The organism is Streptomyces sp. NPDC052040 (assembly GCF_044548405.1).
Taxonomy (GTDB): domain Bacteria; phylum Actinomycetota; class Actinomycetes; order Streptomycetales; family Streptomycetaceae; genus Streptomyces.
In genome coordinates, this window is record NZ_JBIUBV010000007.1 from 171,531 (window position 1) to 285,905 (window position 114,375).

98 protein-coding genes and 5 tRNA genes (2 of these 103 running past the window's edge) are annotated in these 114,375 nt (G+C 71.7%); 27 read left to right on the plus strand and 76 right to left on the minus strand.

Translation table 11 applies throughout. From position 1 onward, the window contains the following. Positions 1 to 58, plus strand: partial view of a CAP domain-containing protein gene (locus tag ACIHAA_RS16925; RefSeq protein ID WP_399817728.1) — the 3' portion only. It extends 905 nt beyond the left edge of the window; only the last 58 of its 963 coding nucleotides appear in the window; the start codon falls outside the window, past its left edge; its stop codon occupies positions 56 to 58. Between the two features lie 93 nt (positions 59 to 151). Here the strand turns inward: ACIHAA_RS16925 and ACIHAA_RS16930 are convergent, their stop codons facing one another. Beyond that, positions 152 to 736 (minus strand): flavodoxin family protein, encoded by a 585-nt coding sequence (locus ACIHAA_RS16930; RefSeq protein ID WP_399817730.1) that lies wholly within the window; start codon positions 734 to 736, stop codon positions 152 to 154. A 156-nt stretch (positions 737 to 892) separates the two neighbouring features. Between ACIHAA_RS16930 and ACIHAA_RS16935 the strand changes: the two genes are divergently transcribed. After that, a complete protein-coding gene (locus tag ACIHAA_RS16935; protein WP_399817732.1) occupies positions 893 to 1,279 on the plus strand; it encodes a winged helix-turn-helix transcriptional regulator in 387 nt (128 codons plus the stop codon). A 13-nt stretch (positions 1,280 to 1,292) separates the two neighbouring features. Here ACIHAA_RS16935 and mutM read toward each other — a convergent pair whose 3' ends face one another. From mutM to recG, 8 genes are all read right to left on the minus strand, one after another. Continuing rightward, positions 1,293 to 2,153, minus strand: coding sequence for a bifunctional DNA-formamidopyrimidine glycosylase/DNA-(apurinic or apyrimidinic site) lyase (gene mutM / locus ACIHAA_RS16940; protein ID WP_399817734.1), 861 nt, complete (start codon positions 2,151 to 2,153; stop codon positions 1,293 to 1,295). 242 nt (positions 2,154 to 2,395) lie between these two features. Further along, on the minus strand, positions 2,396 to 3,226 hold the full coding sequence (rnc, locus tag ACIHAA_RS16945) for a ribonuclease III (protein WP_399817736.1): 831 nt from the start codon (positions 3,224 to 3,226) through the stop codon (positions 2,396 to 2,398). A gap of 19 nt (positions 3,227 to 3,245) precedes the next feature. Further along, positions 3,246 to 3,419 carry a 50S ribosomal protein L32 gene (gene rpmF, locus ACIHAA_RS16950; RefSeq protein ID WP_003951102.1) on the minus strand — a complete coding sequence of 58 codons (174 nt, stop codon included), beginning with the start codon at positions 3,417 to 3,419 and terminating at the stop codon, positions 3,246 to 3,248. A 2-nt stretch (positions 3,420 to 3,421) separates the two neighbouring features. After that, positions 3,422 to 4,066 carry a YceD family protein gene (locus tag ACIHAA_RS16955; protein ID WP_399817738.1) on the minus strand — a complete coding sequence of 215 codons (645 nt, stop codon included), beginning with the start codon at positions 4,064 to 4,066 and terminating at the stop codon, positions 3,422 to 3,424. Positions 4,067 to 4,223: 157 nt separating this feature from the next. Then, positions 4,224 to 5,300, minus strand: coding sequence for an ATP synthase F0 subunit B (locus tag ACIHAA_RS16960; RefSeq protein WP_399817741.1), 1,077 nt, complete (start codon positions 5,298 to 5,300; stop codon positions 4,224 to 4,226). Between the two features lie 119 nt (positions 5,301 to 5,419). Beyond that, positions 5,420 to 5,902: a pantetheine-phosphate adenylyltransferase gene (gene coaD, locus ACIHAA_RS16965; RefSeq protein ID WP_399818022.1), complete on the minus strand. Its 483-nt coding sequence runs from the start codon at positions 5,900 to 5,902 to the stop codon at positions 5,420 to 5,422. Positions 5,903 to 5,928: 26 nt separating this feature from the next. Beyond that, positions 5,929 to 6,516, minus strand: a complete 588-nt coding sequence (rsmD, locus tag ACIHAA_RS16970; RefSeq protein ID WP_399817743.1) for a 16S rRNA (guanine(966)-N(2))-methyltransferase RsmD — start codon at positions 6,514 to 6,516, stop codon at positions 5,929 to 5,931. A 211-nt stretch (positions 6,517 to 6,727) separates the two neighbouring features. Continuing rightward, positions 6,728 to 8,932 carry an ATP-dependent DNA helicase RecG gene (gene recG, locus ACIHAA_RS16975; RefSeq protein WP_399817745.1) on the minus strand — a complete coding sequence of 735 codons (2,205 nt, stop codon included), beginning with the start codon at positions 8,930 to 8,932 and terminating at the stop codon, positions 6,728 to 6,730. Positions 8,933 to 9,111: 179 nt separating this feature from the next. On the opposite strand from recG, the gene ACIHAA_RS16980 reads away from it, so the two are divergent. After that, positions 9,112 to 10,959, plus strand: a complete 1,848-nt coding sequence (locus ACIHAA_RS16980) for an HSP90 family protein (RefSeq protein ID WP_399818024.1) — start codon at positions 9,112 to 9,114, stop codon at positions 10,957 to 10,959. Further along, positions 10,956 to 13,853 (plus strand): tetratricopeptide repeat protein, encoded by a 2,898-nt coding sequence (locus ACIHAA_RS16985; protein WP_399817747.1) that lies wholly within the window; start codon positions 10,956 to 10,958, stop codon positions 13,851 to 13,853. The genes ACIHAA_RS16980 and ACIHAA_RS16985 overlap by 4 nt, the downstream gene beginning before the upstream one ends. A gap of 135 nt (positions 13,854 to 13,988) precedes the next feature. Here ACIHAA_RS16985 and ACIHAA_RS16990 read toward each other — a convergent pair whose 3' ends face one another. After that, the gene (locus tag ACIHAA_RS16990; RefSeq protein WP_399817749.1) at positions 13,989 to 15,809 is read right to left on the minus strand and encodes a DAK2 domain-containing protein; all 1,821 of its coding nucleotides are present in this window, start codon (positions 15,807 to 15,809) and stop codon (positions 13,989 to 13,991) included. A gap of 276 nt (positions 15,810 to 16,085) precedes the next feature. Between ACIHAA_RS16990 and rpmB the strand changes: the two genes are divergently transcribed. Then, complete coding sequence (rpmB, locus tag ACIHAA_RS16995) at positions 16,086 to 16,271, plus strand: 50S ribosomal protein L28 (RefSeq protein WP_033282681.1); 186 nt, start codon at positions 16,086 to 16,088, stop codon at positions 16,269 to 16,271. Between the two features lie 176 nt (positions 16,272 to 16,447). On the opposite strand, the gene ACIHAA_RS17000 is transcribed toward rpmB, so the two are convergent. Further along, positions 16,448 to 17,413, minus strand: coding sequence for a thiamine-phosphate kinase (locus ACIHAA_RS17000; protein ID WP_399817752.1), 966 nt, complete (start codon positions 17,411 to 17,413; stop codon positions 16,448 to 16,450). Between the two features lie 206 nt (positions 17,414 to 17,619). On the opposite strand from ACIHAA_RS17000, the gene ACIHAA_RS17005 reads away from it, so the two are divergent. Together ACIHAA_RS17005 and ACIHAA_RS17010 are read left to right on the plus strand one after the other, a co-directional pair. Continuing rightward, positions 17,620 to 17,853: an Lrp/AsnC family transcriptional regulator gene (locus ACIHAA_RS17005; RefSeq protein WP_399817753.1), complete on the plus strand. Its 234-nt coding sequence runs from the start codon at positions 17,620 to 17,622 to the stop codon at positions 17,851 to 17,853. Positions 17,854 to 17,873: 20 nt separating this feature from the next. After that, positions 17,874 to 18,356 carry a DUF3515 domain-containing protein gene (locus ACIHAA_RS17010; protein ID WP_399817756.1) on the plus strand — a complete coding sequence of 161 codons (483 nt, stop codon included), beginning with the start codon at positions 17,874 to 17,876 and terminating at the stop codon, positions 18,354 to 18,356. Between the two features lie 46 nt (positions 18,357 to 18,402). Here the strand turns inward: ACIHAA_RS17010 and ACIHAA_RS17015 are convergent, their stop codons facing one another. The 3 genes from ACIHAA_RS17015 to ACIHAA_RS17025 are packed head-to-tail and all read right to left on the minus strand — an operon-like array spanning position 18,403 to position 21,396. Next, on the minus strand, positions 18,403 to 19,560 hold the full coding sequence (locus ACIHAA_RS17015; protein ID WP_399817758.1) for a D-alanine--D-alanine ligase family protein: 1,158 nt from the start codon (positions 19,558 to 19,560) through the stop codon (positions 18,403 to 18,405). A 58-nt stretch (positions 19,561 to 19,618) separates the two neighbouring features. After that, positions 19,619 to 20,629, minus strand: a complete 1,011-nt coding sequence (locus tag ACIHAA_RS17020) for an NAD(P)H-dependent glycerol-3-phosphate dehydrogenase (protein WP_399817760.1) — start codon at positions 20,627 to 20,629, stop codon at positions 19,619 to 19,621. Next, positions 20,626 to 21,396 (minus strand): lysophospholipid acyltransferase family protein, encoded by a 771-nt coding sequence (locus ACIHAA_RS17025; protein ID WP_399817762.1) that lies wholly within the window; start codon positions 21,394 to 21,396, stop codon positions 20,626 to 20,628. The genes ACIHAA_RS17020 and ACIHAA_RS17025 overlap by 4 nt, the downstream gene beginning before the upstream one ends. Before the next feature lie 239 nt (positions 21,397 to 21,635). On the opposite strand from ACIHAA_RS17025, the gene cofC reads away from it, so the two are divergent. Together cofC and ACIHAA_RS17035 are read left to right on the plus strand one after the other, a co-directional pair. Next, positions 21,636 to 22,283 (plus strand): 2-phospho-L-lactate guanylyltransferase, encoded by a 648-nt coding sequence (gene cofC, locus ACIHAA_RS17030; RefSeq protein ID WP_399817764.1) that lies wholly within the window; start codon positions 21,636 to 21,638, stop codon positions 22,281 to 22,283. Positions 22,284 to 22,369: 86 nt separating this feature from the next. Next, a complete protein-coding gene (locus ACIHAA_RS17035) occupies positions 22,370 to 22,573 on the plus strand; it encodes a hypothetical protein (protein ID WP_399817766.1) in 204 nt (67 codons plus the stop codon). Positions 22,574 to 22,682: 109 nt separating this feature from the next. Here the strand turns inward: ACIHAA_RS17035 and ACIHAA_RS17040 are convergent, their stop codons facing one another. From ACIHAA_RS17040 to leuC, 4 genes are all read right to left on the minus strand, one after another. Then, entirely contained in the window at positions 22,683 to 23,318 is a 636-nt protein-coding gene (locus ACIHAA_RS17040; protein ID WP_399817768.1) for an HU family DNA-binding protein, read from the minus strand. A gap of 127 nt (positions 23,319 to 23,445) precedes the next feature. Then, positions 23,446 to 23,676 (minus strand): hypothetical protein, encoded by a 231-nt coding sequence (locus tag ACIHAA_RS17045; RefSeq protein WP_399817770.1) that lies wholly within the window; start codon positions 23,674 to 23,676, stop codon positions 23,446 to 23,448. A 268-nt stretch (positions 23,677 to 23,944) separates the two neighbouring features. Beyond that, complete coding sequence (leuD, locus tag ACIHAA_RS17050; protein ID WP_399817772.1) at positions 23,945 to 24,538, minus strand: 3-isopropylmalate dehydratase small subunit; 594 nt, start codon at positions 24,536 to 24,538, stop codon at positions 23,945 to 23,947. 6 nt (positions 24,539 to 24,544) lie between these two features. Further along, positions 24,545 to 25,975 carry a 3-isopropylmalate dehydratase large subunit gene (gene leuC, locus ACIHAA_RS17055; protein ID WP_399817774.1) on the minus strand — a complete coding sequence of 477 codons (1,431 nt, stop codon included), beginning with the start codon at positions 25,973 to 25,975 and terminating at the stop codon, positions 24,545 to 24,547. 191 nt (positions 25,976 to 26,166) lie between these two features. On the opposite strand from leuC, the gene ndgR reads away from it, so the two are divergent. Continuing rightward, positions 26,167 to 26,883, plus strand: coding sequence for an IclR family transcriptional regulator NdgR (gene ndgR, locus ACIHAA_RS17060; protein ID WP_399817776.1), 717 nt, complete (start codon positions 26,167 to 26,169; stop codon positions 26,881 to 26,883). Between the two features lie 274 nt (positions 26,884 to 27,157). Here the strand turns inward: ndgR and ACIHAA_RS17065 are convergent. The 9 genes from ACIHAA_RS17065 to ACIHAA_RS17105 form a co-directional block, all read right to left on the minus strand. Next, a tRNA-Glu gene (locus ACIHAA_RS17065) sits at positions 27,158 to 27,230 on the minus strand. Positions 27,231 to 27,258: 28 nt separating this feature from the next. Further along, a tRNA-Gln gene (locus ACIHAA_RS17070) sits at positions 27,259 to 27,330 on the minus strand. Between the two features lie 20 nt (positions 27,331 to 27,350). Continuing rightward, positions 27,351 to 27,423: transfer RNA gene (locus ACIHAA_RS17075), tRNA-Glu, on the minus strand. Between the two features lie 61 nt (positions 27,424 to 27,484). Continuing rightward, positions 27,485 to 27,557: transfer RNA gene (locus tag ACIHAA_RS17080), tRNA-Glu, on the minus strand. Between the two features lie 40 nt (positions 27,558 to 27,597). Continuing rightward, positions 27,598 to 27,669: transfer RNA gene (locus ACIHAA_RS17085), tRNA-Gln, on the minus strand. Positions 27,670 to 27,758: 89 nt separating this feature from the next. Continuing rightward, complete coding sequence (locus ACIHAA_RS17090; RefSeq protein WP_399817779.1) at positions 27,759 to 28,523, minus strand: HAD family hydrolase; 765 nt, start codon at positions 28,521 to 28,523, stop codon at positions 27,759 to 27,761. Positions 28,524 to 28,900: 377 nt separating this feature from the next. Continuing rightward, positions 28,901 to 30,415 carry a glutamate--tRNA ligase gene (gltX, locus tag ACIHAA_RS17095; protein WP_399817781.1) on the minus strand — a complete coding sequence of 505 codons (1,515 nt, stop codon included), beginning with the start codon at positions 30,413 to 30,415 and terminating at the stop codon, positions 28,901 to 28,903. Beyond that, entirely contained in the window at positions 30,408 to 31,184 is a 777-nt protein-coding gene (locus tag ACIHAA_RS17100) for a fumarylacetoacetate hydrolase family protein (RefSeq protein WP_399817783.1), read from the minus strand. The genes gltX and ACIHAA_RS17100 overlap by 8 nt, the downstream gene beginning before the upstream one ends. Before the next feature lie 275 nt (positions 31,185 to 31,459). Further along, a complete protein-coding gene (locus tag ACIHAA_RS17105; RefSeq protein WP_399817785.1) occupies positions 31,460 to 31,648 on the minus strand; it encodes a hypothetical protein in 189 nt (62 codons plus the stop codon). 602 nt (positions 31,649 to 32,250) lie between these two features. On the opposite strand from ACIHAA_RS17105, the gene ACIHAA_RS17110 reads away from it, so the two are divergent. The 8 genes from ACIHAA_RS17110 to ACIHAA_RS17145 all read left to right on the plus strand — a co-directional run bounded on the left by ACIHAA_RS17110 (position 32,251) and on the right by ACIHAA_RS17145 (position 43,028). After that, complete coding sequence (locus ACIHAA_RS17110; protein ID WP_399817787.1) at positions 32,251 to 36,273, plus strand: nitrate- and nitrite sensing domain-containing protein; 4,023 nt, start codon at positions 32,251 to 32,253, stop codon at positions 36,271 to 36,273. Between the two features lie 9 nt (positions 36,274 to 36,282). Continuing rightward, positions 36,283 to 36,696, plus strand: coding sequence for a roadblock/LC7 domain-containing protein (locus ACIHAA_RS17115; RefSeq protein WP_311695124.1), 414 nt, complete (start codon positions 36,283 to 36,285; stop codon positions 36,694 to 36,696). A 111-nt stretch (positions 36,697 to 36,807) separates the two neighbouring features. After that, positions 36,808 to 37,206, plus strand: coding sequence for a DUF742 domain-containing protein (locus ACIHAA_RS17120; protein ID WP_399817789.1), 399 nt, complete (start codon positions 36,808 to 36,810; stop codon positions 37,204 to 37,206). Further along, positions 37,187 to 37,762, plus strand: coding sequence for a GTP-binding protein (locus ACIHAA_RS17125; RefSeq protein ID WP_399817791.1), 576 nt, complete (start codon positions 37,187 to 37,189; stop codon positions 37,760 to 37,762). The genes ACIHAA_RS17120 and ACIHAA_RS17125 overlap by 20 nt, the downstream gene beginning before the upstream one ends. A 367-nt stretch (positions 37,763 to 38,129) precedes the next feature. Next, positions 38,130 to 41,375: a nitrate- and nitrite sensing domain-containing protein gene (locus ACIHAA_RS17130; protein WP_399817794.1), complete on the plus strand. Its 3,246-nt coding sequence runs from the start codon at positions 38,130 to 38,132 to the stop codon at positions 41,373 to 41,375. Between the two features lie 10 nt (positions 41,376 to 41,385). Further along, positions 41,386 to 41,799: a roadblock/LC7 domain-containing protein gene (locus ACIHAA_RS17135; protein ID WP_030948713.1), complete on the plus strand. Its 414-nt coding sequence runs from the start codon at positions 41,386 to 41,388 to the stop codon at positions 41,797 to 41,799. A 97-nt stretch (positions 41,800 to 41,896) separates the two neighbouring features. Further along, on the plus strand, positions 41,897 to 42,466 hold the full coding sequence (locus ACIHAA_RS17140; RefSeq protein WP_399817796.1) for a DUF742 domain-containing protein: 570 nt from the start codon (positions 41,897 to 41,899) through the stop codon (positions 42,464 to 42,466). After that, a complete protein-coding gene (locus ACIHAA_RS17145; protein WP_046729246.1) occupies positions 42,447 to 43,028 on the plus strand; it encodes an ATP/GTP-binding protein in 582 nt (193 codons plus the stop codon). The genes ACIHAA_RS17140 and ACIHAA_RS17145 overlap by 20 nt, the downstream gene beginning before the upstream one ends. Positions 43,029 to 43,223: 195 nt before the next feature. Here the strand turns inward: ACIHAA_RS17145 and ACIHAA_RS17150 are convergent, their stop codons facing one another. Together ACIHAA_RS17150 and ACIHAA_RS17155 are read right to left on the minus strand one after the other, a co-directional pair. After that, positions 43,224 to 43,421 carry an acyl-CoA carboxylase subunit epsilon gene (locus tag ACIHAA_RS17150; RefSeq protein ID WP_399817798.1) on the minus strand — a complete coding sequence of 66 codons (198 nt, stop codon included), beginning with the start codon at positions 43,419 to 43,421 and terminating at the stop codon, positions 43,224 to 43,226. 57 nt (positions 43,422 to 43,478) lie between these two features. Further along, a complete protein-coding gene (locus ACIHAA_RS17155) occupies positions 43,479 to 45,071 on the minus strand; it encodes an acyl-CoA carboxylase subunit beta (RefSeq protein WP_399817800.1) in 1,593 nt (530 codons plus the stop codon). 388 nt (positions 45,072 to 45,459) lie between these two features. Here ACIHAA_RS17155 and ACIHAA_RS17160 point away from each other — a divergent pair, with 388 nt between their 5' ends. Beyond that, positions 45,460 to 46,059, plus strand: coding sequence for a YceI family protein (locus ACIHAA_RS17160; protein ID WP_399817802.1), 600 nt, complete (start codon positions 45,460 to 45,462; stop codon positions 46,057 to 46,059). 40 nt (positions 46,060 to 46,099) lie between these two features. Here ACIHAA_RS17160 and ACIHAA_RS17165 read toward each other — a convergent pair whose 3' ends face one another. The 6 genes from ACIHAA_RS17165 to ACIHAA_RS17190 form a co-directional block, all read right to left on the minus strand. Continuing rightward, a complete protein-coding gene (locus ACIHAA_RS17165) occupies positions 46,100 to 47,458 on the minus strand; it encodes a hypothetical protein (RefSeq protein WP_399817804.1) in 1,359 nt (452 codons plus the stop codon). Positions 47,459 to 47,571: 113 nt separating this feature from the next. Continuing rightward, entirely contained in the window at positions 47,572 to 50,595 is a 3,024-nt protein-coding gene (locus tag ACIHAA_RS17170; protein ID WP_399817806.1) for a glycoside hydrolase family 3 protein, read from the minus strand. Between the two features lie 222 nt (positions 50,596 to 50,817). Next, the gene (gene cimA, locus ACIHAA_RS17175; protein ID WP_399817807.1) at positions 50,818 to 52,422 is read right to left on the minus strand and encodes a citramalate synthase; all 1,605 of its coding nucleotides are present in this window, start codon (positions 52,420 to 52,422) and stop codon (positions 50,818 to 50,820) included. Between the two features lie 280 nt (positions 52,423 to 52,702). Next, positions 52,703 to 54,004 (minus strand): MFS transporter, encoded by a 1,302-nt coding sequence (locus tag ACIHAA_RS17180; RefSeq protein WP_399817809.1) that lies wholly within the window; start codon positions 54,002 to 54,004, stop codon positions 52,703 to 52,705. A gap of 99 nt (positions 54,005 to 54,103) precedes the next feature. Further along, positions 54,104 to 54,733 carry a TetR/AcrR family transcriptional regulator gene (locus ACIHAA_RS17185; protein WP_399817811.1) on the minus strand — a complete coding sequence of 210 codons (630 nt, stop codon included), beginning with the start codon at positions 54,731 to 54,733 and terminating at the stop codon, positions 54,104 to 54,106. Between the two features lie 211 nt (positions 54,734 to 54,944). Beyond that, the gene (locus ACIHAA_RS17190) at positions 54,945 to 55,955 is read right to left on the minus strand and encodes an agmatine/peptidylarginine deiminase (protein WP_399818026.1); all 1,011 of its coding nucleotides are present in this window, start codon (positions 55,953 to 55,955) and stop codon (positions 54,945 to 54,947) included. 232 nt (positions 55,956 to 56,187) lie between these two features. Here ACIHAA_RS17190 and ACIHAA_RS17195 point away from each other — a divergent pair, with 232 nt between their 5' ends. Then, entirely contained in the window at positions 56,188 to 57,636 is a 1,449-nt protein-coding gene (locus tag ACIHAA_RS17195; protein ID WP_399817813.1) for a cytosine permease, read from the plus strand. Positions 57,637 to 57,654: 18 nt separating this feature from the next. On the opposite strand, the gene ACIHAA_RS17200 is transcribed toward ACIHAA_RS17195, so the two are convergent. From ACIHAA_RS17200 to ACIHAA_RS17230, 7 genes are all read right to left on the minus strand, one after another. Further along, positions 57,655 to 58,146, minus strand: coding sequence for a hemerythrin domain-containing protein (locus ACIHAA_RS17200; protein WP_399817815.1), 492 nt, complete (start codon positions 58,144 to 58,146; stop codon positions 57,655 to 57,657). A gap of 173 nt (positions 58,147 to 58,319) precedes the next feature. Then, on the minus strand, positions 58,320 to 59,408 hold the full coding sequence (locus tag ACIHAA_RS17205; RefSeq protein WP_399817817.1) for a branched-chain amino acid aminotransferase: 1,089 nt from the start codon (positions 59,406 to 59,408) through the stop codon (positions 58,320 to 58,322). A gap of 302 nt (positions 59,409 to 59,710) precedes the next feature. Then, entirely contained in the window at positions 59,711 to 60,754 is a 1,044-nt protein-coding gene (locus tag ACIHAA_RS17210; protein WP_399817819.1) for a 3-isopropylmalate dehydrogenase, read from the minus strand. A gap of 182 nt (positions 60,755 to 60,936) precedes the next feature. Then, the gene (locus ACIHAA_RS17215; RefSeq protein WP_399817821.1) at positions 60,937 to 61,068 is read right to left on the minus strand and encodes a hypothetical protein; all 132 of its coding nucleotides are present in this window, start codon (positions 61,066 to 61,068) and stop codon (positions 60,937 to 60,939) included. Between the two features lie 271 nt (positions 61,069 to 61,339). Further along, positions 61,340 to 61,879 (minus strand): GNAT family N-acetyltransferase, encoded by a 540-nt coding sequence (locus ACIHAA_RS17220; protein WP_399817823.1) that lies wholly within the window; start codon positions 61,877 to 61,879, stop codon positions 61,340 to 61,342. Between the two features lie 141 nt (positions 61,880 to 62,020). Further along, complete coding sequence (gene pruA / locus ACIHAA_RS17225) at positions 62,021 to 63,652, minus strand: L-glutamate gamma-semialdehyde dehydrogenase (RefSeq protein ID WP_399817825.1); 1,632 nt, start codon at positions 63,650 to 63,652, stop codon at positions 62,021 to 62,023. Positions 63,653 to 63,686: 34 nt separating this feature from the next. Further along, positions 63,687 to 64,613, minus strand: a complete 927-nt coding sequence (locus ACIHAA_RS17230) for a proline dehydrogenase family protein (RefSeq protein ID WP_399817827.1) — start codon at positions 64,611 to 64,613, stop codon at positions 63,687 to 63,689. A 161-nt stretch (positions 64,614 to 64,774) separates the two neighbouring features. On the opposite strand from ACIHAA_RS17230, the gene ACIHAA_RS17235 reads away from it, so the two are divergent. After that, the gene (locus ACIHAA_RS17235) at positions 64,775 to 65,989 is read left to right on the plus strand and encodes a PucR family transcriptional regulator (RefSeq protein ID WP_399817829.1); all 1,215 of its coding nucleotides are present in this window, start codon (positions 64,775 to 64,777) and stop codon (positions 65,987 to 65,989) included. Between the two features lie 104 nt (positions 65,990 to 66,093). On the opposite strand, the gene serA is transcribed toward ACIHAA_RS17235, so the two are convergent. From serA to ACIHAA_RS17265, 6 genes are all read right to left on the minus strand, one after another. Beyond that, the gene (serA, locus tag ACIHAA_RS17240) at positions 66,094 to 67,695 is read right to left on the minus strand and encodes a phosphoglycerate dehydrogenase (protein WP_399817831.1); all 1,602 of its coding nucleotides are present in this window, start codon (positions 67,693 to 67,695) and stop codon (positions 66,094 to 66,096) included. 269 nt (positions 67,696 to 67,964) lie between these two features. After that, on the minus strand, positions 67,965 to 68,963 hold the full coding sequence (ilvC, locus tag ACIHAA_RS17245) for a ketol-acid reductoisomerase (RefSeq protein ID WP_399817833.1): 999 nt from the start codon (positions 68,961 to 68,963) through the stop codon (positions 67,965 to 67,967). Positions 68,964 to 69,105: 142 nt separating this feature from the next. Beyond that, positions 69,106 to 69,630, minus strand: coding sequence for an acetolactate synthase small subunit (gene ilvN, locus ACIHAA_RS17250; RefSeq protein WP_399817835.1), 525 nt, complete (start codon positions 69,628 to 69,630; stop codon positions 69,106 to 69,108). An 18-nt stretch (positions 69,631 to 69,648) separates the two neighbouring features. Next, on the minus strand, positions 69,649 to 71,511 hold the full coding sequence (locus tag ACIHAA_RS17255) for an acetolactate synthase large subunit (RefSeq protein ID WP_399817837.1): 1,863 nt from the start codon (positions 71,509 to 71,511) through the stop codon (positions 69,649 to 69,651). A 226-nt stretch (positions 71,512 to 71,737) separates the two neighbouring features. Then, the gene (locus ACIHAA_RS17260) at positions 71,738 to 74,770 is read right to left on the minus strand and encodes a putative bifunctional diguanylate cyclase/phosphodiesterase (RefSeq protein WP_399817839.1); all 3,033 of its coding nucleotides are present in this window, start codon (positions 74,768 to 74,770) and stop codon (positions 71,738 to 71,740) included. A 516-nt stretch (positions 74,771 to 75,286) separates the two neighbouring features. Further along, complete coding sequence (locus ACIHAA_RS17265; RefSeq protein ID WP_399817841.1) at positions 75,287 to 76,291, minus strand: 2-hydroxyacid dehydrogenase; 1,005 nt, start codon at positions 76,289 to 76,291, stop codon at positions 75,287 to 75,289. A gap of 75 nt (positions 76,292 to 76,366) precedes the next feature. Here ACIHAA_RS17265 and ACIHAA_RS17270 point away from each other — a divergent pair, with 75 nt between their 5' ends. Both ACIHAA_RS17270 and ACIHAA_RS17275 read left to right on the plus strand, forming a co-directional pair. Then, the gene (locus ACIHAA_RS17270) at positions 76,367 to 77,365 is read left to right on the plus strand and encodes an aldo/keto reductase (protein ID WP_399817843.1); all 999 of its coding nucleotides are present in this window, start codon (positions 76,367 to 76,369) and stop codon (positions 77,363 to 77,365) included. 101 nt (positions 77,366 to 77,466) lie between these two features. Further along, positions 77,467 to 78,639: a PQQ-dependent sugar dehydrogenase gene (locus ACIHAA_RS17275; protein WP_399817846.1), complete on the plus strand. Its 1,173-nt coding sequence runs from the start codon at positions 77,467 to 77,469 to the stop codon at positions 78,637 to 78,639. A gap of 87 nt (positions 78,640 to 78,726) precedes the next feature. Here ACIHAA_RS17275 and ACIHAA_RS17280 read toward each other — a convergent pair whose 3' ends face one another. The 12 genes from ACIHAA_RS17280 to ACIHAA_RS17335 all read right to left on the minus strand — a co-directional run bounded on the left by ACIHAA_RS17280 (position 78,727) and on the right by ACIHAA_RS17335 (position 93,488). After that, a complete protein-coding gene (locus ACIHAA_RS17280; protein WP_399817848.1) occupies positions 78,727 to 79,293 on the minus strand; it encodes a hypothetical protein in 567 nt (188 codons plus the stop codon). 35 nt (positions 79,294 to 79,328) lie between these two features. After that, positions 79,329 to 79,895, minus strand: coding sequence for a GNAT family N-acetyltransferase (locus ACIHAA_RS17285; RefSeq protein WP_399817850.1), 567 nt, complete (start codon positions 79,893 to 79,895; stop codon positions 79,329 to 79,331). Beyond that, the gene (locus ACIHAA_RS17290) at positions 79,873 to 82,113 is read right to left on the minus strand and encodes an MMPL family transporter (protein WP_399817852.1); all 2,241 of its coding nucleotides are present in this window, start codon (positions 82,111 to 82,113) and stop codon (positions 79,873 to 79,875) included. Before ACIHAA_RS17290 ends, ACIHAA_RS17285 begins: the two co-directional genes overlap by 23 nt. 302 nt (positions 82,114 to 82,415) lie before the next feature. Next, a complete protein-coding gene (gatB, locus tag ACIHAA_RS17295; protein WP_399817854.1) occupies positions 82,416 to 83,930 on the minus strand; it encodes an Asp-tRNA(Asn)/Glu-tRNA(Gln) amidotransferase subunit GatB in 1,515 nt (504 codons plus the stop codon). Between the two features lie 15 nt (positions 83,931 to 83,945). After that, positions 83,946 to 84,188, minus strand: coding sequence for a hypothetical protein (locus ACIHAA_RS17300; protein WP_399817856.1), 243 nt, complete (start codon positions 84,186 to 84,188; stop codon positions 83,946 to 83,948). Next, positions 84,185 to 85,687, minus strand: a complete 1,503-nt coding sequence (gatA, locus tag ACIHAA_RS17305; RefSeq protein ID WP_399817858.1) for an Asp-tRNA(Asn)/Glu-tRNA(Gln) amidotransferase subunit GatA — start codon at positions 85,685 to 85,687, stop codon at positions 84,185 to 84,187. Before gatA ends, ACIHAA_RS17300 begins: the two co-directional genes overlap by 4 nt. 6 nt (positions 85,688 to 85,693) lie before the next feature. Continuing rightward, positions 85,694 to 85,990 carry an Asp-tRNA(Asn)/Glu-tRNA(Gln) amidotransferase subunit GatC gene (gene gatC / locus ACIHAA_RS17310; RefSeq protein ID WP_006130840.1) on the minus strand — a complete coding sequence of 99 codons (297 nt, stop codon included), beginning with the start codon at positions 85,988 to 85,990 and terminating at the stop codon, positions 85,694 to 85,696. 420 nt (positions 85,991 to 86,410) lie between these two features. Continuing rightward, positions 86,411 to 88,723 (minus strand): putative bifunctional diguanylate cyclase/phosphodiesterase, encoded by a 2,313-nt coding sequence (locus ACIHAA_RS17315; RefSeq protein WP_399817860.1) that lies wholly within the window; start codon positions 88,721 to 88,723, stop codon positions 86,411 to 86,413. 226 nt (positions 88,724 to 88,949) lie between these two features. Next, positions 88,950 to 91,145 (minus strand): NAD-dependent DNA ligase LigA, encoded by a 2,196-nt coding sequence (ligA, locus tag ACIHAA_RS17320; protein WP_399817862.1) that lies wholly within the window; start codon positions 91,143 to 91,145, stop codon positions 88,950 to 88,952. Between the two features lie 15 nt (positions 91,146 to 91,160). Then, positions 91,161 to 92,168: a methionine synthase gene (locus tag ACIHAA_RS17325; protein WP_399817864.1), complete on the minus strand. Its 1,008-nt coding sequence runs from the start codon at positions 92,166 to 92,168 to the stop codon at positions 91,161 to 91,163. Between the two features lie 67 nt (positions 92,169 to 92,235). Next, complete coding sequence (locus tag ACIHAA_RS17330; RefSeq protein ID WP_399817866.1) at positions 92,236 to 92,934, minus strand: SDR family oxidoreductase; 699 nt, start codon at positions 92,932 to 92,934, stop codon at positions 92,236 to 92,238. Between the two features lie 14 nt (positions 92,935 to 92,948). After that, entirely contained in the window at positions 92,949 to 93,488 is a 540-nt protein-coding gene (locus ACIHAA_RS17335; protein ID WP_399817868.1) for a TIGR00730 family Rossman fold protein, read from the minus strand. Positions 93,489 to 93,540: 52 nt separating this feature from the next. Between ACIHAA_RS17335 and ACIHAA_RS17340 the strand changes: the two genes are divergently transcribed. Together ACIHAA_RS17340 and ACIHAA_RS17345 are read left to right on the plus strand one after the other, a co-directional pair. Continuing rightward, a complete protein-coding gene (locus tag ACIHAA_RS17340) occupies positions 93,541 to 93,864 on the plus strand; it encodes a DUF427 domain-containing protein (protein WP_399817870.1) in 324 nt (107 codons plus the stop codon). A gap of 36 nt (positions 93,865 to 93,900) precedes the next feature. Next, positions 93,901 to 94,680 carry an alpha/beta fold hydrolase gene (locus ACIHAA_RS17345; RefSeq protein WP_399817872.1) on the plus strand — a complete coding sequence of 260 codons (780 nt, stop codon included), beginning with the start codon at positions 93,901 to 93,903 and terminating at the stop codon, positions 94,678 to 94,680. 16 nt (positions 94,681 to 94,696) lie between these two features. Here the strand turns inward: ACIHAA_RS17345 and ACIHAA_RS17350 are convergent, their stop codons facing one another. The 5 genes from ACIHAA_RS17350 to ACIHAA_RS17370 all read right to left on the minus strand — a co-directional run bounded on the left by ACIHAA_RS17350 (position 94,697) and on the right by ACIHAA_RS17370 (position 99,460). Then, positions 94,697 to 96,016: a globin domain-containing protein gene (locus tag ACIHAA_RS17350; protein ID WP_399817874.1), complete on the minus strand. Its 1,320-nt coding sequence runs from the start codon at positions 96,014 to 96,016 to the stop codon at positions 94,697 to 94,699. Between the two features lie 360 nt (positions 96,017 to 96,376). Beyond that, positions 96,377 to 97,501 (minus strand): tRNA 2-thiouridine(34) synthase MnmA, encoded by a 1,125-nt coding sequence (mnmA, locus tag ACIHAA_RS17355; RefSeq protein WP_399817876.1) that lies wholly within the window; start codon positions 97,499 to 97,501, stop codon positions 96,377 to 96,379. A 109-nt stretch (positions 97,502 to 97,610) separates the two neighbouring features. After that, positions 97,611 to 98,774 (minus strand): cysteine desulfurase family protein, encoded by a 1,164-nt coding sequence (locus ACIHAA_RS17360; RefSeq protein WP_399817878.1) that lies wholly within the window; start codon positions 98,772 to 98,774, stop codon positions 97,611 to 97,613. Positions 98,775 to 98,875: 101 nt separating this feature from the next. Further along, positions 98,876 to 99,088 (minus strand): DUF4190 domain-containing protein, encoded by a 213-nt coding sequence (locus tag ACIHAA_RS17365; protein ID WP_399818027.1) that lies wholly within the window; start codon positions 99,086 to 99,088, stop codon positions 98,876 to 98,878. A gap of 204 nt (positions 99,089 to 99,292) precedes the next feature. Then, positions 99,293 to 99,460 carry a hypothetical protein gene (locus ACIHAA_RS17370; RefSeq protein ID WP_399817880.1) on the minus strand — a complete coding sequence of 56 codons (168 nt, stop codon included), beginning with the start codon at positions 99,458 to 99,460 and terminating at the stop codon, positions 99,293 to 99,295. 138 nt (positions 99,461 to 99,598) lie between these two features. Between ACIHAA_RS17370 and ACIHAA_RS17375 the strand changes: the two genes are divergently transcribed. Then, complete coding sequence (locus ACIHAA_RS17375; protein WP_399817882.1) at positions 99,599 to 100,225, plus strand: TetR family transcriptional regulator; 627 nt, start codon at positions 99,599 to 99,601, stop codon at positions 100,223 to 100,225. Between the two features lie 125 nt (positions 100,226 to 100,350). On the opposite strand, the gene ACIHAA_RS17380 is transcribed toward ACIHAA_RS17375, so the two are convergent. Next, a complete protein-coding gene (locus ACIHAA_RS17380; RefSeq protein ID WP_399817884.1) occupies positions 100,351 to 101,211 on the minus strand; it encodes a thioesterase family protein in 861 nt (286 codons plus the stop codon). Positions 101,212 to 101,431: 220 nt separating this feature from the next. Here ACIHAA_RS17380 and ACIHAA_RS17385 point away from each other — a divergent pair, with 220 nt between their 5' ends. Then, complete coding sequence (locus ACIHAA_RS17385; RefSeq protein ID WP_399817885.1) at positions 101,432 to 102,658, plus strand: alpha/beta hydrolase; 1,227 nt, start codon at positions 101,432 to 101,434, stop codon at positions 102,656 to 102,658. Here the strand turns inward: ACIHAA_RS17385 and ACIHAA_RS17390 are convergent. From ACIHAA_RS17390 to ACIHAA_RS17435, 10 genes are all read right to left on the minus strand, one after another. After that, entirely contained in the window at positions 102,567 to 103,223 is a 657-nt protein-coding gene (locus tag ACIHAA_RS17390) for a trimeric intracellular cation channel family protein (RefSeq protein WP_399818029.1), read from the minus strand. The genes ACIHAA_RS17385 and ACIHAA_RS17390 overlap by 92 nt on opposite strands. Positions 103,224 to 103,291: 68 nt before the next feature. Continuing rightward, positions 103,292 to 104,683 (minus strand): M1 family metallopeptidase, encoded by a 1,392-nt coding sequence (locus ACIHAA_RS17395; protein ID WP_399817887.1) that lies wholly within the window; start codon positions 104,681 to 104,683, stop codon positions 103,292 to 103,294. 207 nt (positions 104,684 to 104,890) lie between these two features. Continuing rightward, entirely contained in the window at positions 104,891 to 106,369 is a 1,479-nt protein-coding gene (locus ACIHAA_RS17400) for an ABC transporter ATP-binding protein (protein WP_399817889.1), read from the minus strand. 23 nt (positions 106,370 to 106,392) lie between these two features. Further along, positions 106,393 to 107,490 (minus strand): ABC transporter ATP-binding protein, encoded by a 1,098-nt coding sequence (locus ACIHAA_RS17405; protein ID WP_399817892.1) that lies wholly within the window; start codon positions 107,488 to 107,490, stop codon positions 106,393 to 106,395. After that, positions 107,487 to 108,485 carry an ABC transporter permease gene (locus ACIHAA_RS17410; protein WP_399817894.1) on the minus strand — a complete coding sequence of 333 codons (999 nt, stop codon included), beginning with the start codon at positions 108,483 to 108,485 and terminating at the stop codon, positions 107,487 to 107,489. The genes ACIHAA_RS17405 and ACIHAA_RS17410 overlap by 4 nt, the downstream gene beginning before the upstream one ends. Before the next feature lie 111 nt (positions 108,486 to 108,596). Next, complete coding sequence (locus ACIHAA_RS17415; protein ID WP_399817896.1) at positions 108,597 to 110,384, minus strand: ABC transporter substrate-binding protein; 1,788 nt, start codon at positions 110,382 to 110,384, stop codon at positions 108,597 to 108,599. Between the two features lie 68 nt (positions 110,385 to 110,452). Continuing rightward, positions 110,453 to 111,460, minus strand: coding sequence for an ABC transporter permease (locus tag ACIHAA_RS17420; protein WP_399817899.1), 1,008 nt, complete (start codon positions 111,458 to 111,460; stop codon positions 110,453 to 110,455). A gap of 424 nt (positions 111,461 to 111,884) precedes the next feature. Beyond that, the gene (locus tag ACIHAA_RS17425; RefSeq protein WP_399817901.1) at positions 111,885 to 112,703 is read right to left on the minus strand and encodes an enhanced serine sensitivity protein SseB C-terminal domain-containing protein; all 819 of its coding nucleotides are present in this window, start codon (positions 112,701 to 112,703) and stop codon (positions 111,885 to 111,887) included. 304 nt (positions 112,704 to 113,007) lie between these two features. Continuing rightward, complete coding sequence (locus ACIHAA_RS17430) at positions 113,008 to 113,799, minus strand: enhanced serine sensitivity protein SseB (RefSeq protein WP_399817903.1); 792 nt, start codon at positions 113,797 to 113,799, stop codon at positions 113,008 to 113,010. A 50-nt stretch (positions 113,800 to 113,849) separates the two neighbouring features. Beyond that, positions 113,850 to 114,375: the 3' portion of an AAA family ATPase gene (locus ACIHAA_RS17435; RefSeq protein ID WP_399817905.1), read on the minus strand. 380 nt of this gene lie beyond the right edge of the window; the window shows 526 of its 906 coding nt (coding positions 381–906); its start codon lies off the right edge, out of view; the stop codon is at positions 113,850 to 113,852.

Below are 114,375 nucleotides of genomic sequence, written 5' to 3' on the forward strand. Positions count from 1 at the left end.
CGTCGGGGTGCACCAGGGGTCGGGCGGCCCCTGGTGGACGCAGGACTTCGGCTACTGAGCCGCGCGCGGACCCCGGTCCGCGCCAACCCGAACACACGCACGCGCCCCCTGTCCGGTCTCCCGGGCGGGGGGCGCCTGCGGGTCCGGCGGGTCACGCCGCCGCGCGGCCCAGGGTGAAGGTCCGGGCCGTCGCGGCGACACGGCGGCCAAGGTGGCGGGCGGTCTCCACATCGGCCTTGTGCACGGCCTCGGGTCCCTCGTCGGAGTTGGTCTGCGCGGCGGCGCCCAGGAAGACCCCGAGGCGGTTGAGGTCGTTCTCGGAGGCGGTGCTGCTGTTCCAGCCCGGGTGCAGCCCGAGGCTGATCCAGTTCATTCCGTGCTGCGCCGCGAGGATCTGGAAGAACTGGAGGGTGTGCAGCTTGTCGCCGCTCTTGGAGCCCGAGTTGGTGAAACCGGCGGCCAGCTTGTCCTTCCAGGCCTGCCCGAACCAGCGCTTGGAGGACGCCTCGGCGAAGGCGTGGAAGGCGGCGGACGCGGTGCCCATGTAGGTCGGGGAGCCGAAGACGATCGCGTCCGAGCCGTCCAGGAGCGCCCACTGCTCGTCGGTGATGGTGTCGACCGGGATCAGATGCACCTGGGCGCCGGCCTCGGCGGCACCCTCCCGCACGGCCTCGGCGAGGACGGCGGTGTGGCCGTAGCCGGAGTGGTAGGCGATGGAGACAACAGGGGTGGTCACGGGGGTACTCCTCGAGGTACGGAAGACGGCGTCCGCGGGGGACGGCGGCGGGGCACGGCGGAGGGGTGGCTCCCGCCGTGCGGTAACCACAGGAAAGCACTAACTTTTGGTTAGCGCAAGCCGCTGGTGAGCGCTGTACTGGAGTACGCTTCAGCCATGACGACCACGCAGCAGGAGGACCTTCCGTACGACGTGTTCTCCAAGGCGTGCCCGTCGCGGGGCACGCTGGAGCATGTGACGGGGCGATGGGGGGCGCTCATCCTGGGCGCGCTCCACGACGGCTCGTTCCGCTTCAACGAGCTGCGCCGCCGGGTCGACGGGGTGAGCGAGAAGATGCTCTCCCAGACCCTGCACGCCCTGGAGCGCGACGGGCTGGTGCACCGCGAGGCGCAGCCCACCAACCCTCCGCGTGTGGACTACGAACTGACCCCGCTGGGCAGCGAGGTGGCCGAACGGCTGCTGGGCCTCATCCACCTCCTGGAGGGGCGGATGGACGAGGTGCTGGAGGCACGCCGCCGCTACGACGACGCCCGCGCCGACTGAGGGCCCGGTTCCGCTACGGCGCGGTCCGCGGGGCCCGCTGGCAGCGGGGGCAGAAGTAGCTGGAGCGGTTCATCCAGGGGCGGCGGCGCATCGGTGTGGCGCAGCGGCGGCAGGGCAGGCCCTCGCGGCCGTAGGCGTCCAGGGAGCGGTCGAAGTAGCCCGACTCTCCGTTGACATTGACATAGAGGCTGTCGAAGCTGGTGCCGCCGACGGACAGCGCGGCGTTCATCACGTCCCGTATGTGGCCGAGGAGTTCGGCGGTGCGCGGGCGGGTGAGCTGGGCCGTGGGGCGCTCGTAGTGGAGGCGGGCGCGCCACAGGGCCTCATCGGCGTAGATGTTGCCGACGCCGCTGATCAGCGACTGGTCGAGCAGGGCCCGCTTGACGGTGGTGCGCTTGCGGCGCAGGGCCTCGTGGAAGGCGGCGTCGTCGAAGAGCGGGTCCAGGGGGTCGCGGGCGATGTGCCCGATCACCTCGGGCAGCCCGTCGGGGGTGGTGTCGTGCAGGGAAAGCCCGCCGAAGGTGCGCTGGTCGACGAAGCGCAGCTCGGTGCGGAGGCCGTCGTCGAAGCGGAGGCGGATCCGCAGATGCTTCTCGTCGGCGGTGCCGTCGGGCTGGACGAGGAGCTGGCCGCTCATGCCGAGGTGGGCCAGGACCGCCGTGCCGGTGGTCTCGACCGGGATCCAGAGGTACTTGCCGCGGCGGCTCGGGGCGCCGAGCAGCTGCCCCCGCAGGCGCTGGGCGAAGTCCTCGCCGCCCGCCAGGTGCCGTCGGACGGCGCGCGGGTGCAGCACCTCCACCCCGGCGACGGTCCGGTGGGCGACCCAGCGCTCCAGACCGCGCCGTACGACCTCGACCTCGGGCAGTTCGGGCACGGGGCTCCTCGGAAGGGTGAAGGGGGCGATGCCCGCAGGGTACCTCGCGGGCGGGGGCCCACGGACGGGATCCGGCGGGCGGGGGTCCTTGCTGGTGCGGCGCTCCCGGGAACCCCTGGTCAGGGCGCGCGCGGAAGCCCTACCGGCGGGAGAACGCGCGGGACCGGTGACGCGCGGGACCGGTGACGAAAAAACGGACCCCGTCCCGGCGGGGTACGCCGGGACGGGGTCCGGTGAAGGATTCAGGCCGTGGCCGAGTCGCCCGACGAGGCCGGGACGGAGTCGGTGCCCCCGTCGGGGGCTCCCGCCTCGGCCTGCGCCGTGGCGCGCTCGTCGGCGGCGGCACGGATGGAACGCCAGGCCGACTCCGCGGCCTGCTGTTCCGCCTCCTTCTTGCTGCGGCCGGTGCCGGTGCCGTACGAGACGCCTCCGACGCGGGCGGCAGCAGTAAAGGTCTTCTCGTGGTCCGGGCCGGTCTCCGTGACCAGGTACTCGGGCACGCCGAGCCCCTCGGTCGCGGTCAGCTCCTGGAGGCTGGTCTTCCAGTCCAGGCCGGCACCGAGATTCGAGGACTTCTCGATCAGCGGATCGAACAGGCGGTGCACCAGCTCCGCCGCCGAGTCCAGTCCCTGGTCGAGATAGACAGCACCGATCACCGCTTCGAGGGTGTCGGCGAGAATGGACGCCTTGTCCCGGCCGCCCGTGCCTTCCTCGCCCCGGCCGAGCCGGATGAAGGAGCCGAGCTCGAGCCCGCGGCCCACCTCCGCCAGCGCACGCGAATTGACCACCGCGGCCCGCAGTTTGGCCAGTTGGCCTTCGGGCAGGTCGGGGTGGGTGCGGTACAGCGTGTCCGTGACGACGAGACCGAGCACGGAGTCCCCGAGGAACTCCAGGCGCTCGTTCGTCGGCAGACCGCCGTTCTCGTACGCGTACGAACGGTGAGTGAGCGCACGCACCAGAAGGGCGGACTCGACCTGGTAGCCGAGCCGCCCTTCCAGAAGCGTGTGGGACGAGGCTGTGTTCTCCGCCGAACCACCCCCGCTACGACGGGGACTGTTTTTGGCGTCAGACATCAGACCTCTCACCAGCCGATCAGACCTCGAGGACCTGGCGCTTGTTGTAGGTGCCGCACGAGGGGCACGCAATGTGCTGCTGCTTGGGCTCGTGGCAGCGCTCGCACGCAACCAGGGTGGGGACCGCAGCCTTCCACTGCGACCGGCGGTGGCGCGTGTTGCTGCGCGACATCTTCCGCTTCGGAACAGCCACGGCTACTTCTCCTGCTTCTCGTCGACGCCCGCTTCGGCGCCGCTCATCTCGTCCTTATCGCCGGGTTCGAGTGAACCGGCGAGTCCTTGCAGCGCCGCCCAACGGATGTCGACGGCGTCATGGTGGTGGTCCGGGTCGTCCGTGAGCCGCGCTCCGCACTCGGAGCACAGGCCCGCGCAGTCTTCCTGGCACACCGGCTGCATCGGCAGTGCGAGCACCACCGCATCGCGCAGCAGGGGTTCGAGGTCGAACAGTCCGTCCTCGAGGAAGAACCTGTCCTCGTCGTCCTCGGCGTCGTCGCCCGGCTCCGCGATCACACGGCCCCGGTCGTCGGCGTCAGGGTACGAGAACAGCTCCTGGAAGTCCGCTTCGAGCTCAAGCTCGAGCGGCTCCAGACACCTTACGCACTCCCCCTCGGCCGATGCACGGGCGGTGCCTGTGACGAGCACCCCTTCCATGACCGACTCCAGCCGGAGGTCGAGCTCCATCGGGGCGCCTTCCGGCACTCCGACGACTCCCTGGATACCGAAGTCCTTGAGGGCGTCAACCGTACGGGTCAGGCGCTGGAGCGCACCAGGACGCCGCCCCAGCTCGTGCGTGTCGAACACGAGGGGGTTGCGGTGGTCGAGGCGGGCGTTCAGGGCCATTCCTGCTTTCGGTCTCGAAGCTCGGGGGTGCTGTCCCGTGATCCGGGCAGCCTGGATCGCGAAAGGTACGCGCGACCGAAGAACCAGGATACTGGACCTTTCACTCACGGCCCAATCCGGTGTGCCCGCGCACCGGGCACCGGCGCCACCGACGCGATCAGTGACCGCCGCGTCCCTGCTCATAGGCCCGGAGCTGCTCGGCGCTGATCATGCTGGTGTCGAAGAGGCTGGTCTCGTCGAGGGCGTTGCCCTCGGGGTAGCCGTGCCCCTGGCTCTGATCGTACGCCGCCTGCTGGTCGTACGCCTGTGCCTGGGGGTAGCCGGCGTACGGGTCCGGCTGCTGGTACCCGTAGGCGTCCTGCTGGACGTAGGGCTGCTGGTACCCGTACTGGTCGGCGGCGGGATAGCCGTAGGGGTCCGGTGCCTGGGCGTAGGCGGGCTGCTCCTGCGGGTCCGGGACGGCGGCGGGGGTTCCCACGGGCGCCGCGGGGGCCTGGGCGGGCACCGCCGGGGCTTCGGCGAGGGCCGCGAGGTCGGCGAGGTAGTCGGCGTCGCTGGAGTGCCGGACGGTCGTGGGGTCGTCGGCGAGGGCGCCGAGGTCGTCGCTGGCGAGGCGGCCGTGCAGCTTCTGGCGGCCCTTGCCGACGGCCTCCAGGGTCTTGGCGAGCACCGCCTCGAAGGCGCCGAGCTTGGCGTCCACATAGGCGTCGGCGTCGCGGCGCAGGGTCTCGGGGTCGTGGCTGCGCTCGGGGGCGTCCTCGTCCTCGTAGCCCTGCTCGTCGAGGCCGGGGCCGGTGCCGAGCAGCTTCTCGCGGCCCCGGCCGACGGAGCCGAGGGTCTTGGTGAGGACGACCTCGAAGTTGGCGAGCTTGGAGTCGACGTAGTCGTCGGCGTCGGCGCGGACCTCCTCGGCCTCCCTGCGGGCGTCGGTGAGGATCCGGTCGGCCTCGTTCTGGGAGCGGCGGGCGACCTCGGTGCCGGAGATCAGGGAGCCGCGCTCGGCGTGCGCGGTCTCGATGATCCGCTCGGCCTCCTGGCGTGCCTGCTCGACCATCTGCTCCCGGCCACCGATCAGCTCCTGGGCCTGGGCCAGGGAGTCGGGCAGGGCCGCGCGCAGCTCGTCGAGCATCGAGAGCAGCTCGGCGCGGTTGACCACGCACGAGGCCGACATGGGCATGGACCGGGCGCCGGAGACCGTCGCGACGACCTCGTCGAGCTTCTTCTGCACGTCCACCGTGTGCTCGCCACTCTCTACAGCTGTGTTGGAGACGGACGGATCGACTGTACGGCCACATCCGCCCCGGCCGACACCGGCTGACGGGCCGTCGGGGACGGCGGGTGCGGCGGGGCGGTTCAGCCGGTCTTCTTCAGGCGCTCGTCCAGGGCCTGGAGGACAGCCGGCGGTACCAGGTGGGAGACGTCGCCGCCCCAGGCGGCGACCTCCTTGACGAGGGAGGAGGACAGGAAGCTGTAGGTGGGGTTGGTGGGGACGAAGAGGGTCTCCACCCCGGTCAGGCCGTTGTTCATCTGGGCCATCTGGAGTTCGTAGTCGAAGTCGCTGACGGCGCGCAGGCCCTTGACGATGGCGGGGATGTCGCGCTGCTTGCAGAAGTCGACGAGCAGGCCGTGGAAGGACTCGACCACGACGTTGCCGAACTCGGCGGTGACCTCGCGGATGAGGCCGATCCGCTCGTCGATCTCGAACAGGCCCTTCTTGGACTGGTTGATCATCACCGCGACGTACACCTCGTCGTACAGCCTGGAGGCGCGGGCGATGATGTCGAGATGTCCATTGGTGATCGGGTCGAACGACCCGGGACAGACGGCGCGGCGCACTTGTGATCCCTCGCTCTCCGGTCCGGTCATCGTGCGTCTTCGCACGTAGAGGCGGCGCGACCGTACCAAAACGTCCCTTCGCCGTAACGACGGGCCCGGATCGCGTCGAAGCCGTCCGGCCACCGGAATTCGCCGCCTCTGGTGCTGCGCTCCACGGTGACGAGGGCCTCGGCCGCGAGCCAGCCCCCCGTGCGGAGTGTGAGGAGAATCTCGCGAAGATCGTCGTCGGTGACCGCGTACGGCGGGTCCAGGAAGACGAGGTCGTACGGGCGTTCAGGTGCCGGGGTGCGGATGATCTGTTCCGCTTTGCCCGCTCGCACCTCGGCGCCGGGCAGGCCGAGCGCCCCGACGTTCTCCCGGACGATACGGGCGGCGCGGGCGTCGGCCTCCACCAGCAGGGTGTGGCCCGCTCCGCGGGACAGCGCCTCCAGTCCCACGGCGCCGGAGCCCGCGTACAGGTCGAGGACCCGCTCGCCCTCCAGTGGGCCGCCGAGGAGGGACTGCCAGGTGGAGAAGAGTCCCTCGCGTGCCCGGTCGGAGGTGGGGCGGGTGCCGGTGCCCGGCGGGACGGCCAGGCGGCGTCCGCCGGCCCGGCCGGCGATCACGCGGGTCATCTCTGCGGTCCTTCTCGGTGTGCGGACGAAGGCCCTGTCGCCAGGGCGGGTGTGCCCCTCCAGTCTCGCAGCCCGGCGGACCTCGCCGCGCGGTCTCCCCCCGTCACCTGTCCTCCCCTGCTCCGCGCATCTGTCGTTCCCCTCTTCCGTCCCCTCTTCGCGGTCACCCGGCGGCCTCCCTCCCAGATCCCCGATCTGCCGACGCGGCCCGTCACCCCTTGTCCAGATACTGCTCCCGCTCGTCGTCCAGCAGGGCCCGCAGGGCCGTGCGCAGGCCGGGCAGCCGCTCCAGCTCCGGGTCGGCGGCGACCACCGCGGTGGCCTCCTCCCGGGCCTCGGCGATGATCTCCTCGTCCTCGATGACCGCGAGCATGCGCAGCGAGGTGCGGGCGCCCGACTGGGCCTGGCCGAGGACATCGCCCTCGCGCCGCTGCTCCAGGTCGATCCGGGACAGCTCGAAGCCGTCCAGGGTGGCCGCGACCGCGTTCAGCCGCTGCCGTGCCGGGCTCGCCTCCGGCATCTCGCTCACCAGGAGGCACAGCCCGGGTGCCGCGCCGCGGCCCACCCGGCCGCGCAGCTGGTGGAGCTGGGAGACGCCGAAGCGGTCGGCGTCCATGATCACCATCACGGTGGCGTTCGGCACGTTCACCCCGACCTCGATGACCGTGGTGGCGACCAGGACCTGGGTCTCGCCCGCGGCGAACCTGCGCATCACCGCGTCCTTGTCGTCGGGGTGCATACGGCCGTGCAGCACCTCGACGCGCAGCCCCTGGAGGGGGCCCCTGGACAGCTGGTCGGCGATGTCGAGCACGGCCAGCGGGGGCCGCTTCTCCGCCTCGTCCTCGGGCGACTTGGCCGCCTTGCCGGGCTCGTCGGCGTCGTCGCCGATGCGGGGGCAGACGACATAGGCCTGATGGCCGTTGGCGACCTCCTCCCGCACCCGCTCCCAGGCGCGCGCCAGGAAGTGCGGTTTGTCGGCGGCCGGGACCACATGGCTGGCGATCGGGGAACGCCCGGCCGGGAGCTGGTCCAGGACGGAGGTCTCCAGGTCGCCGAAGACGGTCATGGCGACGGTCCGGGGAATCGGGGTGGCCGTCATGACCAGGAGGTGCGGCGGCTGCTTGCCCTTGCCGCGCAGGGCGTCGCGCTGCTCCACGCCGAAGCGGTGCTGCTCGTCGACCACGACCAGGCCGAGGTCGTGGAACTGCACCTTGTCCTCGATCAGCGCATGGGTGCCGATCACGATCCCGGCCTGCGCGGTGGCGAGGTCGAGCAGCGCCTGCCGCCGCCCGGCCGCGCCCATGGACCCGGTGAGCAGCACCACCTTGGTGGCGTGCTCGGCCCCGCCCAGCATCCCCTGCTCGGCCAGCTCGCCCATCATCTCCACCACCGAGCGGTGGTGCTGCTGGGCGAGCACCTCGGTGGGCGCGAGCAGCGCCGCCTGGCCGCCCGCGTCCACGACGGCGAGCATGGCGCGCAGGGCCACCAGGGTCTTGCCGCTGCCGACCTCGCCCTGGAGCAGCCGGTGCATCGGGTGCTCGGTGGCGAGGTCCGCGAAGATCTCCTGGGAGACCTTCTGCTGGCCGTCGGTGAGGGTGAAGGGGAGCTTCTTGTCGAAGGCAGTGAGCAGGCCGTCGGGTGCGGGCACCCGGGGCACCGCCGGAAGCTGTGCCTCCGCGTGTCGGCGGCGGGCCAGGGCGACCTGGAGGACGAACGCCTCGTCCCACTTCAGCCGGTCGCGGGCCCCGGCGATGTCCGCCTTGGTGTGCGGGCGGTGGACCTTGAGCAGGGCCTCGGGCAGGGAGAGCAGGTCCCGGCCCGCGCGCAGGGACTCGGGCAGGGGGTCGGCCGCCTCCTGGGCGCTCGGCAGGACCGTCTGCACCGACTTGGCGATCTTCCAGGACTCCAGCTTGGCGGTGGCCGGGTAGATCGGGATCAGGGCGCCCGCCCAGCCCTCGACCGTGTCGGACTCGTCGTCGCCGCTCAGCAGCTCGTAGGCGGGATGGGCCAGTTGGAGCCTGCGGTTGAAGACGGAGACCTTCCCGGCGAACAGCGCGCGGGTGCCCGGCAGCAGGTCCTTGTGCGGCTTGTGCACCCCGTTGCCGAAGAAGACCAGCTGGAGGCGGCCGCTGCCGTCGGTGATCGTGACCTCCAGCCGCTGGCCCTTGCCGCGGGGCGCCCGGGAGGAGGCGAAGCTGTGCAGCCGGGCGTCGGCGACCTGGGCCACCACCGTCACATGCTCGTCCATGGGGAGGTCGGCGAGGTGGGTGAGCCTGCCGCGCTCCTCGTATCTGCGCGGGTAGTGGTGCAGCAGGTCGGAGACGGTGTGCAGGCCGAGGTGCTCGGCCATCACCTTCGCGGTGGCGGGGCCGAGCACCTTCTTCAGCGGTTCTTGCAGTGCGGGCACGGGAACCATTGCACACCACACCACTGACATCGCCGTATACGTTGTGCAAATCCCCTGGTCAGGGGGGTGGTTCGAAGCCTAGGATGACCCATCCCTCCGGCCCTTCCGGCTCACCCCCGCGGTCACCGCCCCACCGGGACCGCCCGACCCCGCGCCGTCGACCGTCCCCCACCCGCGGCGCCGTGACGATGGACTCCCAGACCTCACCGGCATCCCAGGCGGCCCGGCCGCCCCAGCCTCCCCATACGTTCCAGGTCGACCTGCGCGGTCTGGTGGACCTGCTCTCCCATCACCTCTACTCCAGTCCCAAGGTCTATCTGCGGGAGCTGCTCCAGAACGCGGTGGACGCGATCACCGCCCGCCGCGCCGCCCAGCCGGACGCCCCGGCCCGGGTCCGGCTCTACGCGGACGGCAGCGGCCTGCGGGTGGAGGACTCGGGCATCGGGCTGACCGAGTCCGATGTGCACAGCCTGCTCGCCACCATCGGGCGCAGCTCCAAGCGGGCCGAGGGCCTCCAGGAGGCGCGCTCCGGCTTCCTCGGGCAGTTCGGCATCGGGCTGCTGGCGTGTTTCGTGGTCGCCGAGCGGATCCGGGTGGTCAGCCGCAGCGCCCTGGTGCCGGACGCGGCGCCGGTGGAGTGGACGGCCGCCGACGACGGCTCGTACACCGTACGGACGCTGCCCGGCGACGCCCGGCCCGAACCCGGCACCACCGTGCACCTGGTGGCGCGTCCCGGTGCCGCGGAGTGGCTCACGGCGGACCGGGTGCGGTCCCTGGCGCGGGACTTCGGGTCGCTGCTGCCGTACGACGTACGGGTCGACGACGAGCCGGTCACGGAGCTGCCGGCGCCCTGGGACCGGACGTACCCCTCCCCCGCCGCCCGGCGGGTGGCCCTGGCGCGCCACTGCCACGAGCAGTTCGGCTTCACCCCGCTGGACTCGATCGACCTGGACGTGCCGCTCGCCGGGGTGCGGGGCGTGGCCCATGTGCTGCCCAGCGCGGTCAGTCCGGCGCAGCGGGCAAACCACCGGGTGCATCTCAAGGGGATGCTGCTCACCGAGCGGGCCGAACAGCTGCTCCCCGACTGGGCGTTCTTCGTCCGCTGTGTGCTGGACACCGACAGTCTGCGGCCCACGGCGTCCCGGGAGTCGCTCTACGAGGACGAAACCCTGGCCACCGTGCGCGAGGCGCTCGGGGAGCGCATCCGGAGCTGGCTGACGGGGCTCGCGGCGGGCGACCCCGAGCGGCTCGCCGCCTTTCTGTCCGTGCACCACCTGGGCGTCAAGTCGCTGGCCCGGCACGACAGCGGGATGCTGCGCACGATGCTGCCGTGGCTGCCCTTCGAGACCACGGACGGGCGGCTGTCCCTGGAGGAGTTCGCCCGGCGCCACCCCGTGGTGCACTTCACCCGGACGGTGGAGGAGTACCGGCAGGTGGCGCCGATCGCCGCCGCGCAGGGTGTCGGGGTGGTCAACGGCGGCTACACCTACGACAGCGAGCTGGTCGAGGCGCTGCCGTCGGTGCGTCCCGGGACGGTGGTCGCGGAGCTGGACGCGGACACCGTGACCGCCCATCTGGACGCGGTGGACCCCGCGGAGGAGCTGGCGCTTTCGGGCTTCCTGGGTGCCGCGCGCGCCGCGCTCGACCCGCTCGGCTGCGATGTGGTGCTGCGCGCCTTCCATCCGCTGACCGTGCCCGCCCTGCACCTGGACGACCGGGCGGCCCGCCACGAGCAGGCGCGGGCCGAGGCCGAGGAGCAGGCGGACGACCTGTGGGCGGGCATCCTCGGCTCGCTGCGGGGCGGCGCGCCCCGCGCGCGGCTGGTCCTCAACCATCTCAACCCGCTGATCCGCAGGATCGGTTCGCTGCGCGACCCGGAGCTGATCGGCACCGCCACCGAGTCGCTCTACGGGCAGGCCCTGCTGATGGCCCAGCGCCCGCTGCGGCCCGCGGACTCCGCGCTGCTCAACCGCGCGTTCATCGGCCTGCTCGCCTGGGCCACCCACACCGACACCCCCGAGGGCGGCACCCGATGAGCCGGGCGGCCGACTTCGACGCGCTGCGCCGGGCGATGGCGGACAACTACGAGCAGCCGGAGGGCCCGGCGCGCAACGCGCGTGCGGAGCAACTGCTCGCGGAGGCCGAGCGGCTGGACATCCCGCTGGCCGTGATCGAGGCGCTCGGACACCAGCTGAAGGTCTACAACTACAGCTCCGAGAAGGACAAGATGTTCGTCCCCTTCGCGCGCCTGCTGCGCCTGTGGGACGAGCACCCGGAGGACTTCGACGCCTACGAGACCCACTCGCTGCACTGGGTCTTCAAGTGGATGTCGGCGGGCATGCTGGGCCAGCCGCACATCCCGCTCGCCTCCGTGGAGAAGTGGCTCGGCGAGATGGAGCACCGCTACCGGCTCGCGGGCCACTCCGAACGGGCCGTGCGGGGCGCCGAGTTCAGCGTCGCCGCGCACATCGGGGACCTGGCGCGCGCCGAACGGGCGTATGCCGCCTGGCTGGCCGCCGACCGCGACGAGATGGCCGACTGCCACGCCTGCGAACTGCGCGACCAGGGCTGGTGGCAGGCGCGCAGGGGCGAGGACGAACGGGCGCTGGAGCTGTGGCGGCCGGTGCTGGACGGCACGCATGAGTGCGCGCACGAACCGCACGCCGTGCTGGCCTCCTCGCTGCTGCCGCTGCTGCGCCTGGGCCGATCGGACGAGGCACGGGCCCACCATCTGCGGGGGTTCCGGCTCGTGCGGGGCATGGAGAGCATGCGCGGCTCGTACGCGGACCATGTGGAGTTCTGCGCGCTGACCGGCAACGAAGCACGCGGGCTCGAACTCCTGGCCGAGCGGCCGCAGTACTTCACGGACTCCGGGGAGCCGCGCAGCCAGCTGGGCTTCCTCGCCGTGGTGACCCTGCTCATGGACCGGCTGACCGGGCTGGGACTCGGCGACCGGACGGTGCCGGGGCCCGCGGGCCGCCAGTGGACCGCCGGGGAACTCGCCGTCCACGCGCGCGGACAGGCGCTGGCGCTCGCCGCCCGCTTCGACGCGCGCAACGGGACGCCCGCCGTGAGTGAGCGCACCCGGGAGCGGATGGACCGCCGTCCGCTGGCGGACCGGCTGCCGCTCGGCGTGCGGGCGGTCCGCCCGGCGCCCGTGGCCGCGCCCGCACCGGTGGCCCCCGCGCGGATCCCGGAACAGGATCTGCCGGGTCTGCTCGCCGAGGCGCGGCGGCTGTCCGACGCCCTGCACCCGGACGCGGTGGACGCCTGGGCGGCGGTGGCGCGGGCGGCCCGGGGCCGGGAGCTGGATCCCCGGGACCGGGCGGAGCTGGTGGACCACGAGGCCATCGGGCAGGGCCTGGAGGGCGCCGACACCTTCGAGCGCGCGGCCGGGCTCCACGCGGCGGCGGGCGACCCGGGCGAGGCGCTCGCGGCCCGGGCGCGGGCCGCGTTCGTGCGTGCCCTCACGGGCCACGCGGACCGGTCCGCGGAGGAGGTCGCCGCGCTGCGGGAGGAGGCCCTCGCCCTCTTCACGGCGGGCGGCACAGGGGCTCGCCAGACGGCGTCCGTCCTGGTGGCACGCGCCCGCGTGCTGATGCACCGCCTCGCCGAGGACGAGCGGGGCGCCACGGCCGCCGAGGAGGCCGTACGGGAACTGCTGGCGTTCGCCGGGCCGCACACCGCCGAGGTGCCGCTCGCCTCCCGGGCCGCGGAGGCCGTGGCCATGCTCGCCGAGCTGGCGGGGCGGTCCGGGGACGGGGAGGAGGCGGCCCGGCTGCTGGCGCGGGCGGCCGAGGAGTACACGGCGGCGGGCCTGCCCTGGTTCGCGGTGGAGCACGAGGCACGGCTGTCCCGCCTGGCGCGGCAGCTCGGCGACGCGCAGGGGGCCGAGCGGGCGGCCCGTGCGGCGCTGGAGCACGGCCAGGGGCAGCTGGAGCCCGTCGGCCGGGCGCAGCTGCACCTCGGGCTGGCGGAGGCGTTGGAGGGCTCGGAGCGGATCGCGGAGGCCGCCGGGCACGCCCTGGAGGCCGCGCACTGGGCCGACGAGGGGGGCCGGGGCCGGACGCTGGGCGCCTGGGCGCGGCACCGGCTGGGCGGTCTGCTGCTGCGGCAGGGCCGGTTCGCCGAGGCGGCCGAGGTGCTGGAGTCGGCGCTGCCCGATCTGACCGCCGAGGCGCACGGCGAGGGGGCGGTCGTCCAGACGCTGTGGTGGCTCGGGGACTGCCATACCGAGCTGGGTGAGCACCGGGACGCCGCCGAGCGGTGGCTCACGGCCGCGGAGACCGCCCGGCACTGGCCGGAGCAGCGGGACCATGCCGTGCTGGCGCACCTGGCCGCCGAGGCGCTCGGTCACGCGGGGCTGCCGGACGAGGCCGACCGGGCCTACGCCCGGGCCGCGGACCTCTGGCGCGGCCTCGGCAACACACCGGGCCGGGTACGCGCCCTGCGGGCCCGCGCCTGGCTCGCCGCGGAGGGGCGGGGCGGTCTCGCCGCGGCACGGGAGCTGATGGCGGAGGCGGCCGGGGTGTGCGGGTCCGCCGTGCCCGACGACGGGGAACAGCGGTTCCGGCTGCGCACCGAACTCGGCCTGACGCACTGCCAGTTCGGCGATCTGATCGCCCGGTCGGCCGGTACGGAGGAGGACGCCCCGGGGGCGGCCCTGGAGGAGGCGCTCGCGCACTTCACGCAGGCCGTCGAGGTCTTCGCGCCGCTCGGACCGGAGGCCCTGGGTGCCCGCCTGGGCGCCGAACTGTCCGCGGCCCGCCTGGAGGCCGACCTCCACCGCACGGACGCGGCGGTGGCCCGCACCCGTGCGGTGCTCGCGGCCTGCGCGGCGGCGGACGAGCCCGCCGGTCCCGCCCGGGCCCAGCGGGCGGAGGAGGCCGAACGGCTCCTGGAACTGCTGGAGTCGCGGCGCGAGGGGTGACGGGCGTGCGGGGTGGCCGTACGTCCCGACGTACGGCCACCCCTACGGGACGGGTGACGGGGGTGGCCTACGGCCGCCCGGGGGCGCGGGAGGTTCGCGTACGGCCACCCGGGGGCGGGTTCGCGCAGGGCCGTTCTACTCCACGCCGATCAGCAGCAGCGGTCCCTGGCGGCCGCCCCGGTAGATCACGGTGTCGACGGCGAGGTACGACTCGCGGACCCGGGACTCCAGATGGGACGCGACCGAGTCCGGGGTCTCGTCGGCCAGGACCAGGGTGACCATTTCGCCGCCCGCCGCCAGCATGCGGTCCAGGACCGTCGCCGCGGTCGCCATGACGTCCGAACCGATGACCGCGACATCGCCGTCGATCAGGCCGAGGACGTCCCCGGCCTGGCAGATGCCCGCCATCGTCCAGGACTGCCGTTCGGCGACCGCGACCTCGGCGTACCGGGTGGCGCCCGCCGCCGAGGTCATCGCCACCACGTCCTCGTCGAAGCGCCGTACCGGCTCGTGGACGGCCAGTGCCGCGATCCCCTGCACCGCGGACCGGGTCGGGATCAGCGCCACCCGGACGCCCTCGGTGCGGGCCTGCTCGGCCGCCGCAGCGGCGGTGTGGCGCAGGTCCGCGTCGTTGGGCAGCAGCACCACCTCGCGGGCGTGCGCCCTCCGTACCGCCTCCACCAGTTCCCCGCTCGCCGGAGGTTCCCCGGGCCGGGCCAGCACGGCGGTCGCCCCGGCCTCCCCGTACAGCGCGGCCAGGCCCTCCCCCGGCACCACCGCCACCACCGCCCGCTGGACCCGCTCGCGCGGCGGCCGCGGGGCGCGGGTGGTGTGCACGTCCCCGGCGGCGAAGTGCGTGATCCGGATCCGGTGCGGCCGTCCGGCCTCGACACCCGCCTCCACCGCGGCGCCCGCGTCGTCGACATGCACATGGACGTTCCACAGCCCGTCCCCGCCGACCACCACCAGGGAGTCGCCGAGCGCGTCCAGCCGCTCCCGCAGCCGCGCCACGGCCGGGTCGTCGGCCTCCAGGAGGTAGATCACCTCATAGGCGGGGCCGCCTCCGTCCGCCGGGGGCGGTCCCGCGCACTCCTCGGTGTCCGCCGCTGCGCCGTACGCCCGTGCCAGGGCCTCTTCGGTGTCCCCGAAGCCGCCGTACGCCCGCGCGGGCGCATCCTCGGCCGCCCCCGCGCCGGTCTCCGCCGGGGACCCGGCGGAGTCGTGCGCCCGGCCGGGAGGCTCCTCGGTCCCCGCGCGCCGATGGGCGGCGCCGCTCTCCCCGCGTCCCTCGCGGGCCTCGGGGTTCTCCCCCGTGAACGTCTCCACCAGTGCCGCGAGCACCGCCACCAGGCCCTGTCCGCCCGCGTCGACCACCCCGGCGCGCTCCAGGACGGCCAGCTGTCCGGGGGTCGCCGCGAGGGCGGCCCGTGCTCCCTCGTACGCCGCCCGGGCGACGTCCGCGCAGTCCTCCCCCGCGCCCTCGGCCGCGTCCGCTGCGGCCGAGGCGACGGTCAGGACGGTGCCCTCCACGGGGTGTGCCACGGCCTCCCGCGCGGAGTCGGCGGCCCGGCGGAGCGCGAGCCGCAGCCCCCGGGCTCCGGTGCGGGCGGGCCCGGTGTCGGCGGCGAGCACCTCGGCCATGCCCCGCAGCAGCTGCGCCAGGATCGTCCCCGAGTTGCCGCGGCCCCCGATGAGCGCGCCGTGCGCCATGGCCCGTACCGCATCGGCGAGGGCCGGGTGCTCGGTGCCGCCCGCCTCGTAGCCGTCGAAGACCGCCTCCACGGCTGCGGCGGCCGACTCCACGGTGAGATAGAGGTTCGTGCCGGTGTCCCCGTCGGCCACGGGATAGACGTTGATGGCGTCGATCTCCTCGCGCGCCCGTCCCAGCGCCCCCAGCGCGAGGGAGCACCAGGTGCGCACCGCGAGGGCATCCAATGGCTGCGGCACCTGCGCCACCTGCGCCTCCTTGAGCTGCTGGACGTGGGAGGCAGCGTAGACCCCGGTCGGGTTCCCGAAGGGGGCGGGGGCGCGCGGGGCCCCGGAGCCGCCGGGGGCGCGACGGGCGGCGGAGCGGACATGGTAGTTTCGTTCTACCGAAGCAGTCGTTGTATGCTGCTCCGGTTGCCCGATACACATCGGGCTTTCCCCTGGCAGAGCCACTCAGATCCTGTGATCTCGATCCCGGCATGCCGGGATCAACCGTAAGTGCATCTGAAGTCTTTGGAGTGACCCGTGGCTGCCAACTGCGACGTCTGCGGCAAGGGGCCGGGCTTCGGCAACAACATCTCGCACTCGCACCGCCGTACGCCGCGCCGCTGGAACCCGAACATCCAGCGTGTGCGTACCGTGGTGAGCGGGACGCCGAAGCGCGTGAACGCTTGCACCTCGTGCATCAAGGCCGGCAAGGTCTCGCGCTGACGTCAGCGCGCGGCCACCGCTGGTTCGCTGCATAGAGCCGGTCCACCCAGGTGGGCCGGCTTTTTGCTGTGCCCGGACTTCTGACTGTGCCCGGACGTCCCGCTGTGCTTGTGCGGAGCGGGGCCGCCCCGGGGCGCGGTGCGAGCGGCACCCCGGGAAGCGTCCGTCGGGCCCGGTCAGGCCTCGATGTCGCCGAAGTGGTCCCAGCCGCCCTTGCTGGTCCAGGGCGCCCCGTCGACCGTCACCTGGGGCAGCGCCGAGGGATGGAGCACCTCCCCGATCACCGTCCAGCGCGCGGGCAGTTTCACATCCGGCGGGAAGGTCGCCACAATCGCGTGGTCCTCGCCGCCCGACAGAACCCACTGGAGGGGGTCGACGCCCACCGCCTGCCCGATGTCGTTCATCTGGACGGGGATGTCGATGGCGCCCGAGCGAATGTCGATGCGCACCTTGCTGGCCTCCGCGATGTGCCCGAGGTCGGCGATGAGACCGTCGCTCACATCGCACATCGCGGTGGCGCCGAGCCCGGCGGCGGCCGGTCCCGCGTGGTAGGGCGGCTCGGGCCGCCGGTGCGCCTCGACGAACGCGCGCGGCGAACGGAAGCCGCGGGAGAGGACCGCGTACCCGGCCGCGGACCAGCCGAGCCAGCCGGTGACCGCGACCACGTCGCCCGGCTTGGCGCCGGCCCGGGTGACCGGCTCATGGTTGCGCAGATCACCGAGCGCGGTGATCGACACCATGATGGTGTCCCCGCGGACGACGTCGCCGCCCACCACGGCCGCGCCCGCGACCTGGCACTCGTCGCGCAGGCCGTCCATCAGCTCGGTGGGCCAGGTGACGGGCAGTTCGGCGGGGACGACCAGGCCGAGCAGCAGCGCGGTCGGCACGGCGCCCATCGCGGCGATGTCCGCGAGGTTCTGGGCGGCGGCCTTGCGTCCCACGTCGTAGGCCGTCGACCAGTCCCGGCGGAAGTGCCGGCCCTCCAGCAGGATGTCGGTGCTCGCCACCACCCGGCGGTCGGGCGCGGCCACCACCGCGGCGTCGTCGCCCGGGCCGATCCGGACCGCCGGGGTGGTGGTGAGCCGTGCGGTGAGCTCCCTGATGAGCCCGAACTCGCCAAGCTCGCCCACGGTGCCCTTCATCGTCGTACAACCCCTTCTCTCGCCTGCCGCGCCCGGTCGCGAGCCGTTGTCGTCGCCGGTACGGTCGTCTCGACCGTCAACTTGTGTCGCGGGCGTCCCCCCGCAGTCACGCCACAGCCTCCGCGGGTCTCCCCGCGGGGAGCGGCGACGCGATACCGTGGCGTCCCTTCTCCCCACATGATCCTCGTGGCCGCCCTGGAGGTTCCGTGGTACAGGCGTACATCCTGATCCAGACGGAGGTCGGCAAGGCCTCGGCCGTCGCCGAGACGATCGGCGCGATCCCCGGCGTGATCCATGCCGAGGACGTGACCGGTCCCTATGACGTCATCGTGCGCGCCCAGGCCGACACCGTCGACGAACTGGGTCGCATGGTGGTCGCCAAGGTCCAGCAAGTGGACGGCATCACCCGCACTCTGACCTGCCCGGTGGTCCACCTGTAGCCCCCGTCTACCCTTGGCCGGTGAGCACCTTTCGCCCCCGGTCTGCCGGTCTGCCCGTTCTCGCCCTGCTGATCGCCGCGGTGGGCTGCTCCCGGAGCGACGGGGGCCCCTCGGCGGCGGTTCCCAGCCCGGACGCGAAGGTCGCGCGGCTGTGCGGGAACCTGGACAAGGTGCTGCCGCAGAAGGTGGACGGCCTCGGACGGAACGATCCCGAACCCCGGTCCGCGCTGACGGCGGGCTGGGGAAGCCCGGCGATCATACTGCGCTGCGGGGTGCCGAGGCCCACGGAGATGGACGACCCGGAGGCCGACGGCATGGACGTCGACGGGGTCGGCTGGCTTCTCCAGAAGCGGGACGACGGCTCCTTCCGCTTCACCACCACACTGCGGCGGGCGTATGTCGAGGTCACCCTGCCCAAGGAGCGTACGGACCACGGGGTGGCACCGCTGGTGAGCCTGGCGCCCGCCGTCAAGAAGGCGATCCCCGAAGGGATCGCCGACTGACGGGAACCGCCGGCCGCCGGAGCGGGTTCCGGCGGGGCGGCTGTCGCTAGCGCAGTCCGGTGGAGCGGTTCAGTGCCGTCCGGATCAGACGGTCCACCAGCTCGGCATAGCTGACGCCGCTGGCCTGCCACATCTGCGGGTACATCGAGATCGGCGTGAAGCCCGGCATCGTGTTGATCTCGTTGATCACGAACCTGCCGTTCTCCGCGAGGAAGAAGTCCGCGCGGACCAGGCCCTCGCAGGACGCCGCCTCGAACGCCTGCACGGCGAGCCGCTGGACCTCGGCGGTCTGCTCCCCGGTGAGCGGCGCGGGCACGATACCGGGGGTCGAGTCGATGTACTTCGCCTCGAAGTCGTAGTACGCGTGGGCGTCCGGCGGCGGGATCTCGGCGGGCACCGAGGCGCGGGGGCCGTCCTCGAACTCCAGCACGCCGCATTCGATCTCGCGCCCGCGGACCGCGGCCTCCACCAGGATCTTGGGATCGTGGCGCTGGGCCTCGGCGATCGCCTCGTCGAGGCCCGCGAGGTCCTCGACCTTGGTGATGCCGATCGAGGAGCCCGCGCGCGCGGGCTTCACGAACAGCGGCCAGCCGTGCTCACCCGCGAAGTCCACGATCTTCCTGCGGGCGGCGGACTCGTCGCGCTCCCACTCGCGGGGGCGGATCACCACATACGGGCCGACCTCCAGACCGAAGGAGACGAAGACGCGCTTCATGTACTCCTTGTCCTGGCCGACGGCGGAGGCGAGAACACCCGAGCCCACATAGGGCACACCGGACAGCTCCAGCAGGCCCTGAAGGGTGCCGTCCTCCCCGTAGGGGCCGTGCAGCACCGGGAAGACCACGTCGACCTCGCCCAGTGCCTTGGGCACCGAACCGGGCTCGCTGTAGACCACTTCGCGGTTGGTGGGGTCCACGGGCAGGACCACACCGCCCTCGTGCGACTCCGCCAGTTCCTCGACGCTCGGCGTACGGCGCTCGGTGATCGCCATGCGCTCGGGGTCGTCGGCGGTGAGCGCCCAACGGCCCTCCCGGGTGATGCCGATCGGCAGGACGTCGTACTTCGTCCGGTCGATGGCGCGCAGCACGGCACCGGCCGTGACCACGGAGATGCCGTGTTCGGAGCTGCGGCCGCCGCAGACCACGGCGACGCGCGGCTTGCGGGGGGGCTGCCCAGGGCTCTGGGGGAGGTTCTCGGTGCTCATATCGCGATGAGAGTACCCGGTGGTAGTGGCGCGATACAGCGTCCCCCGGCCGGGTCGCTCAGCGTCGCTCGGGCTTCGCGCTGCGCGACATCAGCTCCTTGAGGGCGACCACCGGAGGCTTCCCCTCGTGCACGATGTCGACGACCGTCTCCGTGATCGGCATGTCGACGCCGTGCCTGCGGGCCAGATCCAGCACCGACTCACAGGACTTGACGCCCTCGGCGGTCTGCCGGGTGACCGCGATGGTCTCCTCCAGCGTCATGCCCTTGCCCAGGTTGGTGCCGAAGGTGTGGTTGCGGGACAGCGGCGAGGAGCAGGTGGCCACCAGGTCGCCGAGGCCCGCGAGCCCGGAGAAGGTCAGCGGGTCGGCGCCCATGGCCAGTCCGAGCCGGGTGGTCTCGGCGAGCCCGCGGGTGATGAGGGAGCCCTTGGCGTTGTCGCCGAGCCCCATGCCGTCGGCGATGCCGACCGCGAGACCGATGACGTTCTTGACCGCGCCGCCGAGTTCGCAGCCCACCACGTCGGTGTTGGTGTACGGCCGGAAGTACGGCGTGTGGCAGACGGCCTGGAGGCGCCGGGCGACCGTCTCGTCCGTGCAGGCGACCACCGCGGCGGCCGGCATCCGGGCGGCGATCTCCCGGGCCAGATTGGGCCCGGTGACGACGGCGACGCGTTCCGGGCCGACCTTGGCGACGTCCTCGACGACCTCGCTCATCCGCATGGCGGAGCCGAGTTCGACGCCCTTCATCAGGGAGACGAGGATCGTGTGGGGCGCCAGCAGCGGCGCCCACTCGGCGAGATTCCCGCGCAGGGTCTGCGAGGGGATCGCGAGTATCGCGAAGTCGGCGTCCCGGGCGGCCTCGGCCGCGTCCGTGGTGGCCCTGAGGTTCTCAGGCAGTTCGACGCCCGGCAGGTAGTCCGGGTTCGTACGGGTGGAGTTGACCGCCTCGACGAGTCCGGGGCGGCGCGCCCACAGGGTGACGTCGCACCCGGCGTCGGCGAGCACCATGCCGAAGGCCGTCCCCCACGATCCGGTCCCGAACACCGCCGCCTTGACCGGCTTGCTCACTTGCCCTGCCCCTCCTTCTCACGCGTTTTCTCCTGCGCGGCACTGCGACGGCGCTGCTGGATGCGGACCTCACGCGGGTCGTACCGCTGCTCGGGCGCCTTCTCGCCACGGATCTCCTCCAGGTGGCGGGTGATGGCGGCCATGATGACCTCCGTCGCCTCCTTGAGGAGTTCGGGGGACATCTCCCGGCCGTAGAAGCGGGTGAGGTCCACGGGCGGGCCCGCCAGCACCTGGTGGGTCTTGCGCGGGAACAGATGGGGCTTCTTGGCGTACGGCGGCAGCAGCTCGTTGGCTCCCCACTGCGCGACCGGGATCACCGGGCACCTGGTCTCCAGCGCGACGCGGGCCGCACCGGTCTTGCCGGTCATCGGCCAGAGCGCCGGGTCCCGGGTGAGGGTGCCCTCCGGATAGAAGGCGACGCACTCGCCGCGCTCCACCGCGGCGATCGCGGCCCGGAACGCGCTGAGGGCGTCCGTGGTCTCGCGGTAGACGGGGATCTGGCCGGTGCCGCGCATCGCGGCGCCGACGAATCCCTTCTTGAAAAGTCCGCTCTTGGCGAGGAAACGGGGAACGCGCCCGGTGTTGTACTGGTAGTGGGCGTAGGCGAACGGATCCACGTGTGAATTGTGGTTCACCACCGTGATAAATCCGCCGTCCGCCGGAATGTTCTCCATTCCGCGCCAGTCCCGCTTGAGCAGAACCACCAGCGGCGGTTTGCACAGGACCGCTGCGAAGCGGTACCAGAAGCCGATTCTGCGGCGGGGCACGCGGACACCTTCCTCTTGGAACCCGGACATCGGGCCCGGGGCTCGGGGCCCCTGGGCCGCACAAGTGTCGCTCCGGGTCGCACGTCTGTCGAGAACACCGTACGCCCGCCCGTCTCGGCGCATGGCCCTCGCGTGGGGCTTCGCACACCATTTCCACGCCCCGGTCGCCGCCCGGGCCGCCCGGGGACCCGCGAGGATCCGGGGGACAATGGACGCGCCACAACAGGGACGGAGCACTCGTGCAGTGGACTGTGGTCGTACCTCTCAAGGCCCTGGCGCGGGCCAAGAGCAGGCTCGCGGACACCGCGGCGGACGGTCTGCGCCCGGGGCTCGCCCTCGCCTTCGCCCAGGACACGGTGGCCGCGGCGCTCGACTGCGCCGCGGTGTCCGATGTGGCGGTCGTCACGGGGGACCCGCTCGCCGCGCGGGAGCTGGCGGTCCTCGGGGCCCGGATCGTCCCGGACGGGGCGGCGGACGGCCTGAACGCCGCGCTGGCCCTCGGGGCGGCCGAGGTGCGGGGGCCCCGGCCCGCGGCCGCGGTGGCGGCGCTCAACGCCGATCTCCCCGCGCTGCGCCCGGCGGAATTGGCGCGGGTCCTCGACGCGGCCGCCGAATTTCCGCGTGCTTTTCTGCCCGATGCCGCCGGAATCGGTACCACGCTGCTGGCCGCGGGTCCCGGACGGGAATTGCGGCCAGCTTTCGGCATCGATTCGCGGGCCCGGCACCGCGCCTCGGGTGCGGTGGAAATCGCCCTCGACGCGGTGGACTCCGTACGCCAGGACGTGGACACCGGCGACGATCTGCGGGCGGCACTGGCCCTGGGCGTCGGCCCCCGCACGGCCGCGGCGGCGGCCCGGCTGCTGATCCCCGGCCAGTCGGGCGGCTAGGGCTTTTCTTTCGGAACCTTCCGGTCCCGGTACGTCGAGTCCGGCCGTCGCGGAAAGGGGCGCGGGCCGGTCGGTAGGCTGCCGTCATGCAGGCCACCGCGTACACCTACGACTCCGAGACCCGCACCGGTCAGGTGCTGCTCGACGACGGCACTCCCCTGCCCTTCGACGCTCCCGCGTTCGACGCGGGCGGCCTCAGGCTGCTGCGGCCGGGGCAGCGGGTGCGGATCGAGACGGAGGGCGAGGGCGGGGCCCGGCGGATCACGCTGGTGACCCTCCAGACCTTCTGACATCTCCGGGCCGTCCGCGGCGTACGGCCCCTCCGGACCCCGGACACACCGCGGGCCGGGCTCCCCAGGGGAGCCCGGCCCGGCGCGTGAGTAACCCTGTGCGCCCCGTTTAGCGGCGGGCGGTGGTCTTCTTGGCGGTGGTCTTCCGTCCCGCGGCCTTCTTGGCGGGGGCCTTCTTCGCCGGGGCCTTCTTGGCCGCGGCCTTCTTCGCGGTGGTCTTCTTCGCCGTGGTCTTCTTCGCGGCCGCGGTGGTCTTCTTCGCCGTGGTCTTCTTCGCCGTCGCGGTGGTCTTCTTGGCGGTGGTCTTCTTCGCGGTGGTCTTCTTCGCCGCCGCGGTGGTCTTCTTCGCCGCGGCCTTCTTGGCGGTGGTCTTCTTGGCCGCCGCCTTCTTCACCGTCGCCGCGGCACCGCCGGTGAGGCTGCCCTTGGGCGCCTTCTTCACGGAGACCTCGCCGCCGCGCGGCAGCTTCTTGGTGCCGCTGACCAGGTCCTTGAAGCCCTGACCTGCGCGGAAGCGCGGGACGGAGGTCTTCTTGACCCGAACCCGCTCGCCCGTCTGGGGGTTGCGGGCATACCGGGCAGGACGCTCCACCTTCTCGAACGAACCGAAGCCGGTGACCGAGACCCGGTCGCCTCCGACGACCGCGCGGACGATGGCGTCCAGGACCGCGTCGACAGCATCGGCGGCCTGCTGGCGACCGCCCATCTTGTCGGCAATCGCTTCTACGAGCTGCGCCTTGTTCACGTCTTCCCCTTCGGAGACATCGCCAGAACGAAAGTGTTCAAGCTTTTTCGCACGTTAGGCAGATATATACCGCAAATCAAACACGAAACGGGCTAATCACCCTTGTGCCGCAACCGACTCGGCCGCTTCAGAGTTCCTCTTCGGGGATTCGCCCCTGGTCGAGGTCGCTCGTGAACCGCTTGAGACGCCTGGCCGCTTCGGCGGGATCGTGCTTGGCCGCGGCCGTAATGACCAGCAGCTTCCGGGTCAGCGCCATCCGTACGCCCTCCGGGACTTGCAGTGCGCGCACTCGGGAGTGCGCTTCCTTGAGTTGGGCCGCGACCGCCGTATAGAGCTCGAGTTGGCCGTCGTTGTCCATGCACAGATTGTGCCATCTGGGGCGAGTTGTCGCCCGCGCTGGGGGCAACTGCCGCCTCTCCGCGGCCTTCCCCGGGGCCCGGCGGAGAGTGCCGCCGGACGGCAGGTACCCCCGCAATGACCTTTGTAACTGCCCGAGTTGACGCCCTCGGAGGAGGCGCACCGGACCCGCCCGGAGGCAGAAACGGCTGTACCCCCAACCGTCCACGATTGGGGGTACAGACAGGTGTTGCAATGGCCGAAACCAGCCCTTGCGGCCGGGCCCGGAGTCAGCTGTGGAGCGTGCGCGGCTTGTGTGCGGGGCGCGCGGACTCGTAGGCCGCGATGTCGCCCTCCTCCCGGAGGGTGAGGGAGATGTCGTCCAGGCCGTTCAGCAGCCGCCAGCGGGAGTTCTCGTCCAGCTCGAAGGGGGCGGTGATGCCCTCGGCGCGCACCTCGCGGGCCTGGAGGTCGACGGTGATCCCGGCCTCGGGGTCCCGTTCGGTCAGCTCCCACAGCGCGTCCACGATCTTCTGCTCCAGCACGACCGTGAGCAGGCCGTTCTTGAGCGAGTTGCCCCGGAAGATATCGGCGAAGCGGGAGGAGACGACCGCCTTGAAGCCGTAGTTCTGGAGCGCCCAGACGGCGTGCTCGCGGGAAGAGCCGGTACCGAAGTCGGGACCGGCGACCAGGACGGTGGCGCCCTGCCGCTCGGGCCGGTTCAGCACGAATTCCGGGTCCCTGCGCCAGGCCTCGAACAGCCCGTCCTCGAAGCCGTCGCGGGTCACCTTCTTGAGCCAGTGGGCCGGGATGATCTGGTCGGTGTCGACGTTGCTGCGGCGCAGCGGGACGGCCCGGCCGGTGTGGGTGGTGAATGCTTCCATGGCTGCTCAGACTCCAGCGGGCGTACGAGTGTCGGCGGCGGACAGGTCGGCGGGGGACGCCAGGTGGCCCAGGACCGCCGTCGCGGCGGCGACCTGCGGCGACACCAGGTGCGTACGGCCGCCCTTGCCCTGCCTGCCCTCGAAGTTGCGGTTGGAGGTGGACGCGGAGCGCTCACCCGGGGCCAGCTGGTCGGGGTTCATGCCGAGGCACATCGAACAGCCCGCGTGCCGCCATTCGGCCCCGGCCTCCTTGAAGACCGCGTCCAGCCCCTCGGAGACGGCCTGGAGGCCCACCCGCACGGAGCCCGGGACGACCAGCATGCGTACGCCGTCGGCGACTTTGCGCTCCTTGAGGATCTCGGCGGCGGCGCGCAGGTCCTCGATGCGGCCGTTGGTGCAGGAGCCCACGAAGACGGTGTCCACCGCGATGGAGCGCAGCGGCTGCCCGGCGGCCAACCCCATGTACTCCAGGGCCTTTTCGGCGGCCAGGCGCTCAGATGCATCCTCGTACGACGCCGGATCGGGGACGGCGGCCGAAAGCGGAGCGCCCTGGCCCGGGTTGGTGCCCCAGGTGACGAACGGGGAGAGCGCGGCGGCGTCGATCCGGACCTCGGCGTCGAACTCCGCGTCGTCGTCGGTCCGCAGCGTCTTCCAGTACGCGACCGCGGCGTCCCAGTCGGCGCCCTCGGGGGCGTGCGGGCGGTCCTTGAGGTAGGCGAAGGTGGTCTCGTCGGGGGCGATCATGCCCGCGCGGGCACCGGCCTCGATGGACATGTTGCAGATGGTCATCCGGGCCTCCATCGAGAGCTTCTCGATGGCCGGGCCGCGGTACTCCAGGATGTACCCCTGGCCGCCGCCGGTGCCGATCCTGGCGATGATCGCGAGGATCAGGTCCTTGGCGGTGACGCCCTCCGGCAGCTCGCCGTCGACCGTGATCGCCATGGTCTTGGGGCGGGCCATCGGCAGCGTCTGGGTGGCGAGCACATGCTCGACCTGGGAGGTGCCGATGCCGAAGGCCAGCGCGCCGAAGGCGCCGTGCGTGGAGGTGTGGGAGTCGCCGCAGACCACGGTGGTGCCCGGCTGGGTCAGGCCCAGCTGGGGGCCGACGACGTGCACGACGCCCTGCTCGGCGTCGCCCAGGGGGTGCAGCCGGACGCCGAAGTCCGCGCAGTTCTTGCGCAGCGTCTCCAGCTGGGCGCGGGAGACCGGGTCGGCGATGGGCTTGTCGATGTCGAGGGTGGGGGTGTTGTGGTCCTCGGTCGCGATGGTGAGGTCGAGCCTGCGCACCCGGCGCCCGTTCTTGCGCAGTCCGTCGAAGGCCTGCGGGCTGGTCACCTCGTGCAGCAGGTGCAGATCGATGTAGAGGAGGTCGGGCTCGCCCTCGGCGCGCCGGACGACATGGTCGTCCCAGACCTTCTCCGCGAGTGTCCTACCCATCGCTTTCCCTCCGGCCGGGGCAAGGAGTGCGCCGGCCCAACTAGAGATCCTGGGGTGGCGGCGCCCGGTGCCCCGGGTCCCGGGCGCGTGCCGCCGGGCCCGTCGGTCAGCGGGCCGCCATGACTCCAGAGTGGCGGGTTCCTGGGAAAATTGAACTTGCGTTTCACAGAGTGAGACGTGAGTATCGTTGCATGGACAACAGTAGCGGCGTCGGCGTTCTGGACAAGGCGGCCCTCGTCCTGAGCGCTCTGGAGTCCGGTCCGGCCACCCTCGCGGGTCTGGTCGGCGCCACCGGACTGGCACGACCCACGGCCCACCGCCTGGCCGTGGCACTGGAACACCACCGCATGGTGGCGCGCGACATGCAGGGCCGTTTCATCCTCGGCCCCCGGCTGGCCGAGCTGGCCGCGGCGGCGGGCGAGGACCGCCTGCTGGCGACGGCGGGGCCGGTGCTGACCCATCTGCGGGACGTCACGGGCGAGAGCGCGCAGCTCTACCGCCGCCAGGGGGACATGCGCATCTGCGTCGCCGCCGCGGAGCGCCTGTCCGGCCTGCGGGACACGGTGCCGGTGGGTTCCACCCTGACGATGAAGGCGGGCTCCTCGGCGCAGATCCTGATGGCCTGGGAGGAGCCGGAGCGGCTGCACCGGGGTCTTCAGGGCGCCCGCTTCACGGCGACGGCCCTGTCGGGCGTACGGCGCCGGGGCTGGGCCCAGTCCATCGGTGAGCGCGAGCCGGGCGTGGCGTCCGTCTCCGCGCCCGTGCGCGGTCCCTCCAACCGGGTGGTGGCTGCGGTGTCCGTCTCCGGGCCGATCGAGCGTCTGACGCGCCACCCGGGCCGGATGCACGCCCAGGCGGTCATCGACTCGGCCGCCCGGCTCTCCGAGGCACTGCGCCGCTCGGGCTGACCGCCGGGGCGGGGAGGAAGAAGGGGACGAGGGCCGGCCCCAACGCCGCGGCAGGCCCTCGTCCCGCGGACTTCCCCGAGGCCCAGGTGCCGCCGCCCTCGTCCTGCGGACTCCCCCGGGCTCCCCCGGCTCCCCCGGCTCCCCAGAGGCCACATCCGGCGCATCTGTCGCACGGGGCGCACCCGTCACAGTCAGGGCGCCGAAGTTCCCGCGCGATGGGCGGAGTTGGAAACGCCGCAGGGCCTCCACCGAAGTGAAGGCCCTGCGGACTCTGTACCCCCGACCGGATTCGAACCGGCGCTACCGCCTTGAGAGGGCGGCGTGCTAGGCCGCTACACAACGGGGGCGAGGATCTTGCGTTTCCGCAGATCCGAGCTGGTCTACCTGGACTCGAACCAAGACTAACTGAACCAGAATCAGTCGTGCTGCCAATTACACCATAGACCAATGTGGTTTAGACCAGACCGTACCCCCGACCGGATTCGAACCGGCGCTACCGCCTTGAGAGGGCGGCGTGCTAGGCCGCTACACAACGGGGGCCCTAGCGATCCTGCATCGAGGTCAGCGGGAGCGACCCGGCTGTCCTCGCGGGAAGGATCTGTACCCCCGACCGGATTCGAACCGGCGCTACTGCCTTGAGAGGGCAGCGTGCTAGGCCGCTACACAACGGGGGCTTTGCGGATGAGATCCGCGGGCGCAGATAAGCTCTGCGAGCTGGCCTACCTGGACTCGAACCAAGACTAACTGAACCAGAATCAGTCGTGCTGCCAATTACACCATAGGCCACTGCAACGCAAGCCCTTGACGGGCCCAGTTTCAGCTTGCGCCTCCGGTTCCGGCCTTTCGGCCCGCTCCCCGGCGGCGCAGAAAGAACATTACCCGAAGGTGGACGGCGCTCCAAAACGGGTATCCGCGCCGAGGACCGCGGGGAGTTCACCGAGGGACGCGATCCGGTGCGGTCCCCCGGGCCCGTCGGCGGCCACGGCGGGCCGTCCGCCGGTGACCGCGTGCACACCCGCACGGTCGATCCAGACGGAGAGCATCCCGGCTCCTGCGGCACCGCGGCCGTCGATCTCCGGGTGGTCCCCGACGTACGCCACCTGGTGCGGGGCGAGCCCGAGGGCGTCGCAGGCGGCGCGGAACGCCCGGGCGTCCGGCTTGGAGAAGCCCAGCTCGGCGGCGCACAGCACGGCCTCGAAGCGGTCGCGCACCCCGAGGGCGCGCAGCTTGTGCTCCTGGACATGGATGCTGGAGTTCGAGAGCACGGCGTGCCGGTAGACCCCGGCGAGGGCGTCCAGGGCGGGCAGGACGTCCGGGAAGAGGGCCCAGGCGGCCTCGTAGTGACGCAGATAGCGTCCGAACCAGGCGTCCGCCTCGTCGTCGGTCAGCGTCCGCTCCAGGAAGAGCCGTACGCGGTCCCGGCGCTGTCCCTCGAAGGAGACTTCCCCTGCGGCGTGTCGGGCCCACTGGAGGTGGGTGGCCCGCCGCCAGAGCTCCAGGGCCTCCGCCACGCTCCCGTACCGGCCGAGCAGGCCCTCGGCGGCCAGGTGCTTGCGCATCCCGGCGTGATCGGCGCTGGTGTAGTCGAAGAGGGTGTCGTCGACGTCCCAGACGACGGCCTTGATCGGCACGCGGCTCATCTCCGTCCCGGGGGCCCACCGCCCCCGGGTCGACGGTAGCCCCCGGCCCGCGCTCACGGCAGCCCCGCCCGGCCGCCGGTGTCCGGCACGGTGAGCGGTGGGGGTTGCCGGAGGGTGGCTCGTCCGGCCGGGTGAGGGTGGCCGCTGCCGCGCCGACGCGGTGGCGGGAGAGCGGGGCGCCGACGGTGAAGGGCTCGGCCTCGCCCCGGCCGAGGGAGACGAACGGGGGCAGGCGCCACCACCCGGCCGGTGGGCGGCCACCCCGGTGCGCGGCGCGCCGGGGTGGCGCCGTGGGTCCCGGGTCCGGCCGAAAACGCCGCAGGGCGGCAGCCGGGTGGCTGCCGCCCTGCGGGGCCGGGCGGGTGCCCGGTGGATGCCTACGCCGCGAGCCGGGCCAGGGCCGCGTCGATCCGGGCCAGCGTCCGCTCCTTGCCCAGGACCTCCAGGGACTCGAAGAGGGGCAGGCCGACGGTGCGGCCGGTGACGGCGACCCGGACCGGGGCCTGGGCCTTGCCGAGCTTGAGGCCGTGGGCCTCGCCCGCGGTCAGCACGGCGTCCTTCAGGGACTCCGGGGAGGTCCAGTCCGCCGCGTCGAGGTTCTCCCGCGCGGTGCGCAGCAGGGCGTCGCTGCCCTCCTTCATCGCCTTGGTCCAGGAGGCCTCGTCGAAGACCGGCTCCGGCAGGAAGAGGAAGTCGACGTTCTCCGTGATCTCGGACAGGACCTTCACCCGGGTCTGCGCGTGCGGGGCGATCGCCTGCCACTTCGCCTCGTCGAAGTCCTCGGGCGCCCAGGCCGCGGAGGGGGCCTTCAGCCACGGCCGGCAGCGCTCGGTGAAGTCCTTCACGTCCAGCAGGCGGATGTGGTCGGCGTTGATCGCCTCGGCCTTCTTGAGGTCGAAGCGGGCCGGGTTGGGGTTGACGTCCGCGATGTCGAAGGCGGCGACCATCTCCTCGACCGGGAAGATGTCCCGGTCCGGGGCCAGGGACCAGCCCAGCAGGGAGAGGTAGTTGAGCAGGCCCTCCGGCAGGAAGCCGCGCTCGCGGTAGAGGTTGAGCGAGGACTGCGGGTCCCGCTTGGACAGCTTCTTGTTGCCCTCGCCCATGACATACGGCAGGTGGCCGAAGTCGGGCACGGACTTGGCGATGCCCAGCTCGATGAGCGCCCGGTACAGGGCGATCTGGCGGGGGGTGGAGGAGAGCAGGTCCTCGCCGCGCAGGACGTGGGTGATCTCCATCAGGGCGTCGTCGACCGGGTTCACCAGGGTGTACAGGGGCGCGCCGTTGGCCCGGACGATGCCGTAGTCCGGCACGTTCTCCGGGGTGAAGGTCAGCTCGCCGCGGACCAGGTCCGTGAAGGTGATCGTCTCGTCGGGCATCCGGAAGCGGACGATGGGGGTCCGGCCCTCGGCCTCGTACGCGGCCACCTGCTCGGCACCCAGGTCGCGGCAGTGCCCGTCGTAGCCGGACGGCTTCCCGGCGGCGCGGGCGGCGTCGCGGCGGCTGTCCAGCTCCTCGGTGGTGCAGTAGCAGCGGTAGGCGTGCCCGGCCTCCAGGAGCTTGCGGGCGACGTCCTGGTAGATGTCCATCCGCTGGGACTGGCGGTACGGCGCGTGGGGGCCGCCGATCTCCGGGCCCTCGTCCCAGTCGAAGCCCAGCCAGCGCAGCGAGTCCAGGAGCTGGAGGTAGGACTCCTCCGAGTCACGGGCCGCGTCCGTGTCCTCGATGCGGAAGACGAACGTACCGCCGGTGTGACGGGCGTACGCCCAGTTGAACAGGGCGGTGCGGACCAGGCCCACATGGGGGTTGCCGGTCGGGGACGGACAGAAGCGGACACGCGGGGGCACCCCCTGTCCGGGCTGGGTCGAGGACTGGGAGGAGTTCGCGTTAGCCACGCTTGATCACCTTGTTGGTGAGAGTGCCGATGCCTTCGATGGTGACGGCGACCTCGTCGCCGACGTTGAGGGGGCCGACCCCCGCGGGGGTGCCCGTGAGGATCACGTCGCCGGGGAGCAGCGTCATGGCCTCGGAGATGTTGACGATCAGATCCTCGACCGGGTGGATCATCTCGCTCGTCCGGCCGAGCTGGCGCTGCTGGCCGTTGACCGTGAGCTGGATGGTGAGGTCGCCCGGGTCGAGGTCGGTCTCCACCCAGGGGCCGAGGGGGCAGGAGGTGTCGAAGCCCTTGGCCCGGGCCCACTGCTTCTCGCGGCGCTGGACGTCGCGCGCGGTGATGTCGTTGGCGCAGGTGTAGCCGAGGATCACGTCCTTGACGCGCTCGCGCGGCACCTCCCGGCACATACGGCCGATCACCACGGCCAGCTCGGCCTCGTGGTGCAGCTCCTCGGTGAAGGAGGGGTGGGCGATCGCGTCGCCGGGGCCGATCACCGAGGTGGAGGGCTTGAAGAAGGCGAACGGGGTCTCGGGGACCTCGTGGCCGAGTTCGCGCGCGTGCTCGGCGTAGTTGCGGCCGAAGGCCACGACCTTGTTGGGGAGCACCGGCGGCAGCAGCCTGACCTTGCTCAGCGGCACCTTGGTGCCGGAGAGCTCGAAGTCCGCGAAGGGGATGCCCTTGATGATGTCGAGGACTAGCTCGTCCGGCTTGTCACCCTCGACCGCGCCGAAGGCGACGTTCCCGTCGATGGAGAATCTGGCGATGCGCACGGGATCCTGGCGCCCCTTACCTGAGCTGACTGGATTCTGACGCTCCAGGCTAACGCGGGAGGGGGCGGGTGCCCCGCGCGACAACCGCGGGCGCCCCGGGGCCGCGGGCGCATGGGCCGTCCCGTCCCGTCCCGGGCGCCTGGCGCGGGCGGACCGGACGGACAGTGCCCGGCCCGGCTGGACCGGGCGGACGGCGCGAGCGGACTGAGCGCCCGGCGCGTGCGGATTGAGCGGACGGCGCCCGGCGCGCGTATTGCTCTGTGGCGGGGATCCGGCTACTGGGCGGCGGCGGCCTGGACGGGGATCTCCATGAGGATGGTGCGCTGGGGATTGGCGGTCTGGGTGGGAAGGTCGACGGAGTGTTCCGGGAGAGCCGGGACCTGGAGCTCTTCGGCGTCGGCGAGGTGCGCCAGCGTCGTGCGCCGGGGGTTGGCTATCGTGCGGAACATCATCGTGGTCTTCACTGGTGTCGTTGACCTTGTCGTGTGGGGCTCCGGGCAGGCCGTGGAGGCCGTCGCCGGGGCGCGAGTTGTCGGATTCGCCATCCCTGTAAAGCGTCAGGCTAAACATCCGATTCCCCGCCGAAGGCGTGAAGAGGCCGTGATCCTCATGTGAGTTTGCTCACTGAGGCATTGACAAAAGGGTCAATTCAGGCCGCTTATCCGACTCCACAAAACAGACATTGCCTGATTGAACCCTGCATTCCGCTCCTGATCATGGCGACTGGGACACCCGCACTCCCCCAAGGGCTCGTCCGCATACGCCCGTTATGTACGGGATCACTTTCTACGGCTGGTGACACGCCCCTCACAAGGTGTCACAGTGGTCACAGCCTCGCCGGTTGGCCTTGTTGGAGATCCGGCACTGTGCTGGAATTCCACGGACCGCCGCGGGATCGCACCGGCGCGCAAGGGGCGCAACGCAGCGCCGAGCAGCGGCGGGGAGGGGAGCCAGCGCCGGTCACTCACGACCACCCGGGGGGCGTAATTCAGGACGCCCCTCACAACGCCGACACCGTCCCGTCCGCTCACGCGGAGGGACGCCTGGTCCAGAGGTTGCGACGCTAGTGCAGGGACGTTTCAAGAGGGATGGCAGTGCTTCGGCGGAGCCGGAGCCGCACGGCGGGACCGACCGCGGTTCCTCGCCCCAGCACGCCCAGAAGCAGGGGCCGGCCGCGGTCGGCGGAGGCCCCGAGCGGCCCGGGCGCCCCGGCGCGTCCACGAGCCCCTCGGCCCCCGCGACACCGGCCAAGGCCAGAACGACCGCGCCCATCGACGCCGGTTCCCGGGTGGCACTGCGCAACTGGCGCATCTCCACCCGTCTGGTGTCGCTGCTCGCGCTCCCCGTGGTCGCGGCCACCTCGCTCGGTGCCCTGCGCATCAGCGACAACATGGACCAGATCCAGCAGCTCGAGAACATGAAGCTGCTGACGGACATGACCAAGCAGGCGACCCAGCTGGCCGCCGCGCTCCAGGAGGAGCGCGACCAGTCCGCCGGTCCGCTCGCCCACGGCGCCACGGCGGGCGACTACACCGTCAAGGGCGTCCGCGACAAGACCAACCGGGCCCGCTCCTCCTTCCTGGAGGGCACCCAGGAGATCGGCGACGCCTCCGACAACGGCCAGCTCTCCGGTGTCCGGGACAGCGTCGTCGGCATCGCGAGCGAGCTGAACAACCTCAGCGCGATCCGCGCCGCGGCCTACAAGGACCCGCAGAACTCCACGCAGACGGTCGAGTCCTACCACCGTCTGATCACCCAGCTGCTCGGCCTCTCCCAGGACATGGCCGAGGCGACCAGCAACCCGGAGATGATCCAGCGCACCCGCGCCCTGGCGGCCTTCTCCACCGCCAAGGAGTACGCCTCCATGCAGCGTGCGGTGATCGCGGCGGCGCTGCCCGCGAACATCGACACCTTCGGCAAGCTCTCCGAGAACGACCGGCAGTACGCCCTGTCGGCCCTGGAGAGCCAGGACTCCGAGCTGGACAGCTTCCGCAGCATCTACGGCGACGGCGCCGAGGACCTGACGAAGCCGATCGACCAGGGCAGCCCGACGATCGAGGCCGCCGACCAGTACGCCAGCCGCGTGCTGAAGAGCTCGTCCGGCATGGGCAACCAGGACAAGCGCTCGTACAAGGACTGGGTCGACGACGACTCCACCAAGATCGAGCAGATGAAGAAGATCGAGGGCACCCTCCTCGAGCAGATGGAGCAGAAGGCCCGCGAACTGAAGAGCGACTCGCAGAGCGAGGCGATCATCTCCGGTGCGCTGATCCTGCTCGTCCTCGGTGTCTCCCTCGTCGGCGCCTTCGTGGTGGCCCGCTCCATGATCCGCTCGCTGCGGCGGCTCCAGGAGACCGCGACCAAGGTCGCCCAGGACCGCCTGCCCGAGCTGGTCAAGCAGCTGTCCGAGTCCGACCCGCAGGACGTCGACACCTCCGTCGAGTCGGTCGGTGTGCACTCCCGGGACGAGATCGGCCAGGTGGCCGCGGCCTTCGACGACGTGCACCGCGAGGCGGTCCGCCTCGCCGCCGAGCAGGCCCTGCTGCGGGGCAACGTCAACGCGATGTTCACCAACCTCTCGCGCCGCTCCCAGGGTCTGATCCAGCGCCAGCTGTCGCTGATCTCCGAACTGGAGTCCCGCGAGGCCGACCCGGACCAGCTGTCCTCGCTGTTCAAGCTCGACCACCTCGCGACGCGTATGCGCCGTAACGGTGAGAACCTCCTCGTCCTCGCCGGTGAGGAGCCCGGCCGACGCTGGACCCGCCCGGTCCCGCTGGTCGACGTGCTCCGCGCCGCCGCGTCCGAGGTGGAGCAGTACGAGCGCATCGAGCTGGCCTCGGTGCCGGGCACCGAGGTGGCCGGCCGGGTCGTCAACGACCTCGTGCACCTCCTCGCCGAGCTGCTGGAGAACGCCACCTCCTTCTCCTCGCCGCAGACCAAGGTCAAGGTCACCGGTCACGCCCTGCCCGACGGCCGGGTCCTGATCGAGATCCACGACACCGGTATCGGCCTGTCCCCCGAGGACCTGGCCCAGATCAACGAGCGGCTCGCCGCGCCGCCCACCGTGGACGTCTCGGTGTCCCGGCGCATGGGTCTGTTCGTGGTCGGCCGTCTGTCGCAGCGCCACGGCATCCGCATCCAGCTGCGCCCCTCCGACTCCGGCGGTACGACCGCGCTGGTCATGCTCCCGGTCGATGTCGCCCAGGGCGGCAAGAAGCCCGCTCCGGGCAAGCCGGGTGCGCCCTCCACGGGCGGTCCGGCCGCCGCGCAGGCCGCCGCCGGTGCGGCCGCGGCCCGTCGCCAGGCCCAGCAGAGCGGTTCCTCCTTCGGCACCGGTTCGACCGGCGGTCTCGGTGCCGCTCCGGGCCGCGGTCAGGTGGGTGCCGGACAGGGCCCCCGCGCCGCACTGCCCGGCACCGGCCCCGGCGGCCGTTCCGGCGGACCGCAGGGCGGCTCCCCGCAGGCGGGCCGACCGGCCCCGGCGGGCGCGGACGCCTTCGGCACGGGCTCCTTCCCGGAGCCGGGCTCCCGCCAGGGCGGCGGCGCACCGGGGAACGCTCCCCAGCAGCAGACGCAGCAGCAGTCCGCTTCTCAGCAGTCCCAGCAGCCTCAGCAGAAGCAGCCCAAGGAGCGCGGCGGCCGACGCCGTCCGCAGCTGCCGGGCCGCGGCGGTGCACGGGCCGAGCTGCCCGGCGGCACCCAGCAGCGCACCCCGAGCTGGAGCGACGAGAACGCGCAGCCGTCGGTGCCGCGTGCCTCGCTGGACACCCCGCGCGGCCACGAGGAGCCGGACGCCCTGTCCTCCACCTCACCGATGCCGCGTATCGACGACCGGCAGGGTCCCGGCGCGACCCCCGCGATCCCGCGGTCCGACGACCGCCAGGGTCCCGGCGCCGCCGCCGAGTTCCCGCGGACGGGCGGCAACGCCCCGCAGGGCGGCGGCCAGTTCGCCCGCCCCGACATCTTCGCCGACCCGAACCAGGGCTCCACGACGGGCCAGTTCCCGGCACCGGGCCAGGGACAGGGACGCGGCCAGGGGCAGGGCACCGGGCAGTTCCCGGTGCCGGGTCGTGGTCAGGACACCGGCCAGTTCCCGACGCCCGGCCGCGGTCAGGACACCGGGCAGTTCCCGGCCCCCGGCCGCAGCCAGGACACCGGGCAGTTCCCGGCCCCCGGCCGCAGCCAGGACACCGGCCAGTTCCCGGCTCCGGGCCAGGGCCGGAATCACGGTCAGAGCCAGAGCCAGGGCACGGGCCAGTTCCCGGTTCCGGGTCGCGGTCAGGACACCGGGCAGTACCCGGCCCCCGGCCACGGACAGGACACCGGACAGTTCCCGGCACCGGGCCAGGGGCAGGGGCAGAACACCGGCCAGTTCCCGGCCCCCGGCCGTGGACAGGACTCCGCCACCACCGGTCAGCACCCGGTTCAGGGCTACGACCCCTCGGGCACCGGCCAGTTCGCCGCGCCCGGGTACGGAAACCGCCAGGACCCCTCCACCACGGGCCAGTTCGAGCGGCCGCAGGCGCCGGGCGAGGGCTACGGCGCCTCCCTGCCGCCGGCCCCGCAGCGGCCGCAGCAGCCCGGGCGCCGCCAGGAGCCCGAGGCACTCCCCCCGGCGCCGGGTCCCGGTGACGGCCGCACCCCGCTCTACGACACGCTGGAGACCAACTGGTTCCACGGTCAGGAGCAGCAGGGCCAGAGGCAGCAGCAGGGCCAGGCTCCCGCGCAGCAGCAGGCGCCGTCCCCGCAGCAGTCCCCCACGGCACCGGAAGCCCAGCGTCCGGCCGCCCCCAACGCGTCCTGGCGGACCTCGCCGAACGACGAACTGGTCCGCCGGGCCGAGCGCGTGCGGCAGCCCGCCGCAGGCGGCATCACCACCTCCGGCCTGCCGCGCCGGGTCCCGCGTGCGAACCTCGTGCCGGGCACCGCTCAGCAGCAACAGCACCACACCGGTCCGCAGGTCTCGCGTGCGCCCGACGACGTACGCGGCCGACTGACCAATCTCCGACGGGGCATCGCTCAGGGTCGCCAGGCCGGCAACGGCCAGACCGACAGCTCCCCCAGCCCCACTCACCAGCAGGAGCGTTAGTTGAGCCCGATGAGCCAGGCGGCACAGAACCTCAACTGGTTGATCACCAACTTCGTGGACAACACCCCAGGGGTGTCCCACACCGTCGTCGTGTCCGCCGACGGACTCCTTCTGGCACTGTCGGAGGGCTTCCCCCGCGACCGCGCCGACCAGCTGGCGGCCGTGGCCTCCGGTCTCACCTCGCTGACCGCCGGGGCCTCCCGGATCTTCGAGGGCGGGACCGTGGCGCAGACGGTCGTCGAGATGGAGCGCGGCTTCCTCTTCCTGATGTCCGTCTCGGACGGCTCGTCGCTCGCCGTGCTCGCCCACCCCGAGTGCGACATCGGCCTCGTCGGCTACGAGATGGCGCTCCTGGTGGACCGCGCGGGAGCGGTCCTCACGCCCGACCTGCGCGCCGAGCTCCAGGGCAGTCTGCTCCACTGATAGGTCCTGGCACCACCCACGTCACCACATCACCGTCCGGCCGCCACAATCCCCCCACCGGCCCTGTCAGACGGCACGACTGACCGACTTGCTGTCCCGCCCGGAGGATTCATGACCCCGCCCACCGCCCATCATGATCCGTACGCCGAGCCGTACGGGGACGAGGGCGACCAGCCGCTGGTACGTCCGTACGCGATGACCGGCGGCCGGACCAGGCCGCGCTATCAGCTCGCCATCGAGGCCCTGATCAGCACCACGGCCGACCCGGCCCAGCTGATGGGACTGCTCCCGGAGCACCAGCGGATCTGCCACCTGTGCCGCGAGGTGAAGTCGGTGGCCGAGGTGTCGGCGCTGCTCGCCATGCCGCTCGGTGTGGCCCGGATCCTCGTCGCGGATCTCGCGGAAGCCGGCCTTGTCGCCATCCACCAGCCGGGCGGCGACGAGAGCAACGGCGGCGCACCGGACGTGACACTGCTCGAAAGGGTGCTCAGTGGACTTCGCAAGCTCTGACAGCGGGCGGTCTACCACCTCCGCGAAGATCGTGGTGGCGGGCGGCTTCGGCGTGGGCAAGACCACGTTCGTCGGCGCCGTCTCGGAGATCAACCCGCTGCGCACGGAGGCCGTCATGACGTCTGCTTCGGCAGGCATCGACGACCTCACCCACACCGGGGACAAGACCACCACCACGGTGGCCATGGACTTCGGCCGCATCACCCTCGACCAGGACCTGATCCTCTACCTGTTCGGCACCCCCGGACAGGACCGCTTCTGGTTCATGTGGGACGACCTCGTCCGCGGCGCCATCGGCGCCGTCGTCCTGGTCGACACCCGCCGCCTCGCCGACTGCTTCCCCGCCGTCGACTACTTCGAGAACTCCGGCCTGCCCTTCGTCATCGCCCTCAACGGCTTCGACGGCAACCAGCCCTACAACCCGGAGGAGGTCCGCGAGGCCCTCCAGATCGGCTCGGACACCCCGATCATCACCACCGACGCCCGCCACCGCGCGGACGCCAAGAGTGCCCTGATCACATTGGTCGAACATGCCCTGATGGCCCGGCTCAGGTAGATCAAGTCGACTTAGTCATACGGCAGTTGTCGTAGGTATGCGGGGGTCGGCTGTGGCGTTTGACACGGTCGGCCCCGCTGTTCATAACGTTTCGACAGAGAAATCCGGTGGTACCACCACGCGTCGCGGTCGATCGATGCCGCTGCGCGCACGAACGCCCCGCCTTTTGGCGGGGCTCGCTCTTTATGACCGTTTTATCTGGCCCTTACACCGGGCGGAACCTTCCCTTCCGAGTGTTTGGAATCGTGCAGGTTGACGTGCTGGAATGCCTGAACTGCCCAGCGGTCGAGGACGTACACGTCGTAGACAGGGCTCTGGAGACACCGCGGCACGACGCAGGTGCCGTCGCCGAGAGGTTGTTGGTCGAGTGAGGCGAAGCAAGAACAGTCCCGAGCCGTCGGCACGGGGCAACTTCACCCCGCCGCCGCGCGGAGCGGCACCCGCACATGTGCCCGGTCCGGAGCCGACGGCCACCCCGCCCAGCGGCAGCCGCTTCTCCCCGCGCAACTGGCGCGTGCCGACCAGGCTGAACGCGATTCTGCTCATACCCGTGCTGGTCGGCCTGGTCATGGGCGGCTTCCAGGTGAAGAGCTCCATCGACACCTGGCAGCAGGCCCGGGACGCGGAGAACACCGCCCGTCTCGTACAGGCCTCGCTGTCCCTCGCCGACCGGCTCTACCAGGAGCGCGACGCCTCCGCGGCGCCCCTGCTGACCCCGGGCAGCGGCGGGCAGAACAACCCGACCGTCCGCCAGGTCCGCGCCGCCACCGACAAGGCCGCCGACGCCTTCGACCAGGCCGCGAAGAACATGCCGCACACGGCGGGCCTGGAACGGCGTCTCTCCATCTTCCGCACGGCTGAAACCAAGCTGCCGGCCCTGCGCCAGGCCGCCTACACCTCCAAGCTCACCGGTGTGCAGACCGAGGAGGGCTATGTCGAGGTCGCGCACCCGCTGATGGAGTTCGCCAACGAACTCGGCCTCGGCACCGGCAACATCACCAGCTACGGCCGTACGGTCTACGCCATCTCGCTGACCAAGGCCGCGCTCTCCCTGGAGCGCTCCATCGGCATGCAGATGCTGATCGAGCACTCCCCCGGCGCCACCAGCCTCGCCAAGCAGCGCGTCGCCCTGTCCTCGTACGCCTACCTCGAGGGCATCGCCGTCGAGGAGTACATCGGTGGCGGTACCGCGGCGGACGCCAGCAAGCTGGACGAGGCCAAGGAGCAGCTGAAGGCCGACGGCAAGGCCATGGCCGAGCAGGCCGCCGCCGACGCCCGGTCCAAGAACCAGACCTATGTGCCGCCGCCGTCCGACCCCAACCAGATGGTCCAGGCCCTGGCCACGGTCCAGTCCACCAGTGACACGGCCCGCGCCGAGCTGGCCCAGCAGGGCATCACCGCCCAGAACTGGTGGGGGGTCAACACCCTCAAGTACAACGTCTACCGCACGCTCGAGTCGAACCTCGCCGACAAGGCCGTGACCGACGCCTCGGGCATCGCCGACGACGCCAGGCAGTCCGCGTTCGTCACCGGCGCCATCGTGGTCATCGCCCTGCTCGCCGCGTTCATCATCGCCGGTCTCATGGCCCGCCAGATGAGCCGCTCGATGCGCCAGCTGCGCAACGCCGCCTTCGGTGTCGCCGAGCAGCGGCTGCCGATGCTGGTCGACCAGCTCTCCCGGACCGACCCGGGCCGGGTCGACACCCGCGTCGCGCCCATCCCGATCGCCACCACGGACGAGATCGGCGAGGTCGCCCGCGCCTTCGACCAGGTCCACCGCGAGGCCGTGCGGCTCGCCGCCGAGCAGGCCCTGCTGCGGGGCAACATCAACGCGATCTTCACCAACCTCTCGCGCCGCAACCAGTCGCTGATCGAGGGCCAGCTGACCCTGATCACCGACCTGGAGAACAACGAGGCCGACCCGGACCAGCTGGAGAACCTCTTCCGCCTGGACCACCTGGCCACCCGTATGCGGCGCAACGGCGAGAACCTCCTCGTCCTCGCGGGCGAGGAGCCGGGCCGCCGCTGGGACCAGCCGGTCCCGCTGGTCGACGTGCTCCGCGCCGCCTCCTCCGAGGTGGAGCAGTACGAGCGCATCGAGCTGTCCGGTGTCCCCGAGGCCGAGATCCACGGGCGTGCCGTGACCGACCTCGTGCACCTGCTCGCCGAGCTGCTGGAGAACGCCACGACGTTCTCCTCGCCGCAGACCAAGGTTCGCGTGACGGCCACCCGTCTGCCCGACGGCCGGGTCATGGTCGAGATCCACGACAAGGGCATCGGGCTGACGGCCGAGGACTTCGCGGACATCAACCACAAGCTGGCCAACCCGCCGACCGTGGACGCCGCGATCTCGCAGCGCATGGGTCTGTTCGTGGTCGGCCGACTGTCCGACCGGCACGGCATCCGGGTGCAGCTGCGCCCCTCCGGTGAGCAGGCGGGCACCACCTCGCTGGTCATGCTCCCCGACGCCATCACCCATGGCGGTGGCGGCGAGCAGCCGCTGGAGCGCGACGACTTCACGGTGTCGCAGATCATCCCGGAGCAGCAGTTCCGGGGCGAGGACTTCGGCTCGCAGCAGCCGCTGCGGACGGCCGCGGAACTGGGTTTCGACGACAGCCAGTACTCCGAGGTCCCGGACGACCTGCGCGGTCTCGACCCCGTCGGCCGCTCGCTGATGCGCGAGGGGCGCCGTGCGGCGCTGGAGGCCCAGACACACGGCCACAGCAGGCCGCCGGAGGAGCAGGACTCCGCCACGGCGTACCAGGAGGGCTTCGAGCCGCCCCGGCCCGGCTACGACAACGGGCAGTCCGGGTACGACACCGGACAGCACTCCTACGGCGACCAGCAGGGCGCGTACGACCAGCAGACGGCGTACGAGGAGCCCCGGCAGACGTCGTACGAGGAGCAGTACTTCGCGCCGAACGGCGGCCGTCCGGGGAACGACGGATTCCCGTCGTCCGGTGACGGTTACCGGGAGTCCGGCTATGCGGAGCCGCATCAGGAGAACCGCTCCGCGGGCCACTCCGCCGCGTCGGAGACCTTCGCGGGCTTCCAGCAGTCGCCCTACCAGGACGACTGGTCGAAGCAGGACGGTTTCCAGAACGGCTACCGCGCCGATTACGCTCCGGAAACGGAATCCGCGCAGGCCGCTGACGTGAGTGAGCAGGACCGCGTAGGCTTCGACCGGCCGGAAGCGACCCCTTCCGCAGGCCACCGGATGACCGACGCGGGACTGCCCCGCCGCGGCTCCGCCGCGAACGGCACGGCCGGACGGCCGCAGTCCGGTCAGCAGAAGCCGCCGGCGGCCGCGGAGACGGGCGACGACTGGCGCTCCGCGAACGACCAGCGGTGGCAGCAGGCATCGCAGCTCCGGAAGCCCAAGGCGGGCGGGGTCACCTCTTCCGGTCTGCCGCGGCGCGTGCCCAAGGCGAACCTCGTGGAGGGCGCCGCGGAAACGACCCCGCAGGGAGGCCCCCAGGTCTCCCGTGCCCCGGAGGATGTCCGGGGCCGACTGAGCAACCTGCGTCGGGGCGTCCAGCGCGGACGCAGCGCAGGCAGTGAAACGAACGGCCAGGGCTTCGGTCCTGACAGCACCTACGACCAGGAGCGTTAGTGTGAGCCCGATGAGCCAGGCGGCACAGAACCTGAACTGGTTGATCACCAACTTCGTGGACAACACCCCCGGGGTGTCCCACACGGTGGTGGTCTCCGCCGACGGACTCCTTCTGGCGATGTCCGAAGGCTTCCCGCGCGACCGCGCCGACCAGCTGGCGGCCGTCGCCTCCGGTCTGACCTCGCTGACCGCGGGTGCCTCCCGCATCTTCGAGGGCGGCAGCGTGAACCAGACGGTTGTGGAGATGGAGCGGGGATTCCTGTTCCTCATGTCCATCTCCGACGGATCGTCGCTCGCGGTCCTGGCGCACCCGGAGGCGGACATCGGCCTCATCGGGTACGAAATGGCCCTGCTGGTCGACCGGGCCGGTACGGTCCTGACTCCGGACCTCCGGGCGGAACTCCAGGGAAGCCTTCTCAACTAACAGACGATCAGTGTGTATCGGCGTCCCGGCGCCGTAAGGTTTCGGGACGCGGCTTCCACAGGGATGGGTGCCAGGCGCAGTCGGAGGAGGAGAGAACGTGGCAACACCCCCAGGCGGTTCGCCCGCGGGCAATTGGTCCTATGGCCCCGGCCAGGACCAGGGTGAACAGAACCGGTACAACTTCCCCTCCGCACCGAGCCCGCGGCGTCAGCCGTACGCGCCGCAGGGCCCCGGCCCGTCGCCGTACGACCAGCCGTCGGCGCCGCGCATCCAGCCCGTGCAGCCGCAGCGCCGCGCGCCCGAGCCGGCGCCCGCCGGATCGTCGAACAACCCTCTGGTGCGCCCGTACGCGATGACGGGCGGCCGCACCAGGCCGCGCTACCAGCTCGCCATCGAGGCACTGGTGCACACCACCGCGCAGCCGCACCAGATGCAGGGCCAACTGCCCGAGCATCAGCGGATCTGCAACCTCTGCCGGGAGATCAAGTCGGTGGCCGAGATCTCGGCGCTGCTGACCATCCCTCTCGGCGTGGCCAGAATCCTCGTCGCCGACTTGGCGGAGGCGGGCCTGGTCGCCATCCATCAGCCCGGCGGCGACGAGAACGCCGGCGGCCAGCCAGACGTGACACTGCTCGAAAGGGTGCTCAGTGGACTTCGCAAGCTCTAGCGGCGGTCCTTCCCGCTCCACCACCTCCGCGAAGATCGTGGTGGCGGGCGGCTTCGGCGTGGGCAAGACCACGTTCGTCGGCGCCGTCTCGGAGATCAACCCGCTGCGCACGGAGGCCGTCATGACGTCTGCTTCGGCAGGCATCGACGACCTCACCCACACCGGGGACAAGACCACCACCACGGTGGCCATGGACTTCGGCCGCATCACCCTCGACCAGGACCTGATCCTCTACCTGTTCGGCACCCCCGGACAGGACCGCTTCTGGTTCATGTGGGACGACCTCGTCCGCGGCGCCATCGGTGCCATCGTCCTGGTCGACACCCGCCGCCTCGCCGACTGCTTCCCCGCCGTCGACTACTTCGAGAACTCCGGCCTGCCCTTCGTCATCGCCCTCAACGGCTTCGACGGCAACCAGCCCTACAACCCGGAGGAGGTCCGCGAGGCCCTCCAGATCGGTCCGGACACCCCGATCATCACCACCGACGCCCGCCACCGCGCGGACGCCAAGAGTGCCCTGATCACCCTGGTCGAGCACGCCCTGATGGCCCGCCTCCGCTAGGAGCCGGACCGCCCGGACGACGATCCCCGCGCCCCTTCGGGCGCGGGGATTTCTGTCGTTCCGGGCCCGCGGACAGCAGAAGGGGCCCCTCCGTGGTGGAGAGGCCCCTTCGGGAGCGTGCCGGGCGCGAAGCCTGGGGTCTTTCGTTGGGATCGGGCCGGATCAGGGAGCCCGGCATGATCCACACGAGAGGCCCTAGCTGTGCCAGCTGTGCGGTGCCCGGAAGCCGGGCTCGCGCTCCAGTCGGCGCCAGCCGGCCTTGCCGCGGCCGCGGTGGGCCGGGGAGGCGGCGGGCGGCTGGGCGGCCGCGCGGGCCAGGAGGACGGCCGTGATGGCGGCGACCTCCTCGGGCCCGGCGTGGCCCTTCTCGACGCGGATGTCGGGAGCGTTCATGGGTGTCAGTCTCCGTGAGAGAGGGGTCCGCGGGGTTTCCGCGAGGGATCCGCTCGGTTACTGCGGGGGGTTGCCGTGCTTGCGGCTGGGCAGGTCCGCGTGCTTGGACTGGAGCATCGCCAGGGACTTGATCAGCACCTCGCGCGTCCGGGCCGGGTCGATCACGTCGTCCACCAGGCCCCGCTCCGCCGCGTAGTACGGATGCATCAGCTCGGACTTGTACTCCTTGACCATCCGGGCCCGCATGGCGTCCGGGTCCTCCGCGCCCGCGATCTGACGGCGGAAGATGACGTTGGCCGCACCCTCCGCACCCATCACGGCGATCTCGTTGGTCGGCCAGGCGTAGGTGAGGTCCGCACCGATGGACTGGCTGTCCATCACGATGTAGGCGCCTCCGTACGCCTTGCGCAGGATCAGCGAGATCCGCGGCACGGTCGCGTTGCAGTAGGCGTAGAGCAGCTTCGCGCCGTGTCGGATGATCCCGCCGTGCTCCTGGTCGACTCCGGGAAGGAACCCGGGGACATCCAGGAAAGTCATCAGCGGGATATTGAAAGCGTCACACATCTGGACAAAGCGCGCAGCTTTTTCCGATGCCTCGATGTCCAGGACACCGGCGAGGGACTGCGGCTGGTTGGCGATGATGCCGACGACCTGGCCGTCCAGCCGGGCCAGGGCGCAGATGATGTTGCGCGCCCAGCGCTCGTGGACCTCCAGGTACTCGCCGTCGTCGACGATCTCCTCGATGACCTTGGCCATGTCGTACGGGCGGTTGCCGTCGGCCGGGACCAGGTCGAGGAGGGCGTCCCCGCGGCGCTCCACGGTGTCCGTGGGCTCGACCCGCGGCGGGTTCTCGCGGTTGTTCTGCGGGAGCAGCGAGAGGAGGTAACGCACCTCGGCGATGCACGTCTCCTCGTCGTCGTACGCGAAGTGGCAGACGCCGGAGGTCTCGGCGTGCACATCGGCGCCGCCCAGGCCGTTCTGGGTGATCTCCTCGCCGGTGACGGCCTTGACCACGTCGGGACCGGTGATGAACATCTGCGAGGTCTCGCGGACCATGAAGACGAAGTCCGTGAGGGCGGGGCTGTAGGCCGCGCCGCCCGCACACGGGCCGAGCATCACGCTGATCTGCGGGATGACGCCGGAGGCCTTGGTGTTGCGCTGGAAGATGCCGCCGTATCCGGCGAGCGCGCTGACGCCCTCCTGGATACGGGCGCCCGCGCCGTCGTTCAGGGAGACCAGCGGGGCGCCGGCCGCGATGGCCATGTCCATGATCTTGTGGATCTTGGTGGCGTGGGCCTCGCCGAGGGCACCGCCGAAGATGCGGAAGTCATGGGCGTAGACGAAGACCGTGCGGCCCTCCACCGTGCCCCAGCCGGTGATCACACCGTCGGTGTACGGCTTCTTGGCCTCCAGGCCGAATCCGGTCGCCCGGTGCCGGCGCAGCTGCTCGACCTCCTGGAAGGACCCCGGGTCCAGAAGCAGCTCGATGCGCTCCCGTGCGGTCAGCTTGCCCTTGGCGTGCTGCGCCTCGGTCGCCTTCTCGCTGGGGCCGGCCAGGGCCCGGGCACGGATCTCGTGCAGTTCGGCGACGCGCCCGCGCGCGTCGGTGGGCTCGCTCCCGGACCCTACAGCCTCATCCAAAACGGTCATGTAGTGACCTTACGAAGTCCACCAAGGAAAGCGGCCCGTTGACTCCTCACAGTCTCGGGCCCGTTTTCCTGGTACCCCTGAACAGAACCATGCCCGGATGCAGCCGATCCGACTGCTCCAGGGGGCCGAGCGTTGTAGGGCTCCCACAAAGGGGTCACCCGAATGCCGGGGCGGATTCGGTACCGCACATGCCCTCCCCGGAGTGACAGAGGACCTACGAACGGCGGCGCGCCCACCGTACCGGTCCGGGGGCAATCCCCATAGATGTTGAATGTTGAACAGAATGGGGGTACGGTCGTGCTCACCGGAACTCGTTGAAGCTTAAACCTCTTCGGTTCCGCCCGGCCTGCCCCCCGGAGGCCGGAACCGTCCCCCAAGGAGCAGGATCATGGGCATCTTCGGCCGCAAGAGCACCACCGACACCGTCCCCGCACCGGTGAACCCCGACCTCGCCGCGCTGAGCGGCACCTACAGCGTGGACCCCGCGCACACCACGATCGGCTTCGTGGCCCGGCACGCCATGGTGACCAACGTCAAGGGCGGATTCCAGGACGTCGAGGGCACCCTGCGCCTGGACGGCTCGGACCCCGCCCGGTCCACGGCCTCGATCGACGTGCGGATGGAGAGCATCGACACCGGCTCGGCCGACCGCGACAAGCACCTGCGGAGCGCGGACTTCTTCACCGTCGACGAGCACCCGACGATGACCTTCCGCTCCACCTCGGCCGAGGCGCTCGGGGGCGACGACTACCGGATCACCGGTGACCTCACCATCCTCGGCACCACCCGGCCGATCAGCATCGACCTGGAGTTCAACGGCGCGGCCAAGGACCCCTTCGGCAATGAGCGGGTCGGCTTCGAGGGCAAGGCGGAGATCCTGCGCTCGGAGTGGGGCCTGACCTGGAACGCGGCGCTGGAGACGGGTGGCGTGCTGATCTCGGACAAGATCAAGCTGGTCTTCGACATCTCGGCCGTCAAGCAGGCGTGACCACCGGCGCCGCCCGACCCGCATCCGGGGCGGCGAGCGGTCAGAAGCCCCCGCCGAAGTCGCCGCCGCCCCCGCCGAAGTCCCCTCCCCCGCCGTCGCCGAAGCCGCCGCCGAAGTCACCGGGGTCGAAGTCGGCACCGGAGACGTCGCCGCCCTGGTAGCCGCCGAAGTCGCCGCCCGCGCCGTAGTCCGTGCCGTAGTCCGCCGCGTAGGCCGGGGTGGACATCATGGAGCCGAGCACCGTGCCGAAGAGCAGGCCGGGCAGGATGCCGCCGCCGAAGTAGCCGCCCGCCCAGGGGCCGTAGGCCGGTCCGGCGTCCCAGTAGGGGCGGCGGCCCCATTCGGTGTCGACCTCGCGCACCGCCGGTTCGAGGCCGTCGGCCAGCCGGATCCGGTCCGCCGCGCAGACCGGCACCTCGCGGGGGGCGCCGCCCGAGGGCGTCCAGACGGCGTCGGCGACGGACGGCCCGTGGCGCGGGTCGAAGAAGCACGGCGGCCGGCGGTCGGGCAGGGGGCGCCCCTCCCGGCGGGCGGCGAGCACGGCCAGCGAGAAGCGGCCGTCCTCCAGCGCCTGGGTGACGGCCTTCACGTCCTCCGGGTGCTGCGCGGCGGCCATCGCCGACTTGGCCTGGTCGTACGCGTTCAGCGCCCGCTCGTAGTCCTGGCGCATCGCGTCGTCCGCGCCCGGTTCGCCGGGCTGGAAGTCGAGCCGGTCCAGTTCCTCGCCGAAGGCGGTGATGTCCTCGTCGACCACGACCCGCAGCCGCTCCAGCGCGGCCCGCTGCTCCTCCTCCCGGCGGCGACGGCCGCGCCGCACCAGAGCGTAGGCGCCCGCACCACCGGCCACCAGCACGGCGGCGACCCCGATCAGAGCGGTCGAGGAGACCCCGCCGTCGCCGCCCGAGGTGCCCCAGCTCGACGGGGCACGGCCGCGGATGTTGGCGAGGGCGCGGTCGGTGAAGTCATTGAGCTGGGTCGTGGCGGCCTCGCCCTGCACGCTGGTCACCAGGTTGCGCACGGCGGTGCGGGGCAGCACCGAGGAGTCGGCACGGGCGTCGAAGCGGTCGCCGAGGCGGACCGCGTACACACCGGTGACGCCGGTGGCCGTGCGCAGGTCGGCGAAGAGATTGGCGGTCGGGTAACCGGCGGGCAGCACGGCCACGAAGACCGGCTTTCCGGCGTCCTCGATCTTCTTGGCGAGGGCGTCGGCGTCCCGGGCGGACAGCTGGCCGGAGGCCGCCGGGTCCACATAGACCGGGCTCTTGCGCAGCGCCGCGGCGATCTGTGAGACACCCGTCGCCGCCTCGGCGCGCGGCGCGCCCGCGTACAGCACCGTCAGGGCCGCCAGCAGCAGGGCGACCAGGGGTGCGGCGAGTCCTTTGACCAGTACGGCCTTCATACTCCGACGCTACCCGAAGGCGCCCGGAGCGGGAGGGCCGGGAGGGGGCCGCGCCGCGTGCGCCGCCCCCCTCCCGGGGCCGCGCCGGGTGCGTTCGCCCCCTCCCGGGCCGGTCAGTCCGCCGCCCGGTACGCCCGGGTCAGCTCCGCCAGCGCCGCCGTGTACCGCCCGGTGAGCAGCAGATGGTCGGCGTCCGCGAAGGGTTTCGAGACGGCCGCCGCGGGCGTGGGCCCCGCCTTCTGCTGGACGATCAGCCGGGCCCGGGTGACGGTCTCCCGGGCCGCCCGCGCCGAGCCCGTCCGCTCGGCCGCCGAGGCCGCGCGGGTGAGCGCCTTGAGGGTGGTGAGTCCCCCGGCCGGGACCCGGGTGAGGGTGGTCAGCCCCCAGCCGTAGGGGAACTGCGGATCGTACGAGGCGTCGCCGACGTTGATCGGCAGCTGGGCCTCGGACTTCGGCCAGGTGACGGGGAGCTGCCCGGTGAAGGGGCGCCTGCCGTAGAGCACGTCCGCGACGCCGTCGCCCTCGGTGCCCGGCAGCCAGGAGGCGACCAGGGCGTCGATCTCGCCGAGGCGGTCGCCGATCAGCTGCGGGCGTCCGGAGACGATCAGCACCGCGCACTTCATGGCCCCGCACACCCTGTCCACGGCGGCCCGGTCGGCGGCGGACAGGGCCAGGTCGTGTCCGTTGCCGACGTCGCCCACGCCCTCCGCGTAGGGGGTCTCGCCGACGACGACCACACCGACGTCGTAGCCGGTCAGCGGGGCCGAGGCGGTCGGGGAGTAGGTGATGTCCCCGCCCGCCTTCCGCATCGCCTGAAGGACGGTGGTGCCCGGGGTGTGGGTGCCGGACTGGCCCTGCCAGGTGAGGGTCCAGCCGCCGGTCTGGTTGCCGAGGTCGTCGGCGTTGGATCCGGCGACGTACACCTTCTGGGACTTCTTCAGCGGCAGCACCCCGCCCGCGTTCTTCAGCAGCACCTGGGACTCGGCGGCCGCCTGCCGGGCCACGGCCCGGTGTCCGGCGGAGCCGATCGCGGCGGCGCCGCGGGTGTCGGCGTAGGGGTGCTCGAAGAGGCCGAGCCGGAACTTCTGGGTGAGGATCCGCGAGACGGCGTCGTCGATCCGCCGCTCGGTGATCCGGCCCGCCCGCACCTCGTCGACCAGCGTGGAGCGGAAGTCCTTGTAGGTGTACGGCACCATCATCATGTCGACGCCCGCGTCGACCGCCGTGCGGACCTGGGAGCCGTAGTCTCCGGGAAGCTGGTCGATGGCGTTCCAGTCGCTGATGACGAAGCCGTCGAAGCCCATCCGGCCCTTCAGCTCGCCGTTGATCATGTCGCCGCGGGCGTGCATCTTCACCGGGCCCCGGCCGTCGCCGAGGATGTCCAGCGAGGAGTACGAGGGCATGACCGAGCCGATGCCGCGGTCGACGGCCGTCCGGAAGGGCGCGAGGTGCACGGCGTCGAGCTGCTGCCGGGTGACCGTGGTGACACCCTGGTCGATGGTGTACGACCCGGTGGTGGAGGAGCCGTACGCGGTGCCGCCGTCACCGGCGAAGTGCTTGGCGGTGGCGAGGACCTTGTCGTCGCGGCTCAGGTCCCGGCCGTCGGCGCGCCCCTGGAGGCCCTGGACGACGGTCTCCATGGACTGGACGAGGGCGGGGTCCTCCCCGAAGGACTCGTAGGAGCGGCCCCAGCGTTCGTCGCGTGAGACGCACAGACAGGGCGCGAAGTCCCAGGGGATGCCGGTGGCACGTACCTCACTGGCCGTCACCGCGCCTGTTTTCTCGGCGAGTTGGGGGTCGCGGGTGGCGCCGATGCCGATGTTGTGGGGCATGACCGTGGCACCGGCGAGGTTGTTGTGGCCGTGGACGGCGTCGACTCCGTAGATCAGCGGGATCTGGAACCGGGTTGCCCGGGACCGCAGTTGGAAGGAGTCGATCATCTGCGCCCAGGCCTCGGGGGTGTTGGGCGTCGGAGTGGAGCCGCCGCCGGACAGCAGCGAGCCCAGACCGTAGGCGGCGATGTCGCCCGGGGTGGTGAGCCCGGCCCGCTCGGCCTGGGTCATCTGCCCGGCCTTCTCCTCCGGTGACATCCGGGAGAGCAGGTCCGCGACGCGCCGCCGCACCGGAAGTCCGCTGTCCAGATAGGGCAGTCCATGGGCGTCCACGACCACCTGCGGGGTCTCGGCGGGAGCCTTGGCGCCGGTGACGGTCAGTGCGAGCGGGACGGTCCCGGCGGGCTCGGCGGTCCTGTTCCTCAGGGTGCGGACCTCGATGGTGCGGGTGGCGCCGGAGGGGGTTCCGGCCGGGAAGGTCAGAGTTCCCCGGACGGGGGTGTAGTCGCTGCCGGGCACGGCGGTGCCGCCGCCCGTGATGTAGGCGACGGTGACGGGCTCGCCGAGGGGCGCGGAGCCGGTGGTGGCGACGGTGACCCCGACCCGGGCGGTGCCGCCCCCCTTGACCGGGTACACGGCGGCGTCCGTGGTGACCGAGGCCCGGCGGGACTGGTCGGCACGGCCGTACAGCTCCACGTCGTCCATGGCGAAGCCGCCCTGGACGCCGACGGGGAGGGTGACGGCGTAGCCCCACATCTGGGTGAGCCCGAGAACGTGGTCGATGCCGCCGACGGGCTGGTAGTCCGTGCGATAGGTGAAGTCGTCGAACGGGATCCGGATCTGTTTCCAGCCGCTGAAGTCGTCGGTGAAGGAGGTCGTCCACAGCTCGGACGCCTCGCCGCCGGTGCCGCCGTCCTTGATCTCGAAGGCGGTCTTCCTGCCGTTGTTCCGGCCGTCCCACCAGAAGCTGATGCCCTGGTAAGCGGACCAGTCGTGGGCGGGCCGGTCGGCGGCGAAGTCATGGGTGAAGCCGCCGTAACCGCTGATGTCATAGGTGCCGGTGAGGACCTTGGCGCCCTCGGGGGCGTCCGGGCGGTCCGCCAGCCGCAGCGCGGGCGGGTCGTCGGCGTCGCCGCCCCAGGTGAAGATGCCGTCGGCGGGCTGGCCCGCGAAGGGCACCTCGCCCTCGAAGCGGTCCACCGGGACGGGGGCGGGGTCGTCGGCACCGGAGGCGGCACCGGCCGCGGTGAGCGGGATCAGTGCGGTGAGCAGGGCGGCGGAGGCGAGCAGGGCGGTTCTTCGCATGGACCTTCCCTTGGGCTCTCGTGGTCCCCATGACGGGCTTACGACTTAGATCACGGCGTGAGTTAACTGGGGCCCCGGGCGGGCGTCAAGACATCACGTCGGAACGGGTACGGACTAACGGGTACGGACTCAAGTCCCCTTGGAATCAGGGGTGTCGCCGAAGGAGTGAGTGGCCGCCGCCCCTCGGCGAGGAGGGGCGGCGGCCTACCGGTACGCGTGGTGCTACTCCGCGGGCTGCACCCCGGCGCGCAGCAGGCCGTAGGTGTAGGCGTCCTCCAGGGACTGCCAGGAGGCCGCGATCACGTTCTCCGCCACGCCGACCGTGGACCACTCGCCGCGGCCGTCCGAGGTGGAGATCAGCACCCGGGTGGTGGACTGGGTGCCGTGCTTGCCCTCCAGGATGCGGACCTTGTAGTCGACCAGGTCCAGGGCGGCCAGCTGGGGGTAGATCTTCTCCAGGGCGACCCGCAGTGCGCGGTCCAGGGCGTTGACCGGGCCGTTGCCCTCCGCCGTCGCCACGATGCGTTCGCCCTTCGCCCAGAGCTTCACCGTGGCCTCGTTGGCGTGGGTGCCGTCGGGGCGGTCCTCCACGATGGCCCGCCAGGACTCGGTGCGGAAGTAGCGCAGCGGCCTGCCTGCGGCCTCCTCCCGCAGCAGCAGCTCGAAGCTCGCGTCGGCGGCCTCGTAGGTGTAGCCCTGGAGCTCGCGCTCCTTCACCCGCTCCACGACCCGGCCGATCAGCTCCCGGTCGCCGCCCAGGTCGACACCCAGCTCCTTGCCCTTGAGTTCCACCGAGGCCCGGCCCGCCATGTCGGAGACCAGCATCCGCATGGTGTTGCCCACCAGCTCGGGGTCGATGTGCTGGTAGAGGTCCGGGTCCACCTTGATCGCGGAGGCGTGCAGGCCCGCCTTGTGCGCGAAGGCCGAGACCCCCACGTACGGCTGATGCGTGGAGGGCGTCAGATTGACGACCTCGGCGATCGCGTGGGAGATGCGCGTCATCTCACGGAGCCTGCCCTCGGGCAGCACCTGCTTGCCGTACTTCAGCTCCAGGGCGGCCACGACCGGGAAGAGGTTGGCGTTGCCCACCCGCTCGCCGTAGCCGTTGGCCGTGCACTGCACATGGGTGGCGCCCGCGTCCACCGCCGCGAGGGTGTTGGCGACGGCACACCCGGTGTCGTCCTGGGCGTGGATGCCGAGCCGGGCGCCGGTGTCCGCCAGAACCGTGGCGACCACCGCGTGGATCTGCGCGGGCAGCATCCCGCCGTTGGTGTCGCAGAGCACCACGACGTCCGCGCCCGCCTCCGCCGCCGCGCCGACCACCGCCTTGGCGTAGCGCGGGTTGGCCCGGTAGCCGTCGAAGAAGTGCTCGCAGTCGACGAAGACCCGGCGCCCCTGGGACCGCAGATGGGAGACGGTGTCGCGGATCATCTCCAGGTTCTCGTCGAGCGTGGTGCGCAGGGCCAGCTCGACATGGCGGTCATGGGACTTGGCGACCAGGGTGATCACCGGCGCGCCGGACTCCAGCAGCGCCCTGACCTGCGGGTCCTCCGATGCCTTGATGCCCGGCCGACGGGTGGCGCCGAAGGCGACGAGCCGGGCGTGCCGGAAGTCGATCTCCTGCTGGGCGCGGGCGAAGAACTCGGTGTCCCGCGGGTTGGCGCCGGGCCAGCCGCCCTCGATGAAGCCCACCCCGAAGTCGTCCAGGTGCCGTGCGATGGCCAGCTTGTCCGCGACGGTGAGGTTGATGCCCTCGCGCTGCGCGCCGTCGCGCAGCGTGGTGTCGAAGACGTGGAACGAATCGTCGAGTTCGCTGGTTGCCGTCATGGTCTCAAGGCTCCTGTATGGGATGCGGTCTACCGGAATGACCGGCTCCACCGTCCTTCCATGGTCCCTCGCGCTGTCCGTCCCGGCTGGGGGTGGGCCGGGAAAACGAAAGACCCCTCGCGGGTGCGAGAGGTCTGCGCGCGGGTCGAGGACGACGATGGCCGCCCGTACCGGGTCGTACGAGCGGTCACTGCGGACCGGCGCGCCTGCTGCCAATCATCGTGGCGAACGAAAGCACGGGGGCAGTTTGGCACAATCCGCCCCCGTACTCACCGCCGTCTCAGGATGCGGTCGCCAGGGTGGACGGCTCGGCTCCGTCCACCCGGGTCAGGTCGCGGTCGCGGGTCTCGCGCATGGCGAGGTAGACCACCAGCGACACGGCCGCGCAGCCCGCCACGTACCAGAAGAAGCCCGACTCGGCGCCCGCGTTCTTGAACCACAGTGCGACATACTCCGCAGTGCCGCCGAAGAGCGCGTTGGCCAGCGCGTACGGCAGGGCCACGCCGAGGGCGCGGATCCCGGTGGGGAACAGCTCCGCCTTCACACAGGCGTTGATCGACGTGTAGCCGGTGACCACGACCAGGGCCAGCAGCGACAGCCCGAGGGCGGGCCAGAAGCCGCCCGCGTGCCCCAGCAGGGTCATGATCGGCACGGTGAGCACGGTGGATCCGGCCGCGAAGGTGATCAGCAGCGGACGGCGGCCGATCCGGTCGGAGAGCATCCCGGCCAGCGGCTGGAGGGCAGCGAAGACGATCAGCGCGGTGAAGGAGACCAGGGTCGCGGTCTCCTTGGAGAGTCCCGCCGAGTTGGACAGGTACTTGGTGAGATAGGTCGTGTACGTGTAGTACGCGACCGTGCCGCCCATGGTCAGGGCGATCACCAGGAAGGCCTCGCGCCGGTGGAGCCACAGCGCGCGCAGGGTGCCGCGCTCCTCGCCGCCGGTCCCGTCGGCCTCGTAGACCTCCGTCTCCAGCATGGTGCGCCGCAGATAGAAGACGACCGCGGCGCCCAGTGCGCCCAGCACGAAGGGGATGCGCCAGCCGTAGCCGTGCAGGGCGCCGTCGGAGAGGGTGCGCTGAAGGACGATCAGCAGGCCGAGGCCCACGATCTGCCCGGCGGTCATCGACACGTACTGGAAGCTGGAGGCGAAGCCGCGCCGCTTCGGGTCGGCGGCCTCGGTGAGGTAGGTCGCGCTGGCGGCGTACTCGCCGCCCACCGAGAGCCCCTGGAGCAGCCGGGCCACCAGCAGCACGAACGCGCCGCCGTAGCCCGCGACCGCGTAGGTCGGCGCGAGGGCGATGAGGATCGCCGAGGCGGACATCAGACTGACCGTGAGGGTCAGCGCAGCCTTGCGCCCCCTGCGGTCACCGACCCGGCCGAGCAGCCAGCCGCCGACCGGGCGCATGAAGAAGCCGACCGCGAAGATGCCCGCGGTGTTCATGAGCTGGGCCGTGGGGTTCCCGTCGGGGAAGAAGGCCCCCGCGAAATAGGTGGCGAAACTCGCGTAGACGAACCAGTCGTACCACTCCACCATGTTCCCGGCCGAGCCGATCCAGATCCTCTTCCAGTGCTCTCGTCCCATGGGCCGTACCTACCCGGGCGGGTGCGGCCGGGACAAGGGTCCCCCGGTTTCGTTCTTTGCGTTCACGGCGGCGGCGGATCGCAGCCGGGGCCCGATCCGTCAGGTCTCCGTCCGCTCCGGGCCGCGGCCCAGGGCCTCGTCCAGGAACTCCCGCACATGGGCGAGCACCTGCTCCCGGCCGGTGCCGCGCAGCCCGATCGCCACATGGATGGAGAACCCGTCGAGGAGGGCGCGCAGCCGGGCGGCGAAGCGGTCCGGGTCGACCGGCCGGAACTCTCCCCGGGAGACCCCCTCGGCGAGCAGCGCCGCCAGGTCCCGGTGCCAGGCGCCCTCGATGGCGGCCTGGCGGTCGCGGGCGCCGGTGTCGGCGTTCTGCGAGCGGTTCCAGACCTCCAGCCACAGGGTCCAGTGCGGGTCGCGGTGGCCGTCGGGCACATAGAGGTCGACATAGGCGTCGAGCCGTTCCCGGGCCGGGGCGGCCGTGCTGAGCAGCCGCGCCCGGGCGGCACCGAGCCTGCCCTCGCTCCACTCCAGGGCCTGGAGCAGCAGTTCGTCCTTGGAGCGGAAGTAGTAGAGCAGATGACCGCTGCTCATCCCGACCTCCCGGCCGAGCGCCGCCATGGTGAGCCGCTCAAGCCCCCGCTCGGCGATCATGCCCATGGCAGCGGCGAGCAGGTCCTCCCGGGGCGGGGCGGGGGTGCGGCGGCGGGGAGAGGGCGCGGTACTCATACGGCTTCCGCCCGGGCCGCTTCGGACAGGGGGCGCGGGGGGTACGGCGGCGCGGGGGCGGCCGGGCGGGGCGGCACGCGATCGGCCGAGTACGGCGACACACGGTCCGCCGGGCGGCGGCAGGTCACGGCAGCAGGAGGCAGTTCGTCCACCCGTACGTTCTACCCGACCGGCTCTCTCACCGGACCCCACCGGCCCCCCACACGCTCCCTCACCGGACTCGCGGCTGCTGCTGGGTGATGCAGTGGATGCCGCCGCCGCCCGCGAAGATCGTGCGGGCGTCCACCGGGGTCACCGTCCGCCCGGGGAACAGCTTCCGGAAGATGCCGGCGGCCACCTCGTCGCGGGGGTCGTCGAACGCGCAGAGCACCACACCCCCGTTGCACAGATAGTGGTTGATGTAGGAGTAGTCGGCCCAGTGGCCGTCGGCCTCCAGCACGGTCGGCGCGGGCACCTCGACCACTTCCAGACGGCGGCCCCGGGCGTCGGTGGCGGACCTCAGGATGCCGATGATCTCCCGGGTCACCTCGTGGTCGGGGTGCGCGGGGTCCGGCTGATGGTGGGCGACCACCACGCCGGGGCGGGCGAAGGCGGCGACGATGTCGACATGGCCGAGGGTGCCGAAGCCGTACGGCGGGTAGTCGGCGGTCAGCCCGCGCGGCAGCCAGATCGCCCTGCTGGTGCCGAGATGCGCGTGGATCTCCGCCTCGGCCTGCTCCTTCGTCCAGTGCGGATTGCGTTCGGGTCCGAGCTGCACGGTCTCGGTGAGCAGCACGGTCCCCTCGCCGTCGACATGGATCGCACCGCCCTCGTTGACCAGCCGGGAGGTGTACGAGGTGGCGCCCGCGAGGTCGGCGACCTGGGCGGCGATCTTCGCATCGTGCTCCCAGCGGGCCCAGTCCTGGGCGCCCCAGCCGTTGAACGTCCAGTCCACGGCGGCCAGTTCACGCCCGTTGGTGAGGAAGGTGGGGCCGATGTCGCGCATCCAGGCGTCGTCGAGATCGCGCTCCACGGTGTCGATGCCCGCGCCCAGCAGGGCCCGCGCCCCGGCGGACCGGCCGGGGCCGCAGACCACGGTGACCGGTTCGAAGCGCGCGACGGCCCGGGCCACCGACGCCCAGGCCGTACGGGCGGCGGCGAGGTCGCCGGGGTCGTCGAAGGTCGGGTTGGGTCCCGGCCAGGCCATCCAGGTGCGCTCGTGCGGGGCCCACTCCGGAGGCATGCGGAAGCCGTCGGCGGCGGGGGTGTTCGGGGCGGGGCTCACGGGGCTCCTTGGGGGGTCGCGGGCGCGGGTCGAGCAGGGCGGGCGCCCGGTCGGACGGCCTCTCACCCTGCGAGCTTTAGAACAACACTCTAACTCTGGATTTCCTTGACGAAAAGGTTGACGCATCCACCGGGCAGGCACCAGATTGAACGCCACTCAAACGCACGGGCGGCGGCGAAGGAGCTCAGCCATGCCGACGGAACAGCACGGAGTCGACACCATCCCAGAGGCGGAACGCACCAGCGGGCCACGCGATCTGGTGTCGATCCTTCTCGGCTCCAACCTCTGTCTCGGGGTGATCGTCTTCGGCTGGCTGCCGCCGTCGTTCGGCCTCGACTGGTGGTCGTCGGTGACCGCCATCGCGGCGGGCACGGTGGCCGGAACGGTCTTCACGGCCCCGCTGGCACTGATCTCACTGCGCACCGCGACCAACCTCTCGACCTCCTCGGGCGCCCAGTTCGGGGTGCGCGGACGGCTGGTCGGCTCGGTCGTGGGGCTGCTGCTGGCCCTCGGCTACACCGCGCTGACCGTGTGGATCGGCGGCGATGTCACGGTGGGCGTGCTGCACCGGCTGTGCGGACTGCCCGCGGACGGCTCGGCCTACGCCGTGGTGTACGCGCTGCTCGCCGCGGCCACCGTGGTCGGCGCGGTGTACGGCTACCGGGTGCTCCTCGGCATGTCCCGCGTCCTCGCCTTCGGCATGACCGCCCTGCTCGCGGTCGGAGTGATCGCCTACGCCCCGCACTTCACCACCGCCGCGCTGCCGGGGACGGGCGGCCTGCTGCTCGGCGGCTTCTGGCCCACCTGGCTGCTGGCGGCGGTGGCGGCCGGGCTGTCCGGGCCCGTCGCGTTCATCACCCTCCTCGGCGACTACACGCGCTACATCTCCCCGGCCCGGCACTCCCCCCGCCGAGTCCTGCACGCCACCTGGCTGGGCCTGATCCTCGGACTGCTGGTGCCGCAGCTGTTCGGGACCTTCACGGCCTACGCCGCCCGCGCGGCCCTCGGCTACGCCGGACCGCTGGTCGCCGCCTCCCCCGCCTGGTACCTGGTGCCGCTGCTGCTGGCCGCCTCCGCGGGCTCGGTCGGCAACGCGGGCCTGATGCTGTACTCGATGGGCCTGGACCTGGACGCCATCCTGCCCCGCGCCTCGCGCGCCCGGGCCACCTGCACGGTCGCGGCGGTGGCCACGGGATGCGTCTTCGCCGGGCACTACCTGTGGGACGCGCAGTCCGCGATGACGTCCTTCGTACTGCTGCTGACCGCGGTCGGCACCCCGTGGGCGGTCATCACCCTGACCGGTTTCCTACGCTGCCGGGGCGTCTACGACGCCGAGGCCCTCCAGGTCTTCAACCGCCGCGCACGGGGCGGGATCTACTGGTACCGGGGCGGCTGGCACCTCCGGGCCACGGCGGCCTGGGCGGTGGGGGCGGTGACCGGGGTGCTGGCGGTGTCGCTGCCGTCGTACCGCGGGCCCCTGCTCTCCCTGACCGGCGGGGTGGACCTGAGCTTTCTGCTGTCGGGGACGGTCGGCGGGGCGGTGTATCTGCTGCTGACCTTCCGCGATGCCCCGCCCGTACCCGAAAGGGCCGCCTCGGACACGGGGTCCGGGGCGGCCCTGGCGGCACCGAGGGGGTAGCCGGTCCGGAACGTCGGGTCAGGACTTGACGATGCGGCGCACGTTGTCGACCGAGCCGCAGCCGGCCTCCAGTCCGCGCCCGCGCTCCTGAAGGAACGCCGCACCCAGTTCCTCGCGCCGTGCCATCGCCACGTTCTCCCGCGCGCCGTTGAGGATGGTGCGCTCCTCCTCGTCGGTGTGGTGGGCGATCGCCTCCGCCAGCTCCTCCAGCCTGGTGTCCCACTCCTCGGAGCCGACCTCCTCCACCTCCAGGAGAGCCAGGAGGGCCCGGTTGCCCTCGTCGTGCTCGTGCTCGCCATGCTCGACCTCTTCGTCGTCGATGTCCTTGTACCGCTTCAGGGCGGGATAGACCTTGGCCTCCTCGGCCAGCGCATGGGCGATCAGCAGGTCCGCGAACTCCCTGAGCGCGGCCTCCCGATCGGCCTCGACGCTGCGCATCAGACGGAACAGGTCCTCCATGCGCCGGTGGTCCTGGAGGATGAGCTCGACGACGTCCTGGGTCTCGGCCATGGCGGCACCACTTTCGTGCGGAACGACTGGTCTCCCCACCGTCTACCCCCATCGCCCGCACACATCGCACCGGGGTGCGAGGGCCTCCCGCCGAACGCCGGAAGGCCCTCTCCCGGTCACGCGCCGCGGGGTGACGGGCCGCCGCCCGTCACCCCCGGCAGGCCGAGGCAGGATCAGCCGAGCGGGTGCATCCAGCCGTGGGTGTCCTCGCGGGTGCCGCGCTGGATGTCGAGCAGGGCCTCGCGGAGCCGCAGGGTGACCTCGCCCGGCTCGCCGCCCGAGTGCTGCCACTCGGCGCCCGCGCGCTTGACCGTGCCGACCGGGGTGATGACGGCGGCAGTGCCGCAGGCGAAGACCTCGGTCAGGGTGCCGTTCTCGGTGTCGGCCTGCCACTGCTCGGCGGACACCCGGCGCTCCTCCGCCTCGTAGCCGAGGTCGCGGGCGACGGTCAGCAGGGAGTCGCGGGTGACGCCCTCCAGGATCGAGCCGGTCAGCGTCGGGGTGACGATCTTGTTGCCGTACACGAAGTACAGGTTCATGCCGCCCAGCTCCTCGACCCAGGTGTGCTCCACGGCGTCGAGGTAGCAGACCTGGTCGCAGCCCTTGGCCGCCGCCTCGGCCTGGGCGAGCAGGGAGGCCGCGTAGTTGCCGCCGGTCTTGGCGTCGCCCATGCCGCCCGGGACGGCGCGGACGCGGTCCTCCGAGAGCCAGATGGAGACCGGCTTCACGCCGCCCGCGAAGTAGGCGCCGGCCGGGGAGGCGATCACGATGAAGAGGTACTCGTTGGCGGGCTTGACGCCGAGCCCCACCTCGGTGGCGATCATGAACGGGCGCAGGTAGAGGGACTCCTCGCCGCCGTGCTCCGGCACCCACCCCTTGTCCTGCTGGACCAGCAGGTCGCACGCCTCGATGAAGGTCTCGACCGGCAGCTCGGGCATGGCCAGACGACGCGCGGAGCGCTGGAAGCGCTGGGCGTTCATCTCCGGGCGGAAGGTGGCGACCGAGCCGTCGGGGCGGCGGTAGGCCTTGAGACCCTCGAAGATCTCCTGCGCGTAGTGCAGGACGTTGGTGGCGGGGTCGAGGGAGATCGGAGCGTACGGAACGAGCTGGCCGTCGTGCCAGCCGCGGCCCTCGGTCCACCGGATGGTCACCATGTGGTCGGTGAAGTGGCGGCCGAACCCGGGGTTGGCCAGGACCGCCTTCCGCTCGGTGGCGGAGAGCGGGTTGGCGGAGGGCTTCAGCTCGATCGTGGGCGTCGTCATGTGTGGTTGTCCTTCACCGGTTGTGTTGACGGGCCGCGCTCACGCCCCGTACCGCCCGTGGCGGCGGTGCGGGCGTCCGAGCATTCCCTCATACCGCGGCTCCTCGTTCGATTATCGCAAGCGGGGAGTCGATGGGGCTCCCCCTGCGCGGGCGAAGCCCGGAGCACAAGGGGAGAAACGGTGTGAACGCGACTCCTGGGGTGACCCGGGAGTGGGTCGATGGTGGCACCCGGCGGCGGACATGCGAAAGCCGCCGGGCCTGTCGGGACCCGGCGGCTTCTGTCGTCAGCGAGCGGCGCGGGTCACCCGGCTACTCGTACGACAAGCGCGTCGCCGATCTCGTCGGTGGTGCGGGCGGGACCGCCCGCGCGCTCGGCCAGGTCGGCGGAGACGGCCTCCTCGATCCGGGCGGCCTCGGCCTCATGCCCGAGGTGGCGCAGCAGCAGGGCGACCGAGAGGACGGTGGCCGAGGGGTCGGCCTTGCCCTGGCCCGCGATGTCGGGCGCCGAGCCGTGCACGGGCTCGAACATCGACGGGAAGGCGCCGGAGGGGTTGATGTTGCCGGAGGCCGCGACCCCGATCCCGCCGGAGACGGCGGCGGCGAGGTCGGTGATGATGTCGCCGAAGAGGTTGTCGGTGACGATCACATCGAAGCGCTCGGGCTGGGTGACCAGGTAGATCGTCGCCGCGTCCACATGCATGTACTCGGTGGTGACCTCGGGGAACTCCTCGCCGACCTGGTGGAAGATGTCGGTCCAGAGGTGCCCGGCGTGCACCAGCACATTGTTCTTGTGGACGAGGGCCAGCTTCTTGCGGGGGCGGGCCTGGGCGCGGGCGTAGGCGTCGCGCACCACGCGCTCGATGCCGAAGGCCGTGTTCAGCGAGACCTCGGTGGCCACGGCGTGCGGGGTGCCGGAGCGGATGGTGCCGCCGTTGCCCGTGTAGGGGCCCTCGGTGCCCTCGCGGACCACCACGAAGTCGATCTCGGGCTGTCCGGCGAGCGGGGTCGCCACGCCCGGGAGCAGCTTGGAGGGCCGCAGGTTGACGTGGTGGTCGAAGGCGAAGCGGAGCTTGAGCAGGAAGCCGCGCTCCAGGACGCCGGAGGGGACCGACGGGTCGCCGATCGCGCCCAGCAGGATCGCGTCGTGCCGCGCCAGCTGCTCCAGGTCGGCGTCGGTGAGGGTCTCACCGGTGGCGTGGTAGCGCCGGGCGCCGAAGTCGTACGGGGTGGTCTCCAGCTTCACATCCTGCGGAAGGACGGCGGAGAGGACCTTCAGCCCCTGGGCCACGACCTCCTGGCCGATGCCGTCACCGGGGATCACTGCGAGATTGATGCTGCGAGACATGACGGGCACCGTACTCCTTGTCCCATGGGATGACACACGTTGTCCGGGATACGGACAGGGGGCGAGTCCCGGCGCACGCCGGTTCCCTCCGTACGGCACAGGTCCGGGGTGCGGCGCGGTGGACCCGCGCCGCACCCCTCGGGGGCGGCTCCCGGTGTCGGACGTCAGGGTGTCGCGGCTGCTCAGTGGCCGGTCTCGCCGCCGTTGTCCCGGCGGTCGAGGGCGCGCTGGAGCGCGGCGGCGGCTTTCTTGCGGTCGGTGTCACTCGTACGGGAAGCGTGACGGACTCGGCGGCGGGCGGTCGTCTCGGCCATGGGAAATCGACTCCTTCGAGATCCGGGAGTGCGGAAGGGATTTTCGAGACGCCGGAGGGCGGGGAGCGGTGCCGCAGGGGTGTCCTGCATCGGGCCCGGCTCACGACCGCCATTCGCTGGATCGAGCGAGACGTTCGGCTCCTTCCAAGCTAAGCGAGGAGCGCGTATCTGTCTCCACGATTACTCGGACTTCCTACTATCTGAGACGGACGGGCGGGCGGACCCGGCCCGTTCCGGTCACCCGCAGCCGGACCACGTCACGGTCCCGCCGTCAGAGCACGTCGCCGTCCCGCCAGTCGAAGACCAGCTTGTGCCGGGGGTCGAGCGGCCCCGCCGCGGCCGGGCGTACGAAGGTGCAGTCCTCCTCGTCGCGCAGCCGGACTTCACCCCGGGGGCCGAGGGCGTACAGCCGGCCGGACCACAGCTGCCAGCCCCGGGCCCGGTAGAGGGCGGCGCCCTGGTCGCTCGCGGAGAGCGCGCCGAGATCGTAGGCGCCGTCGACGATCCGTTCGATCTCGGCCATGACCCGGCCGCCGTGCCCCCGGCGCCGTGCGTCCGGGCGCACCCCCACGCCCTCGACATAGCCGACGCGCAGCCAGCGCTTGCGGTACCGGACGCGCCGCTGGACGACGGATCCATGGGCGGCGAGGCCGTGCTCGTCGCTCACCAGGACATGCATCCCGCCGAGCCCGTGCTCCCACTCCTCGTCGTCGTAGTCGCCCTCGAAGGCCGCGTCCAGCAGGGCGCGGGCGGCGCCCCGTTCGGCGGGGTCGAGGTCGGCGGTGTGCACGCTGCGCAGACGGGTGGCCACCGGATCAGTATGGGCCCTTCGTCCCGGCTCGCCAGGGCCCGACGCTCCCCGGTCGCGGCGGGCCCCGTACCGGGCCGGACATGACGACCGCCCCCGGCCCGGGTGCGGAACCTCGGGGCGGGGGCGGTGTTCAGGGGGGTGTCAGCCCATGTGCGGGTAGGTGTAGTCGGTCGGCGCGATCAGCGCCTCCTTGATGGCGCGGGTCAGCGTCCAGCGCAGCAGGTTCTGCGGCGCGCCCGCCTTGTCGTTGGTGCCCGAGGCGCGGCCGCCGCCGAACGGCTGCTGGCCGACCACGGCACCGGTCGACTTGTCGTTGATGTAGAAGTTGCCGGCCGCGTAGCGCAGCTTGTCCATCGTGTACGCCGCGGCGGCACGGTCGCCCGAGATGACCGAGCCCGTCAGCGCGTAGTCGGAGACCGACTCCATCTGGGTCAGCATCTCGTCGTACTTCTCGTCGTCGTAGACGTGCACCGCGAGGACCGGGCCGAAGTACTCGGTGGTGAAGACCTCGTTCTCCGGGTCGGTGCACTCGATGACGGTCGGCCGGACGAAGTAGCCGACCGAGTCGTCGTAGGTGCCGCCCGCGACGACGGTGCACGCCGGGTCCTGCCGGGCGCGGTCGATGGCGGCCTTGTTCTTGGCGAAGGCACGCTCGTCGATCACGGCGCCGATGAAGTTCGACAGGTCGGTGACATCGCCCATGGTCAGCTGGTCGACCTCGGCCGCGAACTCCTCCTTGAAGCCGGAGTTCCAGATCGAGGCCGGGACGTAGGCGCGGGAGGTGGCCGAGCACTTCTGGCCCTGGTACTCGAAGGCACCGCGGGTGAGCGCCGTCTTGAGGACCGCGCGGTCGGCGCTCGGGTGCGCCACCACGAAGTCCTTGCCGCCCGTCTCGCCGACCAGGCGCGGGTAGGAGCGGTACTTCTCGATGTTGGTGCCGACCGTCTTCCACAGGTACTGGAAGGTCTTGGTCGAACCGGTGAAGTGGATGCCCGCGAGGTCGCGGTGCTCAAGGGCGACCTCGGAGACCGCGATGCCGTCACCGGTGACCAGGTTGATGACGCCCTTGGGCAGGCCCGCCTCCTCCAGCAGCTGCATCAGCAGCACGGCGGCGTGGGTCTGGGTCGGGGACGGCTTCCAGACCACCACGTTGCCCATGAGGGCGGGGGCGGTGGGCAGGTTGGCCGCGATCGCCGAGAAGTTGAACGGGGTGATCGCGTAGACGAAGCCCTCCAGCGGGCGGTGGTCCAGGCGGTTCCACACGCCCGGGGAGTTCGCCGGGGGCTGCTCGGCCAGGATCTGGCGGGCGTAGTGGACGTTGAAGCGCCAGAAGTCGACCAGCTCGCAGGGGCTGTCGATCTCCGCCTGCTGGGCGGTCTTCGACTGGCCGAGCATGGTGGAGGCGGCGATGGTCTCGCGCCAGGGTCCGGCCAGCAGCTCGGCGGCGCGCAGGATGATCGCGGCGCGGTCGTCGAAGGACATCGCGCGCCAGGCGGGGGCGGCGGCGAGGGCCGCGTCGACGGCGTCCTGCGCGTCCTGGCGGGTGGCGTGGCGCAGGGTGCCGAGGACCGCCTTGTGGTTGTGCGGCTGCACGACCTGGAACGGCTCGCCGCCGCCCATGCGCTTCTCGCCGCCGATGGTGCACGGCAGGTCGATCGGGTTGTCGGCCAGCTCCTTGAGCTTGGCCTCCAGCCGGGCGCGCTCGGGCGAACCAGGGGCGTAGCCGTGCACCGGCTCGTTGACGGGGGTGGGGACCTGGGTGACAGCGTCCATGGGTTCCGTGACTCCTTTTGCGAGCGGGTGGTTGTCAGCTCTTGGTGAGGACCGAGCGGGCGAAGAAGCGGAGGTTCGCCGGCTTCTCGGCCAGACGGCGCATGAAGTAGCCGTACCAGTCCGTGCCGTAGGCGGTGTAGACACGCATACGGTGCCCCTCGGCGGCCAGCCGCAGATGCTCCTCGCCGCGGATGCCGTACAGCATCTGGAACTCGTACTCGTCCAGCTTGCGCCCGGCGCGCCGGGCGATGTCCTGTGCGATGGCGATGATCCTCGGGTCGTGCGAGCCGATCATCGGGTATCCCTCGCCCTCCATGAGGGTCCTCAGGATGCGGATGTACGCCTTGTCGATCTCGTGCCTGTTCTGGTACGCGACCGACGCGGGCTCCTTGTAGGCACCCTTCACGATACGCACCCGGCTGCCGCTCTCGGCGAGCCGCCGGGCGTCGGCCTCGGTGCGGAAGAGATAGGCCTGGATCACACAGCCGGTGGCCGGGAAGTCCTTCCGCAGCTCCTCGTGGATGGCGAACATCGAGTCGAGGGTGGTGTGGTCCTCGGCGTCCAGGGTGACCGTGGTGCCGATCGCGGCGGCGGCCTCGACGACCGGGCGCACATTGGCGAGGGCCAGCTCGTGGCCGCCGGGCAGAGCCTGGCCGAACATCGACAGCTTGACGGACATCTCCGCCTTCGGGCCGAGCTCCAGCTCCTTCAGGCGGCCGATCAGCTCCAGATAGGCGTCCCGGGCCGCGGCGGCCTGCTCGGGGGTGGTGATGTCCTCACCGACGACGTCCATGGTGACTTCGAGGCCCTGGGCGGTGAGGTCCCCGATGATCGGGACGATCTGGTCGACGGTCTCGCCGGGGATGAAGCGGTCGACGACCGGCTTCGTCACCGGGGCGGCCGAAATCATCCGACGCATCCGGTCGCTGCGCGACGCGGCGAGAATCACGGGACCCAGCACGGGGCACCTCCACAAGGGCAACAGGAGGCCGAATCCCGACCATTCGGGTACGGCACGGAGAACCACCGTGAAACCTATGGATTGCTTTGATCGTCGGCCATCGACAGCTGTCACGCATCCGTGCCCTGGATCTCAGACATCTGTATGAGCGGGACGGGAGAATGCGGGAGAATGCCCCTGTGGCGGATGTTTTCAAGCCGGGCCGGGGCGACTACCAAGAACTCGTCGACGAGATCTCGGCGCTGCTCGGCGCCCCGGCGACCCTGGAGAACCGGGACTTCGAACTGATCGCCTTCGCCGCCTACGACAGCGGGGACGGCGAGTTCGACGAGGCCTCCCTCGACCCGGTGCGCACCCGCTCGATCCTCACCCGCCGCTCCACCGCGGCGGTGCGCTCCTGGTTCGAGGGCTTCGGCATCGCCCGCGCGGCCGCGCCCGTGCGCATCCCGCCGACCCCGGAGGCAGGCGTCTACCGGGGAAGGATCTGCCTGCCGGTACGCCATCGGGGTGTCGTCCTCGGCTATGTGTGGCTCCTCGCGGACGAGCCGGGCCCCTCGGAGGCGCAGCTGTCCGCCGCGATGGAGGTCGCGGCCCGTATCGGGGCGCTGCTCTCCGACGAGGTGCAGGCGGGCGCGGACCTGACCCGCGAGCTGCGCGCGGTGCTGACCGCCGGGCCCGGCTGGCAGCTGGAGGCGGCGGTGGCCGAACTGCGGACGGCGCTGGGCGCGCGCGGCGAGGGCCTGCACACCATGGTCTGCGTCGCCCCCTGGCCCTCGGCCGATCCGGACGACGCGCCCTCGGTGCGTACGGTCCCGGCCGCGACGGCGCTGTGCACGGTGCCCTGGGGCACGGCGGGCCAGAGCCTGGCGCTGCTGGTGCGGCTGCGCTCGGCGGACGTTCCGGCCCCGGCGCTCACGGCGGCCGCGCGGCTGCTGCGGGAGGCGGAGGGCGGCCGGGGCGGGGCGCGGACGGCGGCCGGGGTGGCGGGCGCCCGCCACGGGCTGGCCGAGCTGGGCACCGCCTGGCAGGAGGCGTCGGCGGCGGCCCGCGCGGCCCTCGCGGAGCCCCGGTTCGGGCCGGTCGCCCAGTGGTCGGCGATCGGGCCCTACCGGCTGCTGACGTCACTGCCCCCCGAGGCGGCCCACGACCCTGCCGTACGGGTGCTGCTGGCCCCTCCCCACCGGGAACTCGCCCGCACGGCCGAGGTGTTCCTCGACTGCGCGGGCCAGGCGGGCCGCACCGCGGCGGAACTGGGCATCCACCGCCAGACCCTCTACTACCGCCTCTCCCGCGTCGAACAGCTCACCGGTCTCGACCTGGACGACGGCGAGGACCGCCTGCTGCTCCATATGGCGCTCAAGGGCCACCGGCTGTGAACCGCGGCATCGGCCGCCGAGGCACGGAAACGCCTGACGGGCCGGTGGACCGGCCCGTCAGGCGTACAGGGTGAGGGCCTCCGGGGGGACCGGAGACGCCGGTGTCAGACCAGGTTCACCGAACGGGCGGAGGTCGCGCCGATCTCCTCGGCCACCTCCGTCAGCACGTGCTGCGGCACCGTGTCGTCGACCGTGAGGACCGCGAGGGCCTCGCCGCCCGCGATGTCACGGGCGACCTGCATGCCCGCGATGTTGATCCCGGCCTCGCCGAGGATGCGGCCCAGGGTGCCGACCACACCCGGACGGTCGCTGTAGCGCACCACGACCATGTGGTCCGCGAGGGCCAGGTCCACGTCGTAGTCGCCCACCGCCACGATCTTCTGATGGTGCTTCGGACCGGCCAGCGTGCCGGACACCGACACCTCCTCGCCGTCCGCGAGCGTGCCGCGCACGGTGACCACATTGCGGTGGTCCGAGGCCTCGGAGCTGGTGGTCAGACGTACCTCGACACCGCGCTCCTGGGCGAAGAGCGGAGCGTTGACGTACGAGACCGTCTCGGCGACCACGTCTTCGAACACGCCCTTGAGCGCCGACAGTTCGAGCACCTTCACATCGTGCTGGGTGATCTCGCCGTAGACCTCGACGTCGAGCCGGACGGCGACCTCGCCCGCGAGCGCGGTGAAGATGCGGCCGAGCTTCTCGGCGAGCGGCAGACCGGGCTTGACGTCCTCGGCGATGACACCGCCCTGGACGTTCACCGCGTCCGGCACCAGTTCACCGGCGAGTGCCAGGCGCACCGACTTGGCGACCGCGATGCCCGCCTTCTCCTGCGCCTCGTCGGTGGAGGCGCCCAGGTGCGGGGTGCACACGACCTGGTCCAGCTCGAACAGCGGGGAGTCCGTGCAGGGCTCCTTGGTGTACACGTCCAGGCCCGCTCCCGCGACCCGGCCCTCCTTGAGCGCCGAGTAGAGCGCCTCCTCGTCGACGATGCCCCCGCGGGCGGCGTTGACGACACGGACGCTCGGCTTGACCTTGTGCAGCGCCTCGTCGCCGATCAGACCGAGGGTCTCGGGGGTCTTCGGCAGATGGACGGTGATGAAGTCGGAGACCTCGAGCAGCTCGTCCAGGGACAGCACCTTGACGCCCATCTGCGCGGCCCGGGCGGGCTGCACATACGGGTCGTAGGCGACGACCTTCATGCCGAAGGCGGACATCCGCTGGGCGACCAGGGCGCCGATGCGGCCGAGGCCGACCACGCCGAGCGTCTTCTCGGCCAGCTCGACGCCGGTGTACTTGCTGCGCTTCCACTCGGAGTTCTTCAGCGCGGCGTTCGCCTGCGGGATGTTGCGGGCGGTGGAGATGATCAGACCGCAGGCCAGCTCGGCGGCGGTCACGATGTTCGAGGTGGGGGCGTTGACCACCATCACACCGGCCTTGGTGGCGGCGGACACGTCCACGTTGTCCAGGCCGACGCCGGCCCGCGCGACGACCTTCAGCTTCCGCGCGGCGGCGACGGCCTCGGCGTCGACCTTGGTCGCGGAGCGGATCAGGATGGCGTCGACGTCGGCGATCGCAGACAGCAGCTCCGTACGGTCCGCGCCGTTGCAGTGCCGGATCTCGAAGTCGGGTCCGAGTGCGTCGACGGTCGCGGGCGACAGCTCTTCAGCGATGAGTACCGTGGCTTTTCGACTGGGGTACGAGCTCACGTGAGTCCTCACAAATCCAATGCGGACGGCCGTCCCGACGGCCGCATGCGGTGGAGGGGTGCTAGCCGCGTGGAAGACGCACGACGCTGTGGGCCTGAACGCGATTGTTGTGCAGCAGTGTAGTGGCGCCACACGCGTTGTTCTGCGCCGCTGCGGAAGGATCACCCGTCCGTGGCCGGACGGGAGGGACGGCGTCCCCGGGGGACGCCGTCGCCGGTGTGCCGAGGGGGGCCGGAGCGCAGTGCTCGGGCCCCCCTCGGCCGTGGGGCTTACGCCTCCTCGTCGACCCAGCTCATGAGCTTGCGCAGCTCCTTGCCGGTGGTCTCGAGCAGGTGCTCGGAGTCCTGCTTCTTGTACTCGTTGTACTTCTTCAGACCGCCGTGGTACTCGTCCATCCAGTTGCGGGCGAAGGTGCCGTCCTGGATCTCGGCGAGGACCTGCTTCATCTCGGCCTTGGTGGCGTCCGTGATGATCCGGGGGCCGGTGACGTAGTCGCCCCACTCGGCGGTCTCGGAGATCGACCAGCGCATCTTCTCCAGACCGCCCTCGTACATGAGGTCGACGATCAGCTTCAGCTCGTGCAGGCACTCGAAGTAGGCGATCTCCGGCTGGTAGCCCGCCTCGGTGAGGGTCTCGAAGCCCGCCTTCACCAGCGCGGCCGTACCGCCGCACAGCACCGCCTGCTCGCCGAAGAGATCCGTCTCGGTCTCCTCGGTGAAGGTCGTCTTGATGACACCGGCGCGGGTGCCGCCGATGGCCTTGGCGTACGACAGCGCCAGCGCGAACGCGTCGCCCGAGGCGTCCTGCTCGACGGCCGCGATACAGGGCACACCGCGGCCCTCCTCGTACTGGCGGCGCACCAGGTGGCCCGGGCCCTTGGGGGCGACCATGCAGACGTCGGTGCCCGCCGGGGGCTTGATGAAGCCGAAGCGGATGTTGAAGCCATGGCCGAAGAAGAGCGCGTCGCCGTCCTTCAGATGGGGGGCGATGGACTCCTCGTAGACCTGGGCCTGGATCGGGTCCGGGACCAGGATCATGATCACGTCGGCCTCGGCGGCGGCCTCGGCCGGGGTCACCACGCGCAGGCCCTGCTCCTCGGCCTTGACCTTGGACTTCGAGCCCTCGTGCAGACCGACCCGCACGTCGACACCCGAGTCGCGCAGCGACAGCGCGTGGGCGTGGCCCTGGCTGCCGTAGCCGATGACCGCGACCTTGCGGCCCTGGATGATGGACAGGTCGGCGTCGGCGTCGTAGAACAGCTCGGCCACTTTGGGTTCTCTCCTTGGGTGCGGATCGTGCGTCCCACCGTATGACGGCGGGGAGAGGAAAAGGATCGGGGTCTCGGAATACGGGCGGCCGACGGCCTGCCGGCCGCCCGTGTCCGGTGGTGCGGGACGGGTCCGGTGCCGCCTAGGCGGTACGGTCCAGGGCGCGCAGCGAGCGGTCCGTGATCGAACGGGCGCCGCGGCCGATGGCGATGGTGCCGGACTGGACCAGCTCCTTGATGCCGTACGGTTCCAGCATCTTGAGCATGGCGGACAGCTTGTCGTTGCTGCCGGTGGCCTCGATGGTGACGGCCTCCGGGGAGACGTCCACCGTCTTGGCGCGGAACAGCTGGACGATCTCGACGACCTGGGAGCGCGTCTCGTTGTCGGCGCGGACCTTCACCAGAACGAGTTCACGCTGAACGGCCTGGGACGGCTCCAGTTCGACGATCTTCAGGACGTTGACGAGCTTGTTGAGCTGCTTGGTGACCTGTTCGAGCGGCAGGTCCTCGACATTCACCACGATGGTGATGCGGGAGATGTCGGGGTGCTCGGTGACACCGACCGCGAGCGAGTCGATGTTGAAGCCGCGGCGGGAGAACAGGGCGGCGATCCGGGCGAGGATGCCGGGCGTGTTCTCGACGAGGACCGAGAGGGTGTGCTTGGACATGGTTCTCACTCAGCTCTCTCAGTCGTCTTCGTTGTCGCCGAAGTCGGGGCGGACGTCCCGGGCAGCCATGATCTCGTCGTTGGAGGTGCCTGCGGCGACCATCGGCCACACCATGGCGTCCTCGTGGACGATGAAGTCGACGACCACGGGCCGGTCGTTGACCGAGTTCGCCTCTTCGATGACCTTGTCGAGGTCGTCCGGGGACTCACAGCGGATGGCGTAACAGCCCATGGCCTCCGACAGCTTCACGAAGTCGGGGACCCGGGTGCCCGCGGCCGCGCCCGGGGCCTTGGGCTCGGCGCCCGGCCCGGAGTGCAGCACGGTGTTGGAGTACCGCTGGTTGTAGAAGAGGGTCTGCCACTGGCGGACCATCCCGAGGGCGCCGTTGTTGATGATGGCGACCTTGATCGGGATGTTGTTCAGGGCGCAGGTGGTCAGTTCCTGATTGGTCATCTGGAAGCAGCCGTCGCCGTCGATCGCCCAGACCGCGCGGTCCGGGGCACCGGCCTTGGCGCCCATCGCGGCCGGGACGGCATAGCCCATCGTTCCCGCGCCGCCGGAGTTCAGCCAGCTGGCGGGCCGGTCGTACTGGATGAAGTGCGCGGCCCACATCTGGTGCTGGCCGACGCCCGCCGCGAAGATCGTGCCCTCCGGGGCGAGCCGGCCGATGCGCTCGATGACCTGCTGCGGGGAGAGGGTGCCGTCCTCCGGCAGGTCGTAGCCCAGCGGATAGGTGTCGCGCCAGCGGTCCAGGTCCTTCCACCAGGCGGTGTAGTCGCCCCGGTGGCCGTCGGCGTACTCCTTCTGGACGGCCTGGACGAGGTCGGCGATGACCTCCCGGGCGTCGCCGACGATCGGCACGTCGGCGGCCCGGTTCTTGCCGATCTCGGCCGGGTCGATATCGGCGTGGACGATCTTGGCGTGCGGCGCGAAGCTGTCCAGCTTGCCGGTGACGCGGTCGTCGAAGCGGGCTCCGAGGGCGACGATCAGGTCGGCCTTCTGTAGCGCGGTGACGGCGGTGACCGCACCGTGCATGCCCGGCATTCCCACGTGCAGCGGGTGGCTGTCGGGGAATGCGCCGAGCGCCATCAGGGTGGTGGTGACGGGCGCTCCGGTGAGTTCGGCGAGGACCTTCAGCTCGGCGGTGGCCTTGGCCTTCAGCACGCCGCCGCCGACGTAGAGGACGGGCCTGCGGGCGGCGGTGATCAGCTTGGCGGCCTCGCGGATCTGCTTGGCGTGCGGCTTGGTCACCGGCCGGTAGCCGGGCAGGTCGGTGACCGGCGGCCAGCTGAAGGTGGTCCGCGCCTGGAGGGCGTCCTTGGCGATGTCGACCAGGACCGGGCCCGGGCGGCCGGTGGAGGCGATGTGGAAGGCCTCCGCGATGGTCCGGGGGATGTCCTCGGCCTTGGTCACCAGGAAGTTGTGCTTGGTGATCGGCATGGTGATGCCGACGATGTCCGCCTCCTGGAAGGCGTCGGTGCCGATCGCCTTGGAGGCGACCTGGCCGGTGATCGCGACCAGCGGCACCGAGTCCATGTGGGCGTCCGCGATGGGGGTGACCAGATTGGTGGCGCCGGGTCCGGAGGTCGCCATGCAGACGCCGACCCGGCCGGTGGCCTGGGCGTAGCCCGTGGCCGCGTGGCCCGCGCCCTGCTCGTGCCGCACCAGCACGTGCCGCACCCGCCGGGAGTCCATCAGCGGGTCGTAGGCCGGAAGGATCGCACCGCCGGGAATGCCGAATACCGTGTCGGCGCCGACCTCCTCGAGAGAGCGGATGAGGGACTGCGCACCCGTGACGTGCTCGGGCGCCAGCTGGTGTCCTCCGGATCGGGGCCGCGGCTGCGGGTGAGGGGCCCCGGTGGCCTGCTCGGTCATCGTCATTCTCTTCTCGATGCTGAGGGTTTTTGCGAGGTTCGGGCAGTGTTCGACAGGTGCGTGTGCAACAAAAAACCCCTCGTGCCGGAAGGCAAGCGAGGGGAGCGCGCCGGGAGTGGTCGCTGGGTGTTCCGGTTCATGTCCGGTGGGTCCCAGCTCAGCCGACGCGCTGTCCAAGTACGAGAATTCGGGTGCGCATGGCACTGACCCTCCCCCCGGGGCGCCATGACTGTCAAGTGGGTGGGACGGGAGTCTCATTATGTGAGCGTAGGGTCGAGCCACCACCGAAAACCGCAGGCACACCGCCTGTGTACAGCGCCGCTCCGCCGACCGCGAAGGCCGGGGCGGGCTCCATCGGGCCGCGCGGCACGGGACATTGACCGGAACCGAGCGCCCGGCGCAGCCGGTACTCGTCCAGTGGTCCCGAGAATGCCATGCCCTGACCGTGTGTACACCCCATGGCGCGCAGCGCGACCACTTGCTCGGGCAGATCCACGCCGTCGGCGACGGACTGGAGGCCGAGGTCCGTGGCGATGCGCAGCAGCCCGCTGGTGATCTTGTGCAGCCGGGCGGACTCCACGACCCCCTCGACCAGGCCCCGGTCGAGCTTGAGGATGTCGACGGGGAGGCGGCGCAGTGCCGTCATGGCGGCATAGCCGCTGCCGAGGCCGTCCAGGGCGATCCGGACGCCGATCCGGCGCAGTGCGCCGAGCCTGCGCTCCAGCTCCTCCAGGGCGATCCCCGGGTCGATGTCGGACAACTCGATGATCAGCGCGCCCGAGGCCAGTCCGTGCCGGGTGAGCAGGGCCTCGACCGAGCCGAGGGGCAGGGAGCGGTCGAGCAGCCGACGGGCGCTCATCCGGACGGCGACGGGCACGGCGAGACCGGTGGCGGTGCGTTCGGCGGCCTGCTCGACGGCCTGCTCCAGTGTCCAGCGGCCCAGTTCGGCGGCCTTGTCGCTGCCTTCGGAGACCCTCAGAAACTCCGTCGGGGTGAAGAGCACCCCCTGGGAGGAGCGCCAGCGGGCCTGGGCGCTGACGGAGGTGATCCGGCCGTCCTCCAGCGAGACCACCGGCTGGTGCAGCAGGGTGAACTCCCCGTCGTGCAGCGCGGCCCGCAGCCGGGTGGCCAGCTCGGTCTTCCGCACGGCGTCCTGCTGCATCTGGGGCCCGTACAGCTCGACCCGGTCCTTGCCCGCCGCTTTGGCCCGGTACATGGCGAGGTCGGCGTTGCGCAGCAGTTCGCCCGCGCCGAGCCCCGGCTCCGCGAAGGCCACGCCGATGGACGCGGCCACCCGGACATCGTTGCCGTCGATGTCGTACGGCTGCGAGAGGGTGAGCCGCAGCCGGTCGGCGAGCTCCAGGATGTGCCCCTCGTGGGCGGCGTGGTCGTGGGTGGCGTCGCCGACGATGAGGGCCGCGAACTCGTCCCCGCCCAGACGGGCGGCGGTGTCCCCCTGGCGGACCGAGTCCTGGAGTCTGCGGGCGGCCTGCACCAGCAGCTCGTCGCCGGCCTGGTGCCCGATCGTGTCGTTGACCGCCTTGAAGCCGTCCAGGTCGATGAAGAGGACCGCCGTGTTGCGCAGGGCCGGGCCGCGGTCGGAGGAGCGGCGGCCGGACAGCGCCTGCTGCACGCGCCGGGTGAACAGGGCGCGGTTGGGCAGGTCGGTGAGCGGGTCGTGCTCGGCGTTGTGCTGGAGCTGCGCCTGGAGCCGTACGCGCTCGGTGACGTCCCGGCTGTTGAGGATCAGGCCGCCCTCGTGGCGGTTGACGGTGGACTCGACGTTGAGCCAGCCGCCGTGGCCGGAGCGGAAGCGGCACTCGATGCGGGTGGTGGGCTCCTCGAAGTGGCTGGCGGTGAGGAAGCGCCGCACCTCGTGCACCACGCAGCCCAGGTCCTCGGGGTGGATGAGGGCGGCCAGTTCGGTGCCGACCAGGTCCTCGGCGGGGCGTCCGTAGACACCCGCGGCGGCCGGGGAGACATAGCGGAGGATGCCGCTGGGCGCGGCGATCATGATGACGTCGCTGGATCCCTGCACCAGGGAGCGGAAGTGGTTCTCCTTCTCCGCCAGTTCCTGGGTGAGGGTGATGTTGTCGAGCAGCATGATGCCCTGGCGGACGACGAGCGCGAGCACCACGGCTCCCGCGGTGATGAGCACCACGCGGTCGACGCTGTGGCCGTTGAGGACGTTGTAGAGGATCCCCAGGGTGCAGACCGCGGCGGCCAGATAGGGCGTGAGCGCGGCCAGCGAGCCGTAGATCGGCCGGGTGGCCGGGTATCCGCGGTCGTGCCCCTGGGGAACACCGGCCGGATACCGGCCCTGGACCGGCTGTCCGAGGTAGGCGGGGCCCGTCTGCCGCGGGAGCGAGGGCGCCGGTGCCGTGCGGTGGCCCGCCGGGCCCGGATACGGGCGGCTGCGGCCCGGGATGTGTTCGTGCACCACGCGTGCGTACGGGTCGCGCGGCGGCCGCTGCCCGACACCGACCCAGGGTGCGTAGGCGAGGAGCAGCGAGCCGGAGAACCAGCCCGCGTCGAGCAGTTGGCCCGAGTGGTAGCTGTTGTGCAGCAGCGGCGAGGTGAAGAGCGCGTCGCACATCACGGTCAGGGCGAGCGCGCCGATGGCGGTGTTGACCGCCGACCGGTTGACCGCCGAGCGCCGGAAGTGCAGGGCGACCACCATGCTGATCAGCGCGATGTCCAGCAGCGGGTAGGCGAGCGACAGTGCGGTGTGCGCCACGCTCGGCCCGTCGAACTTCGCCGCCTGGGCGAGGGCGAGGCTCCACGACAGGGTGAGCAGCGAGCCGCCGATGAGCCATGCGTCGAGCGCGAGGCAGACCCAGCCCGCCTTGGTGACGGGCCTTTTGGCGAGCACGAGCAGTCCTACGATGGCGGGCGGAGCGAAGCAGAGGAAGAAGAAGTCGGCGCAGCTGGGCGACGGGACGGAGCGGTGGAGGACGACCTCGTACCAGCCCCAGACGCCGTTGCCCAGCGCGGCCATGGCGGAGGAGAGCGCGAACAGCAGCCAGGCGGGCCGGAAGCGGCTTCGGCTGCGGCGGGCGTAGACGAAGCAGGAGACGGCCGCAGTGCCCGCCGCGACGCTCAGCCCGAAGTCGCCCATGATGAGCGCGAGGCCCCGGGAGCCCCAGTCGAGCGCGGAACCGACGGCGTATCCCGCGCACACCAGGGCCAGGACCAGTTGCGGGACCAGTCGCGTCCGGCCTTCTGCGGCCGGAGCGCGGACCGGCAGTGCTCCGGCGGAGCTCACCGGATGCTCCCGGCCCTGGGGGCCGCCGGGTCCCGCTGCTCCCGGTGTGCCGGTTGCGCCTGCCTCTTGCGGGCGCCGGGTCCCCGGTACCGGTGCCGGAGGCTGTGGCCGCCCGGGCCGGTGATACCGGGGTGACCGGTGCCTCCACCGGGTCCGCCGTGACCGCGTCTGTGCGTCGCCGCCTGCCAGGGCCGCAGTCCGCGACCCCGCCGCGTCGGATGGTTCGTCCATAGGCCGTGCATCGCCCGTCGCCCCCCTCGCGTGTCTGAAAATTCCGTCCCCGGCGCCGCATGGTGCACGGCGCTGCCCCTGTCCGGGACGATACACCAGTCCCGTCACTCAGGGACATAGCTTCTCTACGCTCAGTGACGACCAGCGAGGATGTGCGTACGTACTGCGTACGAGGGACTGCGGAGCGTACTGGAAGCGGATGGGGAGCCAACACGGGGCAACGCGTGCGCCGGTGGTGCGCCCCGTCGGACCGCGGGAGCGCGGGCGGCGGGACTGGCCGGAAACCTATACCCGGGGACCCTCCCCCTTCTCCCCTCCGCCGCTCCCGCCACCCCGGCGCGCGGGCTCCTCGGCACCGGTCGTCAGGATCACGTTCGCGAGCGGTTCCCCCTGCATGAAACGGTTCAGCTGATCGCTCAGCAGACGGTTGGCGCGGGGCCGGAACGCCGAGCTGGGTCCGCCCATGTGAGGACTGATCAGTACGCCCCGCGCATGCCACAGGGGGTGCCCCGGGGGCAGCGGTTCGGGGTCCGTGACATCGAGGGCGGCGGTGAGGCGGCCGGTCTCCAGCTCGGCCAGCAGGGCCCCGGTGTCGACCACACCGCCGCGCGCGACGTTGACGAGCAGCGCCCCGTCCTTCATCCGGGCCAGAAAATCCTTGCCGACCAGGCCTTTTGACTCCTCGGTGAGGGGCATCGCGAGCACCACGACATCGGCGCCGGGCAGAAGTTCCGGCAATCGGGAGAGAGGATGCACGGGACCGCGCGCCGATTCACGCTCGCGGCGCGCGACGCGCGCCACCCGCGCGAGCTCAAACGGAGCGAGCCGGTCCTCGATGGCGGCGCCCACCGCCCCGTATCCGACGATCAGTACGGACTTGTCGGCGAGCGCGGGGCGGAAACCTGCGCGCCACTCCTCCCGGTCCTGTCCCCGGACGAAGTCGGGGATGCCGCGCAGCGAGGAGAGGATCAGCGTCAGCGCCAGTTCGGCGGTGCTGGCGTCGTGCACCCCGCGCGCGTTGCACAGGCGTACTCCGGCGGGCAGCAGGTGCAGGCCCGGCTCGACGTTGTCGATGCCCGCGGTGAGCGTCTGCACGACCTCGACGGAGGCCATCCGGGCCAGGGGGCGCACCACGGTCGCGGTGTCCTTCATATAGGGCACCACGTAGAAGGCGCACTTGGCCGGGTCGGCGGGGAACTCGGGCCCGCCGTCCCAGAAGAGGTAGTTCGGGCCCCCGGGCAGGTCCTTCAGCTCGTCGGTGCGGAACGGAAGCCATACGTCGACAGTCATGGTCAGGAGGCTATGCGACGGGTCCCCGGCGGCATTGGTTAGTTTGGGGTGCCAGGAAAGGGAGGGCACGGCCAGGTGGAGCGCAGGACGATCGGCGCGGCAACGCTCGAAGTGGGGGCCGTCGGACTCGGATGCATGCCGATGAGCTGGGCGTACTCCGGATCGCGGCAGCGGGGCGAGGAGTCGCTGCGGACGCTGCACCGGGCGCTCGATCTGGGGGTGTCCCTGCTCGACACGGCCGACATGTACGGGCCGTTCACCAATGAGCTGCTGATGGGCCGGGTGCTCAGGGAGCGGCGGCCCGAGGCGTTCGTGTCGACCAAGGTCGGTCTGCTGGCGGGCGAGCAGCACATCGTGGCCAACGGCCGCCCTGGCTATGTGCGACGGGCCTGCGACGCCTCGCTGCGGCGGTTGCAGACGGACGTGATCGACCTGTACCAGCTGCACCGCGCGGATCCGGAGGTGCCCGTCGAGGAGACCTGGGGTGCCATGGCGGAGCTGGTCCGGGCGGGGAAGGTGCGGGCGCTGGGGCTGTGCGCGCTGGGCGCCCGGGGCGGACGGCGGACCGGCGGGCGGCTGCACGACGGCACGATCCGGCAACTGGAGCGGGTGCAGCAGGTGTTCCCGGTGAGCGCGGTGGAGGCCGAGCTGTCGGTGTGGTCGGCGGAGGCCCTGGACGCGCTGCTGCCCTGGTGCGCGGCGCGCGGGGTGGGGTTCCTCGCGGCGATGCCGCTCGGCAACGGCTTTCTGACCGGGACGCTGACACCGGGCGAGGGCTTCGAGCCGGACGATCTGCGGGCCCGGCACCCTCGCTTCACCGCCGAGATGATGGCAGCCAACCAGCCGGTGGTGGCGGGGCTCCGCCGGGTGGCGCGCCGCCACGGCGAGGAGGTGACGCCTGCCCAGGTGGCGCTGGCCTGGGTGCTGGCGCAGGGGCGGCAGGTGGTCCCGGTGCCGGGTGCGAAGCAGGAGCGCTGGGTCAGGGAGAACGCGGGTGCGCCGGGTCTGCGGCTGACCCCGGGGGACCTCGCGGAACTCGCGGGTCTGCCGGGGGCGCGGGGGTCGTGGGACTGAGCGGGGCACGGCCCCCGGTCGGTGGATTTCCCGCTGGCCGGGAACCCGGGGCGGCGCGCGGCCGTATTCAGGGAGGAAGCGCGTCGAAGGGACGGTGCATCGTGCGACGACGTCGGGCCGACCGGGCCACGGCGGCCGTGTCGGCCGTGGCCGCGCTGCTGCTGGCGGCCGGGTGCTCCGCCGGTGGCGGTGACACCTCCGGCACCGGGACCCCGCCGTCCGGCGGCGCCTCGCCGGGGGTGTCCGTGCCCGGGCGGCAGAGCGGGCCGACCCCGCCCGCGAAGGGATCGGTCCGGGTGCTGCGGACGGTCGCCGACCATCTCAGGACGCCCTGGGGACTGGCCCCGCTGCCCGGTGGCGGACTGCTGGTCTCCTCCCGGGACGACGGGACGGTCATCCGGATCGACGGGAAGACCGGGAGAAGGACCGAGCTGGGCCGGGTGCCCGGGGTCGCGGCCGCCGGGGAGGGCGGGCTGCTCGGCATCGCCCTCTCCCCCGGCTATGCCTCGGACCGCATGGTCTACGCCTATCTGACGACCGACTCCGACAACCGCATCGTCCGCATGCGCTACGACCCGGACAAGCCGCCCGGGGAGCAGCTGGGCGCCCCGGACACGGTCTTCAAGGGCATCCCGAAGGGCATGATCCACAACGGCGGCCGGATCGCGTTCGGCCCGGACGGCATGCTGTACGCGGGCACCGGCGAATCCGGCGCCCGGGGCCTGGCACAGGACAGGACGTCCCTCGGCGGCAAGATCCTGCGCATGACCCCGGACGGCGAACCCGCCCCCGGCAACCCCTTCGGGGACTCGGCGGTCTACTCCCTGGGCCACCGCAATGTGCAGGGCCTGGCCTGGGACGGGGAGCAGCGGCTGTTCGCCGCGGAGTTCGGCCAGGACACCTGGGACGAGCTGAACGCGATCGCGCCGGGCGGCAACTACGGCTGGCCGGTGGTCGAGGGCACGGCGTCCGATCCCCGGTTCCGCAATCCGCTCGCCCAGTGGCACACCGACGCCGCCTCCCCCAGCGGTCTCGCCTGGGCCGCCGGTTCGTTGTGGACGGCGGGCCTGCGCGGGCAGCGGCTGTGGCGCGTCCCGCTGGACGGAGTCAAGGCGTCCGCGCCCCCGCAGGCATTCCTCCAGGGCGCGTACGGGCGGCTGCGCACGGTGGTGGCGGCGGGCGGCGACCGGCTGTGGCTGACCACGAGCAACACGGACGGCCGGGGCAGGCCCTCCGGGAGCGACGACCGGATCCTGGAGGTCGAGGTGTCGTAGGCGCATACGCGGGAGCCCCGGCCCTTCCTGGTCCGCGAAGGTCGCGGGGGAAGGTCCGGGGCTCCGGTACGGCCGTGCGGCAGAGGCTCAGCTCGCGGAGGGCAGGCCCAGCAGGACGTCGGTGTACTTGAGGACGGCCAGGAGCAGTCCGATGAGGCCGAGGGCCACACCGCCCCAGGCGACCGACTTGATCCACGCGGGCTGCGTTTTGCCGGGCGCACCGAAGGCCGGGCGGGCCAGGACGACGACGCCGACGATCAGCGCGGCCAGCGCGAACAGGCCGCCCCACAGCGCGGTGGCGTGCCACGCGTTGCCGTAGACCTCCTTGATCTGCTGGGAGACGCTCGCCTGGGACGAGGTCCGCAGCTGGCCCACGAGGGTCTGCCGCGCGGAGGCGACCGTGGAGACCCAGCTCCCGGTGAGGGACACGATGCCGAGCCCGGCCGCGACGACCGCGCCCGCTCCCTGGCCGACCCCCGACGACGCCTCGGCCGCCTGCTCCTCGGCCGCGCCCGCCGGCACGGTCTCCTCGGGCCGCTCGTCCCCCGTCTCGCCGGCCGTCTGCTCGCCCTCGATGGCCTCCACCTTCTCCTCGTCGTTGGTCGTCGGGGCGCCGGTCCCGGCCCCGGTCTCCTCAGCTGTCTTCGTTCCCATGCCTCGCACCGTACGGACGCTGTCTGAGAGGTCTCTTAATGTTCGCGGCGGGCCCTTGCCGCCCGCCACTCGGGCGCGAGCACCGACCACACCTCGGTGTCCTGGCGCACTCCGCGGTAGAGGAAGTTCTGCCGCAGGACGCCGTCCCTGCTCATGCCCAGCCGCCGCGCCACCTGGATGCTCGGTTCGTTGGCGGACGACGCCCACCACTCCACACGGTGGATGCCCCGCTCGTCAATCGCCCAATCGATGAGCACCCGCATGCCACGGGTGACGATCCCCCGGCCGGTCGCGGCGGGCTCCAGCCAGCAGCCTGCCTCGGCCGTGCCGCCCGCGGCGTCGAAGGTCCGGAACAGCACCCCGCCGACCAGCTTCCCCTCCAGCCACAGCCCGTGCAGGCCGCCTGCGTCGGCGGCGCGCTTGTCGGCGTAGGACTGGAGGACGGCCCGGGCGGAGGCCGGGTCCGTGGCGTTCGCCCCGAACGGGATGTGGCGGCCCACGAACTCGCGGCCGCGTTCGAGGTGCGCGAGGAACTCCTCGGCGTGCCAGGGCTCCAGGGGCCGCAGTTCGGCCCCGTCGTCACCGAGGGATATCGCGTACATCCGGCTGTCGCTCCTTCAGCAGTACGTCCACCAGCGCGTCCGCGTCGGCGCGCTGCCCCGGCATCGTCGCACGGCACTCCGGCGGCTCGATGCAGAGGCGCGGCAGGCGGCGCTCCAGCCAGGGCGGCAGCCACCAGTTGGCGCCGCCGAGCAGATGCATCAGGGCGGGGACGAGCAGGGTGCGCAGGACGAACGCGTCCAGGGCGACGGCCGCGGCGAGGCCGATGCCGAACATGGCGATCACCCGGTCGCCCGCGGCCACGAAGGCGAGGAAGACGGAGATCATGATGACGGCCGCCGAGTTGATCACCCGGCTGGTCTCGGCGAGCCCGACCCGGACGGCCCGCCGGTTGTCACCGGTCTCCAGCCACTCCTCGTACATGCGGCTGACCAGGAACACCTGGTAGTCCATGGAGAGGCCGAAGAGCACCGACACCATGATCACGGGAAGGAAGGGCTCGATCGGTCCGGCCCGGCCGAGGCCCAGCAGATCGCTCCCCCAGCCCCACTGGAAGATCGCGACGACCACGCCGAAGGCCGAGGCGACGGCGGCGAGGTTCATCGCGGCGGCCTTGACCGGGATGCCGAAGGACCGGAAGGCGAGCAGCAGCAGGACGGAGCCCAGGCCGATCACCACGCCCACGAACAGGGGCAGCTTGCCGACGATCACGCCCGCGAAGTCGTCGTAGGCGGCGGTCACCCCGCCCACGGACACGTCGAGGGTGGTGCCCCGCTCGGCGCGCGGCAGCACGTCGGCGCGCAGTCGGCTCACCAGGTCGCTGGTCTGCTGGGACTGCGGGGCGGACTGCGGTACGACGGTCAGATAGGCGGTGTCGCCGCCGCCGTTGTAGGTCACCGGGGTCACCGAGGCGACACCCTGGGTGGCCTTGAGGGTGGTGTCCAGGTTGTCGAGGGCGAGCTTGTCCTCGGCGCCGCGGACGGGGGTGACCAGGGTGAGCGGCCCGTTGACGCCGGGTCCGAAGCCGTCGGCGAGCAGGTCGTAGGCCTGCCGGGTGGTCGACGACTTCGGGTCGTTGCCCTGGTCCGAGGTGCCGAGGTGGAGGGAGAGCGTGGGCAGGGCCAGCAGGGCCACCACGGCCAGTGCGACGGCACCGAGCTTCTTGGGGTGCCGTTCGACGAACGCGGACCAGCGGGCGGCGAGCCCGGTCGGCAGCTCCGGCTCGGGCCCGTGCTCCTCCAGCCTGCGCCGCTCGCGCCTGCTCAGGGCGCGGGGCCCGATGTAGGACAGCAGTGCGGGCAGCAGGGTCACGGAGGCCGCGACGGTGAGCAGGACGGTCAGACAGGCGGCGAACGCGACTCCGTTGAGGAAGCCGAGCCGGAGGATCAGCATGCCGAGCAGTGCGATGCACACCGTGGCGCCCGCGAACACGACGGCCCGCCCGGTGGTGGCGACGGCCCCCACGGCGGCCTCCTCCACCGGGCCGCCGCGCTTCAGGATCCGGCGGTGCCGGGTCACGATGAACAGCGCGTAGTCGATGCCGACGCCCAGTCCGATCAGCACCCCGAGCATCGGCGCGAAGTCGGCGACGGTCATGGCGTGGCCCAGCAGGCCGATGCCCGAGTAGGCGGTGCCGACGCCGATCAGGGCGGTCGCGATGGGCAGCAGGGAGGCGGCGAGGGAGCCGAAGGCGAGGAACAGGACCACGGCGGCGACGGCCACACCGACGGCCTCCGCGAGGTGTCCGCCCTTGGGCTGGGTGAGGCCGACGGCGGTGCCGCCCAGTTCCACCTGGAGGCCGCCGGTCCCGGCGGCCTTGGCGGCGTCGACGACGGCCTTGGCCTGGCCCTTGCCGATGTTCTCGCTCGGCTGGTCGAAGGTGACCGTGGCGTAGGCGGTGCGGCCGTCCCGGCTGATCTGGGAGCTGTGGCTGCCCTCGTAGGGGTTGGTGACGGAGGCGACCCCGGGCAGGTGTTCGATCCGGTCCAGGGTGCGGGTCATCGTCTGCTCGACGTCGGCGGCGCGCACCCCGCCGGGGCCGGTGTGCCAGACGATGCTGTCGTTGTCGCCGCCGAGTCCGGGGAAGCCCTTCTGGAGCAGCTGGGCGGCGTGGCCCGCCTCGGTGCCGGGGGCGTCGTAGTGGTTGGAGTAGGCGGAGCCCGCGACAGTGGCGCCCGCCGTGACACCGACGAAGGTGATCAGCCACAGCAGTACGGTGGCCAGGCGGTGGCGTACACACCAGCGGGCGAGGGCTGCCACGAAACGCGCTCCAATGGGGGTGACGGCGTCGTTCTCCGGCCGGGAACAGCCCCGGATGGAACTGGACAGCCCGCAAAGAACGTATGAGCAATCCACAACACTCTGGCAGCAGAAAGAGATCGTTTGCCGCTTTCGTGGGCTTACTCACAGGACCGGTTTCCCCGTCACAGGAATTTCCTGGAAACCCGGTCGCCCCATAAGATTTTCTTCAATGCGCAGCAATGCGCAGCAATGCGCGTCAATGCAAAAGGGGCGGTATATCGGATCGATATACCGCCCCTTTCGGGTGCGTGCGGTGCTTCTCAGCCCTCGCTGACGCCGAGCTTCTCCAGGATCAGCTCCTTGACGCGGGCCGCGTCGGCCTGGCCGCGGGTGGCCTTCATGACCGCGCCGACCAGGGCGCCGGCCGCGGCCACCTTGCCGCCGCGGATCTTGTCCGCGACGCCCGGGTTCCCGGCGATGGCCTCCTCGACGGCGGTGGTCAGCGCACCCTCGTCGGAGACGACCTTGAGACCGCGCTTGTCCACGACCTCGTCCGGGGTGCCCTCGCCCGCGAGGACGCCCTCGATGACCTGGCGGGCCAGCTTGTCGTTCAGGTCCCCGGCGGTGACCAGCTTCGCGACGCGGGCGACCTGCTCCGGGGTGATCGACACGTCGTCCAGGGACTTGCCGGACTCGTTCGCGTGGCGGGCCAGCTCGCCCATCCACCACTTGCGGGCGGAGGGCGCGTCGGCGCCCGCCTCGATGGTGGCGACGATCAGGTCCAGGGCACCCGCGTTGAGGATCGACTGCATGTCGGTCGCGGAGATGCCCCACTCCCCGAGCAGCCGGGTGCGGCGCACCAGGGGCAGCTCGGGCAGCGTCCCGCGCAGTTCCTCGACCCATGCGCGCGCGGGCGCGACGGGCACCAGGTCCGGCTCGGGGAAGTACCGGTAGTCCTCGGCCTCCTCCTTGATGCGGCCGGAGGTCGTGGAGCCGGTGTCCTCGTGGAAGTGCCGGGTCTCCTGGACGATCGTGCCGCCCCCGCCGAGCACCGCGGCGTGCCGCTGGATCTCGAAGCGGGCCGCACGCTCGACGGAACGCAGCGAGTTCACGTTCTTCGTCTCGGACCGGGTGCCGAACCGCTCGGCGCCCTTGGGCATCAGCGACAGGTTCACGTCGCAGCGCATCTGGCCCATTTCCATCCGGGCCTCGGAGACGCCCAGTGCCCGGATCAGCTCGCGCAGCTCGCGGACGTACGCCTTCGCCACCTCGGGGGCGCGCTCGCCCGCGCCGGTGATCGGCTTGGTGACGATCTCGATCAGCGGGATGCCGGCGCGGTTGTAGTCCAGGAGCGAGTGGTCGGCGCCGTGGATGCGGCCGGTGGCACCGCCGACGTGCGTCGACTTGCCGGTGTCCTCCTCCATGTGGGCGCGCTCGATGTCCACACGGAAGGTCTCCCCGTCCTCCAGCTGCACGTCGAGGTAGCCGTTGAAGGCGATCGGCTCGTCGTACTGGGAGGTCTGGAAGTTCTTCGGCATGTCCGGATAGAAGTAGTTCTTCCGGGCGAAGCGGCACCACTCGGCGATCTCGCAGTTCAGCGCGAGGCCGATCCGGATCGCGGACTCCACTCCGGTCGCGTTGACGACCGGGAGGGCGCCGGGCATGCCGAGGCAGGTGGGGCAGGTCTGGGTGTTCGGCCGGGCGCCGAGCGCCGTGGAACAGCCGCAGAACATCTTGGTCCTGGTGCCGAGTTCGACGTGGACCTCAAGGCCCATGACGGGGTCGTACGACGCCAGTGCGTCCTCGTACGACACCAGGTCGGTCGTGGTGGTCACGGTGAAACTTCCCTCTCAGCCCAGCAGGACGTCGTCGTCGCCCAGCCGCTTCAGCTCGCGGTAGAGGATCGCGAGACCGGTGACGATGGCGGCGGCGGACACGGCCGCGTCGATCAGACGCAGGGTGTCGTGCTCGTGGCGGGCCTTCTTGGCCTGCTTCGCGACACCGAGCGCGCCGAACGCGGTGGTGCCCATGGACAGGTACATACCGGACTTGGACTGCTTGAAGCCCTTGGCCTTGGACAGTGCCTTGCTCACAGCGACGGAGCCTCCTCAAGAAGCGGGTGCCCCCACCTTTCCACGAAGGCGGCCTCGACGGCGGCGCCGACCTTGTACAGCCGGTCGTCCTTCAGGGCCGGGGCGATGATCTGCAGGCCGACCGGGAGGTTGTCCTCCGGGGCGAGGCCGCAGGGCAGCGACATGGCGGCGTTCCCGGCCAGGTTGGTCGGGATGGTGCACAGGTCCGCCAGGTACATCGCCATCGGGTCGTCGGCGCGCTCGCCGATCGGGAAGGCGGTGGTGGGGGTGGTCGGGGACACGATCACGTCCACCTGCTCGAACGACTTCTCGAAGTCGCGGGTGATGAGCGTACGGACCTTCTGCGCCGATCCGTAGTACGCGTCGTAGTAGCCCGAGCTGAGGGCGTAGGTGCCGAGCATGATGCGGCGCTTGACCTCGGGGCCGAAGCCCGCCTCCCGGGTGAGGGAGGTGACCTCCTCGGCGGAGCGCGTGCCGTCGTCGCCGACGCGCAGGCCGTAGCGCAGGCCGTCGAAGCGGGCGAGGTTGCTGGAGCACTCGCTCGGGGCGATCAGGTAGTACGCGGCCAGCGCCAGGTCGAAGGACGGGCAGTCCAGCTCGACGATCTCCGCGCCCAGCTCCTTGAGCAGCGCCACGGACTCGTCGAAGCGCTGGACGACACCGGCCTGGTAGCCCTCGCCGCGGAACTGCTTGACGACGCCGACGCGCATGCCCGCCACGCTGCCGTTGCGCGCGGCCTCGACGACCGGCGGAACCGGGGCGTCGACGGAGGTGGAGTCGAGCGGGTCGTGTCCGCCGATCACCTCGTGCAGCAGGGCGGCGTCCAGGACCGTACGGGCGCAGGGGCCGCCCTGGTCCAGGGAGCTGGAGAAGGCGACCATGCCGTAGCGCGAGACACCGCCGTAGGTCGGCTTGACGCCGACCGTGCCGGTGACGGCCGCGGGCTGGCGGATGGAGCCGCCGGTGTCGGTGCCGATGGCCAGCGGGGCCTGGAAGGAGGCGAGCGCGGCGCTCGAACCGCCGCCGGAGCCGCCGGGGATACGGGTGAGGTCCCAGGGGTTGCCGGTGGGGCCGTAGGCGCTGTTCTCCGTCGACGACCCCATGGCGAACTCGTCCATGTTGGTCTTGCCGAGGATGACGACGTCGGCTTCCTTCAGCTTCCTGGTCAGGGTCGCGTCGTAGGGCGGGAGCCAGCCCTCGAGGATCTTGGACCCCACCGTGGTGGGCACGCCCTGGGTGGTGAAGATGTCCTTCAGGGCGAGCGGCACACCGGCGAGCGGGCCGAGCTTCTCGCCGCGCTCCCGCTTGGCGTCGACGGCACGGGCCTGGGCCAGTGCGCCGTCGCGGTCGACGTGCAGGAAGGCGTGCACCTTCTCGTCGACGGCCTCGATCCGGGCCAGGTGGGCCTCGGTGACCTCGACCGCGGTCAGCTCACCGGAAGCGATCTTCTCGGCGGTCTGCGCGGCGGTGAGGCGGATGATGCTGTTCTTGTCCGTCATGACGGGCTACTCCTCCCCCAGGATCTGCGGCACCTTGAAACGCTGCTGCTCCTGGGCAGGGGCGCCGGACAGCGCCTGCTCGGGGGTGAGCGACGGACGGACCTCGTCCGCGCGCATGACATTCGTCAGCGGCAGCGGGTGGGAGGTCGGCGGGACGTCTTGGTCGGCGACCTCGCTGACGCGGGCGACCGCGCCGATGATGTCGTCGAGCTGGCCGGCGAAGTGGTCAAGCTCTTCGGGCTTCAGCTCCAGACGCGCCAGCCGGGCGAGGTGGGCGACCTCCTCGCGCGTGATGCCAGGCATGCAGCGATCCTCTGGGGTGAGTGCGTGCGGTTTGGGCCCAATCCTATGGCGCGAGCACGGGTGCCCGCGCCTGGGTTTGCCGTGAGCACCGCGGGGGCGGTCGCCGACGCCCCTGCGGACCGGGGTCCGGTCCTCTCGCGGTGCGCTCCTCCGGGCGGCCCGTGGGGCGCTGTTTTGGGGCGGTTGCCGGGTTGTTCCGGGGTGACCGCCGGGTTGTTCCGGGGGCGTCTGCTGTGGTGTTCCGGGGCGGCCGCCGCGCTGTTCCGGGGCGCGCCGGGCGGGACGGGTGGCCGTGTGCCGGGGGCTGTACGAGGGTGCTCGTCCTGCGGCGCTCTCGGTCGTTGCTCCAGGTCGTTCTACGGCGGCGGGGGGAGCCGTGGCGTCGTGGTTTCGGCAGTCGGGCGTCCAGCAGTAGGGCGTCTAGTCGTCCGTGGCTGCTGCGGGCAGGGCCGCCCGGGGGCGCTGCCAGCCCTGGACTTCTCGGGCCCGGAGCCAGGCCGTGGTCTCGTCGGGGGGCATGGCGGCCGCGACCAGCCAGCCCTGGACCGCGTCGCACCGCAGGTCGCGCAGCCGCTCCCAGGTCTCGTCGTCCTCGACCCCCTCGGCGACCACCATCAGACCCAGGGAGTGCGCCAGGTCCACCGTGCAGCGCACGATCTCCGCGTCCTCCGTGTCCACGGCGAGCCGCGCCACGAAGGACCGGTCGATCTTCAGTTCGCTCACCGGCAGGCGGCGCAGATGGACCAGCGAGGAGTAGCCCGTCCCGAAGTCGTCGAGGGACATCTTCACCCCGTGCCCGGCCAGCGCGGCCAGGGTGTCGGCGGCGCGCTGCGGGTCCTCCAGGAGGACGTGTTCGGTGATCTCCAGTTGCAGGGCCCCCGCGGGGACCCCGTGCCGTGCCAGCCGCGCGGCCACCGAGCCCGCGAAGCCGGGGGTGTGCACATCGCGGGGCGAGACGTTCACCGCGACCGGGACCCGCAGTCCCTGGGCCCGCCAGCGCGCCACCTGGCCGAGGGCCGTCTCCAGCACGTATTCCGTCAGGTGCGGCATCAGACCGGAGGACTCGGCGATCGCGATGAACTCGTCCGGCGGCACCTTCCCCCGCTCCGGGTGCACCCACCGCACGAGCGCCTCCAGGCCCGCGACCTGCCCGTCGAAGCGCACCTTGGGCTGGTAGTGCAGTTCCACCTCATGGGCGTCCAGCGCCCGTCGCAGGTCCCCCAGCAGTCCGAGCCGGTCCGGGGTGTTGGAGTCGCGCTTGGACTCGTACACCTCCACCCCCGTGCGGTCCCGCTTCGCCTGGTACATCGCGACATCGGCCCGCTGGAGCAGTCCCTCCGCGTCCAGCGCGTGTTCGGGGAAGACGGCGACCCCGGCGCTGGCCTCCAGGACCAGGGTGAGACCGTCGAGGTCGAGCGGGGAGCCGAGGGCCGCGACCAGACTGCGGGCCGCCCGTGCCGCGGACGTCGTGGAGTCCGCGACGGGAAGTAAGACGGCGAACTCGTCCCCGCCGAGCCGGGCCGCCTCCGCCCCGCGCGGCAGCGCGAGCCGCAGCCGCTCGGCTATCTGGAGCAGCAGCCGGTCACCGGCCAGATGGCCGAGCGTGTCGTTCACCGAGCGGAAGCGGTCGAGGTCGATCAGCATCAGGGCGGCCCGTGCGCCGACCCGCTCGGCGTCGTCGAGCGCCGTCCAGGTGCGCTCCAGCAGCCACTGCCGGTTGGGCAGTCCGGTCAGCGGGTCGCGCAGCTGCTCCTCGGCGCGGGCCCGGGCGATCCACAGGGTGGAGTCCAGCGCGACGAGCGGGACCGAGAACAGCGGCAGCAGGACCGGCTGGGCCACGGCGACGACGCAGACCAGGGGGGCGAGGGCGAGCAGGGCCACGGCGATGAGTCCCTGCCTGACCACGGCGGAGCGGGCGACGGTGGGCAGCCCTCCGGCGCGCGGCACCTGGAGGTACCAGAGCAGCAGCCGGGTCACCGCGAGATACGCGGCGGCGGCGAGGACGACCTGCGGCACGGTGGAGGCCGTCCAACTCCCCGGGTCCCAGGGCTTCTCCACGGTCGGGACGCGGCCGCACAGGCCCAGGGCGAGCGCTCCGGCGCCGATGCCGAGGAGGTCGGCCGCGCCGTGCAGCAGGCCCTGGCGCCACTGGCCGAGCCGGGCGACGCCGACCAGCGCGACGACGGTGAGGCTCACCATGCCCGCGGGCACCCAGCCGTAGAGCAGCAGCACCGCGAGGGTCAGGGCGCCGCCCGAAGCGGTGCCGCCCCAGGAGCGGACCCGGCCGAGCGCGACCAGATGGCCGACGACGATCCCGGTCAGCACGGCCAGGGACCCGCCCGCCGCGCCGGACGGGAAGAGCGCGTGCTGTCCGCCGAACGCACGGGAGAAGCCGAAGGCGAGGACGACGGCGGCCGCCCCGACCACCACCGCGGGCAGTGCGGACCGCAGTCCCCGCGCCGCGCTCTGCGGTCCCGGCGGCCCGGAGGGCGCCGTGCCGGGCGGCGGAACGGCGCCGGGAGCGGCGGCCTGGGCGGGGATCGCCGGAAGGTTTCCCCGCAGTGCTCCGCCCTGGGCGGGGCCCGCGGCGGACGCCGCACCCGGGAGCCCGCCCGGCCCGGGCGCAGGTCGCCGTAGGGCCGTCCGTGCGGTGCGGCGGCAGATCCGCCAGGCGCCGGACATCCGGCGCAGGCGCTGCCGTGAGTCCGAGGCGGCGCTCTCGGTCGGTTCCATTCCCGTCCCTCTCACAGCCGGCGGTGCCCACACCACGCGGCCCGCTGCCCGACGACCCGTCAACGGCATCGCGTCCGACGACCCGCCACGCGTCCGGGCACGGCAGGCGCACACCTCAACAGTAGGCCGCAGAAGGCTTTCACGGGCGGCGGTCGCCGACGGTTGCCCGATTGCGACCCGGCCACCCTATGCATCTGGTATGCGCAGAACAGGGGGCCTTCAACCGCTACTCCCCGGTCGGAAGGGCGACTTCCGCCGCGGCGTCCGGACCCTGCTCCAACAGGACCGTGAATCCGTCCTCGTTGAGCACAGGGACCTTCAATTGCATGGCCTTGTCGTACTTTGATCCCGGGTTTTCGCCTACGACCACGAAGGATGTCTTCTTGGAAACAGAACCGGTCACTTTTGCTCCGCGGCTCTGAAGGGCGTCCTTGGCCCCGTCCCGGGTGAAACGTTCAAGGGTGCCGGTGACCACGACCGTGAGCCCCTCCAGCGGGCGGGGCCCCTCGTCCTCGCCGGAACCCTCCTCCTCCAGACGGACTCCCGCGGCCCGCCACTTGCGGATGATCTCGCGGTGCCACTCCTCGGCGAACCACTCCTTGACGGAGCGCGCGACGATCTCCCCCACCCCGTCGGTGTTCCGCAGCTCCTCCTCGGTGGCCTGATCGATGCGGTCCACCGAACGGAAGGCGCGGGCCAGCGCCTCGGCGGCGACCGGTCCGACATGACGGATCGACAGGCCGGTCAGCACACGGGCGAGCGGGCGCTCCTTGGCCGCGGCGATGTTCTCCAGCATCGCGAGCGCGTTCTTCCTCGGTTCGCCCTGCTGGTTGGCGAAGATCGTGGCGATCTTCTCCTCGCCGGTCTTCGGGTCGCGCTTGGGCAGACCGCTGTCCTGGTCCAGGACATACGCCTTGATGGGCAGCAGCCGGTCGATGGTGAGGTCGAACAGATCGCCCTCGTCGGTGAGCACGGGCTCCGCGGGCTCCAGCGGTCTGGTGAGGGCGGAGGCGGCCACATAGCCGAAGTGCTCGATGTCCAGCGCCTTGCGCCCGGCCAGGTAGAACAGCCGCTCGCGCAGCTGGGCCGGGCAGGCCCGGGCGTTCGGGCAGCGGAGGTCGACGTCTCCCTCCTTCATGGGCCGCAGCGGTGTCCCGCACTCGGGGCACTCGGACGGCATCACGAACTCCCGCTCGGTGCCGTCCCGCAGGTCGACGACCGGCCCGAGGATCTCCGGGATGACATCACCGGCCTTGCGCAGCACCACCGTGTCCCCGATGAGCACGCCCTTGGCCTTGACCACGTCCTGGTTGTGCAGGGTGGCGAACTCGACCTCGGAGCCCGCCACCGTGACCGGCTCGACCTGCGCGTAGGGCGTCACCCGGCCCGTACGGCCCACGCCCACCCGGATGTTGACGAGCTTGGTGTTGACCTCCTCCGGCGCGTACTTGTACGCGATCGCCCAGCGGGGGGCGCGGGAGGTGGAGCCCAGGCGGCCCTGGAGCGGGATCTCGTCCAGCTTGACCACGACGCCGTCGATCTCGTGCTCCACCGAGTGGCGGTGCTCGCCGTAGTACGCGATGAACTCCCGTACCCCGTCGAGGCCGTCGACCACCTTGTTGTACCGGGCGGTCGGCAGGCCCCAGGAGTGCAGCAGTTCATAGGCCGCGGAGAGGCGGGGGAGGCCGTCCTTCACGCCTTCCAGGGCGCCGATGCCGTGGACCACCATGTGCAGCGGGCGGGTGGCGGTGACCCGCGGGTCCTTCTGCCGCAGGGAACCGGCCGCCGCGTTGCGCGGGTTGGCGAAGGGCTTGTCGCCGCCCTCGACCAGCCGGGCGTTCAGCTCCTCGAACTTGTCCATCGGGAAGTAGACCTCGCCCCGGATCTCCACCAGGTCCGGGACCCGGTCGCCGGTGAGGCGGTCGGGGATCTCCGCAATGGTCCGCACATTGGGGGTGATGTCCTCGCCGGTGCGGCCGTCGCCGCGGGTCGCGGCCCGGGTGAGGCGGCCGTGCTCGTAGGTGAGGTTGACCGCGAGGCCGTCGACCTTCAGCTCGCACAGGAAGTGGTGCGCGGAGGCGCCGACCTCCTTGGCCACGCGCTCGGCCCAGGCGGCCAGTTCCTCGTCGTCGAAGGCGTTGTCGAGGGAGAGCATGCGCTCGCGGTGCTCGACGGCCGTGAACTCCGTCTCGTAGGCGACCGCGACCTTCTGGGTCGGCGAGTCGGGCGTGCGCAGCTCGGTGTACTCCTCCTCCAGCGCCTCCAGGGAGCGCAGCAGCCGGTCGAACTCCGCGTCACTGATGACGGGGGCGTCCTTCACGTAGTACCGGAAGCGGTGCTCCTCGATCTGCTCGGCGAGCTGCGCGTGCTGCTCCCGTGCCTCGGCGGGCACCGTCGTCTCGGCTTGCTTGTCGCCGGCCACCGTGTGGTCCTCCCGTTACTCTGGGTTGTCCGCGAGGGATCTCGCCGCCCGGACGCAGTGGGCGAGCGCCCGGCGGGCGTAGTCCGGGGAGGCGCCCGCGAGCCCGCACGCCGGAGTGACCGTGACCGCCTGCGCGAGAAGCCCCGGACGCAGCCCCAGCCTGCGCCACAGCGTCCTGACCCCCATGACGCTACCGGCAGGGTCTGACAACGGGCCGTCGGTGCCCGGCACCACTCCGGCGAAGAGCCGGGTACCGCCTTCCACGGCCTCTCCGATCACCTCCTCGTCACGCTCGGTGAGAAGCGAGACGTCGAAGGAGACGGCGGTGGCGCCCGCCCGGCGCAGCAGCGCGAAGGGCACGTCCGGGGCGCAGGAGTGCACGACGACCGGGCCGTCGGTGTGCACCCGGAGAAGGTCCCGCAGCGTGGCCTCGACGACCTGGCGGTCGACGGCCCGGTGGGTGCGGTAGCCGCTGGCGGTCTTCACCTGGCCGCGCAGGACGGAGGTGAGGGACGGCTCGTCGAGCTGGAGCACGAGCCGCGCGCCCGGCACCCGGCGCCGCAGCTCGTCGAGGTGCAGTCGCAGCCCCTCCGCCAGGGAGCCCGCGAGGTCGCGGCAGGCGCCCGGGTCGGAGAGCGCGGCCTCGCCGTTGCGCAGTTCCAGGGCGGCGGCGAGCGTCCAGGGGCCCACCGCCTGCACCTTCAGCGGTCCTTCGTACCCCTGGGTGAACTCCTCCAGGGCGTCCAGGTCCTCGCCCAGCCAGGCGCGGGCCCGCCGGGTGTCCCGGCCGGGCCGGTCCCCGAAGCGCCAGCCGCTGGGCTCCAGGCGGACGTAGAGGTCGACGAGCATCCCGGCGGTGCGCCCGATCATGTCCGCGCCGGGGCCCCGGGCGGGCAGCTCGGCGAGGAAGGGGAAGTCCTCAAGGCTTCCGGCGACGGTCTTGGCGGCCTCCCGGGCGTCGCCGCCCGGCATGGACCCGATTCCGGTGGCGGCACCGAACCTGAACTGGCTGTCTTCACTCACCCGTGCAGCGTAGGCCCTTCCGGGCCCGGGCCGTCCCCGGGCCGGGCCCCGCCGTGGGGCGCCCGGGTCAGGTGCCCGGTCGTACCGTCAGGTCGTTGACCTCCGCGTCCCTCGGCAGGTCCAGGCACATCAGGAGGGAGGTGGCGACGGACTCGGGGTCGATCCAGCCGGACGGGTCGTAGGGCCGGCCCTCCTGCTGATGGACCTTGGCCTGCATCGGGGTCGCGGTGCGGCCGGGGTAGACGGAGGTGACCCGGACGCCGTTCGCGTGCTCCTCGTGGCGCAGGGAGTCGGCGAGGGCCTTCAGACCGTGCTTGGAGGCCGCGTACGCCGACCAGTCCGCGTGCGCGTTCAGTCCCGCACCGGAGTTCACGAACACGACATGGCCGCGGGCCAGGCGCAGCTGGGGCAGGAAGTGGCGGGTCAGTTCGGCGGGGGCCACCAGATTGACGTTCAGCTGGTGGCGCCAGGACTTGGGGGTCAGCTCGCCCACCGGGCCGAGGTCGACCACGCCCGCGATGTGCAGCAGGGAGTCCACCCGGTCCGGCAGGCTCTGGTGGGAGAACGCCCAGGACAGCTTGTCCGGGTCGGAAAGGTCGCCCACCAGGGTCGTCGCCCCCGGGTAGTCGGCCGCCAGTTCCTTCGCCCGGCCCGCGTCGCGCGCGTGCAGCACGAGCGAGTCGCCCCGTGCGTGCAGTCGGCGGGCCACGGCCGCGCCGATGCCGGAACCCGCCCCGGTGATCACATGAGTTGCCATGTCCGCCATGCTCGCACCCGGCGCTAGCCGATCCCGAACGACTCCTCCAGATAGGCCAGCGCCCCCACCGGCTCCTCGGCGAAGAAGACCAGCTCGGTGAGCGGGCGGGGCAGGAAGCCCTCCTCGTCCATGCGCCGGAACTGCTCCTTCAGCCCGTCGTAGAAGCCGGCCGTGTTCAGCAGGACCACCGGCTTGTCGGTGTGCCCGTGCTTCTTCAGCTCCAGGATCTCGGTCGCCTCGTCCAGCGTCCCGGTGCCGCCGACCATGATCACGACCGCGTCGGCCTTCTCCAGCAGCAGCCTCTTGCGCTCGCCGAGGTCCTCGGCGACGACCATCTCGTCGGTGCCCGCCCTGCTCCGGTCCGCGAGGAAGCGCACGGAGACGCCCACCAGCCTGCCGCCCGCCTCCTGCACCCCGTCGGCGACCACCTTCATCAGGCCGACGTCGGAGCCGCCCCACACCAGGGTGTGGCCGCCCTTGCCGATCAGCTCCGCCAGCTCACGGGCAGGGCGCGTGTAGTGGTCGGGCAGGTCGGCGGCGGAGAGGAAGACACAGATGTTCATGGCGCCCACGGTACGCGGGAAGAACCGGGGGCCCGCAGGCGCTTTCCCCGGTATGAGCAACGGACACACGATCACCATCGAGCAGGGCGGCGGCCGGGTGCGCGCGGTGCACGACGGAGAGGTCCTGGCGGACAGCGGCCGGGCCCTGGTGCTGCGCGAGACCGGCTGCCCGCCGCGGTACTACATCCCCGCCGAGGACGTCCGTCTGGATCTGCTGACGCCGTCCGGCACCCACACCCACTGCCCCTTCAAGGGCACGGCGTCCTACTGGTCGCTGCCGGGCGCGGCCGATCTCGTCTGGGCGTACCCGGACCCCAAGCCGGACGTCGCCGCCATCAAGGACCACCTCTGCTTCTACGAAGTGGAGGTGTCGTAACCGGCGGACGCCGCGCCCTGGCGGCAGTCTCGGGGCATGGACAAGCAGACCATCTCGCACGACGGCACCCGCATCGCCTACGAACGCACCGGGCGGGGCCCTGCCGTCGTCCTGGTGAGCGGCGCGATGTCCACGGGCGCCACGGTGGCACCCCTGGCCGCGCGCCTCTCGGACCGCTTCGACACCGTCGTCTACGACCGCCGGGGGCGCGGGGCGAGCGGTGACACCGAGCCGTACGCGGTGGCCCGCGAGGTCGAGGACCTCGCGGCGCTCATCGCGGCGGCGGGCGGCGAGGCCTGGCTCTACGGCATCTCCTCCGGGGGCGCGCTCGCCCTGGAGGCGGCGGCGAGCGGGCTGCCGGTGCACGGGGTCGCCGTCTACGAGACGCCGTACGCCGACCACGGGGGCGGCGTACGGGAACGCGCCGAGTACACCGCCCGGCTCGGCGAGGCGCTCGGGCAGGGGCGGCGCGGTGACGCGGTGGAACTGTTCCTCGCGCTCACCGGCCTGGCCCCGGAGATGATCGCGAACGCCCGCCGGTCGCCGATGTGGGCCGCGATGGAGGCGATCGCGCCGACTCTCGCCCACGACGACGCCGTGCTGGGCGGTGGGCTCGTGCCCCGGGAGCGGCTCGCCCGGCTCACCGTGCCCGTGCTGTCCGTCGCGGGCGGCGCGAGCCCCGAGTGGCTGCGCCGGGCGGCCGAGGCGGTGGCGGAGGCGGTGCCCCGGGGGACGTACTGCGTGCTGCCGGACCAGGACCACATGGTGGAGCCCCAGGTGCTGGCGCCGGTACTGGCGGAGTTCTTCGGGGCGTAGCCCCCGCCGGGCGGCCTCATGCCGATGCGCCCGCCTGCCAGGGCGGGAGGGCGACCGGCACGGTCTCCGTGACCGGGTCGTGGTGGATCCGCTCCGGTGGCAGGCCGAGAGCGGTCAGTCTGCGGGCCGCGGCGGTCACCAGGGCGGGCGGACCGCTGAGGTAGGCGTCGTGGCCGCCCCAGCGGCCGTGGCGGGTCAGCGCCTCGACGACGGGGGCGCGGGCGGCCGCGCCGGGGCCGTCGTCGATCACCCGGACGACCCGCAGCCAGGGGCAGCGGTTCTCCCAGCGGGCCAGCACGGCCGCGTCGTAGAGGTCGTCGGCGTCGCGGGCGCCCAGGAACAGCTGGGCGCTGCGGCCCGGTGCCCGGCGGGCGGCCAGGTCCTCCAGGAGGGCCCGCGCGGTCGCCCAGCCGGTGCCGCCCGCCACGATCAGCACATCGCGGGTGAGGGGGTCGTCCAGGGTGGTGGTGCCCTGCGCGGGGCCCAGCCGCAGGGTGTCACCGACGGCGGTGCGCGCCACCAGGGCGTCGCTCACACCGCCGGGTCCGGTGCGCCGCACATGGAACTCCAGTTCGCCGTCGGCCGTGGGAGGGACGACCGCCGAGTACGGTCGCCAGGCGTGCGGCAGCAGCGGGGACTGGAGGGTGGCGTACTGGCCGGGGCGGCACGGGAACGGCTCGGCGGGGCGCACCCGCAGGACGGCGAGGTCCTGGCGGTGCCGCCGGTGGGCGGTGACCGTAGCGGTCCAGGACGCCGGTTCGGCGAGCGCCGCGTGTGCTCCGTCGACCATGGCCTGCGCGGCGCGCCGCACCATGCGCAGCCATGCGGCCTCCGCGTCGGCGCCCAGTCGTCCGCGCGAACAGCGCCGCAGCGCCTCGGTGAGGGCCTCGGCGAACACCTCGTAGTGCACCGGCAGCACACCGAGCTTGCGGTGGTCGCGGCCCAGCCGGACGCAGAAGGCGGTCAGCTCCTCGGGGTGGTCGAGGTGCTGGACCAGAAACCACAACGCCCGTCCCAGATGGGCCCGTTGGAACTCCATTGCCTCCGGGAACAACTGCCGCAGATACGGGTGCCGTTCGAACATGGCGTCGTAGAGGTGCTCGATCAACTCGGCGAACGGGGTGACGTGCGCGAGATCGCGGGTGATCAGCCGCTGGTCGGCGGCTCCGTCGCGGGCACGGCTGCGGGGTCCGGTGATCTCCGGGGGCCCGGCGGGCCCCGTGACCGCCGGGGAGGAGCCGCGCGGCCCTCCCCCGCGGGGGGCGGGTGAGAGCAGCCGGTCGCGCAGCCGCATGGCCTCCCGGCGGGCCAGGAGGGCGTGGTAGTCGTCGTTCATCGGCGGGCTTCCGCCCCGCCCGTCGCCCGGGCGCCCCTGACACCCCGGTTCACGGGGACCACGGCCGCGGTGACCGCCGGGACGCGGACGGTGGCGGCGCACCGGGTCAGGGCACGGGCTGCTGGGGCTGGGACGGCTGGGCGGGGCATCGCGGCGGCTTCCTGTCGGCTCCGGGGTGACGTCGGCGCCGCCGCCGGGGTCCGGACGGGGCGCCTTGGCAGGACATCACGCCGCGAGTGCCGCGGGGCACCGCCGACGGTCCCGCGCGCCCGGGGCCGAACGGCCCTTTTTCCGGGGCTTGTTGGGCCCTGGGGTCCGCTGGGCCCTGGGGCTCGCTGGCCCCGGGGCTCGTCGGGCCTGTTACGCGGCGCCCGCCGTCGCGCGGGTGGTGGCGGCGATGGTCGCGGAGCCGACGACGCGGGTGTCGTCGTAGAGGACGATCGCCTGGCCGGGGGCGACGCCGCGGACCGGCTCGGTGAAGGTGACCCGCAGCTCGCCGTCGGACAGCTCCGCCGTCACCTCCGTCTCGCCGCCGTGGGCGCGGAGCTGGGCCGTGTAGGTGCCGGGTCCGGCCGGGGCGGTGCCGCACCAGCGGGGCTTGACCGCGGTCAGCGCGGTGACGTCCAGGGCGGACGCGGGGCCCACCGTGACGGTGTTGGTGACCGGCGAGATGTCGAGGACGTAGCGCGGCTTGCCGTCGGGCGCCGGGGTCCCGATCCGCAGGCCCTTGCGCTGGCCGATGGTGAAGCCGTACGCGCCCTCGTGGGTGCCCACCTTGCTGCCGGACTCGTCGACGATGTCGCCCTCGGCCCGGCCGAGCCGCCGGGCCAGGAAGCCCTGGGTGTCGCCGTCCGCGATGAAGCAGATGTCGTGCGAGTCGGGCTTCTTGGCGACCGCGAGGCCCCGGCGCTCGGCCTCCGCGCGGATCTCGTCCTTGGTGGTGAGGGTGTCGCCGAGCGGGAACATCGCGTGCGCCAGCTGCTTCTCGTCGAGCACACCGAGGACGTAGGACTGGTCCTTGGCCATGTCGGAGGCGCGGTGCAGCTCGCGGGTGCCGTCGTCGAGGGTGACGACCTTGGCGTAGTGGCCGGTGCAGACCGCGTCGAAGCCGAGCGCGAGCGCCTTGTCCAGCAGCGCGGCGAACTTGATCTTCTCGTTGCAGCGCAGGCACGGGTTGGGGGTGCGGCCCGCCTCGTACTCGGCGACGAAGTCCTCGACCACGTCCTCGCGGAAGCGCTCGGCGAGGTCCCACACGTAGAAGGGGATGCCGATGACGTCCGCGGCGCGGCGGGCATCGCGCGAGTCCTCGATGGTGCAGCAGCCGCGCGCGCCGGTGCGGAAGGACTGCGGGTTCGCGGACAGCGCGAGATGGACGCCGGTCACGTCGTGGCCCGCTTCGGCGGCGCGGGCGGCGGCGACGGCGGAGTCGACTCCGCCGGACATGGCGGCGAGGACACGGAGGGGGCGCTGCGGGATGTCAGTCATAGCCCTTCAAGAGTACGGGGCGTCCGACGGCCCCGGCTCGCGAGTGTCCGGGGCCGGTACCGACCGCGCCCGGGCGGCCCGGGCCGGACCGCCGCGGGTCGCGGGCGGCTCAGCTCAGTCCGGCGCTGCGGGCCCGCTCCACCGCGGGCCCGATCGCCTTGGCGACCGCGTCCACGTCCGCCCGGGTGGAGGTGTGGCCGAGGGAGAAGCGGAGGGTGCCCCGGGCGAGGTCCGGGGCGGCTCCGGTGGCGAGCAGGACATGGCTGGGCTGGGCCACCCCGGCGGTGCAGGCCGAGCCCGTGGAGCACTCGATGCCCTGCGCGTCGAGCAGCAGGAGCAGCGAGTCGCCCTCGCAGCCGGGGAAGGTGAAGTGGGCGTTGGCCGGGAGCCGGTCCACCGGGTCGCCGCCGAGCAGCGCGTCCGGGACGGCCGTGCGCACCGCGGTGATCAGGGCGTCGCGCAGGGCGCCGATCTCGCGGGCGAACCATTCGCGCTGTGCGGCGGCGAGCCGTCCGGCGACGGCGAAGGAGGCGACGGCCGGTACGTCGAGGGTGCCGGAGCGCACATGGCGTTCCTGGCCGCCGCCGTGCAGCACGGGCACGGGGCTGTACTCGCGGCCGAGGACCAGCGCGCCGATGCCGTAGGGGCCGCCGATCTTGTGGCCGGAGACGGTCATGGCGGCGAGGCCGGACGCCTCGAAGCCGACCGGGACCTGACCGAAGGCCTGGACCGCGTCGGCATGCAGCGGGATGCCGAACTCGCCCGCGATGTCGGCCAGTTCGCGGACCGGCATGACGGTGCCGATCTCGTTGTTGGCCCACATGACGGTGGCCAGGGCGACGTCGTCGGGGTTGCGGGCGATGGCCTCGCGCAGGGCCTCGGGGCGGACGCGGCCGTGGGAGTCGACGGGCAGGTACTCGACGGTGGCGCCCTCGTGCTCGCCGAGCCAGTGGACGGCGTCCAGGACCGCGTGGTGTTCGACGGGGCTGGCCAGCACCCGGGTGCGGGCCGGGTCGGTGTCGCGGCGGGCCCAGTACAGGCCCTTGACGGCGAGGTTGTCGGCCTCGGTGCCGCCGGAGGTGAAGACGATCTCGCTGGGGCGGGCGCCGAGGGCTTCCGCGAGGGTCTCGCGGGCCTCTTCGACGGTTCTCCTCGCGCGGCGGCCGGATGCGTGCAGCGAGGAGGCATTGCCGGTGACGGCGAGCTGGGCGGTCAGTGCCTCTGCCGCCTCGGGGAGCATCGGGGTGGTCGCGGCGTGATCGAGGTAAGCCATGGTGGGCCAATTCTATGGCCGGTGGTTTTCCGGGCGGGGCGCGGGCCGGGCCCGTACGGCGGTACGGCCGGGGCCCTTCCGGCCACCGGGTGCCTGCGCCCCTACAGGCTCCAGGACACCGTGTGGTGCAGCTGCATCACGGTCGCCAGGACCACCAGGTCCGCGATGCCGAGCCCGAGGCCGAGCAGGGCCCGGCCGCGCCGCCGGGTGCCGCGCCACAGGGCCAGGGAGGCCAGCACGATGGCGACGGGCCCGAGGAAGACATTGAGGACGAGGAGCCCCAGCAGGCCGAGCACGAAGGACGCCACGGCCATGCCCTCCGCGTCGCGGGTGCCGGTGGGGCGCGCCGGGGCGGCGGGGCTGCTCCCGGCGGGGTGCTCGGCAGCCGGGACGGCGGGACGCTCGTCGACCGGGGTCCGGGTGCTCTCGGTGCTCTCGGTGCGGGTCGCGGTGAGGTTCATGGTGCGGTCATCTCCCGACGGTCGGATGACGTACGGCGGTCAGTGGGCGTACGGCGGTCAGTGGGCCGATGTCTGCCGCCGGCGGCCGTGCCGTTCGCGGATCGCGAAGATCACGAGCCAGGCGGCGATGAAGGCCGCGAGCGCGAGCGTGACGGGCAGCGGGACCTGGGCCACGACGCCGAGGACGGTCCCCAGCAGCAGCAGTGCGGCGACGAGGAACAGCATGGGATGAGATCCCCCTCCGAGGTGTGCCTCTCTCGTTACGTTTCGGTGAACGGTTGTAGTTACAGTCGTTCACTGACTACCCAGTCTAACGCCCCTCATGGCTTTTCAATTCCAGAGAACAGTTGTTAACTGCATGGTATGAGTCACACCCTCGGCATCCGGCAGGCCCAGAAGCAGAAGACCCGGCAGGCCCTGCTGGACGCGGCACTCGGGCTGCTGGAGGAGCAGAGCCTGAGCAGCCTCGGCCTGCGCGAGGTCACCCGCGCGGTGGGGGTCGCCCCGACCGCCTTCTACCGGCACTTCCGCTCGACGGCCGATCTCGGCGTGGAACTGGTGCAGGCGGCGCTCGGCAGCCTCCATCCGATGATCGACTCCACGGTCGCCCAGGCCGGGGACAGCGACGAGCGCATCGCGCGCGCCGTCGACCTGATCGCCCGCCATGTCGACGCGTACCCCGCGCACGTGCGGTTCATCGCGCGGGAGCGGCACGGCGGTGTCCAGCCGGTGCGCGAGGAGATCCGGGCCCAACTGGCGCGCTTCACCGAGGAGGTGGCCGTCGCGCTCGCCGGGCACCGCGAGTCCGCGGGCTGGGGCGAGGAGGATCTGCTGATGCTCGCCGGTCTGTATGTCGACCAGATGCTGGCGACGGCGTGCCAGTTCCTGGAGGCGATGGAGGGCCCCGCCGAGGAGCGGGACCGGGTGGCCAGGACGGCGGCCCAGCGGCTGCGGCTGATCAGCATCGGCCGCCATCACTGGAAGTCCTGAGGGCTCGGAGACCTGAGGGCTTGGGGAGCTACGGCCCGGAGGCCCGAGCACCTCGAAGCCGACGGGCCGCGGCCGGGACCGGCGGACCCGGGACCGGCGGACCCTGGGGTCGGCGGCCCGGGGTGTCAGCCCAGCCGTACCCGGGCGAGCTGGCGGGACTGGGCGACCAGGCGGTCACTGCTGTCCCAGACCTCGGCGTCCTCCTCCAGGAAGCCGCCCGCGAGGTTGCGTGTGGTGATGGAGACCCGCAGCGGTCCCGGCGCCGGACGGCACCGCACATGGACGGTCAGTTCGACGGTGGGCACCCAGCCGAGGATTCCCATCTCGAAGGCGGTGGGCGGCAGCGCGTCCACCGCGAGCAGCAGCGACAGCGGGTCCGCGGCGCGGCCGTCGGCCAGCCCGAACCAGGCCCGCATCTCCCCCTTGCCGGACGGCGCCCCGAGGGCCCAGCCCAGGGTGGCCGGATCCAGCTTGATCATCAGCCGGTCGGTGATCGCGGAGTCACCGGCCAGGGGGCCCGGGCCGTCCTCGGGGCCGAAGCAGTGCTCCAGGGGCGGGATGGCGGGGGGCCGCGCGGTCGTCCGTACGTCCTCGGGCAGGGAGTCCAGGTCGCCGTAGGAGGCGAGGACCCGGATGCGTTCGACCTCGCGGCCCTCGTCGTCGTACTGGAAGAGCGACGCCTGGCCGGTGGAGAGGGTGCGGCCGGTGCGCACCACGTCGGCGCGGACGACCGCGGGCCCCGGCTGGGAGGCGGTGAGGTAGTGCGCCGAGACGGTGAAGGGGTCCGGGTGCGGCAGCGCGTCGGCCAGGGCGCGGCCGAGGACGGCGAGCAGATAGCCGCCGTTGACGGCGCCGAGGATCGTCCAGCCGGCGGAGAGGTCGATGTCGTAGACCCCGGGCTCCCGCAGGACGACCGCGGTGTCACGGTCGAACTCGCTGTCGCCGATGGCGGCCGGTGCGGCCTGTGCGATCGCTGCTTCTGCCATACGGGAACGGTACAACAGGTAATTACTAAGCGGTAGCTTTGGCTTGTTTCAAACGCGTGACAGCTCCTAGAACGCCTGTCCGGATCTCACCCTCCGCAGGTGAGGTTTTGGCAATTTCCAGGTAAGTGTCCGCACGTGTGCGTGACCGAGTGCCCCCGGATCCCCTCTGAGAAGACGTAACAGCCCAGCCTGCCCGTTCACAGGAAGTGCCGCCAAGCCGATGAGCCTGACCGGGACGCCGTTCCTTCTCACGTCGATCGTCCTTGTGACGATCGCCCTCATCCTGCCGCTGGCCCTGTGGTCCCGGATCCGCGGCCCGGTGCTGCTGCGCCACGCCTCCCGGGTGGTGATGCTGCTGTTCGCCCAGGCCACCGCGGTCACCCTGGTCTTCGTCCTGGTGAACAACGCCAACAGCCTGTACGACAACTGGTCCGATCTGCTCGGCACCGGCAACCATGTCAGCCAGGCCGCCGACCTCGGCAAGGACGGCACCGGCGGCATCCAGATCAAGGCCCTGCCCAAGGTCCACCAGGACTTCAGCCAGGCGGACGGACCGGGTATGCGCGCGGCCGGCGGGGTGCGCGTCACCCAGCTCAAGGGCCAGGTGTCGGGCGTCGACGCCGAGGTCTACGTCTGGCTGCCGCCGCAGTACAACGAGCCTGCATACAAGAACAAGAAGTTCCCGGTCGTGGAGCTGCTCTCCGGCTACCCGGGCTCGGCCAAGGCCTGGTTCGGCTCGCTCAAGGCCCATGAGCAGCTGCTGCCGCTGATGCGCACCGGGCAGGTGGCCCCCTTCATCCTGGTGGCGCCGCGCACCAACCTGATCGCCAAGGTCGACACGGGCTGCGCCAACGTCCCCGGCGCCGTGAACGCCGACACCTGGCTCAGCATCGACGTGCCGAAGATGGTGACGGACAACTTCCGCGCCGAGCCCGCGCCGAACGGCTGGGCGGCGGCCGGTTACTCGGCGGGCGGCCACTGCGCCGCCAAGCTGGTGACCGCGCACCCCGACCGCTACCGGGCCGCGATCAGCCTGTCCGGCTACAACGACCCGATCGGCGAGCGCAAGTCGCTGGCCGCGAAGACCCCCCAGCTGCGCCGGGAGAACAACCCCTACTTCCTGCTCAAGGGCCGGCCCACCCCGCCGCACGTCTCCATCTACCTGTCCGGCCAGCTCGGTGACGGCTACCAGGCGGCCGCCGCGCTGGAGGCGATCGCCAAGCCCCCGACCGTGGTGCGCGCGGTGCTGATCCCGCGCAGCGCGGGCGGGCACAGCATGGCGCTGTGGCGGCCGCAGATCCCGTATGTGTTCACCTGGCTCACCCAGCAGATGAACGGCACGGGCACCGCCGGGACTACTCCTCGGCGACCGTCGACCGACGGTTCCAGGCACGCGGCGCTCGCCAGTGGAAACGCATCGCCAGCAGCCGGAGCGCGAAAGCGGTGACGACCGCGAGCCCGGTGGTCAGCGGGGTCAGCGCGTCGTAGCGGATGCACAGCGCGACCATGGTGGCGCCGACGACCGCCGGGACCGCGTAGAGATCGCGGTCCCAGCGCAGCAGGGACGGCACCTCGTTGGCGAGGACGTCGCGCAGCACACCGCCGCCCACCGCCGTGGCGAGGCCGAGGGCGGCGCTCGCGGTGAGGCCGAGGCCGTAGTCGTAGGCCTTGGTCGTCCCGGCGACGCAGAACAGGCCGAGGCCCGCGGCGTCGAAGACGTTGACGGCCACCTGGATGCGCTCCACCTGCGGATGCAGGAAGAAGACCAGCAGGGCGGCGAGCAGCGGGGTCAGGAAGTACCCCAGGTCCGTGAACGCGGCCGGGGGCACGGCCCCGATGACCACGTCGCGGAACAGCCCTCCGCCCAGCGCCGTGACCTCGGCGAGCACGGCGATGCCGAACACGTCGAAGTTCTTGCGGACAGCCAGCAGCGCGCCGGATATCGCAAAGACGAAGATGCCGACGAGGTCCAGCGTGTGCTGGACGGAGGGGCTGAACAATTGCTGGAGCACCTTGACATTCTCACTCACTCAGGTGAGTGCACCTTGCAATGCAAGGTAAGGGCTCCAAAACGGAGTGGTTACAGAGTCGGCCTCGCCCCCGTGTACAACCACTGCTGGAACAGGTCGTCCAGCTGCTGCCCGGAGATCTTCTCCGCGAGCCGGATGAAGTCGGCGGTGTCGGCGTTGCCGTAGCGGTGGAGTTTTGTCCAGGCGGGCAGCAGGCGGAAGAAGGCCGGGTCGCCGATGCGCTCGCGCAGCGCCTGGAGGGTCATCGCGCCACGCTCGTAGACCGCGTCGGCGAACATGGTGTCCCGCTGCGGGTCGGCCACCTTCAGCTGCCAGAAGGTGTTGCCCGCCGGGATGGAGTTGTACGCCGCGACGAAGGAGTCGTGGGCGGAGCGGGTGCCCTTGTGCTCGGCCCACAGCCACTGGGCGTAGGTCGCGAAGCCCTCGTTGAGCCAGATGTCCTTCCAGCGCTCCACCGAGACCGAGTCGCCGAACCACTGGTGGGCCAGCTCGTGCACGATGGTCGTCTCGGAGCGGACGGCCGAGTACGCGGGCTTGGACTGGACCTCCAGCGAGAACCCGGCCTCCGGCATGTTGTCGACGATGGCGCCGGTCTCCTCGAAGGGATACGGCCCGAAGACCTTGGACCAGTAGTCCGTGGCCTCGGCGGTGACGGCGTACACATCGACGCGGTTGGCGTTCCCCAGGGCGGGGTCGATGGCGACGTAGATCGGGATGCCCGAGGGGGTGCGTCCGGTCCGCACATCGAACTTGCCGATGGTGGCCGTCGCCAGATAGGTGGCCATCGGCCGGGACTCGCGCCAGTGGGTGACCGTCCGGCCGCCCTGGTCGTACGTCGACACCAGCCTGCCGTTGGACACGGCGGTCAGGCCCTTCGGCGCCTTGATCCGGATGTCGTAGGTGGCCTTGTCGGAGGGGTGGTCGCTGGAGGGGAACCAGGTGGAGGCGGCGTTGGGCTCGCAGGCCACGAAGACACCGTCGTCCGTCTTCATCCAGCCGTACTGGGAGCCGAACACGATGGGGCCGCTGAGCGGCTGCGGGATCCCGCCGTAGGTGACGGCGACCGTGAAGTTCCTGCCCCGGGGGAGAACGCCGCGCGGGGTGATCCGGATCTCGTCGCCCTTGCGCGTGAACGCGGCCCGTCTGCCGTTCACCTCGATCCGCGAGACCTCCAGCTTCTGGAGGTCGAGATCGAAGGAGGTGAGGTTCTGGGTGGCCCGGGCCGTGAGGGTGGTACGGCCGTCGAGACGGCCGCCGGCCGGGTCGTACGCCACATCGAGGTTGTAGTGGCGGGCGTCGAAGCCGCCGTTGCCGAGCTGGGGGAAGTAGGAGTCGCCGATGCCCTCGGCTCCGGGGCCGGGCGCGGAGGAGGCCGCGATGGCGAGGAAGGAGGCCGCCGCCGCGACGAGGGCTCCTAAGCGTGCCGAACGGGAGAGTGCCATGAGTCGTCCCTTCGAGCGTGCTGTCGATCAGACGGACACGCCCGACTCTGCGCCCTCCCCTTCGAGCATGTACATGACTTTACCAATCCGTCATGCGGCGGTCCCGGGCCGCGGCCCGGGACGGGGTGAGGCGGGGACGGGGCGGGGACGGTTGTGCCCCGGCGACCGGAATCCGGTCACCGGGGCACAACCGGGCCTGCCCGACGGCTACTTCCGGCCGTCGGACTCGGGCTTCGCCGGCTCCTCGGCGGCGGCCTCCGCCGATTCGGCCGATTCGGCCGATTCGGCCGATTCCGCCGGCTCCTCGGGCTCCGCGGGCGCAGCAGGCTTCGCAGGCGTGGCAGCCTTCGCAGGCATGGCGGGCTTCGGCGGCTCCTCGGCGGCGGCCTCCGCAGGCTCCGCCGGCTCCTCGGGCTCCGTCGGCTCCTCCGCAGTGGCCTCCGCAGGCTCCTCGGCAGCCGTTCCTGGCTCCGCCGTGGACGTCGCCTCCGCCGATGACGCTGCCTCCGCCTGGACCTCCGCGGCCAGCGCGGCCGACGTCTCCGCCGACTCCTCCAGCACCGCGTCCGGCACCAGCTCCGCCGCCGCCTTGGCGTCGGACAGCAGCACGGTGTCCTGCGGGGCCTGGTCCTCGAAGTTCTCGGGGTGGTGGCAGGCCACGCGCTGGCCGGGCTTCAGCTCCAGGAGCTGCGGCTCGGTGGTACGGCAGATCTCCGTCGCCTTCCAGCACCGGGTGTGGAAGCGGCAGCCGCTCGGCGGCGCGATCGGCGAGGGGACGTCGCCCTTGAGCAGGATGCGCTCGCTCTTCGCCGACCTGCGCCGGGGGTCCGGGATCGGCACCGCCGACATCAGCGCCTTGGTGTACGGGTGCATCGGCGCCTTGTACAGCGATTCCCGGTCGGCCAGCTCGACGATCTTGCCCAGGTACATCACTGCGATCCGGTCCGAAACATGCCGGACGACCGACAGGTCATGGGCGATGATCACATAGGTGAGGCCCAGCTCCTGCTGGAGGTCGTCCAGCAGGTTGACGACCTGTGCCTGGATCGACACGTCCAGCGCGGAGACCGGTTCGTCGGCCACGACGAGCTTGGGGTTGAGCGCGAGCGCCCGGGCGATGCCGATGCGCTGGCGCTGACCGCCGGAGAACTCGTGCGGATACCGGTTGTAGTGCTCGGGGTTGAGACCCACGACCGACAGCAGCCGCTGCACTTCCTTCTTGATCCCGCCCTCGGGCGTGACGCCCTGGAGCCGGAAGGGAGCGCCCACGATGGTGCCGATGGTGTGGCGCGGGTTCAGCGAGGAGTACGGATCCTGGAAGATCATCTGGACATCGCGGCGCAGCGGGCGCATGCCGCTCACCCCGAGATGCGTGATGTCCTTGCCCTCGAACTCGATGCTGCCCGCGGTCGGTTCCAGCAGCCGGGTGATCAGCCGCCCCATCGTGGACTTGCCGCAGCCCGACTCGCCCACGACGCCCAGGGTCTCGCCGGACCTGACCTCGAAGTCCAGTCCGTCGACCGCGCGCACCGCGCCGACCTGCCGCTGGAGCAGGCCCTTGCGGATGGGGAAGTGCTTCTGGAGCCCGGTGACCTTCAGCAGGGTCTCGCCGGGCGCGGCGTCCCGGGTGAGGGTGGCCGCGCCGGAGCCCTGCGCCTCGCCGTCGCTCTGGGCAGGGATGCTCACTGCCTTGTCCTCTGCGTTCTCACTCACAGCTTCGGCGCAATCTCTTCGGTCCAGATACGCTCCCGCTGCTCCTGCGGCATGTGGCAGGCGGCCCAGTGGCGGCCGCCGACCTCGGTCAGCTCCGGCCGGACGGTGCGGGTGACGTTGTCCTTCGGGACGTCCGCGTACGGGCAGCGCGGGTTGAAGGCGCAGCCGGACGGGACATTGATCAGGGAGGGCGGGGAGCCCTTGACCGGGATCAGGCGCTCCTGCTGCTCGCGGTCCAGACGCGGCATCGAGCCGAGCAGGCCCCAGGTGTAGGGGTGGCGGGGCTCGTAGAACACCTTCTCGGCCGGGCCCCGCTCGACGCAGCGGCCGCCGTACATCACCAGGATGTCGTCGGCCAGTTCGGCGACGACGCCCAGGTCGTGGGTGATGACGATGACCGCGGAGCCGAACTCCTTCTGGAGATCGCGGATGAGGTCGAGGATCTGCGCCTGGACGGTCACGTCCAGGGCGGTGGTCGGCTCGTCCGCGATGAGCAGTTCGGGGTTGTTGACCAGCGACATCGCGATCATCGCGCGCTGGCGCATACCGCCGGAGAACTCGTGCGGGTAGCTGTCCACCCGCTTGTCCGGCTGCGGGATGCCCACCCGGTCGAGCATCTCGACCGCGCGCCTGCGGGCGGTCTTCTTGTCGACGTTGTGGTGGATCCGGTAGGCCTCCACGATCTGCTGGCCGATCGTGTAGTACGGGTGCAGCGCGGACAGCGGGTCCTGGAAGATCATCGCCATCTGCCGGCCGCGCAGCTTGCGCACGTAGTCCGGGTCGGCGGAGAGCAGTTCCGTGCCCTCCAGCCAGATCTCGCCGGAGATCTGGGCCTTGCGCTTGCCGTACTGGCCGGCGGTGTGCAGGCCCATGATGCCGAGCGAGGTGACCGACTTGCCGGAGCCCGACTCGCCCACGATGCCGAGGGTCTTGCCCTTCTCCAGCTGGAAGCTGAGTCCGTCGACGGACTTGACCAGGCCGTCGTCGGTCGGGAAGTGCACCTTCAGATCGCGTACTTCGAGGAACGCGGTGGGAGCGGGCGAGCCGCTGGTGGGCTCGCCCACCGCCGATCCGGTCTTGCTGAGTTCGGTCATGCGAGCCTCACTCGGGGGTCGATCACGGCGTACAGGAAGTCCACCACGAGGTTGGCGAGGATCACCGCGAGCGAGGTGATCAGGGTGACGCCCAGGATGAAGGGCAGGTCCTGGTTCTTGATGGCGTCCAGCACCTTCTGGCCGAGGCCGGGCAGGCTGAACGTGGTCTCGGTCAGGACCGCGCCGCCGATGAGGGCGCCGAGGTCCATGCCCAGCATGGTGAGGATCGGCGTCATCGTGGAGCGCATGGCGTGCTTGCCGATGACGACCTGCTCCTTGAGGCCCTTGGCGCGGGCGGTGCGGATGTAGTCCTCGCCCAGGATCTCCAGCATGGTGGCACGGGTGATCCGGGCGTACATCGCGGCGTAGAGGAACGCCAGGGTGATCCAGGGGAGGATCATGCCGCCGAACCAGCCCGTGAAGTTCTGGTCGATGGGGACGTACTCGGCCTTGATCCAGTTCAGTCCGAAGGCGAAGATCGCCAGGCTGAGCAGGCCGGTGAAGTAGATGGGCAGGGAGACACCCGCGAGGGCCACGACCATCGCGCCGCGGTCCCACAGGCTGCCCCGCTTGAGGGCGGAGAGCACACCCGCCGCGACACCGAAGACCAGCCACAGGACGGCCGCGCCGAGCGCCAGTTCCAGGGTGACCGGGAAGCGGTCGGTGAGCACCGGCCAGACGGCCTGCTCGCTGCGGAAGGAGTAGCCGAAGCACGGGGCGGCGCAGTGGGTGACGTCGCCGCCGCCCGAGTAGGTGCGGCCCACGAAGATGCCCTTGAAGAACTCCCAGACCTGGGCGTAGATCGGGTCGCTCAGACCCAGCTTCTCCCGTACCGCCTCGACGGCGGCCGGGTCCGCCTGCTTGCCCACGAAGCTCGTGGCGATGTCCACGCCCGCCCACTTGGGGACGAGGAAGAAGATGCTGAAGACCACCAGGACGATGACCACGAGCATCACTGCGGCGGCGATCAGCCGCCTGATGAGGTAAGCGAGCACAGCGTACGGCCCGCCGCGGACCGCGGGCCGCCGGAGGATGTCCGGTGGCCCGCGGTCACGCCGCGCCGGCCTTCACCTGCCTTTCGTGCCGTTCGGCGGGTGTGCCGGGGATTACTTCGAGGACTTCAGGCCCAGGTTGACGAAGTCGTACTGACCGCTGTACGCGTTGGTCGTGTAGACGTTCGCCAGCCGGTTCGAGCGCCAGTTGATGAACTTCTCGAAGGTGAAGGGCAGGTAGTAACCGCCCTCCATGACCTTGTGGTTGATCTCCGTGGCGAGCTGGGTCTGCTGCGTCGGGTCGGTCGCCTTGGTGTACTGGTCGAACAGCCCGTCGATCGTCTTGTCCTTGATCAGGGCGAAGTTGTTGTTACCGCTCTGCGTGATGTACGAGCTGTCCCACAGCGGCAGACCGTAGCCCTGGACGGACGGGAAGTCCGGGCCCCAGCCCATGATGATGATGCCGTAGCCCTTCTTCTGGACGTTGGCGGGGCTGCCGATGATGCCGGCGGTCTGCGAGCCGTCGTACTGGTCGATCTGGACGTTGATGCCGACCTTCTTCAGCGACGCCTGGAGCGACTGGGCGGTGTTCACCTCGACCGGCTTGTTGTTGCGGACCGCGATGGTGGTGCTGAAGCCGTTCGGCTTGCCGCAGGCCTTCAGCTCCTCCTTGGCCTTGGCGACATTGCCGTTCTTGTTCGCACCGGCGATCTGGAACGGGTCGTACTTCTGGCCCTCGGCGCCCGGCACGGACGGCGGCAGCATGTTGGTGCCGATGTCGCCGCCGGCGACCGGGCCGCCGCGCGCGGTCTGGAGCGACACGTGGTCGGCGCCGTAGATCACGGCGTTGCGGCAGTGGATGTTGTCGAAGGGCTTCACGCTCTGCGGGAAGGCCGCGTAACGCACGTAGCCGGAGACCGGGTTGTCCAGGTTGCCCTTGTGCTGCTTCAGGGCGATGGTGCGGCCCTGCGGCGACAGACCGGTCTGGTTGAGGTCCAGGTCGTAGTCGCCGGAGATCAGGCGCTGGTCCAGCTCGTTGGCGTTGGTGAAGAACTTGACGCTGATCTTGTCCGGGTACGCCTTGCGGACCGGGTCCGAGGACTGCTTCCAGTTGGTGTTGCGGACCAGGACGAGGTCCTTGCCCGGGTCGTACGACTGGAACTTGTACGGGCCGGAGGAGAAGGGGTGCAGCGCGTACTTGGACTTGGTGTCCTTGTCCGGGCGGACCGGGGACGCGGAGGGCAGCGCCAGCATCTGGAGGAAGTCCGAGTTGGGCTGGGGCAGGTGGAAGACCAGGGTCTTCGCGTCGGGCGTGTCGATCGCCTTCAGGCCCAGGTGGTCCTTGGAGGTGTCCTTGTAGGGGCCCTTGTACGTGTTCTTCGGGTCGAGCACGTTCTTCAGGTAGATCGGGCCGCCCGAGAGGACGTCCTGCGCCCAGGAGCGCTCGATGCCGTACTTGACGTCCTGCGCGGTGAGCGGCTTGCCGTCCTCCCAGGTCAGGCCGTCCCGCAGGGTGAAGGTGTAGGTCTTGCCCCCGTCCGAGACCTTGCCCATGTCGGTGGCCAGGTCGGGCTGGAGCTCGGCGCCCGACTTGCCCGGCTCGGTCTTGTAGGTGACCAGCTGGCGGCTGTAGTAGCGCATGAAGTTCCACGCCATGCCGTAGTAGCCGCGGGTGGTGTCCCAGGAGTCGGCGTCCTGGGCGCTGGCGAACTTCAGCTCGCCGCCCTTCTTGGCCAGCGAGGCCTGGGCGACCTTGTTGTTCGCCGCGTCGAAGCCGGCCGCGCCGTTCTTCGAGCCGTCGCTGTCACCGCCGCCGCACGCCGCCGTGGTCAGCAGCGCGGCGACCACCGCGGCAGCGGCCATGGCCTGCTTCGGCCGCCCTGAGGTGCGTTGGGTAGTCACGATCTCGGATCCTCCGGATAGATGAGAGACCCCGTGCTGGTGCCACGGGACGCTGGGGGTACGGCAGTTCAGCGGGAGCCCTTGGGGTCCAGCGCGTCGCGCACGCCGTCGCCGAAGAGGTTGAAGGCGAGCACGGTGATGAAGATCGCCACACCGGGGACCACCATGTACATGGGGTCCGAGTCGTAGTAGTCGATCGCGTTCGAGAGCATCTGGCCCCAGGAGGCGGTGGGCGGCTTGACGCCCACGCCCAGGAAGCTGAGTGCCGCCTCGGTGAGGATGTTGGTCGGGATCATCATCGTCGTGTACACGATGATCGGCGCGACGAGGTTGGGCAGCAGTTCCTTGAAGAGGATGTAGAACCGCCCGGCGCCGAGGGAGCGCGCCGCCTCCACGTACTCCCGTTCGCGCATCGACAGCGTCTGGCCGCGCACCACACGTCCCACGTACGGCCAGCCGAAGAACCCGATGACCAGGATCATCACGAAGATGCGCACGCCCGTGCCGGTCAGGCCCAACATCTGGTTCGGCATGACCGAGACCAGGGCGATGATGAACAGCAGCTGCGGGAAGGCGAGCAGACCGTCCATGACACGGCTGATGACCGAGTCGACCCAGCCGCCGAAGAAGCCGGCGAGGATGCCGAGGACGGTACCGAGGACCACGGCGACCAGCGCGGACAGGAAGCCCACGAGGAGCGAGATCTGTCCGCCGTAGACGATGCGGGCGAAGATGTCGCGCCCGTTGACCGGTTCCACGCCCAGGAGGTGGTCGCCGCTGATGCCCCCCAGCGACCCGTGGGGCGTACCGAACAGCGGGTCGATCAGGTTCTCGTGGTAGGCGTCCGGGTCCTGGCCGGCCAGGCTGGTGATCAGCGGCGCGAGGACCGCCATCAGGATCAGGACCAGCACGACGATGCCGCCCGCGAGGGCGAGCTTGTCCCGCTTGAGGCGCTCCCAGGCGATCCGGCCCAGGGAACGTCCCTGTACAGCCTTCGCGTCAGCACTGGCTACGGCCGCTTCCTCGGCAGCACTCGGTGCCGCTTCCGCGGTCGGCTCGTGCAATGGTGCCGTCATCTGGCAGGGACCCCTCTCAACCGGCGTTGACCGGCCCGCACTTGCCGCAGAAGGCGGCATGATCAGTCCGTGGTACACAGGGGCGGGAACCCCTTGAAGCGGGAGTCTTCAACGCTTCGGCGATCAGTTGCCAGACTTGGCGGTGAATGGATGCGCAAACGTGATACGGGTAGGAGGGTTCCGTTATCCGGACGCGGGGTAGCGCGGTGCGGACGTCCGCCAACCGGGGCACACCGCCCAAGACTTGGATCTTCCGATCAGGTCTACGCGCGAAGAGGGACCCTCCGCACCGGAGTTGATCATCAGCGGGCGCGGTGGCGCCCAACTCGGCGCGGAGCGGCGTCAGTACGCGCCAGTGACCGGGGTGGTGCGGGCCGTCCTCCGGGGCGGCGTCCTCCGGGGCGGTGTGCGCCCGTGGCCGGGGTCAGTACGCGCCGTGCACCGGCGGATAGCCGTAGCCCCCGGCGGCCGGGGCCTGGACCGGCGGCTGGATCGGGGCCTGGGCCGCGTGGGCCTCGCGGTCGTAGAACGGGCGGGCGCGGGCGCGGAGCCACATCGCGACCGGGTCGTACTCGTCGGACATCGCGACGGTCGACACGGGCAGCCCCTCGGGGACGGCCGTGACGGACTGCTGCATCATCGCGCGCACCGAGTCCACGGCGGGCGGCGAGGTGTCGTAGACGTCCAGGCCGATGGCGAGATACGGGGCGCCGAGGGAGGGCTGCACCCAGGCCCGGCGCAGGGAGCGCACGGCGGGCGTGCGGTGCGCGTTCTGCGTGAGGAGGGCGTAGAACTCCGGGATCCGGATGGCCGGTTCGGCGAGGCTGAGCGGGCCGATGGGCTGGCGCTCCAGCCCGGTGGCGATACGGCGCAGGTCCAGCCAGGGGATGCCCACACCGCCGCCCGGCGCATGGGGATTCAGCCACAGGCCGTAGTGGTCCGGGTAGAGGGTGCGGGCCACGTCGAGGCCGTCGACCACCTCGTACGAGCGGTTCCAGCCGCTGGCCGAGAGCTCCTGGGCGGAGGTGACGCACGGCACGTAGCCGTAGCCGCCCACCTCCATGTTCCCGTACTGGGCGTCGGGCGATCCGGCCTGGCCGTGCCAGAGCAGCATCCAGACCTGGCCGGAGGACGGGGTCGCGAGGACGCGCAGCAGCGCCTCGTAGGCGTCGTAACGCCCGGGCGTCACCTGGCGCAGCATCTGCTCGACCTGTCCGGCCGCGGCCGTGCCCGACGCGCTCACCCTCTACCGCCCCTTCACGACGAAACCCGACTTCACGACGTAACCCGGCCACCCGGCGGTGGCCCGGCGACGACCCTCGGCGGGCGGGGCGCGGTTTTCGGCCGCACCGCCCGACCCGGGCCATTCTCTCCTGTCCGCGGGACGCGCGTCCCCCGGCGGCCGCGCGAAGGTCCGGGCTCGCTCCCGGCCGGGAGCGGGCCGTCCCGTCCCGGCCATGAAACCAGGTTAAGGCGCCGTACCGACAGCACTCCGGCGCGCGGCCGCCGCCGTCGGCCGGGGAGCGCGCGCCGCAGCGCCGGGCGGCTCAGTAACCGTGCTGGTAGAAGGGCCGGACCTGCTCCCGCAGCCAGTCCCCGACCGGGTCCTGCGCCACATCCAGGAACACCATGTTCACCGGCATCGCCACCGGCGCCCGGCCGAGCGCCCGGCCGAGCGCGTCCAGCGGGACGGCGCGCATGTCGCCCTCCCAGGAGGCGAGTTCGACACCGATGAACATCACCGGGTCCGCGGTCTCGATCGCGGCCAGGCAGCGGCGCGCGCTGAGCACCACCCCGGTCGCCGAGAACTCGGCCGAGGCGGCGGCCAGGAAGTCCACCGGGTCGTCCTGCCAGTCGGGCTCGAAGAGCCGGACGCGCCCGCCGCCCACCGGCCCGTCCAGCGGGGTGCGCAGCACCCGGCACACCTCGGCCACGGCCTCCGGCGGCAGCGGAATGCCGACCACACCGCCCGGGTTGACCGCGATGCCGACCTGCGGGGGCAGCCCGCGGGCGAACTCGACGGCGGGCGCGACCGTGTACGCCAGGTGTCCCCCGACGACCTGGCGGAACTGCTCCTCCGAGCTGAACACCGGCACATACGCCTGGCCCTCGATCTCCAGCGTCGGCAGGTCGAGCGGTCCGCTGTGCGGGCCGCCGCCGCTCGGCAGCGGCACCCACAGGAAGCTGCGGCCGAGGACCTCCACGATCCGGGCGCCGGCCGAGGGGACGCCGAGCGAGGCGGAGAGCACCTCCTCCAGCTCGTTGCCCGGCCACCCGCCGTGCGGATGCGGGTACGCCTGTGCGGGGAAGTCCGCGGGAAGGTCCGCCGGGAAGTCCATCTGCTACCGCCTGCTGAAGAACTGAGGAACCGCTGCTGAGAGGGGCAAGGCTAACCGGTGCGCGGCGCGTGCTCCTCGGGCGGCGGGGTCGGTCCGCTCCCGGCCGGGTCCGTGAAGGCGATCCGGCGCAGTCCGTCGGCCGCCGCCCGGTCGAGGAGGACCACCGAGCCGCAGCCGTCCGGGACCGTTCCCCGCTCGACGCGGCCCAGCAGCCGCCGGGTGGCCCGGCGGTGCCTGAGGAACGCGTACCGCGTCACTCCGCGGCCGCGGGCGCGCTGGCCCGCGAGGGCCGCCGTCGGGGGGACGTCGAGCACCAGCAGATGGAGGGCGCCGCCGCGGCGCCGGGCGGCGCGGGCCAGCCAGGAGCGAACCCAGCCCTGGGCGCCGCAGTCGTGCACCACGACCCCGGTGCGCCCGCGCAGGGCACGGCGCAGACCGGCGTAGTGGGCGAGGCGGACCAGGGGGCGGTAGACCGCGTAGGGGAGGAAGCGCGCCAGGCGCCCGTCCCAGCGGGCCCGGACGTCCTGGGAGTCGACCCGGGCGCCCCGCACGGCACGGCGCATCAGGGTCGACTTG

Excerpts from the sequence above, each read along its gene's own strand:
- ACIHAA_RS17340 (WP_399817870.1), top strand. The coding sequence starts at position 93,541 with ATGAGCAACGGACACACGATCACCATCGAGCAGGGCGGCGGCCGGGTG.
- ACIHAA_RS17315 (WP_399817860.1), bottom strand. The coding sequence starts at position 88,723 with ATGGAACCGACCGAGAGCGCCGCCTCGGACTCACGGCAGCGCCTGCGC.
- ilvN (WP_399817835.1), bottom strand. The coding sequence starts at position 69,630 with ATGTCCAAGCACACCCTCTCGGTCCTCGTCGAGAACACGCCCGGCATC.
- ACIHAA_RS16985 (WP_399817747.1), top strand. The coding sequence starts at position 10,956 with ATGAGCCGGGCGGCCGACTTCGACGCGCTGCGCCGGGCGATGGCGGAC.
- ACIHAA_RS17370 (WP_399817880.1), bottom strand. The coding sequence starts at position 99,460 with ATGCTGTTCCTCGTCGCCGCACTGCTGCTGCTGGGGACCGTCCTCGGC.
- ACIHAA_RS17385 (WP_399817885.1), top strand. The coding sequence starts at position 101,432 with ATGAGCCTGACCGGGACGCCGTTCCTTCTCACGTCGATCGTCCTTGTG.
- ACIHAA_RS17210 (WP_399817819.1), bottom strand. The coding sequence starts at position 60,754 with ATGTCTCGCAGCATCAATCTCGCAGTGATCCCCGGTGACGGCATCGGC.
- ACIHAA_RS17180 (WP_399817809.1), bottom strand. The coding sequence starts at position 54,004 with ATGGGACGAGAGCACTGGAAGAGGATCTGGATCGGCTCGGCCGGGAAC.
- rnc (WP_399817736.1), bottom strand. The coding sequence starts at position 3,226 with ATGTCTGACGCCAAAAACAGTCCCCGTCGTAGCGGGGGTGGTTCGGCG.
- ACIHAA_RS17430 (WP_399817903.1), bottom strand. The coding sequence starts at position 113,799 with ATGGACTTCCCGGCGGACCTTCCCGCGGACTTCCCCGCACAGGCGTAC.
- ACIHAA_RS17115 (WP_311695124.1), top strand. The coding sequence starts at position 36,283 with ATGAGCCAGGCGGCACAGAACCTCAACTGGTTGATCACCAACTTCGTG.
- ACIHAA_RS17120 (WP_399817789.1), top strand. The coding sequence starts at position 36,808 with ATGACCCCGCCCACCGCCCATCATGATCCGTACGCCGAGCCGTACGGG.
- ACIHAA_RS17205 (WP_399817817.1), bottom strand. The coding sequence starts at position 59,408 with ATGACGACGCCCACGATCGAGCTGAAGCCCTCCGCCAACCCGCTCTCC.
- ACIHAA_RS17280 (WP_399817848.1), bottom strand. The coding sequence starts at position 79,293 with ATGGGAACGAAGACAGCTGAGGAGACCGGGGCCGGGACCGGCGCCCCG.
- mnmA (WP_399817876.1), bottom strand. The coding sequence starts at position 97,501 with ATGACTGACATCCCGCAGCGCCCCCTCCGTGTCCTCGCCGCCATGTCC.
- rsmD (WP_399817743.1), bottom strand. The coding sequence starts at position 6,516 with ATGACCCGCGTGATCGCCGGCCGGGCCGGCGGACGCCGCCTGGCCGTC.
- ACIHAA_RS17380 (WP_399817884.1), bottom strand. The coding sequence starts at position 101,211 with ATGGCAGAAGCAGCGATCGCACAGGCCGCACCGGCCGCCATCGGCGAC.
- gatA (WP_399817858.1), bottom strand. The coding sequence starts at position 85,687 with ATGACGGACAAGAACAGCATCATCCGCCTCACCGCCGCGCAGACCGCC.
- cimA (WP_399817807.1), bottom strand. The coding sequence starts at position 52,422 with ATGACGGCAACCAGCGAACTCGACGATTCGTTCCACGTCTTCGACACC.
- ACIHAA_RS17375 (WP_399817882.1), top strand. The coding sequence starts at position 99,599 with ATGAGTCACACCCTCGGCATCCGGCAGGCCCAGAAGCAGAAGACCCGG.
- recG (WP_399817745.1), bottom strand. The coding sequence starts at position 8,932 with ATGGTTCCCGTGCCCGCACTGCAAGAACCGCTGAAGAAGGTGCTCGGC.
- ACIHAA_RS17170 (WP_399817806.1), bottom strand. The coding sequence starts at position 50,595 with ATGCGAAGAACCGCCCTGCTCGCCTCCGCCGCCCTGCTCACCGCACTG.
- ACIHAA_RS17190 (WP_399818026.1), bottom strand. The coding sequence starts at position 55,955 with ATGCCTCCGGAGTGGGCCCCGCACGAGCGCACCTGGATGGCCTGGCCG.
- ACIHAA_RS17000 (WP_399817752.1), bottom strand. The coding sequence starts at position 17,413 with ATGAAGGGCACCGTGGGCGAGCTTGGCGAGTTCGGGCTCATCAGGGAG.
- ACIHAA_RS17350 (WP_399817874.1), bottom strand. The coding sequence starts at position 96,016 with ATGAACGACGACTACCACGCCCTCCTGGCCCGCCGGGAGGCCATGCGG.
- ACIHAA_RS16955 (WP_399817738.1), bottom strand. The coding sequence starts at position 4,066 with ATGGCCCTGAACGCCCGCCTCGACCACCGCAACCCCCTCGTGTTCGAC.
- ACIHAA_RS17150 (WP_399817798.1), bottom strand. The coding sequence starts at position 43,421 with ATGAACGCTCCCGACATCCGCGTCGAGAAGGGCCACGCCGGGCCCGAG.
- ACIHAA_RS17155 (WP_399817800.1), bottom strand. The coding sequence starts at position 45,071 with ATGACCGTTTTGGATGAGGCTGTAGGGTCCGGGAGCGAGCCCACCGAC.
- ACIHAA_RS17215 (WP_399817821.1), bottom strand. The coding sequence starts at position 61,068 with ATGGCCGAGACGACCGCCCGCCGCCGAGTCCGTCACGCTTCCCGTACG.
- ACIHAA_RS17015 (WP_399817758.1), bottom strand. The coding sequence starts at position 19,560 with ATGAGCACCGAGAACCTCCCCCAGAGCCCTGGGCAGCCCCCCCGCAAG.
- ACIHAA_RS17045 (WP_399817770.1), bottom strand. The coding sequence starts at position 23,676 with ATGGACAACGACGGCCAACTCGAGCTCTATACGGCGGTCGCGGCCCAA.
- ACIHAA_RS17365 (WP_399818027.1), bottom strand. The coding sequence starts at position 99,088 with ATGGCCGTGGCGTCCTTCGTGCTCGGCCTGCTGGGGCTCCTCGTCCTC.
- pruA (WP_399817825.1), bottom strand. The coding sequence starts at position 63,652 with ATGGACGCTGTCACCCAGGTCCCCACCCCCGTCAACGAGCCGGTGCAC.
- ACIHAA_RS17285 (WP_399817850.1), bottom strand. The coding sequence starts at position 79,895 with ATGTACGCGATATCCCTCGGTGACGACGGGGCCGAACTGCGGCCCCTG.
- gatC (WP_006130840.1), bottom strand. The coding sequence starts at position 85,990 with ATGCCTGGCATCACGCGCGAGGAGGTCGCCCACCTCGCCCGGCTGGCG.
- ACIHAA_RS17160 (WP_399817802.1), top strand. The coding sequence starts at position 45,460 with ATGGGCATCTTCGGCCGCAAGAGCACCACCGACACCGTCCCCGCACCG.
- ACIHAA_RS17135 (WP_030948713.1), top strand. The coding sequence starts at position 41,386 with ATGAGCCAGGCGGCACAGAACCTGAACTGGTTGATCACCAACTTCGTG.
- ndgR (WP_399817776.1), top strand. The coding sequence starts at position 26,167 with ATGGACAACAGTAGCGGCGTCGGCGTTCTGGACAAGGCGGCCCTCGTC.
- ACIHAA_RS17090 (WP_399817779.1), bottom strand. The coding sequence starts at position 28,523 with ATGAGCCGCGTGCCGATCAAGGCCGTCGTCTGGGACGTCGACGACACC.
- ACIHAA_RS17255 (WP_399817837.1), bottom strand. The coding sequence starts at position 71,511 with ATGACGATGACCGAGCAGGCCACCGGGGCCCCTCACCCGCAGCCGCGG.
- ACIHAA_RS17360 (WP_399817878.1), bottom strand. The coding sequence starts at position 98,774 with ATGGCTTACCTCGATCACGCCGCGACCACCCCGATGCTCCCCGAGGCG.
- ACIHAA_RS17420 (WP_399817899.1), bottom strand. The coding sequence starts at position 111,460 with ATGACGGCACCATTGCACGAGCCGACCGCGGAAGCGGCACCGAGTGCT.
- ACIHAA_RS17200 (WP_399817815.1), bottom strand. The coding sequence starts at position 58,146 with ATGGCCGAGACCCAGGACGTCGTCGAGCTCATCCTCCAGGACCACCGG.
- ACIHAA_RS17235 (WP_399817829.1), top strand. The coding sequence starts at position 64,775 with ATGCGGGAGAATGCCCCTGTGGCGGATGTTTTCAAGCCGGGCCGGGGC.
- ACIHAA_RS17330 (WP_399817866.1), bottom strand. The coding sequence starts at position 92,934 with ATGGCGGACATGGCAACTCATGTGATCACCGGGGCGGGTTCCGGCATC.
- ACIHAA_RS16935 (WP_399817732.1), top strand. The coding sequence starts at position 893 with ATGACGACCACGCAGCAGGAGGACCTTCCGTACGACGTGTTCTCCAAG.
- ACIHAA_RS17335 (WP_399817868.1), bottom strand. The coding sequence starts at position 93,488 with ATGAACATCTGTGTCTTCCTCTCCGCCGCCGACCTGCCCGACCACTAC.
- leuD (WP_399817772.1), bottom strand. The coding sequence starts at position 24,538 with ATGGAAGCATTCACCACCCACACCGGCCGGGCCGTCCCGCTGCGCCGC.
- ACIHAA_RS17405 (WP_399817892.1), bottom strand. The coding sequence starts at position 107,490 with ATGACCGAACTCAGCAAGACCGGATCGGCGGTGGGCGAGCCCACCAGC.
- ACIHAA_RS17165 (WP_399817804.1), bottom strand. The coding sequence starts at position 47,458 with ATGAAGGCCGTACTGGTCAAAGGACTCGCCGCACCCCTGGTCGCCCTG.
- ACIHAA_RS17035 (WP_399817766.1), top strand. The coding sequence starts at position 22,370 with ATGCAGGCCACCGCGTACACCTACGACTCCGAGACCCGCACCGGTCAG.
- ACIHAA_RS17195 (WP_399817813.1), top strand. The coding sequence starts at position 56,188 with ATGCCGACGGAACAGCACGGAGTCGACACCATCCCAGAGGCGGAACGC.
- ACIHAA_RS17185 (WP_399817811.1), bottom strand. The coding sequence starts at position 54,733 with ATGAGTACCGCGCCCTCTCCCCGCCGCCGCACCCCCGCCCCGCCCCGG.
- leuC (WP_399817774.1), bottom strand. The coding sequence starts at position 25,975 with ATGGGTAGGACACTCGCGGAGAAGGTCTGGGACGACCATGTCGTCCGG.
- ACIHAA_RS17345 (WP_399817872.1), top strand. The coding sequence starts at position 93,901 with ATGGACAAGCAGACCATCTCGCACGACGGCACCCGCATCGCCTACGAA.
- ACIHAA_RS17395 (WP_399817887.1), bottom strand. The coding sequence starts at position 104,683 with ATGGCACTCTCCCGTTCGGCACGCTTAGGAGCCCTCGTCGCGGCGGCG.
- ACIHAA_RS17265 (WP_399817841.1), bottom strand. The coding sequence starts at position 76,291 with ATGACTGTCGACGTATGGCTTCCGTTCCGCACCGACGAGCTGAAGGAC.
- ACIHAA_RS16980 (WP_399818024.1), top strand. The coding sequence starts at position 9,112 with ATGGACTCCCAGACCTCACCGGCATCCCAGGCGGCCCGGCCGCCCCAG.